Origin of the sequence: Streptomyces sp. KMM 9044, assembly GCF_024701375.2 — a bacterium.
In the GTDB taxonomy this organism is placed as follows: domain Bacteria; phylum Actinomycetota; class Actinomycetes; order Streptomycetales; family Streptomycetaceae; genus Streptomyces.
On sequence record NZ_CP113910.1, the window covers coordinates 4,074,919 to 4,190,261 of the forward strand.

A 115,343-nucleotide genomic window follows, 5' to 3' on the forward strand; every position below is an offset into this window, starting at 1 on the left:
CACCTCGACGCGCCCGTACGGCTCCGCAACAGCGAGTTTGGCAAGAAGGTCACCGACCACGTCTGGCACTGCCCCGTGCGCACCGCCCCCGAGGACCGCCACCTCTCCGACGCCGAATGGGGCGAGATCGCCCAGCGCATCGTCGAAGCCGTCGGCATCGCCCCGGTCGGCGACGACCTTGGCTGCCGCTGGATCGCCGTCCGCCACGCAGACGACCACATCCACATCCTCGCCACCACCGTTCGCGAAGAAGGCCGCCGCCCCAGGCTCCACGACAGCGGCATCCGGGTGGGCGACGCCTGCCGCCAGATCGAGAAGGACTACGGCCTGCGCCGGCTGAACAAGGGCGACCGCACCGCCGGATCTCGGCCCACCCAGGCCGAGATGCACAAGGCCCAGCGCCTCGGCTGGCAGCAGACCAGCCGCGCATGGCTCCAGGACCGCATCCGCGCCACCATCCCCCACGCCAGCAGCGCCGAGGAACTCCTCGCCTACCTCCAGGCCGACGGCATCGCGGTCAAACCCCGCCGCGGACCGTCCGGAGACCTCCTCGGCTACGCCGTCGGCCGCCCCGGCGACCTCAACAAGGACGGCGAACAGATCTTCCACCCCGGCGGAAAGATCGCCCCCGACCTCACCCTCCCCAAGCTCAAGGCCCGCCTCGAAACCACCGCCCCGGAGGAGCACCCCACCGCCCGCCGCGACCGCCCCACCACCCCCTGGCACCAGGCCACCGACGCCCTCGACACTCTCCACACCGGCATGGCCGACGACAGCCATGCCCAGGCCCACGTCACCGCCCTCGGCGAGCTGATGGAAGTAGTCGCCCAGAAATCCCCAGCCCACCTCCACGCGGAACTGCGAGCGGCCTCACGAGCGTTCGCCCGCGCTCAGCGTTCCCAGATCCGCGCCGAGAACCAGGCCGCCCACGCCCTGCGCAAAGCCGCCCGTGACATCGCCCACACCGCCACCGGCCCCGACGGCAGCGTACTGGCCGCGCTCACTGCAGCCCTGGTATGGGCCACGATCGTCGCCGCCCGGTGGCACGACGTAAAGCAGCACGCGCAGCAGGCCGAGGCCGCTCGGCAGGCGGTCCAGCATCTTCAGACCGCCAGCGATCAGGCCCTCGTCCCAGTACAGGAGGAACTAACGCGTCGGCGCCTCAAGGAGCACACATGCCGCAGTTTTGCTCATGATGTATGGGCCGCTGTCCCAGACCACGCCGAACGCATCTTGGCTGACGACGCTTGGCCGGCCCTCGCAACCGCGCTCAGCGACGCCGAAGCCCTTGGGCATCAACCGCACGAGCTGCTCAAGGAGGCAGCGGCGCAGCGTGAGCTGACCACTGCCCACCGTCCTGCCCGCGTTCTGATGGCGCGCATCCAACACACGAGTCGCAACCCTGTACCCAACCGCAGAGCCGAAGCCGCTCGTCGACGATCCACCATGGCTAGCCCCCGGGCTGCAGGTTGTGCACCTCAGACACCACAGCCAGGAGCCACGGGAACCCTCGCCGATCGGCGTCAATGGCATCACCGGTAGACCTCGCGGTCCCGTTCTCAGGACTGGGCGTGAGCGGATTTGCCCGTGCCCCGCTTCTGATCGTGCAGGTACAGGAGACTGCCTGTGGCGCCCTGGTCTCCAGCTGGGCACGGTGGTGTACGCAGAACGCGGCCGATGGCTTCCCCCTGGTGGTCGGAGGGATGCCGGATGTGAAGACTTGACCTCAACAGTCACAGTTGCATCACGCGATGTTCGTTATCTCGTGTACATGGCAATGGTTGCCCCCGGTAAAGATCATTTCTTGTTCAATTTCTGGGGTGGGTTGTGAGTTTGAGACGGGGACGCCGCGCCGACGGCGCGGACGGGAGACCGGTGTCCCGTATGACTGGGGCGGTGGTCCTGGCGGTGGTGACCACACTGGGGCTGGTGTCGGCCCCGCCTGCAGTGGCCGACGAAGCGCAGCCTCCGCTGTCGGAAGGACAGAAGGCGCTCGCCGAAGCCCAGGAGTCGGGGCAACGGGTCGAGGTGACCGGTGAGCGGACGGAGCGTACGACGGTGTACGCCAACCCGGACGGATTCACGTTCACGCTGGAGGAGTCCGCGGTCCCCGTGCGGGTGCCCACTTCCGGCGGGGGATGGCAGGCACCGGACGCCACTTTGGAGGCCCGCGACGACGGGACGGTGGCGCCGAAGGCGGCGGCGGTGGAGATGGAGTTCTCCGGGGGGCGGGGACGCCGGGCGGCTCATCAAGATTTCCGAGCAGGGACGGTCTCTGCAACTGGGTTGGCCGGGCAAACTTCCCAAGCCCGAGTTGGACGGGGCCAGCGCGCTGTACCCGGAGGTGTTGCCGGGCGTCGACCTGAGGATCACCGCCTCGGTGGAGGGCTTCCGCCACGTGCTGGTGGTCAAGACACCCGAGGCCGCGGCCTCGAAAGAACTTCAACAGATCGACTACTCCCTGAAGACCACTAGCCTGGACATTCTTGACTCTGCTGCTCAATTCGGCGAGCGATCACGTGCCGTGCTTTCAGGGCTCGGCCGCGCCCGGCCTGCCTGCATCTGCGACGCGCTCTGAAGGCCGTATCGGCACGGCGTCATCACGCCGGGTAATTGCGCAGCAGAGTCATTCTTAAGGGCAAAGCGGGCAACCTGACCGCGGTCGACGACGACGGCAACCGGGTCTTCCGGGCCCCGCCCGCCCAGATGTGGGACTCCGCCGGCGCGGTGCCCGATGCGCAAGCCAGGTCCCTGCCAGCAGCCCCGGTGGATCCCACAGATGCTGACGGCTCGGATCCCGCCGAGATCGGTGCGTCTTCCGTGGAGGGCACTGAACCCGGCGCGGGAGACAACGTCATCACCATGGACGTAAAGGTCTCCGACACCGCGCTGACGGTGGTCCCAGATGCGGAGATGCTCACCGGGACGGAGCCGTCGGCGTTTCCGCTGTACATCGATCCGACGGTGACCTGGGGCGAGTCGGAGCGCACGCTGCTGCGCAGCGACGGCTATGAGTCGTACGGCTGGGGTAACGGCAGTGACGGTCTGGGCAAGGGTGTCGGCAAGTGCGGTACCTGGAACGGTTACTACTGTGGCCCGGGCTATGTGCAGCGTCTGTACTTCGAGTTCTCGCCCGCCAGCCTGAAGGGTAAGCACGTCCTGGATGCCACGTTCCGGGTGACCGAGCCGTGGGCGTTCCAGTGCGACCCTCGCTGGGTGGACCTGGTGCGTACGAACAACATCTCCTCGTCCACGACGTGGTCCTCGCGTCCCAAGCATTTGGACCTGATGGGCGACCGGCATGTCTCGGCAGGCCGGGGTTCACTGTGCGACCCGAACTCGCCGGACGCGCCGATCGAGTTCAACGACAACCCGGCCGAGTCGGACGAGAACCTCACCCCGACGGTGCGGAACTTCGCGGCGGGCAAGTTCTCCCGGCTCACGCTGATGCTCAAGGCCAAAGATGAGACGGACACCTCGGCGTGGAAGCGGTTCAAGAACGACGCCGTCCTCGCCGTCGACTTCGTCGGCCTGCCGGACAAGCCCACCGGCATCGGCCTGGTGACCGGCTCGGGCACGGTGTGCGAGACCAGCGCGTCGGACCCGGCGATCGTCTCCGATCCGACGCCGGCCTTGGCGGCGACCACCCAGACCAAGCCGGGCGGCGAGAAGGACGCCCAGCTGCGCGTCTACTTCGACGTCGACCACAAGAACAGCGACGGCACATGGTCGGACACCACGGCCGGCAACGGGGACCTGCGGCCCTCGTCCGGGTATGTGGGCGACGGGGTGAAGTTGACCATGTCCTGGTCGACTCTGACCGAGGGGAAGTTGTACCGGTACCGGGCGTGGGTTCGCTCGTACTACAACGGCGGCAGCAGTCATCTGTCGGGGCCGTCGAACGCCTCGACGACCGGCTGGTGCTACTTCAAGGTCGACCCGACCGCCCCCGATGCGCCGAAGATCACTGTGGGTAGCCCCTATTCGGCCTGCACCGATACGGCATGCCAGGCGGGCGGTGGTCCCGGGCAGAAGGCAACCTTCACGTTCGCGCCCGCCACCGGGGACGCGAACAACGTCGCCTACCAGTACAAGCTGTCTTCGGCGGACTCCTGGTCGACCGCGATCAGCGGCTCGACAGTGACCAGAGACATCACTCCCTCACGTTCCGGCACCCACAGGGTGCACGTGCGCGCGAAGGACGATGTCGGGCGCTGGGGTGCTCAGGGCGTGGTCGACTTCCTCGTTGCCGCGGGTGAGGGGCCGGTCGGCCGCTGGCACTTCGACGAGGCGAGTGGAGTCGCCGTCGACTCGGCTACTGCCGACGGCAACGACGACGCGGTTCTGGGCGGCGGTGCCCTACGCGATGACCGAGGACGGCGTGGACTGGTCACGCACGACGCCGAGGGGCAGCCCCTGGAGGAAATGATCACGGACAAGGGACTGTCGCTGAACGGCAGCACCGCCTACGCGGAGACCAGCGAGCCGGTGCTGGAGACCCGCTCGGCCTACACGGTCTCCGCCTGGGCGCGGCTCGACGAGGGCGGCAAGAACGCCTCCGTGCTCGCGCAGCCCGGGGGAGGGGGCAACACGTTCATGCTCTGGTACCTGGCCGATGTGAAGAAGTGGTACTTCGGCGTGCGCGACCAGGACGGCTCCACTCTCTGGGGGAGGTATTCCGCCTACCCCGCCCAGACGGGTGTATGGACCCATCTGGCAGGCAGCTACGACCCTGCCACGGAGGAGCTGATTTTCTACGTGGACGGCCGTCGGCAGGGCCAGTCCCTTACGACCGACGCGGGCTCTTTGGCGTCCGACGGAGGGCTGCAGTTCGGCCGTTACAAATTTCCGAGCGGCAACGCCACGTACTACTTCCCCGGCTCGATCGACGAAGTCGCCGTCTGGCAAAGGGTCCTGACCCACGAGGAGATCGCGGACGAGACACGGCTGCTGGTCTCGGAGAACTTCGCCGGCGTCGAGCTGGTGGCTGACTGGAACGCTGCTCGGGGAAGCGGAACGACTGTCGCGGACACCACATCCGGCTACGGCCGGAGCCTGACACTGAACAGCGGCGCCGCCATCAGCGACGAGGTAATCGTCCTGGACGGAGTGGACGACGCGGCCACGGCCCCGGGTCCGCTGGTGTACGACCATGCCCCTTTCACCGTGTCCACGCTCGTCGAGCTGGACTCCGCGAAGTTGCTGAGCAAGGACATCGGGTACACCGGCCAGGTCCTGGGCCAGCGTACGGAAGACGGCTCGGCCTGGGGTCTCTGGTATGAGCTGACCGGCAAGGACACCGTCCTGGACGAGGAAACGCTGGAGGAGACCACGATCCCGGTGGGCGTCTGGCATTTCGGCCGACTGAACGCTGATGGCACCTTCTCATCGGTGGTTTCCGACGAAGTGGCGGCTCTGGACAGCCAGGTGCGGCTGACCGGCATCTACGACTCGCTGTACGGCACGATCAGCCTCTATCTCGGCTATGGGCAGAACGGCGACGCGAAGGCGTTCACCGTCCAGCTGGGCACCGGGGACTTCGCTATCGGTAAGGGCTTCACCAGCGGCGCATGGCAGCACTACCTGCCCGCCCGGGTCTCCGAAGCCCGTCTGTGGGCCGGGGCTATGGCGAGCTCGGAGCAGATCGAAGCCCGCGTGGGTGACTGACACAGCACACCACTCGCAGACTTTCACGGATCCGGAATAAACGGGGCAGAAACGGATAATCATGGCTTTTGGCATAGGTGCATCAAAGAGGGTGCAGGGCAGGAGAAGACGGAGCGTCGGGGCTGTCGTGACGGTCCTGGCCCTGTCCCTCATGGCCCCGACAGGACTGGTGGCCCCGGCAGCCCAGGCCTCGGACAAAGGGCTTGGGCGCCCAGACACCCCCAATCAGCGTGTGAGCAAGGTCAGGGAGATCGAAAGTCCCGGAGCGAAGAAGGCTCGCGCGAAAGTCGCCAAGGAGAAGAAGGCCGACACCGAGCGTGCCCGAAAGGCCCGGACAGAGCGGGAAGCGGCTTGGCCCGAGCAGGGTGACGCGCGCGTCGAACTGGACACCGGCAAGCGCGGCCGGGCGAAGCCCGGCGGCCTTCCCGTCAGCATCGCTCCGGCCGGAGGCAAGAACAGCGCCGAACCCGGCACCACGGCACGGATCACGGTCCTCGGCCAGAAAGCCGCCAGAAAGGCCGGTATCACCGGTGTGCTGCTGACTGTCGAGGCGGACGAGGCAGGAAAGGCCGAACTCGGCATCGACTACGGCGGTTTCGCCTCGGCAGTCGGAGGCGGTTGGGCCTCCCGGCTGCGTCTGGTACGCCTTCCCGACTGTGCGTTGGACACACCGGAGAAGGCCGCTTGCCGCACCACCACGCCGGTCAAGTCCGACAACGACCTTGCCCATCAGACGATCACGGCCTCCGTGCCGCTGGCCGAGGCCGGCGACGGCCCTCCGTCCCGGCTGGCCCGCGTGGCTTCCGCGGACACATCGGTGTTCGCCGTGACCGCGGCTGCCCCGGGGGCGGGCGAGTCTCCGTCGGGCACCGGTGACTACTCGGCCACCGAACTCTCGGAATCCTCGTCCTGGGAAGCTGGGGACAACTCCGCTTCGTTCAGCTGGAACTACGACTTCAACATGCCGCCTGCGGCGTCCGGTCCGACGCCGGAGCTGTCCCTGTCGTACGACTCGGGCGGCGTCGACGGCCGTACCGCCACCACCAACAACCAGGGCAGCGCGGTCGGTGAGGGCTTCGGTCTGACCGAGTCCTACATCGAGCGGTCCTACGGCTCCTGTGAAGACGACGGTCACGACGACGTCCATGACCGGTGCTGGAAGTACGACAACGCGCAGCTGGTCCTGAACGGCAAGGCGACCCGCCTGGTGAAGAAGTCCGGGGACTGGGAGAGCACCTGGCGGCTGGAGAACGATGACGCATCGACCGTGACCCGCTCCACGGGTGCCGACAATGGCGACGGCAACGGCGAGTACTGGACCGTCATCACCGGCGACGGCACCAAGTACGTCTTCGGCCTGAACAAGCTCGACGGCGCCACCGACCAGCGCACCAACTCCGTCTGGACGGTGCCCGTCTTCGGCGACGACTCCGGCGAACCCGGCCACGCCAACGGCGACACCTTCGGCGAGCGGTCGGCGACCCAGGCATGGCGGTGGAATCTCGACTACGTCGAGGACACCCACGGAAACGCCTCCACGTACTGGTACGCCAAGGAGACCAACCACTACAAGAAGAACAAGGCCACCACCGCCAACGCCTCCTACACCCGCGGCGGCTACCTGAAGGAGATCAAGTACGGGCTGCGCAAGGGCGCGCTGTTCACCGACGACGCGGACGCCAAGGTCACCTTCAGCCACGCCGAACGGTGCACCGTCTCGGACTGCTCGTCACTGACCAAGGACACCGCCAAGAACTGGCCCGACGTCCCCTTCGACGCCATCTGCACCGACGGCGACGACGACTGCTTGGGCACCGGCCCGTCGTTCTTCTCTCGCAAGCGCCTGACCGGCATCGACTCCTTCTCGTGGAACGCCGCCACCGGCGCCCACGACCCAGTGGACTCCTGGGACTTCACTCAGGAGTACCTGGACGGAGGGGACATCGGTGACACCTCCGACCATGTCCTGACCCTGAAGTCGATCAAGCGGACCGGCAAGGCCGGTGGTACTCCCATCGCCCTCAACCCCGTGTCGTTCACCTACCAGTGGCGGGAGAACCGGGTGGACGGCACCGACGACATCTTGCCGCTGACCCGGCCCCGTATCTCCACGGTCACCTCGGAGACCGGCTCGATCACCACGGTGACCCTGTCCTCGCCGGAGTGCGTGCGCAATGAGGTGATGGGCGCCGCCGAAGACACCAACACTCGCTCCTGCTTCCCGCAGTACTGGAACATCAACGGCTCCGACGAGGCGTCAGTGGACTGGTTCCACAAGTACCGGGTGGAGGCCGTCGTCGTCTCGGACCCGGCGGGCGACAATGACGCGGTCGAGTACGCCTACGACTACAGCGGCGCCGCCTGGCACCACAGCGACGACCCCTTCACCCCCAAGGACGAACGCACCTGGTCCGACTGGCGCGGCTACCGTCAGGTCACCGTCCATACCGGCGCCGAGGACACCACCCGCTCCAAGACGGTCTCTCTCTACATGCAGGGCATGCACGGCGACAAGAGGAAGGACGGCACTACCCGTTCGGTCTCCGTCGCCCCGCTGACCTCCCCGTCCATCGGCATCGCGAGCATTACCGACAGCGACCAGTACCGGGGCATACGGCGCGAGCACGTCACCTATAACGGCTCGACCCCGATCACCGTCGAGGTGACCGATCCATGGTCGAAGGAGACCACCCGCCAGAGCGCGCCCGGCGCCGCCGACCACGTGGCCCGCTACGTCCGTACGGCCAAGTCGACCCTCCATACGTATCTGTCCGCCGCGAGCACCTGGCGTGCCCGCGCGATCGCCACCACCTACGACGACTACGGCATGCCCGTCACCGTCGACGACTCCGGTGAGGTCGGCAAGAGCGGCGACCAGACCTGCACCCGCACGTGGTACGCGCGCAACGACGCGGTCGGCATCAACGACCTCGTCTCCCGTACCCGTACGGTCGGGCAGTCCTGTTCGGTTGTCGACACCAGTCTGAGCCTGCCGGCGAACTCGGATGCCCGTGGCGACGTCCTGTCCGACACCGCCACCGTCTACGACAACCCCTCCGCCACGACGTGGTCGGCCTCCCAGAAGCCCACCAAGGGTGCGGCCACCTGGACTGGTCGTGCCACCGGATACGGCACAACGGCGGGCCCGGACGGGCTGCGTCCGGCCTCGGGCTGGCAGGCCACGACGACCACCACGTACGACGTCCTCGGCCGTCCCGTCGACGTCGCCGATGCCGACGGCAACATCACCACCACCGCCTACACCCCTACCACCGTAGGCCCGTTGACCAAGACGATCGTCACGAACCCCGAGGGCCACAGGACGACCAGTTTCCTGGACCCCAGGCACGGCCAGGCCCTGCGCGTGTACGACGCCAACCTGAAGAAGACCGAGTCCACCTACGACGCCCTCGGCCGCCTGACCGCGGTCTGGCTGCCCAACCGCAACAAGGCCGCCGGCTACAGCGCGAACACCACCTACACGTACCGGATCAACAACAGCGAGCCGTCTTGGGTATCCACCTCGACCCTGAAGAAGGACGGCGAGACGTACAACACCAGCTACGAGCTGTACGACTCGATGATGCGGCCGCTGCAGAACCAGGCCCCCACCCCGCTCGGCGGCCGGGTACTCACCGACACCCGCTACGACACACGCGGTCTGGCCTACGAGAAGTACGAGGACATCTTCGACAGCACGTCCACACCGAACGGCACCTACACACGTGCGGAGCACGGCGAGGCGCCCGCGCAGACCGAGACGGTGCACGACGGTGCGGAGCGACCGACCACCAGCACCCTGTATGTGTACGGGGTGAAGAAGTGGTCGACCACCACCAGCTACACCGGTGACTCCACCGCGACCACCGCCCTCCAGGGCGGCTCGGCCACCCGCACCCTCATCGACGCCCGCGGCCGTACCGGCGAGACCCGCCAGTACGCGGGCACCAGCCCGACCGACCCCCAGTTCGGCGGCGGCTCGGGGACGGCCTCGTACACCTCCACCAAGTTCCAGTACATGCTGGACGACCAGAAGTCCCGGGTCACCGGGCCCGACGGAGCGCAGTGGACGTACGGCTACGACCTGTTCGGCCGCAAGACCAGCGCGGACGATCCCGACAAGGGCCTGACCCGGATGGCCTACGACAAGCTGGACCGACTCACCAAGGCCACCGACTCCCGCGGCAAGAGCGTCATCACCGGCTATGACGTACTCGGCCGCATCACCGGCACCTGGACGGGCTCGAAGACCGACGCCAACCAGCTGACTGCCTTCACCTACGACACCCTTCTCAAGGGTCTGCCGGACGCGAGCACCCGCTACATCGGTGGCAAGACCGGCAAGGCGTACAGCAAGGTCGTCACCGGCTACGACAGTCTGTCTCGGCCCACCACCACCGAACTGACCCTGCCGGGCTCCGACCCGCTCGTCACGGCGGGCGCGCCGGCCACCCTGGAGTTCGAGAACCGCTACAACATCGACGGCACGCTGCAGAGCACCAAGGAACCCGCGCTCGGCGGTCTGCCCTCGGAGATTGTCGACTACGGCTACACCAGCCTCGGTCAGGTCATCTCCATCGGCGGCAGCACCGGCTACCTGCTCGACGTGGACTACTCCGCCCTCGGCCAGGCCCAGCAACTCGTGCTCGGCACCGCGAACACCGAGGAGCACAAGAAGGCGTACGTCGCCAACACCTGGGAGAAGGGCACCGGCCGCCTCCTCGGCAGTCACGTCACGGACCAGACCCACCCCTACAAGCTGCAGAACCTCGTCTACTCCTACGACCAGGCGGGCAACGTCACGTCCGTTGCCGACACCAGCACCCTCGGCGGCACCGCAGCGGCGGAGACCCAGTGCTTCGCCTACGACGGCCACCGGCGCCTGACCGAGGCGTGGACGCCCGCCTCGCAGAAGTGCTCCGATCCCCGCAGCGCGACCAGCCTGGACGGCAGGGCCCCGTACTGGACCAGCTACACCTACAACGACGCTGGCCAGCGCACCACGGAGACCGCCCACACCATCACTGGAAACACCACCACGACCTACTGCTACGAGAGGGACGACCAGCCCCACGCCCTGACCGGCACCAGCACAAAGGCGGACTGCACCGCCCCGGACCGCGCGTTCGACTTCGACAGCACCGGCAACACCACCAGCCGGCCTGACGGCACCGCCACCCAGGACCTCGAATGGTCCGACGAGGGCAAGCTGACAAGCCTGACCGAGAGCGGCAAGACCAGTGACTACCTGTACGGGGCTGACGGAACCCTCCTCATCCGCAGTACCGAGGGTGGGGAACGCATCCTCTATGTGGGGGCGACGGAGCTGCATGTGCGGGCAGGCGGCAGCACCTGGGCCCAGCGCCACTACGGCTCCGGCGGCCTGACCGTCGCCGTCCGTTCCAACGAGAGCGGCAGCAACGAGCTCAGCTATCTCGTCACCGATCAGCACGGCACGGCAACCCTGGCCATCGACGCCACGGACCAGGCGTTCTCTCGGCGCTACACGACCCCGTTCGGCGCACCGAGGGGTAGCGTCACCGGGTCGGCGTGGCCCGACGACAAGGGCTTCCTCGGCAAGACCACCGATACCGGTACGGGGCTCACCCACGTCGACGCTCGTCAGTACGACGCCGAAATCGGCCAGTTCATCAGCGTCGATCCACTCCTGCAGACGGGTGTGGGGCAGACCCTCAACGGCTACAGCTACGCGGTCCAGAACCCGGCAACCGTCGCCGACCCCTCCGGCCTCGGCGTCCCCGAGTGCAACGAGCCGCAGAAGTATGGCATCACGTGTCGGGGCGGCATTCCGGTCAGCAGTGGCAAGAAGAAGGCCACCAGCAGCAGTGGTGAAGGGCCGGTCCGCGCCTGCCGCTGTGGATCGCGTCCCCCGCTCGTCAAGGGCATGAAGCCTACCGGCCTCGGAGGCATCCCGGGCAGCCGCAACCTCACCCTGCCCTCGACACCCGCCCCCAAGGGCTGGCTGAAGACCACCCCGCCTCCGCCCAACCCCGGGCCCAAGCCGAAGGCCGAGGCCAACAAGGGCTGGTTCGAGAAGGGCCTGGACTACTTCCTGTCGTACAGCGACACCGTCGGAATCTGCGGGAGCGGAAGCATTATGGCCGGGGCAGGAAAGGGAAGAACCGCCTGTTTGATGCGGGTCGGAGACGACTACGCGTTCACCTGGACGAGAGAAGATCTGTCCGGGCCAGAGGCAGGCCTCGGCTTCACCGGTGACCTCGTGTGGAGCAACGCTGACTCCATTGATCAGGTCCGCGGCGAGGCGGGGGGTTTCAATGGAACCCTCGGGCCAGTCTCCCTCGCACATCGCGGAACCTACGGGACCAGGAACAGCAGAGGCGATATCGTCCACAGCGTCATCTTTAGCGCAGGTCCCCAGGCAGGTCTGGGCGGCAGCTTCGGGTCGGGCTACACACACATCGTCCGTGTGGACACCGTCGTAGGAGAGGTCGCCGATTTCGTGACATTTTGGGATTAGAGGATCCGAAGCCTGGGGACGTTCACCCCCTGTCCCCTCGCGAATGAGTCCCACATTCGCGAGGGGATAGGGGGTGAGATACGGTATTTCCGCATGGTGTTGCCGATTGGAAATGTGAATGTTGTCGACTGGTGAATTCATTATCGCGTCCGGTAGTGCGGGAGATTATCTAGGTGCGCTATGGTCAGGGGTGTTTGTGGTGATCTGCCTCGGGATCGCCTTGAATGTGCATGATGTCGCATATCGCATCCATCGGTTTGCCATGAATCATGGCCCATTCGCTCCCGGACCCGGCTTCAGTCCGACACTCCTGAGGATTTTGGGGGGAATTCTCGGAGTGGCCGTATTCGTGGAATTTGCGGTCTCCGTGATGGGGATCTTCCAGTAGACGGGACGTGCGCCCTAGGGCACGGGGCCCTCCGGGGTTGTTCGTGGCAACGAAAAACTCTCCAGGGGGCCCCTTCTCATGCCTGCCGAGCCTCAGAATCAGCCCCTCGAACTCCAGAGCCCATGATCACCAGGCTCTTACCGTCCGTAAAGAAGTAACACGTTGCTTCATTCGACTTCGACAGCACCGGCAACACCACCAGCCGGCCTGACGGCACCGCCACCCAGGACCTCGAATGGTCCGACGAGGGCAAGCTGACAAGCCTGACCGAGAGCGGCAAGACCAGTGACTACCTGTACGGGGCTGACGGAACCCTCCTCATCCGCAGTACCGAGGGTGGGGAACGCATCCTCTATGTGGGGGCGACGGAGCTGCATGTGCGGGCAGGCGGCAGCACCTGGGCCCAGCGCCACTACGGCTCCGGCGGCCTGACCGTCGCCGTCCGTTCCAACGAGAGCGGCAGCAACGAGCTCAGCTATCTCGTCACCGATCAGCACGGCACGGCAACCCTGGCCATCGACGCCACGGACCAGGCGTTCTCTCGGCGCTACACGACCCCGTTCGGCGCACCGAGGGGTAGCGTCACCGGGTCGGCGTGGCCCGACGACAAGGGCTTCCTCGGCAAGACCACCGATACCGGTACGGGGCTCACCCACGTCGACGCTCGTCAGTACGACGCCGAAACCGGCCAGTTCATCAGCGTCGATCCACTCCTGCAGACGGGTGTGGGGCAGACCCTCAACGGCTACAGCTACGCGGTCCAGAACCCGGCAACCGTCGCCGACCCCTCCGGCCTCGGCGTCCCCGAGTGCAACGAGCCGCAGAAGTATGGCATCACGTGTCGGGGCGGCATTCCGGTCAGCAGTGGCAAGAAGAAGGCCACCAGCAGCAGTGGTGAAGGGCCGGTCCGCGCCTGCCGCTGTGGATCGCGTCCCCCGCTCGTCAAGGGCATGAAGCCTACCGGCCTCGGAGGCATCCCGGGCAGCCGCAACCTCACCCTGCCCTCGACACCCGCCCCCAAGGGCTGGCTGAAGAAGACACCTTCCGTATTAAAACCCAAGAAAGGCCCCAGCCCGGTAGAGGATTTTGTTGGAGGTGTCATCCACAAGGCTCTTTCGTCGAACAGCGAAATTTTGGGTGGTATGCTCGCCGATTTGACGGGATACGACAGGACGCAGGGTGCCTGTATCAACGGCAGTGCGTCCGCCGGATTCGGGTTCTCGGCGCGCGGCTGCTTCATGGTGATGCAAACCTCGCAGGGGTACGAGGTTGGTTTCGCCGGTTCCCTCGGCCCCTCTATCGGTAGTCCAGGAGCAGGCATACCCTCGACCGTTACTGGAGCAACGCGGGCAACTATGATCTGCGCGCGTGGGGAGCCGGTGCCGAGGTCAGCGTGGGCGCTCCTATCAGCGGACGTGCGGCCTGGTGTACGGGTGGTGCCCGCACTGCGGACGGAACGTTGGTGGGCGAATTCGAGCTCGGAGTCGGCGCCGACGTCTTCGTTGCCGACGTTTCGGGCGGACCGGCCTATACATGGATCGGTGAATGGTGATTCGCATATCTCTGGAGGAAAAGTGACCGACCTTGCCAAGGAAGAGCTTTCAATGGGGGCAACTGCTCCTGCTCTTCAGCGCCGGACTCTTCTTCCTCGTGGTCGGTGTCTGGTTTCTGGTCAATGCGGCAAAGCCTGATGTTGTGAACAAGATGCGCTCAATGTCAGGGTTTTCTCCTCGCGGCGAAAAGGAGACACAGATCCTGGCACGCATTCTGGGCGTAGGGTTTGCAATCATTGGTGCGGCGGCGTTCATCGGTGGCAGCGTCGTTGCGTTCCGCTGAGATGTGAGAACGGGCGGTGGCCGTGAAGACGGCCTGGTGGTCGGTAGACGTGGCGTGCCAGAGCTACGCCGACACGCCACGTCTACTGATCGGTTACCGCCGTCGGCTTCACGTCTCCCGAACTCCGGGGCGAAGTGCCGTCCACTGTGGCGTGGAAGGGACCCGTGCCGTGTGAGCGCTGCGTGAGCGGACGGCGCGGCAAGGACCGTCACGGATCGGACTGTGCATCACTCAGCACCTGCCCTGATCAGGTGGTTCTGGACGCCGAAGCAGCGGCTGGAACCACCTGGCATGCTCTAGCCAGGACTTGTAATGCGTAGGTCGTCGGTTCGAATCCGACAGGGGGCTCCGGAAAAGGCCAGGTCACATAGCCCGTGACCTGGCCTTTTGTGTTGCTCGGGGGTATGACACGTCACACGGCCCGGGTGCCGCGGGGTGGCTTGCGTGAGCGATGCGTGAGCGGAGGAGGATTCGGCCCTACTTCCTGGGCTTCTTCCGCCGGGCCTTCTTCCTGCCCTCAGCCGGGGTCTTCTCGGCGCGCTTGGCCTTCCTCCGGCCGGGCTTTTCCCCCTGAGCGTGGACACCTTGGACACTGGGCCTTGAGGGGCCGGAGGAAGAGGTGTGACGCATGGTGGTGAAGGTGTATTCGGCGGAGTTCAAGGCGGACGCTGTCGCGCTGTACCTGTCGGACCCGAAGAACACGTTCGAGGGCGTCGGCAAGGATCTGGGGATCAGCCGGGAGACGCTGCGGAGCTGGGTGCGGGCCGAGCGGGCTCGCAAGTGACTATCCCCTCGTGGCGTAGAGCCCGTGATTGCAGGGGAAGTTGGGGTTCATGGGGTCCAAGAAGAAGCCGCTGTACGACGCCGAGTTCCGTGAGGGCGCCGTCCGCATCGTGGTCGAGACGGGGAAGCCGGTCGGGGATGTGGCCGAGGAGCTGGGGATCAACCCGGGCACCCTGCACAGTTGGGTCTCGCGCTGGCGCCGCAACGGGACGACGTCGTCGGACCGGCCCGCGCCGCCCGCGCCGCCCGCGTCGACTGTGCCTGGCGGGCGTCTGCGGGAGGCCGAGCGCGCGGAGCTGGATCGGCTGCGACGCGAGATGAGCGAGAAGAACAAGCGGATCCGGGGGCTGGGGACGGAGCGTGATGTCTTCAAGCGATGCAGGGCCCTCTGGGTGAAGTGACCGAGCACATCCCGGAGGCGCTGGTCGCCTTCATCGGTGGCCAGAGGGTCGAGCACGACGTCCCGCACCGGGTGATCTGCCGGGTGGTCGGGGTGAGCGAGGCATGGTTCTGCAAGTGGCGCCGGCGCCCGGACGAGCCCACATGGCGCGAGGTCGGACGCGCGGAGCTGGGGGAGAAGATCGTGTACTTCTTCCGGAAGTCCGGTGAGACCTACGGCTCACCGCGGATCACGCTGGACCTGTGGGCAGGGGGCTGGAAGGTTTCGGTGGACACCGTCGCGGAGATCATGGCCGAGCTCGGCCTGCAGGGCCGCAAGCTTCCGCGTCGACGCAGGTCGCTGACCTGGCAGGGCAAGCGGAAAGCGGCTCCTGACCTGGTGCACCGCCGGTTCGAAGCGGTCACTCCGGACGTGCTCTGGTACGGCGACATGACCGAGATTGCGACCGGTGAGGGCAAGATCTACCTGGCCACGGTCATCGACGCGTTCTCTCGCCGTTGCCTCGGCTACGCGATGGGCGAGAACCACGACGCGGCTCTGGTCGGCGCGTCCTTGAAGATGGCAGCCGCGATACGGGGTGGTCAGGTGGAGGGAACGATCTTTCACAGCGACAGGGGCAGCGAGTACACGTCCGAGGCGTACGACACCCTGTGTGACCGGCTGGGCGTGGTGCAGTCCATGGGGCGAGTGGGGTCAGCCCTGGACAACGCCGCCGCGGAATCGTTCAACTCGCTGATCAAGGTCGAGTACATTCACCGGCACCAATTCGAGACCCGGACAGAGGCTCGACTGAAGATCGCTACCTGGATCACCGGGTTCTACAACCCGTGCCGGAGGCACAGCGCGGCCGGCGGGGTGCCGCCGCAAGAGTTCGAACGGATCATCATCGAAGCACGCGACCAGAGTGCCCAGAGGCGTCAGGCCGCATAGAAGAGGTCTCTACGAAACCAGGGGATTGACATTCCCGAACTCCTCCGGACACGGAGACTGACGTCCCACCAGGGCACCGCGGACTGTCCGGTCCGGGCAACTTCAGGTGGGGCGCAGTGAGGGTGGCAGCCGAACTACCCCAATGTCACTCCAACGAGCGATCACAAGCCGGACAGAAGGTCACGTTCCGTACTCCTAGGTCCCTTGGACGACCACGGCGTAGGAGCCTATGCCGAGCAGCCCCTGGCCAGGAAGGGTGCCGGACGAGGTGAGCAGGCCCAGGACCTGACCGGATTCGGGGTCGAAGTCGATGTCCTGGAGGAGGCCGATCTCGGTGCCTCGTTCTGACAGGACGCGGCGGCCCGGGAGGTTGCGGCACGCGGCGGCTTGCTCGGTGATGTCCTCGGTGGTGCCTGCTCGGGCGTTGGCGCGGGCCATGATCGCGTCAGGGCCGATGGCGTGTACGTTTTGCCAGGTCAGCAGGGTGCCGCCACCCTTGGTCTTCTTCAGACGCAGGGCGGCGATGTGGGGTGGGTGGGGTGTGACGACCAGGCTGTCGACCTGGCCGATGCTCTGGGCCGTGTCGGTGTCCATCACCGGGCGGTCCGTGATCTCGGAGAGCAGCATCACGCCTCTCTTCCGCTCATGCGGCTGCGGAACTCCGGGATGGCCTTTTCGAGGGAGGGCAGGTCGCCGGTCATGAATTCGGCCACTGCGGCTGGGACGACAAGCGCTTCGCCGGAGACGGCGATGGTCCTGACCAGGGGGATGAACGCGGTCCGCCCGTGGTGGCTGAGGGCCTTGGCCGGGGTGATCTCGTACCCCGCGACCAGTGCCTGGGCCGTCGTCACCTCGATCACGACGTCGGTGACGTGGCCGAGGTCTGTGCCGGTGTCTGTCAGGACCCGTGCCCCCAGGACGTTACCGTGTGCTGCCTCGGCGGAGTCGGCCACCTCGTCGCGGGACTCGAACGCCGTTTCGTCGCGGATCATCACGGCATGAGGGCCGAGGCTCGTCACCGCCTCCCAGGGCAGCGCCTGGCGCAGGGGGCCGGAGAACAGGCCCCGTCCACTGAGGGTGAAGCCCGAGACCTGGCCCGCATGACCGTCGAAGACGACATCCTTCACCTGGGCCACGGCCTCACCGCCGAGCGTCACCACAGGACGCCTGGTGATGTCCGAGGCCAGCATCAACGCGTTCACGCGGCTTCTCCCTTCCCCTTCGGACGGGTGCGCCGCACGACGATCGCGCCACCGCGGCGTCGTCTGGTCTGGATACCCGCGAGGATCCCGGTACCGGCCGCGAGAAGAACCACGACGACGACGAGCCGGACCCACCAGTCCACTGCAGGCACCTCCGCCTCGGGGTGGGGACGTGCCGCCACCTTCTCTGAACAGGATCTCCCCGGGACAGACGCCTGTCCAGAGAGCCCCGGCACCCTGCTTCCACCGATCTCGCGCGTGCCCCACCCGTGCCGACGGACGGCCGAGTCCCGAGGGGTGGGAGACGTGCCCGGGCGCCGACGGACGAGGTGCGCGGCACAACGTGACCGGCCTCATGAGGTCTTCATGCGTCAGTGACGGCTGTTCTCGGTCAGACCGGGTCGCCGACGTCACTGCCGTGAGGTGTGCTGGTCCGATCGCTGGGACGGTCTCGTGCCGCGCCGTGTCCGTCGGGCGGGGAGTGCGTGGCCGGGACCGGGGCGGGCAGGTCTTCGGGTCCCGCTGTGAGAACGGCCTGCGGGGGGATCGGCGGTGCGCCGAGGACGGGGTCGCGTGGGGGGTCTTCGACGGCTTGGTTGACGGTGCCGGACCAGCGTTCGTGCGGTGGGTGGCTGTTGCGGCGCAGCAGGGCTGTCAGCGGGGTCCAGCCCCACAGGACGGCGGCGGTGAGGGCGGCGGCGTACGGGACGAGTGGACCGGCGGGGGCGGGGAGGAGGGCGTCGCGGGTGTACTGGGCGGCCGAGAGCCAGATCAGGGCGAGCGGAGCGTGGGCGGCCCAGGTGCGCACGGTGATGCGGGCGAAGCCGGCGCGGCTGCCGTCCGGACGGATGATGCGCAGCCGTACGGCCCGTTTGCCGGGGCTGGAAGCGGTGAAGGCGGGCACCAGCCAGAACCAGAGCAGGCCGAGGACGCTGCCGAGGACGAACGCGTAGCGGCGGCCGGTGGGTACGTCGGTGGCCACTGCCAGGAGGCCGTTGATCAGGGTCCATGTGATCAGCCACCCGGCCAGATCGGTGACAAAGGCCAGAAGGCGGCGGGTGAAGGTGACGCGCCGGCTGTAGCGGGCGCGCTCGTGGTCCGGGTCGTTGGCGGGGAGCAAGCGGGTGAGTGGCCCGGCCACGAGCCAGCCCAGGACCGCGCCGGCGGTGTTGAGGGTCAGATCGTCCACGTTGAACTGTCGGTAGGGGCAGGCGTAGACGAACCACAGGCCGGTGTACTGGGTCATTTCGAAGAACAGGGAGGTGGCGAAGGCCAGAGCGGTCGCGGTAAGCAGTTTGTGGCGCAGGTAGTAGCGCAGGTAGACGCCGAGTGGCAGGAGCAGCACCGCGTTGAGCACGGTGGTCCAGGTCACGGCCAGGCCGGCCAGGGTGCTCACCGACCAGTCACCGCCGGACGCGGAAGCGACGCGGGTGTAGAAGTCGAGGGGTTCGAGCTGCGGGCTCTGCGCGTAGCGGGTGGTGGAGCAGAAGGCGCTGGTGCGGGCGGGCAGCGGCATGACGGTCTGCAGCAGAGCCGCGAGCAGGTAGAACACGAAACTGTAGAAGACGACAACCGGCCAGCCGCCGGCCCGGCCGCGCCGACGATAGCCGTGGACAGCGGCAGGCACCATGATCAGCGCGGTGATCAGGGGGAACAGTGTCACTGCTGCCTGGACCGGCAGCAGATAGGTATGGAACACGGCGGGCGCCCTCTGTCTGCGGCGTGCGCCGCCCCCGGGCCGCGGGACCGTGTGGGTCGCGCGGTATCCCCATGAGTAGTCGCTTGGATCCTCCCAAGCCTGACCAGAATAGACAATGGCCCGTTGACTCCTGGGCAGGGGCGCGGAATCTCCCCCAGCGGCTCGGGTCGTGCCGCGCGCTGACGGCCTGGTGGGCCGCGGTGGCACGGGTGGTGCGCGCGGTGGCGGCTACGGTGTGTGCTGCGCTGTGGGCGCGGGTGTGGGGGCGCGTGAGAGTGCCTGCTGGTCGGCGAGGGCGATGGCGAGTTCGCCCGCGGCGTTGGGGTGCAGGGGCGCGTTCGCGTCCGGTCCCTGTACGAACGGCTGGTCGCTGCAGAGGCGGTGGCCGTCGAAGTGCTGGGGGACGGCGGTGAAGTTGAAGGTCTGCGCGCCCTGACGCAGTACGGAGTTGAGTTCGTCCAGGCGGGATTCGAGGACCTTGGCCTTGGCGGGGGTGATGTTCTGGTCCTTGAGACAGTCGACGTTCTCACCGAAGGGGTTGTAGTACTCGTTGATCAGTACCCGGGGGTGCTGGGGCAGCGCGGCGAGACTGTGGAGCAGATCGTAGTAGGCGGTGGTGAATCCGGCGATCTGCTGCTGGAAATAGGCGGTGGACGCCCGGTCGTCGCAGGCGTCCGCCGCGGCGCAGAGCGCGGTCAGCGTGGACCAGTGGATGTCGTTGGCGCCGATGCTGACGATGATCACCGAGGCTTTGGTGGCCCCCGTCGCGGCCGAGAGCTGGGGCGGCACCCGGGTGGTGCCGCGTTGCTGGGAGCCGAGCAGGCCCTCGCGGATGGTGGCGCCGCTGCAGGCCAGGTTGAGGGTGTTCCAGTTGTTGGCGGCGGCGAGATACACCGCGTAGGCGTCCTTGCTGCGTCCGCATGCCTTGTCGGCGGCGGTGGGGTTGTCCAGGGGGGCGTTGCCGATCGCGGCGGCGGTCGAGTCTCCGAGGACCACGGCCTGCACCCCCGGCCGGGCTGGCGCGCCGACGGCTGTCACAGGGGTGGGCGTGCTCGGTCCCACAAGGTCCTCGATGCCGCGGACCTGCCGCAGTGCCTGGGGGGTCGCGGAGGCGAGGAGGTAGACGCCGAGGGCGTTGACGGCGCACACGCCTGCGACGGCGATGCCGAGCGTCCACAGCGTCGTCGTGCGGCTGGAGCGGCGGATGCTCGCCACGGTGACAGCGATCATCGCCGCGAATCCCGCGGCGATGAGTGTTTCCCACAGCAGGTAGCGCGTCCAGGCGGAGGTGAGCTGCCGGCTCAGGTCGGCTCCGGCGGCCTGGGCACCTCCCGGCTGGGTGAGAGCCCTTGCCTGGGCGTTCAGGGCGATGCTGGTCAGTTTCAGCCGCGGACGGATGGGCCCCTCGAAGTGGGGCCGGGTGGGGATCACCTGGCCGAAGAGGTCCAGTTCCCCCGGCCCGGACAGCCTCAGGTCCGGTGAGGCCGCGCCCACCTGCACGGTCTGGCCGGCCGGGGTGGCCGTCTGCAGGGGGGTGACACGCACTGACAGCCACATGGACAGGGCGGCGACGGCCAGGACGGCGGTGGCGTACCCGAGGACGGTCGGTATTCGGCGAAACCACGGGCGCATACGGCTCCTTCGGCCGGCCGACGTGAGACTGAGTGCCGGGCGCTCGGCCCGTCCGTCGAGGGGCTCTCTGCAGCTGGCGCCCGGGCATCAGGGCAGTACGACAGTACCGGGTCCACCGCGCCGCTGGTGCGGCAACGGGCCGGAGGGGGTTCGGCGCCCACGAGCCCTTGCCCGACCGGTCGGGCAACGTGCCCGGGCCGGTGGGACGTACAGGGCCGAAAGGCGCCTGCGCGGGGCCGTCAGGCGCGGTCGGAAGGCACTGGTCGGGTGTGGCGGAGCGCGGCGAGCTCGGCGTTGAACTGGGCTCCGGCGAGGAGGGCGAGGTTGGATATCCACAGCCAGACGAGGAAGACGACGATGCCCGCGAGGGACCCGTACAGACGGTCGTAGGTGCCCGCGTAGTTGGTGGAATACAGGGTGAAGCCCGCGGACGCCAGGAGCCACAGGACGACGGCGAGCATGCCGCCGACGGCCCGGTGTCGCAGGCCGTAGGCGGTGGCCTGGCCGGAGCGGAACAGCACCAGGACCAGGACGGTGGCCAGGCACGCCAGCAGCGGCCACTTCAGGATGTTCCACGCTGTGACGGCGGCGCCGTCCACTCTCATGATCCGGCCGGCGGTGCGGGCCGCGTCACCGGTGAGGACCAGAGCCAGCACGCTGGAGACGAGCAGCGCCAGCAGCGTGAGCGCGGTGAGCACGGTGAGCGGGGCCTTCTTCCACAGCGGGCGGCGGTCCTGGAGACCGTTCATGGCGTGCACTGCGCGGCGGAAGACACTCAGGTAGCTGGAGGCCGACCACAGGGCGCCGACAGTGCCGAAGGCGGCCAGCAGCCGGGCCGGGGTCTGCTGGTCCGTCATGCTCTCCAGTGCGCCCAGGACGGCGGGGCGCGCCCCCGCCGGGACGACGGCGGTCACCTGGTCGACAAGGTGACCGGCTCCCGGGCTGCCGGTGATCCCGAGCAGCGAGAGCGCCACCAGCAGGGTGGGGAAGACGGTGAGCACCGCGTAGTAGGTCAGCGCGGCAGCCCAGTCCGTCGCGTCCTCCCTCCACAGGGCGGCTGGTGTCCTGCACAGGGCCGGCCACCAGTCGCGCCGCCCCGGCATCTCGGCGGCCGGGTGGGGAGCCAGTGGCGTGGCCGGCTGGTCGGTGGTCACGTGGTGTCCCGTCAGTGGTCACGCGTCGTCCGTGACCGGCGCGCGGAAGGGCGGGGAAGCGGGCTGCAGGAGGGCTGGACGGACGGGGCCAGGATACGGGCGCCGCCCCGCGGCCGTCAGACGGCTCCGGGACGGGCTCCCCGCATCGGCATCCGGGGTGCTGCCGATGTCGCACCGTCACAAGCGGCTACCCGGCGGGCGGCACGGCCCCGGCAGCGGCAGGCCCTCTGATCGCGGTTGCCCGGGCCACCCGGCAGCCTCGCCCACCGGCTGCCGCTGCGCCTGCGCCACCGACCGGGTCGCCGTCCGGAGCAACCGCCCGGGCTCTGGGCCGCGGTGGGACGCACCCCTTGGTGGACGGTCTACCGGTGTTCGAGGACGTGAACCACGAAACTCCACTGTCGTCGGGCCCGCGACCGGCATTGACCTGTGAGTCGGTGCCGTCCGGCGGCGCCGATCAGGGAGTGGGCACGTCGAGGGCCGGAGTGGCGTAGGTGCCTGTGACCGTGCCGTCGGCGTCGTACGCCACCCCCTGGAAACCGGTGTCCGGCGGGGCTCGTCACATGCCGGACACGCAGGACGATCCCGTCCGGATCGACCACGTCCACGACCGTCCCGTCCGGGGCGGCGACCGGGCCGCGCGGGTCGAGGCCGAGCGCGCCGAACCGCCCAGCCAGCTTCTGCACCAGTCTCCCGCGCGGACGCGCTGAGCACCAGGGGACGGCTGCCCTGCAGCTCCCGTACCCCGGGCACGGTCGACAGGTCCTGCAGGACGACGACGAAGTCCGCGTCCTGGTCGTGCGGGACGACTCCCCACGCCGCGCCGTCGACCGTGAACTCGCGGATGAGCCTCGGATCGAGGACCTCGAAGCAGTGGGGTGCGCACGGGAGCGGCGAGTCCGATGAACACGACCATCTCGTGGCCGCCGGGGTTGGTCTGCAGCGGTACGGTCCGCCAGTTGTTGGTCAGCCAGACGTTGCCGGAGGGGTCGATCTGGACGGCGGTGTTGCGTTGCAGTCCGTCGCTGGTGCAGCCGGTGCCGGCCGGTGAGATCGGGTCGCCCGTGTGGAGTCCGGGCGGGCCGGCGGAGTGGCGGGCGCCGCACAGGCTGGCCAGGCGGTGGCCGCCGAAGTTCGCCACCCAGACGGTGTCGTTGCCGTCGACGGCGATGCCCCGGGGCAGGAACAGTCCGTCGTTGACGAACGGCTTGGCGGGGGTGGTGCCGTCGGGACGGACCATGGTGACGGAGGCGTCGACGTGCCGGGTGACGAGGTCCTCGATCGCCTCGGCGACCATGGCGGGCGTGGTGCCCTCACCGGGTGCGACCACCGCGCCGCCGTTGGCGACCCAGACGTTGCCCAGGCTGTCGGAGGGGATGCCCATGGGGCGTTTGATCTTGCTGCCGGTGATCGAGCGCAGGGGTGTGCCCTGCGGGGACAGCAGCATGACGCTGTCGTTTCCGTTGCCGGTCACCCAGGCGCGTCCCCGGGTGTCCACAGTGACGCCGGACGGCTTGATCAGACTGTCGCCCCGGGGGCGATGCTCCGGGCCCCCGCGGGTTCCCCTCGGGGATCCGGGTCACGCTCCGGCCACCGCCGGTGGCGACCCAGATGTTCCCCTGACGGTCCGACACGATGCCCTGTGGCTGGACGATGTCGTCCCACCGCGCGAGCCGGAGTGCCGGGCGGGACACGACCGTCGTGCCCTGGCAGGCGATGTGGGACGGCCCGGGGCGCGGTGTTCAGCCGCCGACCACACCGGCGTCGATGCGCCGACCACGCGACGTGTCCACCACGACGGGGATACCGTCCGGGATCCGCCCTTCGAGCCGGTCGAGCAGAAACTCCACCGGCGGGAGGTCTCCGGGGCTGCGGACATGGACGTACATCGTCCGGGACGTCGCATCCACACTCGTGACGAACGCGCCCGGCACGTCGGCAAGCCACTGCTGTGCCGCGTCCTTCGTCCGGCCGGTCCACGTGTCGAGCAGGAGCGTGACCACGGTGTTGGCCGTCAGCGGAACGAGCACGACGGCGAACAGCAAGGTCATGGCCGCATATGCCCTGCGGGCGGGCCGTCCGGCTGACCTGTCGGCCTCCGCGCCGTAGCCGAGTGAGGCGAAGACCACCATGCCGGCGAAGACCAGGGCGAAGAGGTTCGACACGAACAGCGCCAGCGCGCCCAGCGCCAGCCATCCCGACAGCTTCCCCAGACACACCCCTGCCACCACCAGGGGCGGGACGAGGGAGATGGCGATCGCGACTCCGGGCAGTACGGCGGCGACGTCCCGGCGGGCCAGTGCCACCGCGCCGGCGAATCCGGTCGCCAGGGCGGCGATCAGGTCCATCAGGCCCGGCGACGTCCGCGACGAGATCTGGCTGTTGGACAGCAGGTCGTAGTCACTGGGGAGGGCCGCCGACATGGCCATCCCGACCGCGGTCACCAGCAGGCACGCGAGGAGGACGACCCTGGCCGATCCGGTGCGGCGGCGCTTCACCGACCCCAGAGCGATGCCCATGATGGGCGTGGACAGCGGCGCGATGATCATCGCGCCGATCACGGTGGCCGTCGAGTCCGTGAGCACGCCGCCGGACGCGATGACCGACGACAGCGTCAGCATCGTCCAGAAGGCCGAACGCTTGGACGTGGTGTCCCCGGACGACAAGTCCAGATCCTCGGTCAACTCGTCCAGTGAGCGGCGCTGGGAGGCCGGCAGGACACGGGTGCGGACTTTGCCGATCATGCCCCCAAACAACCACGATCGGACCGGTTTCGGGATACAGGACACAGGCATGCGCCTGCGCAAGTCCGCCCACGGATCCGGCTGGCACTCGGTACGTAACGTCCTGCTGGGCCCGGGGTGAAGGCGCAGGCGTGCCACCCGGAAGGGGGGAGGCGCTCCCTGACCGGCTGTCTGAAGGGCTTCGCCCGTTCAGTCCTGTGCATCGGCGCCACCACCGCGGCGGACCTGCTCCAGGATCTGCCTGTGCAGGGGGCCAGGTCCTCCGCCGACACCGAAACGGGGCTGCCGGCGAGGGTGTACCGCTCGTCTACGTCCGTGTACTGGATGGTGATACCGACACGCCGACTTCCGGAACCGATGACCGGAACACGCCTCTGCTGAGTCTGACCGTGGCCGGACGCCGGGCCGGCGGCCTACCCCGAGTGGGCCGGCCCCGAGGGACGGCAGGCAGCTCACGAGCCGTCCGGACCGACGTCCTACGGAACGCCACGATCGGCCAGTGCTCCGCTACGGCGGTATGAGTCGGCAGCTCACAGTGATGGCCGAGGCATACCACTCCCAGGCCGGGCGGCGTGACGGAGCGCGTGAGCGATGCGTGAACGGATGGCGCGGCACCCGGCGGACTGGGTGCCATGGGATCCACGGACGCACGTCTCTGACCTCGCAAGACAGGATGCCGCGTCAGGCGCTGACATCCACGATCATGATCGTGTCAGCCCTTGTAACGCAACGGCGTTGCCTTGTAATGCGTAGGTCGTCGGTTCGAATCCGGCAGAGGGCTCCAGCTCCCGGGCCGGATTTCTCCGGCCCGGTTTTTTTCACGGGGTCCGGGTGCCCAGGCGGCGGGCGATCTCCAGCTGGCGCTCGTCCAGGGGGCGGCCTTCCTCGATGTCCCAGAGGCAGTTCTGCAGCAGCCGCCCGTACGTCCACGCGCGTGCCCGCTCGCGGTCCAGGCCGAGGACGTCGGTCATCGCGTCGAAGCGCCAGCGGACGTCGTCGGCGTCGAAGCGGTTGTCCAGGGCCGGCCAGAGGTCGAAGCCGGGGTCGCCGGCCAGCGGCTTGGGGTCGATGGCGAGCCAGTCGGCACGGTCGCCGGCCAGGACGTTCTCCTCGTGCAGGTCCCAGTGCAGGAGGCGGTCACCGGGATCGTCCACGACCTCCCGCAGGGCCGCCGCGCAGTGGGCGACGGTGCGGCGGGCCGCCGGGTCCGGGACGCGGTCCAGGGCCCGGGGGGTCTGCTCCAGCATGGCCCCGGCGATGTCGCCGAGGCGGCGCATGTCCGCCGGGGCGGGGGTGGAGGTGAGACGGGCGAGGAGGCGGGCGATCACCAGGACGGCCTCGTGGGCGTCCGGGAGGTGGGAGAGCATCCGGGAGGGGTCGAGACGTTCCAGGAGCATGGCGCCGGTGGACGCGTCGTGGTCCAGCAGGCGGACCGCTCCGTCGCCGTCCCAGATCCGCAGGGCGACTGGTTCGCCCTCGCTCTCCTCGTCCAGGATCTGGAGCTTCAGCACGGCCGGTGTGCCGTCCGCGCGATCGACGGGGAGAACCAGGGCGCTCACGCCATGCATCGGCGCGCCGGTGACGCGCAGGTCCCAGCGCTCCAGGAGGGCGACGGCCAGACCGGGCAGCCGGGCGATGAAGGCGCGGCCCGCCTTCCCGTTGAACTTCTCCTGTGCCGCGGCGAGTTCCTCGGGGACATCGATCATCATGGCACGCACGGTAGCCGGTGGGAGGCCGCTCAGGGATCGCGCAGGACTGCGGTACGGCCTTTCCGGCGGTGTGCCGGCTCTCCAGGGCGTGGTGGGTGCCGGGGCGGGGTCCGCTGTTCGACCTCAGGCTCGCTTGAGGTCGAACTCGCGACGGCCGAGGGCGAGGGAGCCAGCGGTGAGGGCGCTGTTGAAGGAGACCCCAGGTACGGAGGTCGGTGTCGACGGGGGCGTGGGCACGGGCGCGGCGCGGCAGCTTCAGCATGGCGAGGGGCGGGACGCGGTGCAGCGTGCCGTGGTGGCGGAGCCGGAGGCGGGCGGCTTCCAGGGGCGGGAGGGGCGCGAGGGGGCCGATGAGGTCGCGTTGCCGGAGCCAGGACCAGTGCGGGCCGCCGTTGTAGAGAGCGTGGGGGCCCTCGTTGGTCCTTGGGTTCGAGGGGGCGTCGGCGGTACGGGCGCAGCCGCCGAGGGGGTGATGCGCTTCGTGGAGGGTGACCTGGGCGCCTGCCTCGGCGGCGGTGACGGCCGCGGTCAGCCCGGCGAAGCCGCCGCCGCCGACGGTGACGCGGTGCATGGCTGGGTTCTCCCTCGGCCGGGGTCGCGCCCGGCGGTTTCGGAGACGGTCCCGTCTCCGGTGGTTCCGGTCGCTCGTGGCTACGACGGCCCATGGCCCCAGGATGTGACACGTCCGAGGTCGTCGCAGGTCAGGCCGATTGTCCGTAGGGGAGTGCAGGATGGGGGCATGGTGAGGCGAGCGGAGTCGGCGGGCGGTACGGGGGTGAAGGGCGCGCGGCGTCCGGAGGTGCGGCTGCCGGTGCTGGAGCGGTACGAGGGTGGTGGATTGGAGCCTGACGGGGACTACGACGGTCTGGAGTTCCGGGAGGCGAGCCTCGCGGGGGAGGACGGCGCGGGGGCGCGGTTCATGGACTGCGCGCTGGCGGGGTGCGTGCTGGACGCGACGCGGCTGTCCAAGGCCCGGGTGCTGGACTCGGCCCTTGCCGGTGTGCGGGGTGTGGGTACGGACCTCTCCGGGGCGACGCTGCGCGACGTCGAGCTGACGGACGCGCGTCTCGGCGGGACTCAGCTGCACGGGGCGGAGCTGGAGCGGGTGCTGGTCCGGGGAGGGAAGATCGACTTCCTGAATCTGCGGTCCGCGCGGCTCAGGGACGTCGTCTTCGAGAGCTGTGTCCTGGTCGAGCCGGACTTCGGCGGGGCGAGGCTGGAGCGGGTGGAGTTCGTGGACTGCGCGCTGAAGGGCGCCGATCTCAGTGGGGCCACGCTGGCGGACGTCGATCTGCGCGGTGCCGTCTCGCTGGAGATCGTCCGGGGGGTGGACCGGCTGGCGGGGGCGGTGATCAGTACGGGGCAGCTGCTGGATCTGGCGCCGGTGCTGGCGGGGGAGCTGGGGATCCGGGTGGAGGGGTGAGGGGCACGGTGGGTCACTTCAGACGCGGGTAGCGGGCCTGGAGGGCCCAGACTGCCGGGTTCTCGCCCAGGTCCTCGTGCAGGTCGGTCAGGTCGGCAAGCAGGTCGTGCAGGAAGTCACGGGCCTCGCGGCGGAGTTCGGCATGGGAGAAGGCCAGCGGCGGTTCGGCCGCCGGCAGCCACTCGGCCTCGATGTCCACCCAGCCGAAGCGGCGTTCGAAGAGCAGCCGGTCGGTGGATTCGGTGAAGTCCAGTTCTGCGTACTGGGGGCGGGAGGCGCGGGAGCCCGCCGGGTCCTGGTCGACGCGTTCCACGATGTCGCACAGCGCCCAGGCGAAGTCGAGCACCGGCACCCATCCCCAGGCTGTGGACAGTTCCCGCTCCTCCTTGGTGTCGGCGAGGTAGACGTCACCGCAGAAGAGGTCGTACCGCAGGGCGTGGACGTCCGCACGGCGGTAGTCGGTCTGCGGGGGGTCGGGGAAGCGGTTGGAGAGGGCGTAGCCGATGTCGAGCACGGAGGTGATGGTGTCACGGCGAAGGCGGTGGGCGGACGGCGGCGGACGGTCCGGGGGAGGGGGACCCGACGACTTCCGGGCGGCCGGGGCCGTTCCGTGGCGTGCGGCCGGGTTCTTCCTAGAATTGCGGGGTGCGCCTCCGCTCCCGTCCCCGTCCCCGTGACCCCCGCCGCCCCCGCCCGCCTGCAGCCGTCGCCTGCGTCCTCGTGGCGGTGACGGCGGCCGGGTGCGCGGACGGTGCGTCCGGCGGGCCCGGGGGCACCGGTGGTCCGGGCAGTGCCGGTGTGGGCGACCCGTACTTCCCCAAGGCCGGCAACGGTGGGTACGACGTCTCCCACTACGCGCTCGACCTGGCCTACGACCCGGCCGCCCACCATCTCACCGGCACCGCGACGATCACCGCCCGCGCGACCGGGGACCTGACCGCGCTGAACCTGGACCTCGAAGGGCTGGACGTCGAGCGGGTCACCGTCGACGGCACCGCCGCCCGCTGGCGGCGCGCCGGCCAGGAGCTGACCGTCCGGCCGCCGGAGGGGCTGGAGAGGGACCGGACGTTCCGGGTGGCCGTCCGTTACTCCGGCGCCCCGGTGACCGTCACCGACCCGGACGGCTCCGAGGAGGGCTGGCTGCGCACCGCGGACGGGGCGGTGGCACTGGGCCAGCCGACGGGCTCGATGACGTGGTTCCCCGGCAACCACCATCCCTCCGACAAGGCGACGTACACCGTCACGGCGACGGTGCCGAAGGGCCTGCGGGCGGTGTCCAACGGCGAGCCCGCGGGGGAGCGGACGACGGGGGACCGGACGGCCTTCACCTGGCGTACCACCGAGCCGATGGCGAGCTACCTCGCCGTGCTCGCCGTCGGCCGGTACGAGGCCGGCCGCACCACGACCGCCGGCGGCCTTCCCGTCCACACCTTCGTCGACCCGCGGCAGGCGGCGGCGAGCCGTGAGGTGCTGGCACGGATCCCGGACGTCGTGGAGTGGGCGGAGGGCTGGTTCGGCCCGTACCCCTTCTCCTCCGCGGGGGCGGTCGTCGAGCGTCCCGAGGACGCCGGGTATGCCCTGGAGACCCAGAACCGGCCTCTGTTCCCCGGCGCGCCCGACACACTGCTCCTGGTCCACGAACTGGCCCACCAGTGGTACGGCGACTCCGTCACACCGAGGACCTGGCGGGACATGTGGCTCAACGAGGGGTTCGCCGTCTACGCGGAGTGGCTGTGGAGGGAGGAGCACGGGGGCGGCACCGCTCAGGAGACCTTCGACACGATGTACGCCGGGACGTACTTCTCCGACGCGGCGACGAACGAGGCGATCTGGTCGTTCCCGCCCGCGAGGCCGCCCGACGCGGCGCACATCTCCGGGGTCCCCGTCTACCAGCGCGGCGCGATGGTCCTGCACAGGATCCGGCAGACGGTCGGCGACGACGCCTTCCGCACCCTCCTGCGCGGCTGGGCGGAGGACCACCGCCACGGCACCGCGGACACCGGCGACTTCACGTCGTACGTGGAGAAGGCGGCCCCGGACGAGGACTTCGACAGAGTCTGGTCGGACTGGCTGTACGGGGAGGGGAAGCCCGCACGCCCCTCTGAGCCGTAGACCGAGCCCTGGGCCAGGCCCGCGCCCGCGCCCGCACCCATGCCGGAGCCCCCGGCCGCCGGGGAGGCGGGCCGGGGGCTCCGGAAGCGCATGCGCGGGGGCGTCGTCCGTCAGACGTTGACGCCGAAGTCCTGGGCGATGCCCGTCAGGCCCGAGGCGTAGCCCTGGCCGACGGCGCGGAACTTCCACTCGGCGCCGTTGCGGTACAGCTCGCCGAAGACCATGGCGGTCTCGGTGGCCGCGTCCTCGGACAGGTCGTAGCGGGCGATCTCGGCGCCGCCGGCCTGGTTGAGGATGCGGATGTACGCGTTGCGCACCTGGCCGAAGTTCTGGCTGCGGTTCTCGGCGTCATAGATCGAGACCGGGAAAACGATCTTGTCGACGTCCGCCGGGAGACCGGCCAGGTTGACGTTGATCTGCTCGTCGTCGCCCTCGCCCTCACCGGTGCGGTTGTCACCGGTGTGGACGATGGTGCTGTCCGGGGTCTGCTTGTTGTTGAAGAAGACGAAGTGACCCTCCGAGTACACCTTGCTCTGCGGGTTGACCGCGATCGCGGAGGCGTCGAGGTCGAAGTCCGTGCCGGTGGTGGTGCGGACGTCCCAGCCGAGGCCCACGGTGACGGCGGTCAGGCCCGGAGCCTCCTTGGTGAGCGAGACATTGCCACCCTTGGACAGGCTTACAGCCATTGTTGGGAGTCCCTTCCCTCGTGTACGTACGGCTACGAAGCTACAGCTACCTCCTTGAACGCGAGAGGAGCACGCGGGGTTCCAGGTGGCTTTACTTTCTTTACCCGGGATATTCGGGTGACGCGGACCGGTCAGGGGCGGGACCATGGGCGGCATGTCCGGTCCTCGTGTCATCCGCGGCTCCGTCCTCCTGCCCGAGGCCGAGCTCCTGTGGCGTTTCTCGCGCTCCTCGGGGCCCGGAGGGCAGCATGTGAACACCACCGACTCGCAGGTCGAGCTGCGTTTCGACCTCGCCGCCACCCAGGCGCTGCCCGAGGTGTGGAAGCAGCGGGCGCTGGAGCGGCTGGCGGGGCGGCTGTCCGACGGTGTCGTCACCGTCCGGGCCTCCGAGCACCGCTCCCAGTGGCGTAACCGGGAGACCGCGGCCGTGCGCCTCGCGGCGCTCCTCGCCGAGGCCACCGCGCCCCCGCCCCGGCCCCGCAGGCCGACCCGCATCCCGCGCGGCATCAACGAACGCCGGCTGCGGGAGAAGAAGCAGCGCTCGGAGACGAAGCGGGGGCGCTCCGCGCGGGACTGGGGGTGACCCGCGCGGGCGCGGGGGACGATCCGCGCAGGGCACAGGTGCTCCGGGCGGGACAGGGGTGACCCACGACGCGGGGCGGAGCGTCCCGCTTCCCGCGGGGACAGGAGATGGCCGGGCGGGATCCGGCGTTCCGCGCGATGCAGAGGTGTTTCGTGCGGGATCCGGTGATCCATGCGGGGCGGTGACGGGGATCGGCGGTGGCCGGCCGGGCGGGCCCAGTGCCCCGACCAGCTCCCCCTCGACGACCTCCCCGTTCCTGCGGAAGCCCAGACCGAGGTAGAAGTTCTCCGGGCCGTTCTCGCCGGGGTGCCAGGTGACGTAGCACTCCTTGCCGCCCCGGGCGCGGATCCGGGCGGCGACCGACTCCACGGCGAAGCGGCCGTAGCCCTTGCCCTGCTCCTCGGCCTCCCCCAACTCTCGACCGCGCTCGAGCCGGGAGGACACCCCCACCGTTCAGCCGCCACAGGCCCGAGCGGACGACGCTGCCGCCGTCGTCGTGCCAGTCGATGTCGAGGAAGGCCATCAGGAAGCCGACCGCGCGGTCACCGTCCACGATCAGGCGGGGCCGGGCGGGGCCGGGCGGGGCCGGGCGGGGCCGGGGTGGACGTATGCCTCGGCGAGGGACTCCGCGACCGGGGCGACCGCGAACTCCTGGTCGGGGCGGACGCGTGTGCCGAGGGCGGCGTCGAGGTTCTTCGAGGTGATCTCTTCGAAGCGGGGAGTTGTGGTATTCGTCACCCGGGCAGCGTGGGTTCGCAATTCCCGTTCGGCAAAAGGAATTCCCGGTTCGGGAAGTTCGGGAGGCGTCGGGGGAGGGCCCCGGGAAACGCTCGGGCGGCTCAGTCCAGGTGCCGGTAGCGGCCCCGGAAGTAGGCCAGCGGCCCGCCGTCCGCACTGGGTACGTCCGCCGTCAGGACGCGGCCGATCACCAGGGTGTGGTCGCCGGCCGGCACCCGCTGCTCGGTGCGGCACTCCAGGGTGGCGAGGGCGCCGCCGACCAGGGGGGCGCCGCTGTACTCGCCCCGCACGTACGGGATGTCCTCGAAGAGGAGACGGTCGCTGATCCGGCCCTTCATCGCGAAGCGGCCCGCGATGTGCCGCTGGCTCCCGGACAGGACCGACACCGACCACAGCGGCTGCTCGTCGAGCAGGTCGTCCATGCGAGAGCCCTCGCGCAGGCTGACCAGTACCAATGGTGGATCCAGGGACACCGACAGGAACGCGGTCGCGGTCATGCCGACGTCCTCGCCGGCAGGTGCCCGCGGGTCGTCCGGATCCAGCGGCGGCTCCTGCGCGGTCACCAGGACCACACCGGCGGCCAGACGGGACATGGCTGCACGGAACTCGTCGTTGCTCACCCCCTCAGCATGCCGGGCGGTGGGCACAGTGGTGATCGCGGACGGGGGTACGGGAGTGTTCGGCACACCGGAAACGCTAGTCTCCGCTCCGTACGCACCGCATCGGGCCTCCGCCCGAGCGGGGACCTAGGACCAGCGGCGGACCCCTCCGTTCCACGGGCGCGGGCCGGCAGCCACGGACCGAATCCCGCGGAAGGGGCGCGGAATTCACATGCGGCGCATGCTGCGCATTCGGCATTTACGGTGAAGAACCGGAGAAACCGCGGAAAGGTCTCCCAATTGTTCACGTTTGGTTGTGACTTGAGTCACAAGGGATGATAATTGTTGACCCTGTGTACCGGGTGGGCAGCGCGCTGTGATTCAGTGGCAGGGAGAATGCCAGGACGATACGCCGATGAGAACGTTTGATTCGCCGCGAGGTCCCGGGGGAGGGTGAGCATGGAGGCCGAGTCGGAGCCCTACGTCCGCCTTGCTTCCCTGCGGCAACTGCACCAGGGCATGGCCGACATGAACACGGCCCGCAGCCTGGCCGACACCCTCCAGACCGTCGCCGACGGGGTCGTCGACGCCCTCGGGTACGAACTGGCCTGCGTCAACCTCGTGCGTCCCGACGGCGACCTGGTCGTCGCCGCCTTCTCGGGCAACGCGGCCGCGGAAGCCCTCATCACCGGCCGCGTCGGCTCGCGCGAGTCCTGGGAGCGCCGCCTCTCCATGGGGGAGAGCTGGGGCGACCTGATCTTCATTCCGCACACCGAGGGCTGGGTCCTCGACGACGACGACGTCCCGCAGTGGTACACCGACGGCCCCGCCCCGCGCTTCGAGGACGAGTGGCACCCCTCCGACCGGCTCTTCGCCCCGATGTACGCCCCCGGCCCGCAGGGCGGCGGGGCCGGGGAACTGGTCGGCGTGCTCTCCGTGGACCGCCCGCGCAACGGCCGGCTGCCCGGCGCCTGGGGCCGCGAAGCACTCCAGATGTACGCCTTCCAGGCCGCCATCGCGATCAGTAACGCCCGCCTGCGCTCCAACATGCAGCGCGCCCTGGTGCGCCTGGAGCGCGAGCAGCAGGCCCTGCGCGCCAGTGAGGAGAGCTTCCGGCAGGCCTTCGAGTACGCCCCGTCCGGCATGGCCGTCGCCGAGATGGGCGGCGACCAGCACGGCCGCATCCTGCGCACCAACGACGCGTTGTGCCGGCTGCTCGGCCGCCCCGCCTCCGCGATGCGCCGCTACTCCTTCTCCGACCTCGTGCACCCCGAGGACATCGGCACGCTGCTGCGGACCTCCGCCGAGGGCGGCCGCGCCGAGCTGCGGCTGGCCCGCCGGGACCGCACCTACGTGTGGGTGTCCCTGCGCAACTCCGTCGTGGCCGACGCGGCCGACGGGCCGCGCTTCCTGCTCAGCCACGTCGAGGACATAGAGGACCGCAAGCGCCGCGAGCTGCACCTCGCGCACCGTGCCTCCCACGACTCTCTCACCGGCCTGCCGAACTCCGCCGAACTGCGCGCCCGGCTCTCCGCCCGCCTGTGCCGGCAGCGCCCGTCGGTGCTGCCGGCCGCGGTCGACGAGGCCATGGCCGGCTTCGAGTCCTTCGCCTCCCAGGACGCCGCCTACGGTCCGCCCGCCTTCGACCGCGGTCACGACTTCGACTTCCCGCCCGAGGCGGAGGGGTTCGAGGGCTACGACCATCATGTGCACGCCATCGCTCCCGACGGCGACCGCGACGACGGCGCCAAGGGCCTCGCGGTGCTCTTCTGCGACCTCGACGGCTTCAAGTCGATCAACGACCGGTTCGGGCACAACGCGGGCGACGCGGTGCTCATAGAGGTCGCCCGCCGGCTCAGCAACGGCGTCCGGGACGGCGACACCGTCGCCCGGCTCGGCGGCGACGAGTTCGTGATCCTCGCCAACGGGCTCGGCCGGGCCGATGCCCAGGACCTCGCCGTACGGCTGCGCAACGAGATCATCCAGCCCATCCGGGCCGAGGGCCGGGCCGTGCGGGTCGGCGCCAGCTTCGGTATCGGATGGGCCCACTGCGGGATGACGGCGGACGAAGTGCTGAAGTCCGCCGACGAGCGGATGTACGTCGAGAAACGATCTCGTCCCAAACAGCATCGACGGGCGGGATGAACCACAGGTCAGCCGGTTGACGCGGTCGGATCCACCCGTTCGGGCCACCCGCAGCGGGTAGGCTCGCTCTTCTCACCACCCGTACCGCATCCGATCCGCAGCTAGGAGTACCAAGGGATGACGCCCGGCAGCAACGGCGCGAGCACGCCCGAGGACGACGACCCGTTCGGCTACCTCTACGCCGACGGGCAGGCCAACGGAGCACAGCCGCCGTCCGGGGGCTACGGCTACCCGAACTCGGTCAACCGGGTGCGGGCGGTCGGCACGCGTCAGTACGGCCAGCAGGGCCCTGCGGCGCAGGGGCAGCAGCAGGGGACGTACGGCCAGCCGAACGCGAACTACGCGGCACCGGAGATGCTGCCCGGCGGCTCCTCGCAGCTGCCCGGCAACCGTGGCGGTCACGGTGGTCGTGGTGGTGGCAGGGGCCGCGGCCCGAACACCAAGGGCCTGCTCATCGGTGCCGTCGCGGTGGTCGCCGCGGTGGTCGTCGGCATCGGCGTGGCGATGGTCGGCGGCGACGACGAGGACGACAAGGGCGAGAACCAGGCCGACTCGACGCCGACCCAGTCCTCGCCCACCGGGGAGAGCAGCCCCTCGGCGGGCGGGGAAGAGGAAGAGGAAGAGGAAGCGGCCGAGTTGCCGACGATCGACGCCAAGGCGCTGCGTCTGGGCGGTACCGCGGCCCTCGCGCAGGACGTAGCGGGTGCGCAGTCCGACGGCGGCGTCTACGTGACGAACCTCAACAATCCGGGTTCCTCGGTCACCTGGACGGTCGACGGCATTCCGAAGGACGGCACGTACACCGTCTTCGTGCGCTACAGCACCACCGACGACCCCCAGTCGATGACGCTCACCGTCAATGGCAAGGAGTTCGGCTCCAAGCTCAACATGGACAACTTCGCCCGTGCCAAGGACGGTGACTTCGCGAAGGGCTGGACCCAGACCTTCGCGTGGCCCACGCTCAACAAGGGCACCAACACCCTTTCGGTCTCCTGTGCCGACGGCGACAAGTGCAACGTCCTGCTGGACCAGCTGTCGCTGAAGGAAGGCCAGGTCAAGAAGTGAGGCCCGCCGGCCGGGGCGGAATCCTCCCCTGTCTCCAGGACAGGCCCCGGGCCGCCCGGTCCTGCTCGTGACCACCGTCCGGGGCGGCAGGCGCCCGTAGGTCTTGTGGCCGAACTCGCCTGCCGTGGGGGCCAGTACGGTCGCCGCCGGCAGAGCCGCCCTGCCGGCCTCACCCGCCGGAGGGCCGACCGGTGCGTCGGGCCCGGCGGGGCGGATCAGCCCAGTTGGGGGAAGACCACCCATTCACCCTGGCGCATCACGCCCTTGAGGGTGAAGTCCGCGCCGAGGACCACGAGGTCGGCGTCCTTCCCGGGTTCCAGGGAGCCGATCCGGTCGTCCATGCCCAGCAGCCGGGCAGGGGTGGCGGACAGGGCGGCGACCGCGTGCTCGACGGGCAGCCCGTCGACGGTCACCGCCCGCTTCAGGGCGCGGTCCAGGGTGAGCGTCGAGCCCGCGATGGAGCCGCCCTCCACCAGCCGGGCCACCCCGTGAGCGACCTCGACCTCCAGCGGGCCGAGCATGTAGCGGCCGTCGCCGAAACCGGCCGCGTCCATCGCGTCCGTGACGAACGCCACCCGTGCGGGGCCCGCGTGGTGGAACGCCAGGCGGAGGGCGGCCGGGTGCAGATGGGTGCCGTCGTTGATCAGTTCGACCGTGACCCGCTCGTCCTCCAGCAGGGCGGTGACCGGGCCGGGGGCGCGGTGGCCGAGCGCCGGCATGGCGTTGAAGAGGTGGGTCGCGACGGTGGCGCCCGCGTCGATGGCGGCCACGGTCTGCTCGTACGTCGCGTCCGTGTGGCCGACGGCCGCGATCACGCCCTGCTCGGCCAGCAGGCGTACGGAGTCGAGGCCGCCCGGCAGTTCGGTGGCCAGGGTGAGCATCCTGGCCCGGCCGTGGGCGGCGTCGATCAGTTTGCGGACCTCCGCCGGGTCGGGCTCGCGCAACAGCTCCTGGGAGTGCGCTCCCTTGCGGCACGGCGAGATGAACGGCCCCTCGAAGTGGACGCCGGCGATGTCGCCCTGTTCGGCCAGTTCCGCGAGCTGTCCCGCGCGCCGGGCGAGGAAGTCCAGGTCGCCGGTGACGGTCGAGGCGAGCAGGGTGGTGGTGCCGTGCAGGCGGTGGGTGTGGATGCCCTTGAGGACCTCGTCGACCGTGCCGGAGGTGAAGGACGCGCCGCCGCCGCCGTGGTTGTGGAGGTCGACGAAGCCGGGCACCAGCCAGTGCCCGCTCAGGTCGAGCGTCTCGGCGTTCTCGGGGGTCCCGGGAGCGGCGGAGGAGGTGTCCGCGGGCGCCGTGGCGACGATCCGGGTGCCCTCGACGGTCACGCGGCCGTTGTCCACGGTCCCGGTGGGCAGAACCACCCGGGCACCGGCGAGAACCTTGGTGGGGGCCATCAGGTGGTTACCTCCGAAGGGTAGGGAGAGGAGTCGGCCGAGGGGGCCGTGGAGGAGTCGGCCGAGGGGGCGGCGGTGAGGAGATTCCGGGCGAGGAGGCCCGCGCCCAGGCATCCGGCGGTGTCCCCGAGGGCGGCGGGGACCAGGGACGGCAGTTTCTGGAAGGTGACCCGTCGCCGGACGGCCTCCCGCAGCGGTGTGAACAAGGTTTCCCCGGCCTGGGCCAGCCCGCCACCGATGATCAGGGTGCGGGGGTCCAGCAGGGTGAGCGCGGTGACCAGCCCGTCGGCGAGCGCGTCGACCGCCTCCTGCCAGACCTTCCGGGCCCGTACGTCGCCCGACTCCACGGCCCCGGCACAGTGGGCCGCGTCCGCGTCCGGGTTGCCGCAGGCCGCCGCCCACGCGTCGCCGACCGCCGCCGCGGAGGCGTACCGCTCCAGGCAGCCGCGCTGACCGCACGGACAGGGGACGCCGCCGGGCCGTACGACGATGTGACCGATCTCGCCCGCGAAGCCGTGCGCACCTGCCTCCACCCGGCCGTCGATGCCGATGGCGCCCGCGATGCCGGTGCCCAGCGGCACGAACAGGAACCGGTCGGCACCCCGGCCCGCCCCGATGCGGCCCTCGGCGAGCCCGCCGGTGCGCACGTCGTGGCCGAGGGCGACCGGGATGCCGCCGAGCCGCTGTGCGAGCAGCGCCCGCAGCGGGAGGTCGCGCCAGCCGAGGTTGGCGGAGTAGACGGCGACGCCCCGCGTCTCGTCGACGATGCCGGGAACGGCGAGGCCGGCGGCGGACGCGGGCTCGCCGAGGTGCTCGGCGCCGTGTGCGCGCAGATCGGCGGCGAAGTCCAGGATCCCGGCCACGGCCGCCTTCGGGCCGCGCGCGGTGGCCCGGCGGTCCCGGTGCAGCAGCGTGCCGTCCGCTCCGACCAGGGCGGCCTTCATCCCGGTGCCGCCCACATCGAGGGCGATGACATGTTCCACGGGGGACAGTGTGACCCCGGGACCCGCAAGAGGTCTAGTCCACTCACGTGGTGTAGACCTTGATCCGATTATCGGAAAAGTTAGAAAAGTTTCGGAACGGATGGCGCGGAGCGCCGGAGCAGGAGAGAGCAGCAGTGCAGCGGCGGGTCTTGGCCAGGACGATCGCGGCGGTGTCCGCACTGGGACTGACGGGGGTCCTCGGCGGATGCGGTGTCGGCGGAGGCTCCTCCGATGTCACCCTGGAGCTGGTCGCCGCCGACTACGGCACCGGCGTGGACAACAGCACGAAGAAGTACTGGGCCGCGCTGACGGAGCAGTACGAGGCCGGACACCCGGGCGTGACGATCGACGTCACCGTCCACTCCTGGAACGACGTCGACCGCAAGGTCAGGGAGCGGGTCGAGGCGGACGACCCGCCGGACATGGCCCAGATCGGCGCGTACGCCGACTACGCCGCCGACGGGCTGCTCCACAAGGCCGACGACGTGCTCTCCATCCCCGTGCAGGCCGACTTCGTCGCGCAGCTGGCCACCGCGGGCCAGGTCAACGGCGTGCAGTACGGCATGCCGTTCGCCGCCTCCACACGCGTGCTGTTCTACAACAAGGCCCTGTTCGAGGACGCCGGCCTCACCCCGCCGCAGACCTGGGCCGAACTCGCCGCGAACGCCGAGGTCCTGAAGGAGGAGGGCGTGAAGTACCCCTACGCGCTGCCCCTCGGCCCGGAGGAGGCGCAGGCCGAGACCATGCAGTGGCTGCTCAGCGGCAAGGGCGGCTACACCGACACCATGGGCGCCTACGCCTTCGACTCCGCGCAGAACACCGAAACCGTCACCTGGCTGAAGGACGAGCTGGTCGGCAAGGGCCTGACCGGTCCCGTCGCGCCCGGCGAACTCGACCGCGCTGACGCCTTCGCCGCCTTCGCCGCCGGTGACGTCGGCATGCTGAACGGCCATCCGTCGCTGGTCGGCATGGCCGAGCAGAAGGGCGTGGAGTTCGGCACCGCGCCGACATCGGGGGCCGACGGAGAGAGCCCGGCCACGCTCGGCGTCGTCGACTGGATGATGGCCTTCAACAAGAGCGGTCACCGCGACGAGATCGGCGACTTCCTCGACTTCGTCTACAGCGAGGAGCACGTGCTCGGCTTCTCCCGCGCGTACGACCTGCTGCCGGTCACCACCTCCGCGTCCCGCGTGATGGACGCGTCCGCGGAGGACAGGAAGCTCCGGCCCTTCCTCGACCAGCTGGCGACCGCGGAGCTCTACCCGGTCGGCAACACCTCCTGGGCCGACGTCAACGCGGCCGTCAAGCAGCGGATCGGCAAGGCCGTGGCCCCGAGCGGCAGCCCCGAGGGAGTCCTGGCCCTGCTCCAGGCGACCGCCACACGCGCGGAGAGTGCGCGGTAGGGCACGTCGGCCCGTGGCCCCTGCCGCGCCCCGGCTGTCGGTGGCGGGGGCTACCGTGCGGGTATGGACCAGGGCCGAAGCACGGACGAGGAACAGGAACCGGAGCAGGAACCGGAGCAGGAGCTGTTGGCGCGGCGAGAGCGGGGCATCATCGCGTTGGAGCGCCGCGGCTTCCTCGGCCCCGGCGCGAAGGAGCGGGCGATCCGCGAGGAGCTGGGCCTGGCCCCGGTGCGCTACTACCAGCTCCTCAACGCCCTGCTCGACGACCCCCGCGCCCTGGCCCACGACCCGGTCACCGTGAACCGGCTCAGACGCGTCCGCGAGTCCCGCCGCACGCAACGCTGACGGAACGCGGGAGGGCAGAGCCGGCCGGCCCCCACGTCCGCGCGTTCTCGCAGGGCGGAGTGCTGAACGCGGGCCGTTGGCGCCTGGCGGTCGGCATCGGCGGCGGCGTCAGCCGGTCATGTCGGTCCGTGGGGGCAGGGCCCGCGCCAGTGCCTCGAGCAGGTGTACGACCCCCTCGGGACCGTCGACCACCACGTCCGCGCGTTCCCGCAGTTCCGTGACCTCGTCGCTGCCGCTGCACACCAGCAGCCCGGGAACGCCGTCCGAACGGAGCTTGTCGACGGCGGCGTAGGCGGGGAGGTCGCCCAGGTCGTCCCCGGCGTACAGGACGCTCCCGGCGCCGATCCCACGGGCGTACTCCGCCAGGGCGACGCCCTTGTCCATGCCGGGCGGACGCAGCTCCAGGACCATCCGGCCGGGCTCGACGACCAGACCGTGCCGCTGCGCCAGGCCGGTCAGCGGCTCGCGCAGCGCCTCCAGGGCGGCCTGGGGGTCGGCGGTCCTGCGGGTGTGGACGGCCACCGCGCGGCCCTTCTCCTCGGTCCAGGTGCCCTCCGGGGCACCGGCCCGGTCGAGCAGCCCCGGCAGTTCCGCGCGCACGGCGGCGACCCCGGGGTGCGGGGCGGGCGCGGTGACGTCACCGGTGGCGGCGTTCCAGCGCTCGGTGCCGTAGTGGCCGAGGACGACGAGGTGCTCCAGGCCGGGAACGTCCGCGAAGCCACCGTGCCGTACCGCCACCGCGGGCGGCCGGCCGGTGATCACCGCCACGGAGGCCACCTCCGGGGCGAGCGCGGCGAGCGCGCGCACCGCGCCGGGATGGGCACGGGCCTGCTCGGGGTCGGGCACGATCGGCGCGAGCGTCCCGTCGAAGTCGAGCGCGACCAGCGCCTTGCCCGGCCGCGCGAGCAGCGCGTCGAGCCCTTCCCGTCCGGCCCGCGTGGCGGGCACCGGCAGGGTGCCGGAGTCGTCGGAGTGTGTGGCGTTCGGGTCCGTGGAGTCCTTGGAGCTGCCCATACCGTCAACCTATCCACGTCCACCCGCCCCCACGCATGCGTGACCGGCCGTCCAGGAACGCCGAGGGGAGCGGCAGGCTTCAGCTTCCGTCCCGCAGGGCGTTCAGCTGCTCCAGGAACCACTGCTGCGGCGGCAGCGCGGTCGCCGCGTCGGCCAGGCGCTTGGCGCGCTCGGTCCGCTCCTCCGGGCGCATCATGAGTCCCTCGTGCAGGGCCCGCGCCGTGTCGACCACGTCGTACGGGTTGACGGTGATCGCGTCCTCGCCCAGCTCCTCGTACGCGCCCGCCTCCCGGGACAGCACCAGCGCGCAGCCCCCTTCGGACAGGAGCGGGATCTCCTTGGCGACCAGGTTCATCCCGTCCCGGATGGGGTTGACCAGCGCCACGTCGGCCAGCCGGTACGCGGCCAGGGAGCGCGCGAAGTCGTCCTTGACGTGCAGGACGACCGGACGCCAGCCCGGTGTCCCGTACCGCTCGTTGATCTCGTCGGCGACCCGCTGCACCTCGGCCGTGTAGTCGCGGTACACGGCGAGGTCCTGCCGGGAGGGGTAGGCGAAGGCGACGTGCACGACCCGTTCGCGCCACTCGGGGTGGTCGTCGAGGAACTGCCGGTACGCGAGCAGGCCGCGCACGATGTTCTTCGACAGCTCGGTCCGGTCGACCCGGACGACTGCCTTGCGCGCGGTCCCGCCGGGAGCCGTGCCGATCTCCTCGCGGAGCACGGCGATCCGCTCCTCGACGTCCGCCTCGTGCGCCCGGCCGCGCAGGAAGTCCGCGTCGGCGCCCAGTCCGTGCACCCCGATCGTGGTCTCCCCGAGCCCGTCGGCGAACCGCTCGCAGCACGCGGTGAACGCGTCCGCCCAGCGCCGGGTCAGGAAGCCGAGCCGGTCCGCGCCCAGCATCCCGCGCAACACCTGCCCGGCGATGTCGTCGGGCAGCATCCGGAAGTACTCCGGCGGCGCCCACGGCGTGTGCGAGAAGTGACCGATGCGCAGATCGGGACGGAGCTCCCGCAGCAGCCCCGGGACCAGCGTCAGGTGGTAGTCCTGCACCACCACCGCGGCCCCCCGCGCCGCCTCCTCGGCCAGCGCCTCGGCGAACGCCCGGTTGTAGGCCTCGTATGCCGCCCACTGCCGGCGGAACTCCGTGTCGAAGACGGGTTCCAGCGGTGTCTGGTACAGCATGTGGTGCACGAACCACAGCACCGAGTTCGCGATGCCGTTGTACGCGTCGGCGTGCACGTCCGCGGGGATGTCCAGCATCCGTACGCCGTCCTCGCCGACCCCGCGCCGCACGGCCTCGCGGTCGCCGTCGGAGAGCGCCGAGCACACCCACAGCGCGTCCGCGTCGGACCCGATGGCCGACAGCCCGGACACCAGCCCGCCGCCGCCCCGCCTCGCGTGCAGCGAGCCGTCCTCGCCCGCCGTGTACGAAACGGGGCCGCGGTTCGACGCGACCAGCACCCGAGCGTTCCGAGTGTCCTGACCAGCCTGCATGGGAGCCATAAACCTCAACCTAGCCCGCCTTTGAAACGCTCAAACGTACGGATCAGCCGTACACGGACCAGCGGATCGGCCGTATACGACCGGACGCCCCCGGAAAACCAGGTCAAGAGCTGCGGCAGAGGCCGCGGTCCGTCGTGGTCAGGCCACCCGGCGGGACCGGTACTCGGCTATTTCCGTCATCGGGGGGCGCTCCTGGGTGTCCACCGGGTGGGTGCGGGGCTCGAAGCCGGTGCCGGTGCGTTCGAACTGGGTGAGAGCGGGGTGCAGGAGGTGGCTGCGGGCCAGCCGGAGATGGGCGGTGCGGTAGATCGCGGCGGCCATGCGGCCGAGGGCCCGGCCGTCCTGGTGACGGTGTCTGCGCACGCCGACGTCGACCTGCGCGAGGGCGTCCAGGCCCACCAGGTGCAGGGAATCGACCAGCATGCCCAGCTCGACGCCGTAGCCGACGGGGAAGGGCAGCCGCTCCAGGAGCGAGCGGCGGGCCGCGTACTCGCCGCTCAGCGGCTGCACGAAGCCGGCCAGCCGCGGCCAGTGCAGGTTGAGCAGCGGGCGCGCCATCAGTTCGGTGACCCGGCCGCCCTGGCCGGCGGCGTCGCCCAGGGGCCGGTCGTACATGGCCTTCACCAGTTGCACGTCCGGTTCCGTGAGCAGGGGGCCGACGATGCCGGTGACGAAGTCGGCGGAGAACTCCCTGAGGTCCGCGTCGACGAAGCAGACGACGTCCCCCCGGGTGACCAGCAGGGAGCGCCACAGCACCTCGCCCTTGCCGGGCACGGCGGGTATGCGGGGCAGGATCGTGTCCCGGTGCACCACGGTCGCGCCCGCCACCGCGGCCGCCCGGGCCGTGCGGTCGGTCGAGCCGGAGTCCACGACCACGATCTCGTCGACCAGCGGGACCCGCAGCATCAGGTCGTCCCGGATCGTCGTGACGATCTCCCCGACCGTCGCCTCCTCGTTGAGCGCGGGCAGCACCACGCTCACCGTCTGTCCCGTGGCGCGTTTCGCGGCCAGGAGGCGTTGCACCGGTCGGTCGGTCACGGACCAGGAGCGCTGGGCCAGCCAGCGCTCGACTTCTTCCAGCACGGTCAGCGGCTCCTCATCTCTGTGATCCATACACCGGTGATCCATCTCGCGGTTCGGACGCGTACTCTCCACCGTCCTGGCCTTCGGTTACAGTCTTGAACAACGCGGATGACCTTTGCATGCCGGGGTCGTGCCCCCTTCGTCCGCGGCGCGCCACCGCACGACACACAACCGCATACAGCTCATCCAGAGGGGCAGAGGGAAACGGCCCGATGAAGCCCCGGCAACCCTCCAGCCGGTTCTCGTAGATCACCGCCGATCGACGGTCCAGCAGCGTGCCGCGCAGTGGATCGCGCACGTGTCGCCGATCGTTCTCGCGAGGCTCCCGGCTAGGGAAGGTGCCAAATCCGTCTCACGGCGAGATGCGTCGTGAGGAAGATGAGGAGAAAGGGCCTCGCCTCACATGGCTGTGCAGACCGTCACAAGCACCACCGAACCCGCCGGATCCGCCGGGCGCTCCGGTTCGGCCGCACCCTCCGTCGATCTCGGTCCCGCCGCCGCGCTGTCCTGCCGCGAGTGCGGCCACCGCGTACCGCTCGGCCCCGTCTTCGCCTGCGAGGAGTGTTTCGGCCCGCTGGAGATCGCCTACGACTTCTCGGCCTACGACACCGAGGAACTGCGCCGGCGCATCGAGGCGGGTCCCGCGACCATCTGGCGCTACGCGCCCCTGCTGCCCGTCCCCGCCGACGTGGCGACCAAGCCGAACATCAACCCGGGCTGGACCAGGCTCGTCCGGGCCGACAACCTCGCCCGCGAGCTCGGCGTCACCGGTGGCCTGTACGTCAAGGACGACTCCGGCAACCCGACGCACTCCTTCAAGGACCGGGTCGTCGCCCAGGCCCTGGAGGCCGCCCGCGCCTTCGGCTTCACCACCCTCTCCTGCTCCTCCACGGGCAACCTCGCCGGCGCCGTCGGCGCCGCCGCCGCCCGTGCCGGACTGCGCTCCTGCGTGTTCATCCCGCACGACCTGGAGCAGGGCAAGGTCGTCATGGCCGCCGTCTACGGCGGTGAGCTCGTCGGCATCGAGGGCAACTACGACGACGTGAACCGCTTCTGCTCCGAGCTGATCGGCGACCCGGCCGGCGAGGGCTGGGGCTTCGTCAACGTCAACCTGCGGCCCTACTACGCCGAGGGCTCCAAGACCCTCGCGTACGAGATCTGCGAGCAGCTCGGCTGGCGGCTGCCCGACCAGATCGTCGTCCCGATCGCCTCCGGCTCGCAGCTCACGAAGATAGACAAGGGGCTGCGCGAGCTGATCGGGCTCGGCCTCGTCGAGGACAGGCCGTACAAGATCTTCGGCGCCCAGGCCGAGGGCTGCTCGCCGGTGTCGACCGCGTACAAGGCGGGCCACGACGTCGTCCGGCCGCAGAAGCCGAAGACCATCGCCAAGTCGCTCGCCATCGGCAACCCCGCCGACGGCCCGTACGTCCTGGACATCGCGCGCCGCACCGGCGGCGCCGTGGAGGACGTGACGGACGAGCAGGTCGTGGAGGCCATCAGGCTGCTCGCCCGGACCGAGGGCGTCTTCGCGGAGACCGCGGGCGGCGTGACCGTCGGCGTCACGAAGAAGCTGATCGAGAACGGCGACCTGGACCCGTCCCTGACCACTGTCGTCCTCAACACCGGCGACGGCCTCAAGACGCTGGACGCGGTGGCCGACACCGGTCTGACCGCGACCATCCGCCCGAACCTGGACTCCTTCCGAGAGGCTGGCCTCAGCTCATGAGCGTGACCGTTCGCATCCCCACCATCCTGCGCACCTACACCGGCGGCAAGGCCGAGGTCGACGCCCAGGGCGCCACCCTCGGCGACGTCATCGCGGACCTGGAGAAGAACCACACCGGGATCGCCGCCCGCGTCCTCGACGACCAGGGCAAGCTGCGCCGCTTCGTCAACGTCTACGTCAACGACGACGACGTCCGCTTCGAGCAGGGCCTGCAGACCGCGACGCCGGACGGTGCGGGTGTGTCGATCATCCCGGCCGTCGCCGGCGGCTGACGCCAGCCGATCATTACCATCGGTAACTTCCCTTACCGTGCGTTTATCGGACTGCCCCCTCCGTGAGGGAAACGGAGGGGGCAATTCCGTGGGATTGAACGCGATAGGGTTGGGGAAAGCGGTCCCGGCCCCCTTGTCGGGAACCATTAATTCCTGCCGCTCACCCGACTGGATACAGCCAAAGTTCGGGCCCGTCCTGCCGCATTTGCGGGTTTTGTCCGGTGTGACTTGCCCTGAAATCGGACGAATTACCGTCGCATTCCGGACCGGCGGCGTCGATATTTCTCGTCCGACTGACCTGTTGCAGAGGGCAGTTGGGCAGATACATTCAGCCGCGGTCGACGCGTTCCGGCGCACGCCCCCAACCGTTTGGGGAGTGAGGTCTGACCCGGATCCGCGAAGTGCGGATCTGTGCAAGGGCCAGTAATAGGGGAGTTGGGCATGGCTCAGGGCACCGTCAAGTGGTTCAACGCGGAGAAGGGGTACGGCTTCATCGCGGTCGACGGTGGTGCGGATGTTTTCGTCCACTACAGCGCGATCCAGATGGACGGCTACCGCACCCTTGAAGAGGGCCAGCGGGTCGAGTTCGAGATCTCGCAGGGCCAGAAGGGCCCGCAGGCCGACATGGTTCGGGTCACCGCCTGAACGCGCTACCAGCAACCACAAGAATTTTCCTGCCGACGAAGGGCTCGTGCCTCCGGGGTCACCCGGGGTACGGGCCCTTCGCCTTGCCCGCGCCGTCCCTCCGGCTGCCCCGCGCCCCGCGCGCCGCTCCCCGCCGCCTGCCGACCCTCTGCCGGCAGTTCGTCCGATCGTCCGCCCGCCGTCCGTCCCGTCCGGGTGTTCGCGGGTGGCTGAGTCCCCCCGCCGATCCCCGAAGGCGCTTGCACTCGCATGGGTCGAGTGCTAATTATTGCGTTAGCACTCTGAAGGTGAGAGTGACAACGTAGGACCGGGTCGGTGAGGCCCGCAGGCCGGTGGGGCAAGGAACCGCCGGGTCTGTGAGCCGTCCGTCGCGGGCGCGGGCGCGGTCCTGGAGTCATCACCCCCAGTCCTGGAGGGACCACTTCACATGGCCAAGATCATCGCGTTCGACGAGGAGGCGCGGCGCGGCCTCGAGCGCGGCATGAACCAGCTCGCGGACGCCGTCAAGGTGACGCTCGGCCCCAAGGGCCGCAACGTCGTCCTCGAGAAGAAGTGGGGCGCCCCCACGATCACCAACGATGGTGTGTCCATCGCCAAGGAGATCGAGCTCGAGGACCCGTACGAGAAGATCGGCGCCGAGCTGGTCAAGGAAGTCGCCAAGAAGACGGACGACGTCGCCGGTGACGGTACGACCACCGCGACCGTTCTCGCCCAGGCCCTGGTCAAGGAGGGCCTGCGCAACGTAGCCGCCGGCGCCAACCCCATGGCCCTCAAGCGCGGTATCGAGAAGGCCGTCGAGGCCGTCTCCGGTGCCCTGCTGGAGCAGGCGAAGGACGTCGAGACCAAGGAGCAGATCGCCTCCACGGCCTCCATCTCCGCCGCCGACACCCAGATCGGCGAGCTCATCGCCGAGGCGATGGACAAGGTCGGCAAGGAAGGCGTCATCACCGTCGAGGAGTCCCAGACCTTCGGTCTGGAGCTGGAGCTCACCGAGGGTATGCGCTTCGACAAGGGCTACATCTCGGCGTACTTCGCCACCGACATGGAGCGTATGGAGGCGTCGCTCGACGACCCGTACATCCTGATCGCCAACTCCAAGATCGGCAACGTCAAGGACCTGCTGCCGCTCCTGGAGAAGGTCATGCAGTCGGGCAAGCCGCTGCTGATCATCGCCGAGGACGTCGAGGGCGAGGCCCTGTCGACCCTGGTCGTCAACAAGATCCGTGGCACCTTCAAGTCCGTCGCCGTCAAGGCCCCGGGCTTCGGTGACCGCCGCAAGGCCATGCTCGGCGACATCGCCGTCCTCACCGGTGGCGAGGTCATCTCCGAGGAGGTCGGCCTCAAGCTGGAGAACGCCACGGTCGACCTTCTGGGCAGGGCCCGCAAGGTCGTCATCACCAAGGACGAGACCACCATCGTCGACGGTGCCGGCTCGGCCGACCAGGTCCAGGGCCGCGTGAACCAGATCCGTGCCGAGATCGAGAACAGCGACTCGGACTACGACCGCGAGAAGCTGCAGGAGCGCCTGGCGAAGCTCGCCGGCGGTGTCGCGGTCATCAAGGCCGGTGCCGCCACCGAGGTCGAGCTCAAGGAGCGCAAGCACCGTATCGAGGACGCCGTTCGCAACGCGAAGGCGGCCGTCGAGGAGGGCATCGTCGCCGGTGGTGGTGTGGCACTCCTCCAGGCCTCCTCGGTGTTCGAGAAGCTGGAGCTCGAGGGTGACGAGGCGACCGGCGCCCAGGCCGTGAAGCTCGCGCTCGAGGCCCCGCTGAAGCAGATCGCCGTCAACGCCGGCCTCGAGGGCGGTGTCGTGGTGGAGAAGGTGCGCAACCTCACTCCGGGCCACGGTCTGAACGCCGCGACCGGCGAGTACGTCGACCTGGTCAAGGAAGGCATCATCGACCCGGCCAAGGTGACGCGTTCCGCGCTGCAGAACGCCGCGTCGATCGCCGCGCTGTTCCTGACCACCGAGGCCGTCATCGCCGACAAGCCGGAGAAGGCCGCCGCGGCCGCTCCGGGCGGCATGCCGGGCGGTGACATGGACTTCTGAGCCTGACTCACCTCAGGTTCGGACCCGGTCCGCCGGTACCGAGGGCGGCACCCCCTGTTTTTGGCAGGGGGTGCCGCCCTCGGGCGTTCTCGGGAGCGGAGCCCGGGGCTTGAGCCCCCGGGCCGGTGTGTCGGAGGTCACAGGGGGTGGGCCGAATGGGTGGAATGGTTTTCGGCTCCTGTCGGTTGCCGCTGGAGTGCAGTGAATGCACGCGCACATACCGACTGGTACATCCAACAGGGAGCCCTCATATGACCGTCGCCACCTCCACGGCCGCCACCCGAGCTTCGGACATTCTGTCCCGGCCGGTCTCGATCAACGGCCTGACCGTGCCGAACCGCATCGCGATGGCGCCGATGACCCGGATGTTCTCGCCGGGCGGTGTTCCCGGCGAGGACGTGGTGTCGTACTACTCCCGCAGGGCTGCCGCCGGTGTGGGGCTGATCGTCACCGAGGGCACGTACGTGGGCCACGAGTCGGCCGGACAGAGCGACCGGGTGCCGCGGTTCCACGGGGAGGAGCAGCTGGCCGGCTGGGCGAAGGTCGCCGACGCGGTGCACGCGGCGGGCGGTACGATCGTGCCGCAGCTGTGGCACATCGGCATGGTCCGCGAGCAGGGGCAGGCGCCGTATCCGCAGGCACCGGTGGTCGGCCCGTCCGGCGTGCGCACGGACGGCACCGAGGGTGCGGGCAAGGCCATGACGCAGGCCGACATCGACGCGGTGGTCGAGGCGTTCGCGCAGGCCGCGGCGGACGCCGAGCGCATCGGCTTCGACGGCGTGGAGCTGCACGGCGCCCACGGCTACCTCATCGACCAGTTCCTGTGGGCCGGCACCAACCGCCGCACCGACGCCTACGGCGGCGACCCGGTGGCGCGGGCGAAGTTCGCGACGGAGATCGTCGCGGCGGTCCGTGAGCGGGTCTCGCCCAGGTTCCCGGTCATCTTCCGTTACTCGCAGTGGAAGCAGGACGCCTACGACTCCCGCCTTGCCGAGACCCCCGAGGAGCTCGAGGCGATCCTCGCCCCGCTCGCGGCGGCCGGTGTTGACGCCTTCCACGCCTCCACCCGCCGGTACTGGGTCCCGGAGTTCGGGGGGTCGGACCTGAACCTGGCCGGCTGGACGAAGAAGCTGACCGGCAAGCCCGCCATCACCGTCGGTTCGGTCGGCCTGAACGGGGACTTCCTGGACGCGTTCCGGGGGAAGGGGGCGGAGCTGGGCAGCCTCGACAACCTGCTCGACCGGCTGGAGCGTGACGAGTTCGACCTCGTCGCCGTGGGGCGCGCGGTGCTCCAGGACCCGGACTGGGCGGCGAAGGTCCTCGGCGGACGCTTCGGCGAACTCGAACTGTACGACGCGGCGTCGCTGAAGACGCTGAGCTGACCACGCCGGTCCGCCGGCGTCACCCGTGAGGCCCTGCGGGGCGGGGTGGCGCCGGCGGCTCGCCGCCGCGACGGACGGGGGGCTGTCGTCCGCCCCCGGTCCTGCGCTCCCCCGATTTTACTTTGCTTAAGTCAATCAATGTCTATAAGGGTGCCCGAGTCAAGCAGATGCGAGCCGCCACGGAGAACTCCCCCATGTCCGACGCACTCGCCCGGCCCGCCACCGCGCTCATCGCCGACACCTTCGACTGGCACGCGCTGTTCTGGACCTCCGCAGCCCTCGGCGTCGTCGCGCTCGCCCTGGTGGCGGTCCCCGTACCGGAGCCGAAGGTGCGCACCGGCGGCCGGTTCGACCTGCCCGGCGCGATCGGGATGGCCGCCGGCCTGATGTGCCTGCTGCTCGGGATCTCCAAGGGAGCCGGCCGGGGCCGGGGAAGCGGCACCACGCTCGGCCTGTTCGCGGCGGCCGTCGTCGTCCTGGCCGCCTGGGGCTTCTTCGAACTGCGCGTCACCGAGCCGCTGGTGGACCTGCGGGTTTCGGACCGCCCCCGGGTGCTGGTGACCGACGCCGCCTCGGTGGCGATCGGCTTCGCGGTGTTCTCCGTGTCCCTGGTCATCCCGCAGCTCCTCCAGCTGCCGGAGCAGACCGGCTACGGCCTGGGCAAGTCGCTGCTGACGGCCGGCCTGGTCATGGCCCCGTCCGGCCTGGTGCTGGCGCTCGGCTCCGGTGCCGCGCTCGTCGGGTTCGTCGTGGCGGCCCTCATCCCGCACCAGCGGCCGGCGGGTCCGGCCGCGGCGAGCGCGGAGGACTCGATCGCGGGCGAGCCGGCCGCGGTTTCGACCACCAAGGCGTAGGCACCGAAAGGACGGGGCTACAGGTTCCTCATCGGTTCGGTGTCGGCGCGCACCGGTGTTCCCCACACGCGCAGTACCTCGTAGTCGGTGAACTCGTGCACGAGCCGGTACGCCGTGGCCGCCCGGGGCCCGCGCCGCTCGGCCGCGATGAACAGTTCGGCCTCGCGGCGGTCCCGGCGCGGGGTGCCGCACAACTGCCACGCCCGACCGTTCCACAGCTCCGGCAGCCAGCGCTGCTGGGGCTGGGGGCGGTCGCCGTGCGTTCCGTACCGGGACGGGGCGGGCCCGGTCGGTGCGTGCTGGGGCGCCGGCCCGCTGAACTCGGCGCGGCGGGCCGTACGGCGCCGGGTCTCGCACAGCAGGCACAGGTCGGGGGCGCTCTTGTCGACCGGGCCGGTGGGGTGCTCGGAGCAGCGCGTGCTGGGCGCGGCCGTGCTGACGCTCTCCTCCAGCTGGTCCAGCGCACGCTTCAGATCCGCCCGGACCTCATGCAGTTTGGCGTCCGGCGTGTCGCCTGTCAGGGCCTCGCCGTGCTCGCCGAGGACGCGCAGGGCGCGGCCCAGGGCGGTGAGCTGCGCGTGGTTCATGGTCGCCTCCGGGGTGGGGTGGGCGGGTCCAGTATCCCAGTCCCGGGTGCGGCGGGTCCGGGCCCGGGCCCGCCCGGGTCAGCCAGTGGCGTCCTGCGGGTCCGGTGCCTGTGCCAGCGCGGCGCGCAGGTGGCCGTGCGAGCCGCCGAGGAGGCGGGCCGCGGTCGGGCCGTCCACGCCGGCCAGCAGGACCAGGACGGCGTTCTTCACCTCGCCGTCCGTGGCGGCCAGCGCACGCTCGACGTCGGAGTCCGCCGCCCCCGTCGCGAGGGCGACGATACGGCGGGATCGGGCCCGCAGCTTCTCGTTGGAGGCCCGTACGTCGACCATCAGGTTCCCGTACGTCTTGCCCAGCCGGATCATCGTGATCGTCGAGATCATGTTGAGGACGAGCTTCTGGGCGGTGCCGGCCTTGAGGCGGGTGGAGCCGGTCAGCAGCTCCGGGCCGACGACGACCTCGATGCCGTGCCCGGCCGACGCGGCGAGCGGGCTGCCCGCGTTGCAGGCGAGACCCACCGTCAGGGCGCCCCGCGCGCGGGCGTGCGTGACGGCGCCGACGGCGTACGGGGTGCGCCCGGAGGCGGAGACGCCGACCACCGTGTCGTCGGCGGTCAACGCCAGCGCGTCCAGGTCGGCCGCGGCCAGTTCCGCGGAGTCCTCGGCGCCCTCGACCGACGTGACCAGGGCACCGGGGCCGCCCGCGATCAGACCGACGACCTGGCCGGGGTCGGTGTTGAAGGTCGGCGGGCACTCGGAGGCGTCCAGGACGCCCAGCCGGCCGGCGGTGCCCGCGCCCGCGTAGACCAGCCGGCCGCCCCGGGCCATCCGGTCGGCCACGGCGTCGATCGCGGCGGCGATCCGGGGCAGCTGCTCGGCCACGGCGGCGGCGACGGTGGCGTCCTCGCCGTTCATCAGCCGGGCGATGCCGAGGGTGGGCAGCCGGTCGACGTCCGCCAGCTCCGGCCGGAACGCCTCGGTGGTCAGGGTCTCCAACTCGGCGCGGAGACCGCGGTGGTGGGAGGCGGAAGTCATGGCGGGTCTTTCCGGTCAGGAGGTTGGGCGGTCTGCCTCGGGGGCCCGGGGAACTGCGCGATCAGCCACAGACCACCGGCGGATCTCCACGACGATCCGGCTACGGCCCCCTGCGCGCTGCCCGGTGCCGGTGCGCCAACGCCTTGTACGAAGCGGCCAGCGAAGGCGCCGCCGACGCGTAGGTGCGCTGGGCGACGCCCACGAACAGGCAGTCCACCACGAGGAGCTGACTGGTCCGGGAGGACATCGCGGCCGGGCGCAGCTCGCTCTCGCGGGCCGTGGACGTGGTCAGTACGTGGTCGGCGTACTGGGTGACGGGTCCGTCCGGACGGCCGGTGACCGCGATGGTCGTCGCCCCGCTCTCGAAGGCGACCCGGAGCGGTTCGATGACGTCGCCGGTGGACCCGGAGTGCGTGATGGCGACGGCCACGTCACCGGCGCGCAGCTGCACCGCGTTGGTCACGGCGAGGTGCGGGTCACCGGGGGCGTGCGCTATCAGTCCTATGCGCAGCAGTTTCTGGGTGAGGTCCTGGGCGACCAGGCCGGAGGCGCCGATGCCGTACACGTCCGTCCGGCGGGCGCCGGCCAGGGCGGTGACGGCCGCGCCGAGCTGGACGGTGTCCAGTCCGGCGGCCGTGTCGGCGAGGGTCTGCTGCTCGTCGTGGGCGAGCTTGGCGACGACGTCGGCGAGGGGGTCCTCCACCGCGATGTCGGTGGTGATGGCGGGGGCGCGCCCGGCCTCCTGCTGGGCGGCGAGCCCGGCGAGGGCGAGACGCAGGTCGCGGTAGCCGGGGTAGCCGAGCAGACGGGAGGTGCGCACGACGGTGGCCTCGCTGGTGCCGGTGAGTTCGGCGAGACCGGTGACCGTGAGGGCCGCGCAGCCGGCCGGGTCGCCCGCGACGGCCTCGGCGACCCGCTGCATGGAGGGGGTCATCGACGGCGCCAGCGTCCGCACCTTGGCCGCGAGGGCGGCGGGAGCGGGCGGAGTAAAAATTTCCTTCACGACTCGGGTCACCTTCGAAAGGTATTTTCGTTTCGGTGGCGCGGTCAAGAGTGCGCACAATAGGGGGCATGAACCCCCACGACGATCCCGACGGCACCCCCGCCGACCCCGTCAGCCCCTTGGAGCAGGCGCTGCACGCGGCACGTGCCCTCGTCCTCGCCGACCTGGTCGCGCACGAGGTCGCCGAGGCGGAGATCGTCTCCCTCGTCGAGGAGTCCGTGGCGCAGCGCCGCTGGTGGGTCGAACAGTGGCCGGAGGGGGCCGGGTTCGTGGCCGGCCTGGTCGCCCAGGACGTCCAGGACGCCCTGCTGGAGCGGTACGGCCGCTGGCCGCTGTGCCCGGTGTGCGGCTCCGGCGACCCGCACGCGCTGGAGGTCGAACCGGAGCTGGGCCCCGACCCGCACTGGGTGTGCCATCAGGCGGGTGTGAGGGTAGCGGCGGTGGGCTCGCTGAGCGGGGCGGTCCAGGCGTGACGGTGTACATCGACCCGCCCGCCTGGCCGGGACACGGCTGCCTCTGGTCCCACCTGGTCAGCGACATCTCCTACGACGAACTGCACGCCTTCGCCGCCGCCCTCGGCGTCCCCCGCCGCGCCTTCGAACGCGACCACTACGACATCCCCCAGCACCGGTACGCGGACGTCGTGCGGGCGGGAGCGATGGAGGTCGGCAGCCGTGAGGTGGTGCGGCTGCTGTACGGGGCGGGGCTCAGGGTGCGCAAGAGCGCGGTGCGCGGGGGCGCGCTTCAGCGGCGCAGCTCGTAGACGTACTCGCCCTCGCCCTCGCCCCCGGGCTCGGCGGTCCGGGTGAATCCGGCGCGGGTGACGACGTTCTGCGAGGGCGTGTTGGCACGGTCGACGACGGCGGTGACGGTCAGGACCCCGTCCTGCGCCAGCGCCCACGCCGACAGGGCGCGCAGCGCCTCGGTGGCGTAGCCGTGGCCGCGGGCTCCCTCGACGAGGTCGTAGCCGATCTCCACGCGTCCGTCGGGGTCCGGAGCGCTGTGGAATCCCATCGCGCCCACGGCGAGGTCGTCCTCCCGCCGGACCAGGACGTACGGGGCCCACTCCGGCTGAAACTCCCCTTGCTCGTACTGCTCGACCATCATCCCGGCGCCCACCCGGGTGCCGTCGGCGGGACCGGAGCCGACCCACGCGAAGCCGCCGTCGCCGCCCGTCGACAGATCCGACGCGACCGCGGGAGTGAAACTCACCAGGACAAGGCGTTCGGTGGGTATGCGGCTCGCGCCCGCTCGCTCGTCAGGCCTTGTCATCCTCGTCCCCCGTGTCGTCCGGTACGACCGACACGATGGCGCAGGTCGGAGGAGCCGGGTGCGGAAGACGAACGTACATCACGGACAGGGCGGGGCAGTCCGCACGGGCTTCGACACGTGTCGCCCAGTCCTCCGCGCCCTGGTCGAGTACGCGGACGCGACGGCCCGGCTGCTGCTTCCGTTCCAGCTCCGCACGCCACGCCCCGACGACCGCCCCGGCGGCGGGGCCCAGCGGGCCGAGGCGCTTGCGTGCGGTGTGCGTGATCTCCACGACGGCCGTCGGCTCGGTCAACGGGGGTTCTCCGGCTTCAGCGCACGAGCCGGTTCGACGCCCTCGGCGAGGGAGGTCTCGAAGCCGGGGTCGCAGCGGGTCTGAACATGCCCACGATACGTCGCGGTCGGCTTGCCGGGGCCGCCGCCTCCGCGCGGCCCGACGTCCGTCCGGCTCGTCAGACAGGCCGCCAGCCAGAGACCTCGGCCGCTCGGCTCCGGGGTCCTCGGGGAGCCCGGGGCGTACGCGGGGGCCGGGCTGCCGTGCGCGCTCGGTCTGCTGGCCCACGTCACGGGCCGGACGGGGCATCTGCCGCCGCACGCCGATCTCGACGACGCCGATGAGCCGTTGCGGCTCGGGAAAGTCTCCGGGGGCGGCCTCCGGCGCGGTACATCGGGGTCGGGGCGACGCTGGTGCGACTGTACGCGGGACGCTCGGTGGACGGGGCCTGGCACGAGCTGGCCGGAGCGGAGGCCGCGGAGCTGAACATCTTCGGGGGGTGAGACCGGCCTCGGGGTGTGGGGGCGCGGATTCCCGGTCGGCGGGCGTAGGCTGGATTGGACTAGACCTCTAGGTCTCCAGTCGTCGATCCGTGCCCTTGATGCCGAGGAATGGGGTTCCATGACCAAGCGTGCCGTCCTGGAGGTGATTGCCCTCGACGTCGAGGACGCCGTTGCCGCGCGGGCGGGAGGTGCGGACCGGCTCGAGCTGGTCACCGACATGGCGGCCGACGGGCTCACCCCGTCCGCCGCCACCGTCGCCGCCGTCCGCGCCGCCGTCGGCGTCCCGCTGCGGGTGATGCTGCGCCTCGCCGACGGGTTCGCCGCCGGTGACCTCGGCCGGCTGGTGGGCGCGGCACGGGAGATGCGGGACGCCGGGGCCGAGGAGTTCGTCCTCGGGTTCCTCGGCCGTGACGGCCGGGTGGACCTGGACGCCGTGGAACGGGTCGTCGGGGCGCTGGACGGCTGCCCGTGGACCTTCCACCGCGCCATCGACCGCGCCGCCGACCGCGACGTCCTCCGCAAACAGCTCGACGGGCTGCCCGGCCTCGACACCTACCTCACGGCCGGCGCGCCCGGCGGCGTGGCCGACGGGCTGCCCACCCTGCTCGCCGAGGCCCGGCGCGGGCGAGGGGACGAGCCCGGGTACCAACAGCAACTGCTCGTCGGCGGCGGTCTGCGGCTGGAGCACGTTCCCGCGCTGCTCACCGCCGGGGCCCACGCCTTTCACATCGGGGGCGCGGCCCGGCCCGGCGGATGGACCGGGCCCGTCTCGGCGGAAGCCGTCGCGCAGTGGCGCCGAGTGGTGGACGGGACGGCCGGGGAGGCGGTCGACGGGGGCTGACGCCGTTCCGCCGGATCGGCTCAGTTCGGCAGCAGCTGCTCCGGCAGGGGCGCCGCATGCGTCACGATCAGGCCCGAGACCGCTCGGGTCAGTGCCACGTACAGGCGGCGCAGCCCCGTGCGTTCGTCGGGCTCGCCGTCGACCACGGCGCGCGGCTCGTCCAGGACCACGTAGTCGTACTCCAGGCCCTTCGCCAGCGACGCCGGGACCAGGGCGAGCCGGGTGTCGTACGTCGTCTCCTCGCCCGGCGCGACGTAACCGACGCCCGCCTCCGTGAGGGCCTTCGCCCACCCCGGGATCCGGGCGTCGGCGGTGATCAGGCCGACCGAGCCCTCGTGGGCCAGCAGTTCGCGGCAGGCCCCGAGCACGTCGTCGGTTCCGTCGGCCGGCCGGACGGCGAACAGGCCCGGGGCGTCACGGACCGACGCCACCGGCGCCAGCCCCGGCGCGATGTGCGGGAGCAGCCGGGATGCGTACGCGATCACGTCCGTCGGGACGCGGAAACCGGCGGTCAGCTCCTCCACCACCGCGTCCCGCTTGCCCAGGTGGCCCAGCGCCTCCCCCCAGCTCCGGGTCGCCCACGGCGTGGTGCCCTGGGCCAGGTCGCCGAGGACGGTCACCGAACCGGTCGTGCAGCGCCGGCCCACCGCCCGGTACTGCATGGGCGAGAGGTCCTGCGCCTCGTCGAGCACCACGTGCCCGAGGGACGGGGTGCGCCGGATCAGGTCGGTGGCCTCGTCGATCAGTACCGCGTCCGCCGCCGACCACGTCGCGGACTTCACCGACCGTGCCGGCTTCGTCCGGAGGACCGCCTTCTGCTCGCCCTCGTCGAGCAGTCCGGCCGCGTGCTCGGCCAGGAACTCCGGGTCCGCCAGCAGGCGCAGGACGAGCTTCGCCGGGTCGACGGCCGGCCAGAGAGCCTTCACCGCCGCCTTCACCGCGCCGTTGCGGGCCACCGTGTCCTGCACCCGGTCGTCCGGCGCCTCCCCGGCCCGCTCCATCTGCACCAGCACGGCGTGCGCGATGCGCTGCGGCAGGGCCTCACGGGCGGCGCCGTAGCGGATGTCCCGGTCGAGCAACTGGCGGACCAGTTCCTCCAGCTCGTACGCCGCCACCCGCCAGCGGCGCGAGCCGCGCACGACGACGACCGGCTCGGTGGGCAGGGTCACGTGCGCGTAGAGGGCCCGGCGCAGGACCTCGGCCATCCTCGCGTCGCCCTTGACGAGCGCGGTCCGCGCGTCGTCCGTCCCGCGCACCTCGACATGGGCCACCAGGTCGTCCACCGTCGCCTGTCCGACCGCCAGTTCGCCCAGCGCGGGCAGTACCTGCTCGATGTAGTGCAGGAAGGACCGGTTCGGGCCGACGACCAGGGTGCCGGTGCGGGCCAGCCGCTCGCGGTGGGCGTACAGGAGGTAGGCGACCCGGTGCAGGCCCACGGCCGTCTTCCCGGTGCCGGGGCCGCCCTGCACGCAGACGCTGCCCGCCAGGCCGGACCGTACGATCTCGTCCTGCTCGGGCTGGATCGTGGCGACGATGTCGCGCATCGGGCCGACGCGCGGGCGTTCGATCTCCTGCTGGAGCAGCCTGCTGGTGACGACCGCCTCCGCGGGGTCGGACAGGTGCTCGTCCTCGTACGCCGTGAGGCCGCCGCCGGTGTAGCCGAAGCGGCGGCGCAGCGCGACGTCCATCGGGTCCTTCTTCGACGCCCGGTAGAACGGCTGCGAGACCGGCGCACGCCAGTCGATCACCATCGGGTCGCCGTCGGCGTCGTGCACATGCCGGCGCCCGATGTAGAAACGCTCCCCTTCCGTCCCTTCCGCCCCTTCCGCCTCCTCGGCGCCCGGAGCGTGCAGGTAGTCGAGGCGGCCGAAGAACAGAGGGGTGTCGCTGAGATCGGCCAGCGCCTTGATGCGGTTCCCGATCTGCCGCTCCAGGATCTGCGCGTTGACCCAGTTCGCGGTGACATCGCGGATGTCGAGGGCCTCGACATCCGCGCGCATCGCGCGCAGGGCGGTGCGCGACGCGGTGAGGCGGGCGCGCTCGCGGGCCAGGGGGTCTGTGGTGTCGGTGGTGGGCGTGGCTGTGGCGACGGGTTCGGGGACGTGCGCGGGCACGGGTCTGCCTCCGGCTGGTGCGGGCGGTGATGCCGCGTGATCACGGCATGGCGGACCGCCCGGTTTCCGTCCGGGCGGCGGCACTCCGGCGAGGGAGGCGGGGGCCCCGGTCGGCTACCGTTCCAGCGGCCGGGACGAGCGGGAGATTCTAGTCGACCCCCGCACGCAGGGCGAACGATCAATGAATGCGCGGTGTTCCGTGGTCCTCGGGGTCTCAGGGGGCTCTCGGGGGCGCGGGTCCTCCTCGAAGGGGACACCGTGCGTCTCAGGGCGTACGCGACGGAACCCGAAGTCGGGCCCCACGGCCGATGCCCCGAACGGGTGATATGGCGCACGCTGGACACATGAGCACAGCGACCTTCATCCCAGGCAACCGGGCCCGTGACCAGGGCGCTCCCCATGGCGCCACCGCCACCGGCTCCGTCCCCCACTCCCCGCACCGTGTCGGCAACGCCCTGCGCGCGGTCCGGATCTTCGCCGAGAGTCTCTTCTCGGTCGCCGTCCTCGGTGAGTACAACGAGGAGGCGGGCGTCCGTCGCCGCTGACCGCACAGTGCCCGGCCCCGGCCCCGGGTCAGGGAGCTGTGCGGCGGTCCCCCGCAGGAAGCAGACCGGCGACGACGTCCAGGGGCCAGCGGCCGTACGGCAGTGCCGCGTCCGCGTCCCCGGCCGGCGGCAGGAGCCCGGACGGCGCGCCCGCCGCTGCCGGCTCCGGCGCGGCCTCGGGGTCCCGCCCCGACGGCGTCCCGGGGATCCGTTCGACGAACGGCGGGAGATCCTGCGTGCACCGCGCACCCTCCGGCGGCAGCGCTCCCGTGAGGAAGTAGCGCACCGCGTGCCGCCCCACGCACGCGCTCGGGTTATCCAGCGCGGTGTGGCCGTATCCGTCGACCGTCAGCAGCCGCGCGTTGCGCAGTTCCCTGGCCGTGCTCACGCCCGCCGCGTAGGGGGTGGACGGGTCGTGGGCCGTGTTCACCACCAGCACCGGATGGGCGGTCGCCCCGTCCCACGGGCCGGTGTACGGGGCGGCGGCGCGGGCCGGCCAGGTGGCGCACGGCTCGTTGGCCCACACCCACCAGCGGGCCAGCGCCCCCGCCTGTGCCACCGCCCGTTCCTCCAGCCCCGGGTAGAGCAGCGGCGACCGTGGGTTGGGGCTCTCCGCGCACAGCACCGCGAGCGGCTGTTCGAAGCCCGGATAGCGTGCCGGGCCCGCCGGATCGCTGAGCGGAACGAGCGGCCGGCCGCTCCACAGCGTCTGCAGCAGGTCGGCGACCCCGGCCCAGCCGGGGTGCACGGTGTAGAGCCCGCCGCGCACCTCGCTCACCGCCCTCGCGAACGTCGGGTCGCCCGCCGGACGCCGGGCGAGGCGCGCCATGAGGGTGTCGTACTTGTCGCGGGTGGCCGCCGGGCTGCCCGCCGAGAAGACGCAGCCGGTCACGGGCGCGCGCCCGCAGTGGTCGAGGAACTGCGCGAGCGTGTCGGCCGACCCGAGGTGGGAGCCGAGCCGCAGGAAGGTGTTCAGCCCGGCCGACGGGCCGGCCTCGCTCACCGCACCGGCCTTGCCCGCCGTCTTGTCCACGGCCGCCGCGGCCGACACGGCGTCTGCCTGGCCCACCCAGGCGAGCGGGTCCACGTTCCCGTCGAGGAGGAGCCGTCCGGCCCGTTCGGGGAACAGGTTCGCGTAGGTCGCGCCGAGGAGGGTGCCGTACGAGACGCCCCAGTAGTGCAGTCGCTCCTCGCCGACCGCGGCGCGCAGCAGGTCCAGGTCGCGGGCGGTGTCGGCGGTCGAGACGCGGCGCAGCAACTGCGGATCGCTCTGCGCGCAGCGCTCCGCGAGATCGGCGTACGCGGCGACGTACGCCTGCTGCGCCTGCTCGCCCACCGGGAACGGCGGGAGGTCCGCCTGCCAGTCGGCGGCCTCCCCGGCGGTGCCGAAGCAGCGTACGGCCGTGCTCCGGCCGACGCCGCGGGGGTCCCAACTGACGATGTCGTAGCGGTCCCGCAGTTCGTCCGGGAACTTGTCGTACAGCCCCGGGAGGCCGACGGTGCCGGGGCCGCCCGGACCACCGGGGTTGAAGAACAGCGTGCCGACCCGCTTCCCCGGAGCCGTGGCGCGGTGTCTGATCACCGCCAGCCCGATGGTGCGGCCCCCGGGGCGGGCGTGGTCCAGGGGCACGTTCGCCACCGCGCACTCGAACCCGGTCTGCGTCACGTCCCGGCAGTCCTGCCACCGCAGTACCACGTCCCCGCCGCCCCCGCCGCCCGGTCCGCCCGCGGCCGTCGGCCCGGCCGCCCCGAGCAGCAGCACCAGCGCCCCGGCCGCCGCCCCCGCGGCCCTGGTGAGCGGTATCCGTGTGACGGTCCGTGACATGGGCAGGCCCTTCCCTCGCGGCAACCGGGAGACGGGCCCACGGCAGCAGACCCGCTGTCATACCATCGGCGGTCCGCCGACCGGGCAACCGACACGCGTCCGTTCGGGTGCTGGAGTGAGCAACCCGCACCCGCCCGTCTGAGTACGTGGACCGATGCCCGGCTCCCGGTCACGCGGCTCGACTGGTTCCGTGAACCGGAACCACTTCGCGCCCCCGCTCTCGTACTGGACGTACCTGGGTGATTCGGCCGTGCGGCGAGGTGCCGTGCCAGACGACGCACGGCAGCGGGAAACGCCAGACAGGGCCTAGTTCTCCGCGAGCAGCTCGTCCGCGTCCATGATCCGGTACCCGTACCCCTGCTCCGCCAGGAACCGCTGGCGGTGGGCTGCGAAGTCCTGGTCGATGGTGTCGCGGGCGACGACGGAGTAGAAGTGGGCCTGGTGGCCGTCCGCCTTGGGGCGCAGCACCCGGCCCAGCCGCTGGGCCTCCTCCTGCCGGGACCCGAAGGTGCCCGACACCTGGATGGCCACGGTCGCCTCCGGCAGGTCGATCGAGAAGTTCGCGACCTTGGAGACGACCAGGACGCTGATCTCGCCCTGCCGGAACGCGTCGAACAGCTTCTCCCGCTGCGCGTTCGACGTCTCCCCCTTGATCACGGGCGCGTTCAGGTGCTCGCCCAGCTCGTCCAGCTGGTCGATGTACTGCCCGATGACGAGGATCTGCTGTCCCGCGAACCGCCGGACGATCGCCTCCGTCACCTTCCGCTTGGTCGCGGTCGTCGCGCAGAAGCGGTACTTCTCCTCGGTCTCCGCGGTGGCGTACGCGATCCGCTCGGAGCCGGTGAGGTTGACCCGGACCTCGACGCAGTCGGCGGGCGCGATGTAGCCCTGCGCCTCGATCTCCTTCCACGGCGCGTCGAACCGCTTCGGCCCGATCAGCGAGAACACGTCCGACTCGCGGCCGTCCTCCCGTACGAGCGTGGCCGTCAGGCCCAGCCGCCGGCGGGCCTGGAGGTCCGCCGTGAACTTGAAGACGGGGGCGGGCAGCAGGTGCACCTCGTCGTAGAGGATCAGGCCCCAGTCCCGGGAGTCGAACAGCTCCAGGTGCGGGTAGACGCCCTTGCGGCGGGTCGTCAGCACCTGGTACGTGGCGATGGTGACGGGCCGGATCTCCTTGCGCGTCCCGCTGTACTCGCCGATCTCCTCCTCGGTCAGCGAGGTCCGCTTCACCAGCTCGTGCTTCCACTGGCGGGCCGAGACCGTGTTGGTGACCAGGATCAGCGTGGTCGACTTCGCCTGCGCCATCGAACCGGCACCGACCAGCGTCTTGCCCGCGCCGCAGGGCAGGACGACCACGCCGGAGCCGCCGTGCCAGAAGTTCTCCACGGCCTGCTTCTGGTAGGGGCGCAGCGCCCACCCCTCCTCGCGCAGCTCGATCTCGTGCGCCTCGCCGTCCACGTACCCGGCGAGGTCCTCGGCGGGCCAGCCCAGCTTCAGCAGCACCTGCTTGATCTGTCCGCGCTCCGAGGGGTGCACGGCGACGGTGTCCGGGTCGACGCGGGCGCCGACCAGCGGGGCGATCCGCTTGGAGCGCAGCACCTCCTCCAGGACGGGCCGGTCGGTGCTGGTCAGCACGAGGCCGTGCACCGGGTGCTTGAGCAGGCTGAGCCGGCCGTAGCGGTCCATCGTCTCGGCGATGTCGACGAGCAGCGCGTGCGGCACGGGGTAGCGGCTGTACTTCACCAGCGCGTCCACGACCTGCTCGGCGTCGTGTCCGGCGGCCCGCGCGTTCCACAGGCCGAGCGGGGTCACCCGGTAGGTGTGGACGTGTTCCGGTGCCCGCTCCAGCTCGGCGAACGGGGCGACGGCACGACGGCACTCACCGGCCTGCTCGTGGTCGACTTCCAGGAGAAGCGTCTTGTCGGACTGGACGATTAGGCAGGACACACATACCTCCGAGATAAGGTCGTCTCATGACAGAACCAACGCCTGTCACAGCACGGGCTATGCCCCGTGCCCGACGCCGGAAGGGCGTCCCGGCCAGCGCGCCGGGGATGCGCGCCGCTATCTATGTTCGCCTATCACGCGAAACCGACGAGACGACTTCGCCGGAACGCCAGCGCGCGGCCTGTGAAGCGCTGTGCGAGGCACGCGGCTGGGAGGTCGTGGCCGCCGAGGAGGACATCGATGTCTCGGGCTTCTCACGCGGGCTCGACCGGCCGGGGCTGCAACGCATCCTGACCAGGCTCGCCGAGCTGGATGTGATCGTGTTCTTCAAGATCGACCGCCTTGCGCGCTCGACGGTCGACTTCGCGGAGATCATGCGACTCGCCGAGCACCAGAGCGTTGCGCTCGCGTCGGCGACGGAGCCGCTCGACCTCACGTCGTCCATGGGCCGGGCCATGGCGAAGGTGATCGCGGTCTTCGCCGAGCTGGAGTCCGACACCATCGGCATGCGGGTGTCCAGCGCGCACGAGCACCTGCGCCGCGAGGGCCGCTACACCGGCGGTCGGGTCCCGTACGGGTACATGGTCGTCCCCAACCCCAACGGGGCGGGCAAGGTCCTCGCGGTCAACGAGGACGAGGCCAAGACGATCAAGCGGATCGTGGAACGGGTCCTGGCCAAGGACTCGCTCATGCAGATCATCAACGACCTCAACAAGGAGGGCGTCCCGTCACCCGGCCACACCTCACGCCAGACCACGGGCAAGCGCAGCGACTCCAAGCAGTGGTACACGACGACGCTGCGTAGCATGCTGGGCAACCCCCAGTTGCTCGGCCAGGTCATCGAGGACGGAAAGCCGATCCTGCGGACGGACGGTCTGCCGCTGGTCAACCGCCCGCCGATCCTCGACACGGACACATGGCAGGCGCTCCAGGACGAGTTGGAGCGCCGGGCCAACCCCGGTGAGAAGCGCCGGGAGGGGACGTCGCTGCTGCGCGGCATCATGCACTGCGGTGTCTGCGGCGAGCGCATGTACACCTTCAGCGGGCGCAACGGTCAGCTTCGGTACCGGTGCATCGGCCCTCTGAAGTACCGCCAGCGGGCGGCCAAGGGGGAGGAGAAGCCGGGCGTGAAGTGCTACGGGCCGACCGTGGCGGGGGTGACCACCGAGGAACACGTCACCGAGCAGTTCCTCGCGAAGTACGGGCACCTTTTCGTGATGCGGATGGTCCAGGAGGCGGGCGAGGACTTCCGCCCGCAGATCAGGCAGGCCGAGGAAGCGTTGGCCGACCTGCAAAAGGATCGCTATGACCGGGGCCTGTTCAGAGGCGACGACGGAGCGATCCGGTACGCGGAGCAGTACGCCAAGCTGGAAGAGCGACTGGCGACCTTGAAGGAGAGACAGCGAACGGCGAAGCCGGGCGGCGTGAAGGCGGAGCCGACCGGAGAGACGCACGCCGAGCAGTGGAAGCGCTCGGACGTGGCCGGTAAGCGAGATCTGCTGTTGAACGCGGGCGGCTACGTGAAGGTGGCACCCGCGCGGCGTGGCGGGAAGAAGCTGGACACGTCGCGTCTGTCGGTGTACTTCGGCGAGGAGGGGCACATGCGGCGGGCGGCAGAGGCGAAGGAGAGCGAACGGGAGACCGAGGCGGCTGACAGCCAGGGCTGACGCCGACGTCACCGGACGCACGCAGCGACGCCCCCACCTCGTCCGCCAGGTGGGGGCGTTGCTGTCTGCGTTCAAGCCCGTACGAGACGGCGACCGTGCTGGTCGTCGCCGGCGGCGGCAACAACGACACCGAGACGTGCTACGCCGCCACCCCCGACGGAATCGAGCGTCTGGGCGGCAATCCGCCCACCAGGCCCCGCGATGGGAATCGGCGCGACCTTCCAGGCCCCTGTGCGCGCTCGCGACGCAGACGATGCCGGCGCGCAACTCGGATCTGCTGCGGGCGTCCGCCTTCCGGTCGGATTGATCTGGGATGCAAACACCCGTTGGCCTGCCTACTTGGCATTGCGTGTCGTCGAAGAGTCCGACGAGGTGGCTCCGGGCGTGTACCGGGTACGCGGCGACCAGACCCGAGACCGGTCGGCGGTGAGGAGCTGACTTCAAGTCCTCCCGCAGGCTCGCGACGCTGTTGGTGACCGCGGTCTACCTGACGATGTGGGCGGTCGATGACGCGTTGGAACTGGTGGAAATCTGATCGCGACGAAGCTGCTGGCGCGTGCGAAGCGGGATGAGAAGCTGAAGACTCTGCCGCGCGTGGGGCGGGCGTCGGCCAAGTTCGCCGCAGCCTTCCAGGGCCCTCCAAGTCGTTTTCGACACCGCCTCCGAGCAGGTCGGCACCCACATTGGGGAGATCGCCCCGACGCATTCTTGCTGCTCAGGTGCGCTTTCTGCTGAGTTGACCACCTGCCGGACGGTCCGCTTCATGAAAGCGCGAGACTAGGCGTCCTCAGTGTCGCGCGGTGACTTCCCTTCGTGGTCTTGGCGGCTGTGATCACGATCGAGTTCGCCGCACCTAGGCCCCAGCCCTTCATCTGCTCGGGGTGGCGTGTGGCCCGTGGGTAATCCAGCACCCCGGTGACCAGAGTCCGCCCGTTGGGCCTGGATGCGGCGTGCCAGCCTCCGGCCCCACGCCTGGCCTGGTGTTTCGATGTACCGGTAGGTCAACACGCTCACCGGCAACAGGACGACATAGAACGCAACTTCCAGCACGAGATTGTCCCGCTCCCAGCGCCCGATCGTGCCATCGGACACCGCCAGCAACACGGGGTGCACCATGTAGACCGAGTAGCTGATCGTTCCCAGGCCGATCAGCCACCGCGGTATCCGTCGGCGCCGTAATGCCAGTCCGATACCGAACGTGGCCACTGCCAGCAGGAACGCCACGATCCAACCGTGCCGGGTGAAGTTGGATCCTCCACCGTATCGATATGCGCTCCCCACAGCGCAGGCCACCACCACGGCGGCGGCGCCGACTGTGCGTCGCCAGTGGCTCTGACGGCGTTCGGCCCGGTAGACGGCTGTGCCGAGGAACATCACGGAAAGGATCACCAGCCCCTCCCACATGGGGACCGTACCATTGCACGTGACTAGTACGAGTGCCAGCATGCCTCCCAATACCGCTCCGAGCACACGGAGTACGGGAGGTTGTGCGCTTGCGCAGCCGATAGCGGCCGCCATGGTGATCGCAGCAATAGCTACCAGCGGGACGACGCCTACCGCCCCGGACAGAGCAGAAACAGGTAGTGCCGCCCCTGCCGCCACACTGATGGCGGCGAGTGCCGCCAACGCGACGGCGAACGTGGCTGACTGCTGGTGAAGACGGACCGAGAAGAGGGCAACGACCAGCAGGTAGAAAGCCATCTCATACGAGAGCGTCCATAGGATAAGGAGAAGGTTGGGAGTGCCCAGCAGTTCCTGGAACAGGGTGACATGGGCGACGACGACTGCAGCAGTGCTCTCCCCGCCGAAGTCCCGAATCTCGGCGATGCCGAACAGATGGGCCGTGAGAACGGCCCCAGCGACGGCTGCCCACAGCGGGTAGATGCGGAAGATCCGCCCGATCCAGAAAGTTCGGATGCTTCCTCGTCGTTCGAGGGAGGCGGGGATGATGTAGCCGCTCACGAGGAAGAACACCATGATGCCGTACCGGCTGGTGTTGAACTCCAGCATCAGCTCCCGCCGGAATTCGGCCATGAAGGAGTACGAGGAGTGGTCGAAGACCACGACGAGCGCCGCGATACCGCGTAACGCGTCCAGCCAGCTCAAACGGGACGCACGGACCGGCCCGACAGTTGAGGGTAACTGTGAAGGCACGGAGAGTGATCGACCCTCTGCCGGAGAAGTTGGGGTGGGGGGTTCCATGCCCATGTTCACGTGCGGCACCTCTCGGGTGTTCACCTGAGCGTCGGGCGAATGATCAGGCGCACGCGACCTGGTGTCGCGGGCCCGAAGCAAGACCCGACGACCGCGCCCGGTGCGGGTGGATCCAGGGAACCGTCGGCCGAAATGCCGAGTCCAGTAGCACCCACTCCGAGCGGAACGCCTGGTCGGCGCTACGCAGGGCGCCGCCTTCGACGCACGAGTCCGACCTTGTCAGGAAAGCGATTTCAGTCGAGATGATCGAACGCTCTAGCGAGATCGTCGCCAAGCCTGATTGAGTGCTCTCGGTAACACCTAGGGCACCCACAGCAAGAAGACAAAGCATGCGTATCAGATGCCCCAAGAAGGTTCTCGTGGCCGCTCTGGCCGGAACGCTGATGGCGCTGGCCAGTCCCGCCATCGCGGACACCCAGCCGTCGAACAACCGTGAAATGAAGCCCGTGGCGCTTCGGGACGTCAGGGCTGCATCCGCAGATGGCAAGTCCCTGGCTGCCGCGCAATACGGAATCGCGAACAAGAAGTCCGGGAAGTTCCTCCAGCCCTTAGGCGGCAGCTCCGCCAACGGCACCAAGGTCGTTCAGCAGCCCTTCAACTCCAGCTCCTTGACGCAGGTGTGGGAGCGGCACGAGTTCGGCGACTTCCTCACCTTCGAGAACTACAACGGCCTCAACCTGGGCATCGACCGCGCCAGCACCGCCAACGGCGCGGCCGCCATCATCGCAAACCCGGCCGGCGACCAAAACCAGGACTGGAAGCAAGTCGCCCGCGACGAGTACACCTTCGAACTGCGCAACCGCAAGAGCGGCAAGTGCCTGGGCATCGACCGCGCCAGCACCGCCAACGGCGCGCAGGCCGCCCAGTTCACCTGCGACAGCGGCGATGCCAACCAGGGCTGGGGATACTTCCAGTAGTCAGAGGGCAATTCATCTAAATCAAACGCCCTCTCAGAGCGGACAGTCTGAGACCGGCGGAGAATAAGTAGCGTGTTCCACAAGGTCACATTACTGGCCGGATCGCCACAAGGCGCTGGAAGCAGGTCACTTGTTCATCGACGGGTCCAGTCTACTTGGGGCCGTCGATGAATTAGTGGGGCGTTTCTCGTTCACGGTCTGCGGCTGTCGCGTGCATGACGTAGTTGGCGAGGTCGCTGGGGTCGACCAGCCGGGCGGGGATGGGTTCGGAGTGGTGGCCGAGGTCCTCGAGGTGCGGTCGGACCTGCTTGATCAGGCATCTCATCTGGTTCTCCCCGATGCGGAAGAGGTAGGAGATCAGCGAGCAGGACAGGCCGCGTTGGTCGAGGACGGCGGCCCAGATGATGTTCTCCGTGGTCATCTTGCGGTGCCGGGGCCGCTCCTTGGACGGCAGGGTGTCCAACCGGTCGCGGACGCCGGCGGTGAGATCGTCCAGGTCGTGGCGCTCGAGGCCGGTCAAGAGGGGGTGGGTGGCCAGGGCTGCGCCGAAGGTGTGCGCGGTGCGGGGGTGGGATCTGGGGCCGGGCGGGTGGAGGGGGACGTCGGGGATGCCGGGCTGGGGCGGGATCGTGTAGTTCCACTCCCCGTGGAAGTCGTCGGGGCGGATCGTGAGGGCGGCTGCGTGCTGTTCGCTGATCTCGATTCCGGTGGGATAGTTGCCGGTGTCCAGGCGGGCGGTCACGGTCAGTCCGGTGCGGGTGGTGGTCGCCGAGATGAGGTTCAGGACGGTTTCGTAGCTGGTCAGCGGGTGGGCGCGCCAGTTGAGGGAGATGAAGGAGAACAGGCGGTGCTCGACCCGGTTCCACTTCGAAGTCCCGGGAGGCAGGTGGCACACGCTGATCTGAAGGCCGGTCTCGGTGGCGAGAACGGCGAGGTTGGCCTTCCACGCCTTGGCGCGGGAGCTGTTGGAGCCGCCGCCGTCCGCGGTGATCAACAGTCGTTTCGCGTGCGGGTATGCTGCCCGGCCCTCCTCGGTCCACCAGCGGCGCAGGCTGGCCACGGCGAAGGCGGCGGTGTCGTGATCGGTGCCCACCACGACGAAGCCGGTGTTGCGGGCCAGGTCGTAGATGCCGTACGGGATCGCGGTGCCGGTGGCGTGGGAGGGGAAGTCGTGGTCGAGGACCTTGACCGGAGCGCCGGGCGGGGCCCACTCCCGACCGGGCCGGGCGAACAGCCCGATCTGCTCCTTCTTCTTGGTGTCCATGCTGATCACCGGGTCACCGGCCTTCAGGAAGTCGGCCACCGTGGCGTTGAGGTGTTCGAACTGCGCGTCCCGATCCGGGTGGTGGCTGCCGGCCAGGACCCGCGCGTTGCCGCGCAGGCTGAACCCGGCCGCCTTCAGCAGGGCCGCGACGGTGTCGCGGCCCACCTTCCTGCCCTGGGCGGCGAGCTCGTCCGCCAGGCGGCGCAACGACATCGTCGTCCACGGCAGCGGCCTCATCGGGGCGCCCTGCGTGTTGTCCTCGACCAGCTCCAGCAGGGCCGGCACCAGGCCCGGGTCCTTGTCCGCCAGGGCCGGGCGGCCCGCTCCCGGCCGTCGTACCCGCCCGTCCGGCTCCGCGTCGGCGTCGAGTTCGGCCAGGCCCCGGCTGACACAGCCCTTCGAGACCCCCGCGGCTCGCGCCACCGCAGTGATCCCACCATGCCCCAGCTGCCGCGCCTCCGCGCCGTAGAGGATCCGGCGCTGCCGCTCGTTCAGATACGGCGTCACCGCCTCAAGCTTCGCCCGTAACGACCCCGTCAATCCATCAAAGCGCCTCATACCACACCAACGAGCCCAACTACCCCAAGCAACCCGCTAATTCATCGATGGCCCCCAGGACATCTCCTGACCAGACATTCATCGACGGCATGGGCCGGCGCCCCACACCGAGCACAGATACCCCTGTGCTGACCTGCACCGAACTCTCAGCTCATGCCGCAGGACTGCAGCAAGCGGGAAGCGTGCTGGGTTCGAATAGTCAGTAAGTGCCCCTATAGGGGCGTAACGGGTGTGTCAATTTAACTGCTGATCTTGGTTGTTGAGGTTCAGTTGTTGGCCGGGGTGAGCCGGCCCTCGAAAGCGGTCTGGCAGGCGTGGAGTGGCGCCTTCCAGCGCATGGTCCACCGCTTGCGGCCCTTGCCGCCCGGGTCCAGGCTCATCAGCGCCGTGTAGACGCACTTGAGGGCCGCGGCCCCGTCGGGGAAGGGGAAGTGGCCGCGGGCGCGGACGGCCTTGCGGATGCGGGCGTTGACGGACTCGATCGCGTTCGTCGAGCAGATCACCTCGCGGATCTCGACGTCGAAGGAGAGGAAGGGGACGAACTCGGCCCAGGCGTTCTCCCAGAGCCGGATGACCGCCGGATACTTCTTGCCCCAGGCTTCCTGGAACTCGCTGAACCGCCCGGTCGCGGCGGCCTCGTTCGGGGCCGTGTGGACGGGCTTGAGCGCCCTGGCCATCCTGTCCCGGTCCTGATGGGCCGCATGCCGGAAGCTGTTCCTCAGCAGGTGAACGACGCAAGTCCGGACAACCGTTCGAGGCCAGAGTGTCTCCACGGCCTCGGGCAGGCCCTTCAGCCCGTCGCAGACCAGCATCAGGACGTCGTCAACACCCCTGTCCTCGAGGTCCGTGAACACGCTCAGCCAGCACTTCGCGCCCTCGCCTCCGTCACCGGCCCAGATCCCCAGGATGCCCCGGTGCCCCTCGGCCGTGACCACCATCACAACGTAGATCGGACGGTTCGCCACCTGCCCGTCCCGGATCCTCACGTCGATCGCGTCCACGAACAGCACCGGACAGACGCGGTCCGGCGGCCGGTTGGACCATTCCGCCATCCCGTCCATCACCTTGCCCGTGATCGTGGAAACCGTGGCCTTGGACACGCTCGCGCCGTAGACCTCGGCCAGGCGCGCGGAGATCTCACCGCGCGTCAGCCCCTTCGACTCTGCTGCTCAATTCGGCGAGCGATCACGTGCCGTGCTTTCAGGGCTCGGCCGCGCCCGGCCTGCCTGCATCTGCGACGCGCTCTGAAGGCCGTATCGGCACGGCGTCATCACGCCGGGTAATTGCGCAGCAGAGTCCCCTTCACGGACAAAGACAACACCATCCCGTCCACGCCGGACAGGCACCGCTGCCGCTTCTTGACGATGGCCGGCCCGAACGCCCCCGCCACATCCCGGGGGACCTCCACCCCGACCGGGCCGACATCGGTCGGCACCGTCTTCGCCCGGGTCCCGCTGCGGGAGTTGCCGCCGCCCCGGCCCCCGGCGTCGTGCTTCTCGTGGCCGAGGCGATCGGTGATCCCGCCCTCCAGAGCGGACTCCAGGACCCGCTCGGTCAACTGCTGGAGCAGCCCGCCCTCCCCAGCCGGCTGCAGCCCCTCGCTGCGGGCCCGGTCCACGAGCATCGCAACCAACTGCTCATCACTCGCCGGCACGGCCACCACCGGCTCGCTGCCCGGTATCCGCTCGATGGTGATGTCGCCCATCTGGCGTCTCCTCGATCATCGGATCCGCCGTTCAGTGAACACTCCCCAGCCGCACCCGCGTTCGAGCACGCCGACCGCCCCGGTACCATCGGCACCGGGGTCCTGACCAGAGATTCCAAGTCCGGACCACCCCGGATCGCTGTCCAGGCTGAGGGGTGGTCCGGTCTCTTCTTGTGGGTGTCCGCCGCCCGCAGCACGGGCACGAGCGGTGGACGCCAGGAAGCCGCAAGCAGTCCCCTCGGGGGGCGGGGGCCGTGCGGCGGGCTTACCGGGGCGGCAGCTCGATTTCGATGGCGAGCGCGCCGAGCGCTTCCTTCTCCGCCGGGTAGATATCGCGGATGTTGGCGAGCTGCTGCTCGCGGGGGGAGGCCGGGTTGACGTTCGCCGGGCCCTCCCCGTCAAGCAGTTCCTCGAACGACTTGTACTCCGTGACCCGCTTCACCAGGACGTCACACGTCTCGTCGGTGCCCTTGATGCGGAAGCGGATGATGTCTCCAGCGGCCAGGTCTTCGAGGTGGGGGTACTTCACCCGCACCTCGATCGTCTTCTGACCAGCGGCGACCAGGTCGAAGTAACGCCGATAGAGGTTCAGTTCACGGACGCGCGCGGCGGCAGTCTCAGTCATGGGGCGGGAACGCTCCTTGCTGTTGCAGCGGACATGAGCTGGCCGAGTTCACCGGCCGAGTACGAGCGGAAGAAGTGGCGTGGGTCGGCGAGTAGCACGTCGGTCAGACCGAGAAGACGATCGACGTACTCTCCCAACGAGCCGGGCCACTCGCGGGTGTCGAGCATCCACGGGGCCGCACCGCCGGGCAAGGGCGCGCGCCCCTCGCGGATGAGGGACGTGGACAGCTTCGCGCCCGTGTCCGTGACGACCTGGGGGCAGAAGAGCCGGGCGGTCATCTGTCCGCGAGTGAGACCCACGGCCTGTAGGGCGCCGTCGACGAGAAGACAGCCGGGCATCCAGTCGCTGCCCTTGACCATGACGTACAGCGTGCCTCGCGCTCCAACGACCGCCAGTTCCTTGACGAGGTTCCGGTACAGCGTGGCGAGGTCGAGGTAGGCACCGCTCAGGGGTTCGATGACGACCTCGTATTCGCCGTGGTGCAGGCACACAGCCGAGATGGTTGCCCGCTCGAAACCGTCGTCACGGACGTGGGTGCGCTCGGCGTACTTCTCGGCCCACCCGCAGCCAGGGCGAGGGCAGGGAACACGAACGTGTGGCACGCCGGACGACGGAGACAGGTGCCAGCGTGCGGCGTCCAGGCGGGGCAGCAGGAGCAGCCAGGTACGGCGGAAGTGCTCGCCTGCCTGCTGCTGGCTGTAGGTCTCGACGGAGTACGGCACGTCCAGGCGCTCGGACAGCGCGGTGAACAGCGGGCGGTACAGCTTGTCGACCTGGTCAGCGATGCCCACCTCGCCCAGGACGTGGGCGTAGGCCCGCTGGTAGCGGTGACCGGTCTCCTTGTCGGTCACGATGGCGTACGGGGCGTTGTCGAGTGCGCCGAACTGGACTTCAGCCGGTACGCCGAACCTGTCCCGGATCCGGGCCGTCATGGCGAACGTGAGCGACTGAACCAGCGACGTGCCGACGTGCGGTGCTCCGTTGATCTGCGTTCCCACCACGAACACGATGCGCTCCGGAACCACCTGGGCGATGTGCGGCCTCAACAGGTCCTCAGCATTCGTCAGCGCGTTGGCGAGCACGGTGTTCGGCGATACGGGATAGATGGTCACCGCGTCTTCCCCTCGGTAGATGGGCAGGACAGCGCCGCAGAGCGGCGGGTGTGCGTTCAGCGGTTCAGTGCGATTGCGTGGTGGACCCGCCCCCGCGCCGGGGGGAACCGGAAATGACGCGGGGGTGGGAGTCATCGGGTCGGACGACGCCCGCGGGGACGTCTGTGACGGTCCGCCCTCACCGAGGGGTGGAGAAGCTCCCCGGCCAGGGCAGGATGCTGAGGAAGGCGAGGCCGGCGAGTCGGCAGCGGGTACACGCGGAGGCAGTACCGAGCGTCGTAGTCCGCCACGGCGAACACGAAGACGCGGCCTGCTGCGAGGGCTCGAAGGGCTTGCTCGTACGCCGCATCGTTGTCCGCCCACGCACGTAACGCGACATCAGGACGCGGGACTTCGGGGCCCGCAAGGAGGAGCGGTGCGTCACGCAGACCCGGGGCCTCGAAGCCCGGGGACAGCAGACGCGCGAAACGGTGCGCGGACGCTCTCAGCCACCGTGCCGCGAGGCGTGGGGAACGGCCGCGACAGGTAGTGAGCAAGACCTCGCGGGAGCCGCTGACGTCGTAGGCGGTGACTTCGCAGCGGAATGCGACGGGGGGTCGAACGAAGGAACGTGCAGAGGTCGGTGGGGCGAGCGTCAGCACGTCCCGGCTCACCGCCGACGATCCTGAGCCGATTCCCTCGCCTTGATCGTGCGGCCGAGCTGGTTGTAGTACAGCTCTACTTGCGCAGGGGTGAGGACGAGCATCGACTCGCAGACGCCGCCGTCCTCGTAGTGGACGGTCACCGCCATGGTGGCTTGCTGTGCACGCGGGTCGTACACGGCATCGCGCTTGGGTGTGGCTCCTTTGGAGGGACAGGCTGAGCTGGGCATTTGCCGGTTGGGCTCGACTGCCGGTCGTGGAGATCCTTTCGGAACCAGCAGGTCACGCCCGCGCGTCGCATCAAGATCGACAGCGCGGAGGGTGCCGGTCACCGCGTGACCCGCTGTCGTGGTCGAGTCGATCACTCGGGCGTGCCTCAAGCCGCAGTTCACGCAGCTAGGGCCGTCCCTCCAAAGGAGCCACACCCAAGGCGGGTCGTTTCCTGCCACAGCTGACCGGCTGGGCGGGGGGTTCCGTCGAAGACGGGAGCGAGGTCGTAACGGCGCAGCTCGCGCATGATTGCGGCGGCAGACACCTGCCATTGATTCTCGGCTGGGGTGGTGCTGTTGTACGGACGCCCGATCAGGTCGTTCGGGTGTACGTGCAGTTCCGAGGCGAGCAGGTTGAGCAGGCCGACGCGGTCGAGTTCGATGTGCCCGCGTTCCATCTTGGACACCCAGCCCTGTGTCTTGCCCAGGGCGGCAGCGAGGTCGGCTTGCGTCATGCCGAGGCGGAGCCGTGCGCGACGGCCGTCTCTTCGGCTTCTTCCAGCATCAGCGCGCCCCCCTAGGGGTGAGGCGCCGGCGTTCCAGCGGGCGGCGAGGAATCGTGCTCCATCCATCAGGGCTTGTCCCCTTGACGGTACCCAGGTCGTGGGGCGGGTGTGGAGTGCCTAGGTCGGGAAGTAGCAACCTGCGCGGTTTGGACACCGACCAGGCAGACCGCTCCACAGCTCGGACCTATCCGCTAGTGTGTGCATCGCGACTGATCGTATAGACGATGAGCGGACCATTCACGCGCGGCTGCCTTTCTGTGACGGGCTCGGCACGGGCACAGCACGGCCAAACGTCCAGTTTGCCTGATCGCCCGCCGCCCGGGGGGGCGGGGGCGGAGCGGGCTTCAGCTCTCGTCGTCCGCCAGTTCCGCGACCCCGGTGATCCGGTGCAGCGGGTACGTCCACACCTCGTCGGCCGTGTGGTCGTACGCGGTGACGAAGCCGCCCTCGACGCGGACCGGTGCGATGACGCGCCGGCTGGCGGTGCCCTCGGCGTTGACGTAGCCGATCCACAGTGCCTCGCCGGTGAGGACGGCGGCCTGCAGGGTGGCGAGGGTCTCGGCGGCCCCGGTGCGCGGCAGCGCACCGCTCCCCGCCCCGGGACCGTCCGTCTCCCCGGCCGTGGCCCTGCGCGGGGCCGTGGCGGCGAGGTCGCCGGCGCGGACGGCGCGGACCGCCGCCGTGAGGAGGGTGTCGTCGGGCACCGGCGGCCCCTCCGGGACCGGCTCGGGTGCCGTGCGCGGAGGGGTGCGGAGGGCGTCGGCGCGGGTGATCAGGACATCGCCCTCGGCGGACTCGGCGGCCGGCGCGAACCCCATCCGGCGCAGTCCCTCCAGCAGGCCGGCCGGATCGGCCTGCGCGGCCAGCACGGTCGGCGCGAGCCGGCGCAGGCCCAGTCCGGCGGCCCGCTTGTCGGCGAGGATCTCGTTCAGCATCGCGTCGTCGTCGCAGCGCACGTAGGCGGAGGCGGCGCCCACCCGCAGATGCCCGTGTCGGCGTGCCACGTCGTCGATCAGGTACGTCAGCGGCTGAGGCACCGGCGTACGGGAGTGCGCGGCGAGGAAGGCGTGCAGGTCGGCGGCGGCCCGGCCGGCGTCCAGGGCGCGGCGTACCGAGCCCGGCGTGAACCGGTAGACGGTCGCCCCGCCCTTCGACTCCACGTCCGCCAGCACCCCCAGCATGTCCGCGAGCGGCCGCTGGAGCGGGCCGGGCGCGACCGCCGTCAGGTCGGCCTGGAGCAGGACGTGGTCCAGCGGTTCGGGCAGCAGTGGGGCGAGCAGCCGGGCGGCGGAGGAGGATGTGGCGGCCTGCTCGGCGGAGGTGAGGGCGGGGGAGAGCGAGGGCGAGGCGGGGGAGTCCGGGTGCGGGACGGACGACCGGTGGTGGTGGTGGACGGGGAGACGATCGCCCGGACCCGTCGATTCCGACTCCGACGCGGATCCCGACTGCGACTGCGGCCCCGAGCCCGACTCCGGCGCGGGGGCCGTCCGCCCCGCCCGTGCCTTCGGCGCGGGCAACCCGAGGAGGGCCCGTCCGTGCGCGGACAGTGCGCCGCGGCCGGTGATGCCCAGCATCTCGGCCTCGGCCAGCGTCCACCGGGCGAGCCGCGAGCGCAGATCCTCGTCCTCGCCCGAACCCCCTCCGACGGAACCGGAACCGGCCGCGCCGCCCGCCGGGCGTGGCGGACGCTCCCACCGCAGTCGCTCCGACACCGACCCGGAGTCCGGCGCCGCCCCCTCCGGCAGCCCCGCCAGCAGCGCCAGCACCCGGCGCCGCACCTCGGGCGCCGCCGACCGGTCGAGCCCCGGACCCAGTGCCGCAAGGGTGTGGTCCTTCGCGTCCCGTCCGCCCACCAGTCCCGGCGTCCGGGTCGCCGCCAGCCACGCCGTGGCGAGCGTCGTCCAGCGCTCGGCGGCGGGCCGCTCGAGCCAGGGGTCGTACGCCGGGGTCGCCGCGTACCGCTCGTCGGCCTCACCGTCGGAGGCCACCAGCCCGGTCACATACGCCAGTTCGACCCAGAACGCGGCGACCGTCTCGGGCACGTCCAGGGCGACGGCGGTCCGCTTCAGGTCCCGCAGGCTCAGCCCGCCGGACCGCAGTACCGCCGGGCCACCCCCGTCCCAGTCCTTCAGCAGCTCCTCGACGGTCGCCAGTGCCGTGTACGCCTGCCCGGCCGCCGTCGCGTCCACCACCTGTGGAGGGTGCGTGGCCGCGGCCCCGACCGGCGGCGGCACCGGCTCCGTCATCCGGTGCGCCCGCCCGCCGCGCAGATGCAGCGCCACCTCCCGCGGCAGGACGACCGTCCCGGGAGCGGTCGGCAGCAGCAGGCCGCGGTCCAGCAGCCGGCGCAGCCGGGTCGCCGGATCGGCGGTGACCTGACCGTAGGGCGGCCCCCAGACCAGCCGCTCCAGCACCTCCACCGACTCCGGCGGCATCTCGGCCAGCAGCGCCGCCATCCGCACCCGGTCCGTGAACAGCCCGGTCAGCGCCGCCACGGCGGAGACCGAGTCGTGCGTGGAGGGCAGCCCGACCGTCGTGACGATCTCCTGGATCCGCCCCGGGGACATCCCGGCCGTCGCCTCCCGCACGGTCGGGCCGAGGCCCGTCGGCGAAGGGTGCTGCGGGGACGGGGAGAGCAGCTCCCGGGCCGTACGGACCAGCCGCAGCCGGTCGTCGTCGCCCCACACCAGCGCCTGCTCGCGCAGCGTCCGCACGGCGCCCGGCAGCGCGGCGGACACCGCCGGGTCGCCCTCGTCGCCCGCGAGCAGCCCGAGCAGTTCGCCGTACGGCGCCGGATCCGCCGCCACGGCCAGCGCCTGCGCGGTCTGCATCGTGAACCGGTCCAGCCGCTCCAGGGCGCGGACGACCGAGGCGCGCATACCGGCCCGGGTGGCCAGCTGGGTGAGGTCGGTGGGCACGGGCGTGACGAGATCCGGCCGGCTGCGCAGGAGCGCGGCAAGCCCGGCGTCGTCCCGTGCCCGGAGCGCCTCCGCGAGGGATCGGGGGGCCGCCACGGGCTTCTCCTCGGTGCTCATCCGCATCACCGTAGCGGGTGGATCCGCCGGTGGGGTGCGTGGAGTTGGGCCGGCCGGCCGGACTCGCGGTACCGTCGTGCGACGTCGTCCGCCAACGCATCCGCCCCGGAGGGGACTTCGTGGGTATCGAGAGTGACCAAGTCGTCTACGAGTATCTGAGCCGCGTCGGCGACGTGGCCCAGCAGCGGCAGCTGCCGTCGGCGACCCGCATGCGTCTGGTCGCCGGGCTGCGGGACGAGATCGACCGGCGCCGGGCGAAGGCCGTGGTCGACTCCCCGGCGGCTGTGCGCCGCATCATCTCCCGCATGGGCACCCCGGACGAGGTCGTGACGGCGGCCTCTTCCAGGACGTCCGGCGGTACCTCCGACAGCACCTCCGGCACCGAGGAGGCGGCTTTCGGCACGGAGGGGAACGGGGGCGCCACCCCGAGCAAGCCCGTGCCGGCCCCCGCCGCGGTCCCCGTCCAGCGGGTCGGCGACCGCGGTCGGCGGGCGAAGAGCGTCCTGCGCAGGGCCGTCCCCCGCCCCCGTCCGGCCGACGGCCCGCCCGCCACCCCTGCCCCTCCCTCCGGACCGTCCGCGCCGCACCGGGCCGGGATGGACGAACTCGGCGACAGCGCCACGCAGCCCGACTGGTGGCGGACGGACAGCAGCCCCTTCGGCGTCGGCGACGAGGTCCCCGGCTTTGTCGGCGGCGTGGAGATCCCCGAACTGCTCAAGGCCCCGCCGGCCACGGACGACGCCCCGGGCGCCGACAGGCGGCCGGACGGACCGCGCGGAAACGCCCCCGCCCCCGTCGTCGTCGAGGCCGGGAACGCGAAGGAGAAGACCGGGTCCGCCTTCCGGTGCCGGCTTCCGCGCCTCCCGTCCGGCGGCCGGAGCAACCCCCTGCTCCTGGTCGCCGCGGGCCTGCTGGTCGTGGGCGCCGTGCTCGGCAACTGGTTCGCCCTGCTCCTCGGCTGGGTCATCGTCTCCGCCTCGCGCCGCCTCAGCCAGGCCGAGATCAAGTGGGCGGTCCTCGTCCTGCCCGGTCTCGCGATCGCGGGCGGAGCCACCTGGCTCTGGGGCAGGACCGGGGGACGCTGGGGCACCCCCATCGCCGACGGAGCCCTGGACGAGGCCGTCCAGGAGACCTGGCCCTGGGTGGTCAGGGCCGCCGCCGTCGCCTCGGCCCTGTTCCTGACCTGGCGCTCCCAGCGTCCCCGCTAGGCCCGGTGGCGAGCGTGACGCCTGCCGTGCGACGCCCGACAGGCGTCACGCTCGCCGCACCCGCGCCGCCCGGAAGCCCGGGTACGCCCGCCCGGCGGGAGGGTTTCCGGGCGGCGCGCCGGGAGCACGCTCCCCGAGCTCTCGGCCTGGCCCGGGCAGGAGACCTCCATGGCGCCGCGCGGCCGCCCCGCGGGCGACGACGCCCCTTTCACAGCAGGCCCTGGACCTGTCCGGCGGATCGTCCTGGAGAGACGAGGTCGTCCCGCACGCCCTCCCCTCCCGAGCTCTTCGGCCAGGGGGTCCTCCGGTGGCGTTGGGCCGTCCCACGCCGCCCCCCGGCCAGCTCCCGCTCGAGCGGGAGGAACCCCCATGGCGTCACCTCCCTCCTCGGCCTCGCAGCCGCACGGGCCAGACCCCGCTCACCCGGGCTGGACAGCCGCCGCCGGTTTCCTCCGCCCCGACCTGCCGGACAGACCTCGGGGCCGGGGCCGGTCGGTTGTTTGCGTGCGCTGGGCACAATGGTGGGTATGGCCTCCACGACCGCGCTCCCGCCCACCGTCGGCTTCGACCTCGACATGACGCTCATCGACTCCCGACCCGGTATCCGCGCCTGTTACCAGGCACTCTCCGAGCGGACCGGGACCCACATCGACGCCGATCTCGCCGTCACCCGGCTGGGACCGCCCCTCGCGGACGAGCTGATCAACTGGTTCCCGGCCGACCGGGTCGACGAGGTGGCCGACCTGTACCGGGCGATGTACCCGACGTACGCCATCGCCGCCACGCCCGCGCTGCCCGGCGCCCGCGAGGCCATGGCCGCCGTGCGCGAGGCGGGCGGGCGCGCCGTCGTCGTCACCGCGAAGTACGAGCCGAACGCCAAACTGCACCTGGCCCACCTCGGCATCGAGCCGGACGCCGTGGTCGGCAACCTGTGGGCCGAGCAGAAGGCGCCGGCGCTGCGCGAGCACGGCGCGGGCGTGTACGTCGGCGACCACGTGGGTGACGTACGCGGCGCGCGGACCGCCGGCGCACTGTCCGTCGCCGTCGCCACCGGCCCCTGCGACCCCGCGGAACTGCGGGAGGCCGGCGCGGACGTCGTCCTCACCGACCTGACCGAGTTCCCCCGCTGGTTCTCGGCCCACGCGGCCGGAACCCGGGCCTGATGCGTGGCGGCGCGTGCCCGGCCCCAGCCCCACCGAAACGGTGAGGTCAGGGCACCGTCAAGAGCGACGGCCCGGGTCTCGCGCTCCGGGCCGTCGCCCGACGTGCCGCCCGACGAGCGCACGTCCGCCTGTGGCCCGCACCCGTGCGCGGGCCACAGGCGGTCCGTTTCCGTCAGCGGAGCCCGCGCGAGACCAGCAGGCCGCACGCGTCCGTCACGCTCTCACACGCGGCGTCGCCCGCGGCCAGTACGGCGCGATCGGTGTCGGTGAAGGCGGGCTTGCCAACCTGGCGTTGCAGGGCTAGCTCCATCCTCCGCGGGTCACTCTTTTGCACAGCCTCCGGGCTGGATCGCGGTCCTGAAGCGATCGTGCTTCGGCGGGTTCTGCACCGCGGACCGCTGCGCTGATCGGTGGCTGACCAGCTGTGATCAGTTGATCTTCCCGAACGGGTGACCTGCGGAGGACGGAGCTAGCGGCAAGGCCGTGAAGTTTGCGGCTGGGTCAGGTTGTCAAGGGCCTGCAGGTGCCAGGATTTCGATGCCGGTGGTGGCCTTGTAGTTGGTCCGGTCGATGCGGGGCCCTCGCGCCTGGTACTTCGAGATGGCGCGTTTGACGATGCGGGGGCTGACTCGCAGTCGCCGTGCGGGAAGCAGGCCGGCCAGGACGTGTCGGCCGATGGTGCCTGCGAGGTCGATGACGGTGTCGGCGATGACGCCTGCGGCCAGGATGACCTGGTCGCGGGCGGCCTGCCACGCGATGGAGAAGCCGGCGCGGTCTGGATCGGTGCCTGGCCGGGTGCTGGTGGCGTCGGCCATTGCGGTGCGCAGTAGCTGGTAGACCACGAGCAGGGCGTAGATCTCCTGGTCGATGCCCTCGGGTGTGCGGGCCCGCAGGACGCGGCTGCCGAGGATGGTCGACTTCAGTTCCAGGTAGGCGGTTTCGATCTCCCAGTGCTGGTGGTACAGGGTGGCGAGTTCGGCTGCCGGGTGGCGGTGGTGGTCGAGCAGGGTGGTGGCGAGCCGGTAGAGGCCGGTGTGCTTCCCGGCGGCGGTGGTGATGGTGATCTCGCAGTCGACGACGCGCACGCATGTGGGGCCGAGCATGGAGAGGTAGGAGCCGTCCCGGTAGCGGGTCAGGACGGGCATTCTGCGGCCGTTCTTGAGCCGGACCAGGACACCGGCACCGGTGGCGGCGATGTCGGCCACCAGCTTCTGGGCGGCGAAGTTGCGGTCGGCGAGCAGGATCATCCCGGGACGCAGGCTGGGCAGCAGGCGTGGTGCGTAGGTGGTCTCGCCCGCGGTGGTGGGGCCGAAGACCGCGTCGATGAGGGTGCGGGTGCCGCAGGCGACCAGGGCGAGCAGGCGGACCTGCGGGTATCCGGTCCCGCCGTGGTTGCCCGCTTGCTTGCTGAACCTCGTCAGGACGGCGGGGGTGTCGGGCACGGTCAGGATGGTGCCGTCGAGCGCGACCACCGGCAGCCCGCGCCACCACACACCGGCGGTGCCGATGCCGGCGGCCGGGCCGCGCAGCAGGTCGAACAGCCACCGCAGCGGCTTCGCTCCGACGCGTCGGCGGGCCTGGGCCAGCGCGCTCGCCGAGGGCGCGGCGAGGGGCAGGCCGGCCAGCGCGCCTGTGAGCTTGCGCCACACGCCGGGGTATCCCGCCTCCGGGAACAGGCACGCGGCCAGGGTCAGATAGACCACGACCCGGGAGGGCAGATCCCGCAGCCGGGCCTGGACTCTCCCTGTCGCGCGCAGGGCCTCGTCGACCATCTCGAAAGGTAGGAGTTGGGTGAGCTCACCGAGATGACCGGGCGCAAACCGGCCTCCAGCCACCGTGACGACACGTGTGATGGCAGACTGTCCGGACAGCGGAGCCTCCGGTCTTTGTGAACGGCTTGTCTTGGTCGACTGCCAGTTCTACCGGGGCTCCGCTCCTCATGTCCGGCGAAAACGGAGCTTACGGCCCTCTGGACAACCCAGCCTGAGCCTTAACTTCACGGCCTTGGGGCTAGGCCTGCTTCGCGGCGGCGCGGGCCTGACGGCGTCCCGCCGCGGCCGAACGCAGCACGCCGACGCCCGCCATCAGGAATCCGACGCCCATGAGCATGCTCAGTACGAACATGTACGTCGGAAAGGCGTCGATTTTGAGGAACAGCGGTGCCACCGTGACCAGAGTGGCCACAGCGCCGATGATGAAGACGATGCCGCCGGCACGGACCAGGCCGTCTCCGGGAGCCGGGGAATTCGCTTGGGTTTTGTCAGCCACCCGACCAGGGTAGTTCCTGGCGCGAGGGAACAACCCGGCGACGTCTTGTCACCGGCCCGAAGACCACTAGCCTTGGTTGCGGCGGGTCACCGGGACCCGCCTGAGCGCTATCAAGAGCCGTTTCAGAAGCAGTTTTCCGACGAGTACGAGGACGAGGACGGTCGTGCCCACCGGCAAAGTCAAATGGTTCAACAGTGAGAAGGGCTTCGGCTTTCTCTCCCGTGACGACGGCGGGGACGTCTTCGTCCATTCCTCGGTGCTCCCCGCCGGCCTCGAGACGCTCAAGCCGGGCCAGCGCGTCGAGTTCGGCGTGGTCGCCGGGCAGCGCGGTGACCAGGCCCTGTCCCTGACCGTCATCGACCCGACCCCGTCGGTCGCGGCGGCCCAGCGCAAGAAGCCCGACGAGCTGGCCTCCATCGTCCAGGACCTGACGACCCTGCTGGAGAACATCACGCCGATGCTGGAGAGGGGCCGCTATCCGGAGCGCACCTCCGGGAAGCAGATCGCCGGCCTTCTGCGCGCCGTCGCGGACCAGTTGGACGTCTAGCCCTCCCTCATGCCGGTGACTTAGATCCCTGCTGGTGACGTGGCGTCCAGGCGGTGCCTGGACGCCGTGCCCCGGCCAGGTCGGGCCCGAGCCGGACGAGCGGTTGCCGGACCGGATCGCGGTCGGGCTGCCGACGCGTACGTTTCCACCGGAGTCGGTGGGTCGGATGGTGGCTCGGTGCGGGCGGCGCAATCGGCTGCTGCCGCCGCCGAGGGTGGTGGTCCGCTTCGTGCCGACGATGTGATCATGAGCAGCGGTGACGTTCAGCAGGTGTCAGGTGTCGGCTGTCTACGATCTTCCGGTGTGGACGGGACGAGCCCTTCGTACTGTCCACGGTGTGGCGGCGCAGCGCCCGTACGGCGTCGGCCGGCACACGCCGGGCCCACCTGCGCCGTGCCTGGCCCCGGGCCGCCCACCGGCCCGGTGGGCGGCTCTGCGACACGCGACCTTGACGCATCGACGCGCGCTCTGCGGGCCTCCGTCCAGCGACGGCTGCCCACCGGGCTCGGAGGATCCACTCCGACCCGCGCCGGCGGATCAGGACGTGGGCCCCAGCCCCGCGTCCCGTGCCAGCAGCGCCGCCTGCACCCGGTTCGCGCACCGCAACTTCGTCAGGATCCGGCTGACATACGTCTTCACCGTCGCCTCGCTCACATGGATCCGCTCGCCGGCGTCGGCGTTGGACAGCCCCTCGCCGAGCAGTCCGAGCACCTCGAGCTCCCGCTCGGTCAGCGTCTCCAGACGCCGCCGCGCTGCCTCACCGCGCGCCGCGGCCTGCCCCGACGCGAGCGAGTCGACCACGTGCCGTGTGGCGGCCGGCGACAGATACGCGTCTCCGGCCGCGGCCGCCCGCACCGCCTGGATCAGCTCGTCGGGCGCCGAGTCCTTCAGGAGGAATCCGGCGCCGCCATGGCTCAGTGCGCGCAGCACGTTCTCCCGTTCGCCGAAGGTCGTCAGGATCAGCGGCCGGACGGACGGCGCGGCCCGCCGCATCTCGGCCAGTGCGGACAACCCGTCCAGCACGGGCATCTGGATGTCGAGCAGGGCCACGTCGACGGCGTGTGCCCGGACCAGATCGACCGCCTCGCGGCCGTTGCCGGCCTCCGCCACGACGTCGATGTCCTCGGCGGAGGTAAGGATCATCCGAATGCCTGCCCGGATGAGCGGTTCGTCGTCCGCGACGAGGACCCTGATCACAGCTCTCCCGCAAGGCTTCCGGCGACAATGAGCAAGACAACCGCCGCGTCGCGTCTCCGAACGGCGCGGCGGTCGAACACTCAACCATACTCAAGGCAACTCACGTCCCGGGACTATGTCTTGACCATGTAGGACCGCTTCTGGACCAGCTCCCCGTCCCGGAAGCAGAAGCGGAAGACTAGCTCCTCGTCCAGACCGTCCGGCATCTCCGTCGACAGGAGGACCAGGCATGCCGCGCCCTTCGGCTTCGCGGGCCCTCCGCCGTCCAGACCCTCGGTCAGGAACGACTCACCGTCCGGCAGCTCACCCCGCACGGCCGACTCGGCATCGCCGACCCGCACCGAGTGGTAGACCGACGGTTCGATCATGGCCCTGCCGCTCTCCTCCATCAGCTCGCGGATCCCCACGACGGCCAGCGCCCCGAGAGCGACGGCAACCAGCAGTGCGCTGCCGCACCCGATCACGAGGCCCTTCTTCCTGCTTCCCATGGCGATGTCGAGCTCCTTCTGCCTGTCCGGCGGACCGGACCAGTCGATGACCGCTCCACCGTCGCCGGACAGCGCCCCGTCGCTCTGCCCCCGGAAGTCGTTCTCCGCATCGACGAATGTCGTTGCGGCCCACCCCGAGCCTGCCCGACCCGGGCCGCCGTCCGGCGCGTGCGGCCGCCGGGACCCGTACGGCAGTACGCCCGCGACCCGGAAACCGCCGTCGGCCGCCGGCCCGGCGTGCACCATGCCGCCGACCAGCCGGGCCCGCTCCTCCAGCCCGGTCAGCCCCTGCCCTCCGCTCACCACGATCCGCTCACCACCGGCCGTCGCGGGTACCGGCCCGTTGGCGACCTCGGCCACCAGCGAGTCCGGCTCGTATCGCAGTTCCACGACGATCGAGGTCCCCGGTGCGTGCTTCAACGCGTTGGTCAACGCCTCCTGCACGATCCTGTACGCCGCATGGTCCGCGGCGGGAGCCAGCGGCCGTGCCTCGCCCGTGCGCCGCAGTTCCACGGCCGCCCCCGCGCCCCGCGACGCCTCCACCAGGCCGTCGATCCCCGCCACGCCCCGGGCCGCGGGCTCCGCGTCGTCCTCGCGCTCCTGCGCCTGCGTACCGTCGCGCAGGATGCCGACGGCCTCGCGCAGTTCGTGCATCGCCGCCCTGGCCGCCTCCCGCAGCACCCCGACCGCCTCGTGCTGTCTGCTCGTCAGATCCCGGTCCACCTCCAGCGCGCCCGTGTGCACGGCGATCAGCGCCAACTGGTGGCCGAGGCTGTCGTGCATGTCCTGGGCTATCCGCTGCCGCTCCCGCAAGCGCGCGTGGGACGCGATCATCTCGCGTTCACGCAGCAGTTGGGCGTTGTGCTCATGCAGCGCGTGCAGGAGCGTGCGTCGTTGGGTGCGGTAGCGGCCGGCGAGGCCGGGCACGACGGCCGTCGCCAGGAACGCGAGCGTGGCGAACAGCAGCACGTGCAGCACGTGCAGCGCGGACAGGGCGGACACGGACAGGGCGGACATCTCCTGCTGGACGGACAGCCCCGCATAGAGCACGTACGAGGCCGCGAACGACGCGAGCGCCCGCCGCGGCGCCGCGACCCTCGGGCCCGCCGACCAGCCCGTGACCGTCAACAGAACCCAGAAACCGCTGAGCAGGCCGGTGACCGCGCCCGTGAACACCAGCACGCTCGCCGGGAACACCCGTCGCAGCAGAGACATCACAGCGGCGGCCACTGCCACGACGGCCATCCACAGCGCGCCGTCGCCCCGTGCGCCCAGCGCCGCCGACAGGGCCACCACCAGAGCCAGGACCACCTCGGCGACGATCTGCCGCCGGGACCACATGTCCGCCACGACCAGGTGTTTCCAGATGTCGCGGGCCGTCATCGTCACATTCACACGCCAACGGTAGGTGTCAACGCCCTTGCTTGAAGCATCCGTTCGTCGCACCGGTGTCCGACGAAAGTCGCATCGTCCGGCCGTGCGGGGAACGACCGACGGCGGCAGCACGGCGCATCGGCCGACCGGCAGCGTCGGGACGGACCGCACGAACACCCCCGAGAGCGATGTGGGCCCTCAGCAGTTCCCCAGCAGTTCCACCAGCGGTTCCTCATCCCGCGGAAGGTGACGCCGACGGCCGGTCACCACCACCACCACGGTCGGGGCAGGCGCTGCCGCGGACGCCCGAGCCGTCGCCGTTGGTCGCGGCGGACCGCGACTTCCGGGGACTGCTCTCGGCCGCCGCGGTGACGATGGTTCAGCAGAGCAGGCGCAACGCCCAGCAGCGCACGACCGGGCCGGGCAAGAGACGACGAGCGGGAGACACCACGTGGACAACGCGCAACTGCAGGCACACGAGCGGTTCGACGTCCGGCAGAGAACGGCCCTCATGGCCAACCGGTACGTGGTGACCGTGGCCCGTCCGGACGGCTCCGGGGACGAGGTCGTCGCCTTCGCCCAGCAGGAATGGGCGACACTCAAGGAAAAGGTGAACATCTACACCGACGAGTCCAAGGACCACGTCCTGTGCAGCTTCGAGGCCCGCCAGATCCTCGACGCCGGCGCCGTCTACGACGTGCGGGACGAGGCGGGCGACATCATCGGGTCGTTTGCGGATGCGGCTCCTCTGCGGGGAGGGCTGAGCAGGGCAGCCGACTGGTCGCCCGGTGACCGGTGGTGTCGTGTGGCCGGCGGTGTCGTCCTCCGCCGTTTCGCGCGGGAGCGAGGAGACGCCGGACGTGCCCGCCGACCGTCTCCGACCGGTACGAGCCGTCGGGAAGTTCCTCACGCACCGGCGGCACCTGGTGGGGGCGGATTCGTCACAGCAGGTCCGTGCCGCCGGCACGGAACAGACCACCGCCCGCGGCGGGAGCAGCCGACTGCGCCGCCCCTTTCGCCCGCGCCGAGCCACCACCCGATCCACCCACTCCGGTGGGAACGCACGCGCCGGCAACCCGACCGCGGTCCGGTCCGGCAGCCGCTGCCCGTCCGACCCGGGCTCGACCTGCCCAGGACGCGGAGTCCAGGCACCTCCCGGACTCCACGTCACCAGCAGAAACCCTTGAGCCACCGGGAGGGGAGGGCCGGCCCTTGACCGTCCGCGCCCGTGCCTACGGGAACCGCAGTGCGTCCGGGCCGAGGGGCGGGACCAGTCCCTCGGCCGCCGCCCGTGTCAGCAGGCCCCGCACCGCCGCGTAGCCGTCCTCGCCGAGGTCGGCGGTGAACTCGTTGACGTACAGGCCGATGTGCTGGTCGGCGACGGCCGGGTCCATCTCCTGGGCGTGCTCCATGACGTACGGGCGGGTCGCCTCGGGGTCCTCCCAGGCGGCCCGTACGGAGGTGCGGACCGAGTCGGCGAGCCGGGTCAGGGTCGCCGTTCCGAGGGACCGCTTGGCGATGATCGCGCCGAGCGGGATCGGCAGCCCGGTCGTCCGCTCCCAGTGCTCGCCCATGTCGGCGAGCTTGCGCAGCCCGTAGTTCCGGTACGTGAAGCGCGCCTCGTGGATCACGAGTCCCGCGTCGACCTTCCCGTCCCGCACGGCCGGCATGATCTCGTGGAACGGCATGACGACGATCTCGCCGACCGGGCCGGGCAGGGTGTCCGCCGCCCAGAGGCGGAAGAGCAGGTACGCCGTCGACTTCTCGCTCGGCACCGCGACCGTACGGCCGCTGAGGTCCGTCCCCTCCTCCTGCCGCGTCAGCACCAGTGGGCCGCAGCCCCGGCCGAGCGCGCCCCCGCAGGGCAGCAGGGCGTACTCGTCGAGGACGTAGGGGAGGGCCGCGTACGACACCTTCAGCACGTCGAGCTCGCCGCGCTCGGCCATGCCGTTGGTGATGTCGATGTCGGCGAAGGTGACGTCGAGCGCGGGCGCGCCGGGGACGCGGCCGTGCGCGAGGGCGTCGAAGACGAAGGTGTCGTTGGGGCAGGGGGAGTACGCGATGCCGAGCGGGCGGCCGTCGGTCACGGACCCACGCTCGCCGGACTCGCCGGACTCGCCGGACTCGCTGGGGTTACGGGGTTCAGTGGTCATGCGGGTTCCAACTCTCCAGGACGGGCGCGAGCTTCCCGAACCCCTCGGTGAGGGCGGTCAGGGCGTCGCCGATGCGCCAGGCGTCGCGGTCGCGCGGGCCCACGGGGTTCGACACCGCCCGGATCTCCAGCACGGGCACGCCGTGCGCGGCGGCGGCCTCGGCGACCCCGAAGCCCTCCATGGCCTCGGCGAGCGCGCGGGGGTGCCGGTCTTTGAGGTGTGCGGCGCGGGCCGCGGTACCGGTCACCGTCGACACGGTGAGAACGGCGCCGGTGAGGGCACCGGCCGCGGCGGCCGCGCCTCGGACCAGGGCGGCGGGGGGCAGGTGGGTGACGGTGCCGAAGCCGAGTGCGGTCACCGGCAGGAAGCCGTCCGCCGTCTCGGCGCCCAGGTCGGCGGCGGTGATCTCGTCGGCGACGACGAGCGAGCCGACGGGCGCGTGCGGCGCGAAACCGCCGGCGATCCCGGCGGAGACGACGACGTCGTAGGGGCGGCCCGACAGGGCGGCGGCGGTGAGGGCGGTGGCCGTGGAGGCGGCGGCGAGGGCCGGTCCGACACCGGCGGCGAGGACGTCGGGGCCGTCGGCGATCCCGACCACGGCCGCCCCGGCCGCCCCGGGCAGCGCGACCTCGCGCACGGCCCCCGGGAACGCCCCGGCCACCGCGTCCCGCTCGGCGGGGACAGCGGTGGCCACGAGGACCCTGCCCCGGGCCCCCGGCCCCGTACGGGCGGGGGGCCCGGGGCAGGCGGACGGACCGGGGCCGCTCGGGCCGTTTCCCGGGATGATCAGGCGTCCTTCTTCAGCCGGAAGCTCCACAGGCCCGTGGCGTCGTTCTCGCCCTCCTTGACCGACACCAGGGTCGAGTCGCCCTGGGCGCCGTACTGGGCATTGAAGAACACGCTGCCGGGGATGGTGCGGTAGGTCTTGGTGCTGGAGTCGGTCAGCGGCTGACCGTTCATCAGGATCGTCCAGCCCTTGTCGGCGACCTCCGGGTCGACACCGAAGCGCACGGTCTCGTCCGGGTCGACCGTGATCTCCTCGACGTCCTTGTTCTGGAGGCACTTGGAGAGGTCGGCGGTCTTCAAGGCCTCGCCCTTGCCACCGCAGGTCGCCTCGGAGCTCACCGAGGAGCTGCCGACGGTGAGGGTGGACATCGCCGTCGGCTTGTCACAGGCCGACAGGACGAGCAGTCCGGCGGATACGGCGCCGACGGTGGCGACGGCACGGCGGCGTCGCACGGCGCGGGCACTCGGAGCGGCTGCGCCGCGAGGCAACGTGGTCATGGGCGAAAGGCTATCGGGCACGCCCCACCCGTTCCCCACGTGGGGGTACGGCGTGGCCGGAGCGTTACGCCACTCGCGCGCGAGCCTTTCCGGGAGCAGGGCAGGGACCGGTCCGGCGGATGCGGGCCGGGGGCCGGTGCGGGTGCCGCTGCTGGGGGCCGTGTCACCCGGATGTCCGCCCCTGCCGTATGCCGGCCGGGTCCACGCCACCAGTGTGCGTGAGCCGTCGCAGGGCAGGGCGGGGCAGGTCAGGGGGGCCGGTGCGGGTGCCGCTGCTGGGGGCCGTGTCACCCGGATGTCCGCCCCTGCCGTATGCCGGCCGGGTCCACGCCACCAGTGTGCGTGAGCCGTCGCAGGGCAGGGCGGGGCAGGTCAGGGGGGCCGGTGCGGGTGCCGCTGCTGGGGGCCGTGTCACCCGGACGTCCGCCCCTGCCGTATGCCGGCCGGGCTCACGCCACCCGCGCGCGTCCGCTGCCTTTGCCGTGCCGGGCCGAGCCGATCAGGCCGCGGACGGTGGTCAGCCAGCCCGTGGCGACGATCGCGGCGCCCACCGCCAGGCCCAGCGACCCGATCAGCGGCATCGCGATGCCGATCGACCCGCCCAGCACCCACGACATCTGGAGCAGCGTCTCGGAGCGCGCGAACGCCGACGTACGGACCAGTTCGGGCACGTCCCGCTGGATCAGCGCGTCCAGGGAGAGTTTGGCGAGCGCCTGCGCGAACCCGGCGATCCCGGCCAGGCAGGCGATCACGACCGCGCCGAACAGCGCCGCCGCGGTGATCGCCGCAACGGCCACACAGGCCACCACCGTCACGATGATGATCTCCGGCGCGCGGGATCTCAGCGAGGCCCCGACGGCCGTACCGAGCGCGTTGCCCGCGCCCGCCGCCACTCCCACGACGGCCAGGGACACGGCGGCGCTCTGCCCGCTCATCGGATGCTCGCGCAGCAGGAACGCGAGGAAGAAGATCAGGAACCCGGTCAGACAGCGGATGGACGCGTTGGCGGCCAGTGCGTGGGTGACGGCCGGGCCGACCGTGCGCAGGCCGGGCCGCTTGACCGGCTTGAGGTGCGGGCCGTGCAGATGCTCCTCGTCCGCCGCGAGCAGCGCCGTGTCCTCCCCCTTCGCGGAGTCCACCTTCGACGGCAGCGTGAACGACAGCACCGCCCCCGTGACGAACAGGACGAACGCCCCGTACAGCGGCCAGCGTGGCCCGATCTGGTGGAGGCCCGCGCCGATCGGCGCCGCGATGCCGGTGGCCAGCAGGCCGCCGAGGGTGACCCGCGAGTTGGCCTTCACGAGCGAGAACGCGGGTGGCAGCAGCCGCGGCACGACGGCGCTTCTGACCACCCCGTACGCCTTCGAGGAGACCAGCACGCCGAGGGCGGCCGGATACAGCTGGATGCCGCCGGTGACGACCGCTCCGGACAGCACCAGGGCGAGGATCGCGCGGGCGAGCATCGCGCCCGCCATCGCGGCCCGGCGGCCGTGCGGGAGGCGGTCCAGGAGCGGGCCGACCACCGGGGCCAGGAGCGTGAACGGGGCCATCGTGATGGCGAGGTAGAGGGCGACCCGGCCGCGGGCCTCGTCCGTCGGCACGGAGAAGAAGACGGTGGACGCGAGGGCGACGGTGATCATGACGTCGCCGGCGCCGTTCACCCCGTGCAGTTCGATCAGTTTGCCGAGGCCGGACTCGCCGGCGCCGTGCGCGTGGGTGGCCCGGCGGATTCCGCGCGCGGTCCCGGTCACCGGGAGGCGCAGACCGCGCCCGAGCGCGCGCAGCGGGCCGCCGGCCCGGCTGGCCCCGACGCCTCGGCCCTTTTTCGGACCCTTCACCTTGACCCCGTCGGTCTCACCGGTCCCGGTGGCGCCCTGGGGTGTCCTAGCGGTAGCCACGACGTTCATAGTGCCCCGATATGGCGGTACGTAGTGCCGTAACCGTGGTGACGGCTCCGGCACGTGCCGCTGTCCGGCGGAACGCCCCGGTGGCGAGGGGCCCGTCGACCGTCCGCCACGCGGTGCGGCAAGGGCGTTGTGCGTGGGTGTCGAGGATCTCGTGGGCATGGCGGGGGCGACGGGGGGACGGGACGGATTCCGGCGCGCGACGGCCCGAGAACCACCGTCGGTGTAGGCCATACGCACGCGAGAAGGTAGCGTGCGTATCTCAGCCATCCCGCAGAATGGATGGAGGCGCGCCCGAGCACGAATCGGCGCGGACGTCGACGCGGTCCTCCGGTCCGCTCCGTCCGCCCCCGCGCTGGGAGTGGCGCACACGTGAGACGGCGTAGGAGAGAAGCGATACCTGTGAGCGCAGCGACAACGCGAAGCCGCACCCCCGACCGCCTGTGCGCCGAGGCGGTCGACCTCGCCCGTGCCGCCGCCGAGGAGGCCGCCGCGCCCGGGGTCGTCGGCGAGCACGAGGGGCTCGTCTCCGAGGGTGACCGGGTCGTCACCCACTTCTTCGCCTGCCGTGAGCTCGGCTACCGGGGCTGGCGCTGGGCGGTCACCGTCGCCCGCGCCTCCCGCGCCAAGCTCGTCACGGTGGACGAGGCGGTCCTGCTGCCCGGCCCCGACGCACTGCTCGCACCGGAGTGGGTGCCGTGGAGCGAGCGACTGCGCCCCGGCGACATGGGCCCCGGCGACCTGCTGCCCACCGACGCCGAGGATCTGCGGCTGGAGCCCGGCTACTCGGGTGAGGACGAGCCGGCCCCGAACTCGACGGTCGCCGCGGCCGCCTCGGTCACCGGGGAACTCGCCGAGCTGGTGGAGGCGGAGGACGCCGAGATCGCCGGGGGCTCCCCGGCCGACCTGACGATCGCACCCGCCCGCGGCTCGATCGCGTCGGTCGCCGAGGAACTCGGTATGCGCCGCGCCCGGGTCCTGTCCCGCTACGGCCTGCACATCGCCGCCGACCGCTGGGAGGAGGCATTCGGCGCCAAGACCCCGATGGCGCAGGCGGCGCCCGCCTCCTGCGTGAGCTGCGGCTTCCTCGCCCGCATCGGCGGTTCCCTGGGCCAGGCCTTCGGCGTGTGCGCCAACGAGTTCTCCCCGGCCGACGGCCGCGTGGTCTCTCTGGCGTACGGCTGCGGCGGCCACTCCGAGGCCGCGGTCATGCCCAGTCCGCCGCAGCCCGCTCCGCCGAGGATCGACGAGACCCGCGTCGACCCGTTCCCGCTCCGCCCGGCCCCCGACTCGGGCTCGGTTCCGGCGGCGGAGGACTCGGCTTCGGCGGACCTGGGTCACTCGTAGGGGGCGTACCGGGCTTGAGGTGCCCCCGGCGGTGTGGGCACTCCGGCAATGGATCTTGTTGATCCGAGGAAGGGTGCCCTGGTGGGACGTCAGTCTCCGTGTCGGGAGGAGTTCGGGAACGATGTGGTGGTGTTGTACCGCGCTGCGGGCGGGAAACGCAGGTACCCGGCGGTCGCGGCGGATGCCGGGGGGACCGGCGGGGCCTTGCGGAGCCGGGTGCGCCAGGGCGACGAGCAAGCGGGCCGCAGCCGCAGCGACCGGACCGGGGAGAGCCGGGAGGGGGAACTGGCCCGGTCGCTGCGGCTGCGGGCGGGGAACGGCCGGCTGCGCAAGGCCGAGAAGGGGAGGGGAACGCGAGCGGGAGATCCTGTGCCGGGCGGCGGCCCGTTGCGCGAAGGGGACGAAGTGAAGACCCGCCGCTGGGACTTCGTCTCCGTCCGCGCCGAGGCCTTCGGTGTTCAGCGGACATGCCGGGTTCCTCGGGTCTCTCGCCCCGGCCACTGCCGGTGGGGCGGTACCTTCGGGCTCACGCCGATGACGGCCGACGAGGAGAGACCAACGTGAGCATGTTCGTACGGCCTGCGGACGAGGGCGCGGACCCGTTCGGTACGGCGCGTCTGCGGCGCGGGGTGCTGGACGCCTGGGCCGCCGGTCCCGCGCGGTTCCGTGAGGACGCCAACGCCGAGGAGGATCTCGTCCTCGGCGGGTACCGGGACCGCCTCGTCGTCGAGCTGGCGCAGAACGCCGCCGACGCCGCCGCCCGCGCCGGAGTGCCGGGGCGGCTTCGGCTCACGTTGCGCGACGGGGTGCTCGTCGCCGCCAACACCGGGGCTCCACTGGACGCGGCCGGGGTCGAGTCGCTGTCCACGCTGCGTGCCTCCGCGAAGCGGGACGCACCCGACCGGGCGGTCGGGCGGTTCGGGGTCGGCTTCACCGCCGTGCTCGCCGTCACCGACGAGCCCGCCGTCGTCGGGCGGCACGGCGGGGTGCGCTGGTCGCTCGCCGAGGCGCGGGGGCTGGCCGGGGAGAGCGCCGGGGGCAGCGCCGGGCTCGGTGACGAGATCCGGCGGCGGGACGGTCATGTGCCGTTGCTGCGGCTGCCCTTCCCCGCCGAGGGGACCGCACCGGACCCGTACGACACCGCCGTCATCCTGCCACTGCGCGACACCGCCGCCGCCGATCTCGCGGAGCGGCTGCTGCACGCCGTCGACGACGCCCTGCTGCTCGCACTGCCGGGGCTGGAGGACGTCGTCGTCGAGATCGGCGACGACGCGCCCCGTACCGTGACCCGCCGGGCCGAGGGTGACCTCACCGTCGTCGAGGACTCGCGGGAGGGGACCACCCGGTGGCGCACCGCCGCCGCGCACGGGCCGCTCACCTCGGACCTGCTCGCCGACCGGCCCGTCGAGGAGCGGCTGCGACCGCACTGGTCGGTGACCTGGGCCGTTCCGGTCGACGCCGACGGCACTCCCGCCCGGCCCCGGACCAGCCCCGTCGTGCACGCACCCACCCCCAGCGACGAGCCGCTCGGCGTGCCCGCCCTGCTCATCGCCTCCTTCCCGCTGGACTCCACCCGCCGGCACACTGCCCCCGGGCCGCTCACCGACTTCCTGGTGGAGCGCGCCGCCGACGCCTACACCGGGCTCCTCGCCGACTGGCGCCCGGTGACCGCCGGGATCATCGACCTCGTGCCCGGCCCGCTCGGCAAGGGCGAGCTGGACGGGGCGCTGCGGCAGGCGGTGCTCGCACGGCTGCCGCGGACCTCCTTCCTGCCGCCCGCGCTGGAAGCGGGATCACAGGACGAGGAGTCCGACCTGCCCGAGTCGCTGCGGCCCCGGGACGCCGAAGTCGTCGAGGGGGCGGGCGTCGAGACCGTGCGGGTTCTTGCCGAAGTGCTTCCGACTCTGCTCCCCGCAGGGCTCGAGCGGCGGTCCGAGCTGCGCACGCTCGGGGTGGCCCGGGTTCCGCTGACCGACGCCGTCGACCGGCTCGCCGGGCTCGAGAAGTCGCCCGACTGGTGGCGGCGGCTGTACGAGAGCCTCGCCGGGGTCGATCCGGACCGGCTCTCCGGGCTGCCGGTGCCGCTGGCCGACGGACGCACCACCCTCGGCCCCCGTCAGGTCCTGCTGCCCGGCGCCGAGGCCGCCCGGATCGACCCCGCGACGCTGGCCCGGCTCGGCCTCAAGGTCGCCCACCCGGACGCCGCGCACCCCCTCCTGGAGAAGCTCGGCGCCCTCCCGGCGACCCCGCGGGCGGTGCTCACCACCCCGCAGGTGCGGGCCGCCGTCGCCGCCTCCCTCGACGACGAGCCCGCCCTGAACTGGGAAGACGAGGCGCCCGACGCCGACGAACTCGCCGACACCGTACTCGGGCTGGTGCGCGATTCCGGTCTCGAACCGGGCGACGAGCCCTGGCTGGGTGCCCTCGCCCTCCCCGACGAGGACGGCGAACTCTCCCCGGCCTGCGAACTGGTCTTCCCCGGAGGCCCGTTCGCCCAGGTGATGAGGGAGGGAGAAATCGCAGCAGTGGAAACCGAGTTGGCTGAGCGATGGGGTGAGGGGCCGCTCGCCGCCTGTGGTGTGCTGGTCGACTTCGTGCTCGTCCGTGCCACCGACGTCGTCCTCGACCCGGACGAACTCGAGCCCCGTGAAGGGGACTTCGCCGAGCCCGACGACGTGGGCCTGCTGGATGCCGTGGACGTGTGGAGCGAGGACGTTCTCGACCGCTTCCCCGACAGTCCCGTGCCCCCCGTCGCGACCGAACTCGTAGCCGTCCGCGACCTCGACCTCGTCGACGACGACCAGTGGCCCCGCGCCCTCGCCCTGCTCGCCCGTCCGCCGCTGCGCGACGCCCTCACCCAGCCGGTCCGCGTCCTGCTGCCCGACGGCACCCACGAGGTCGTACGCCCCTACACCGCGTGGTGGCTGCGCGGGCACCCGGTGCTCGGCGGCCGCCGCCCGGCCGGGCTGCGCGCCGCCGGGAGCGATCCGCTGCTGCGCGGCCTGTACGACGAGGCCGACGCCACCGGTTTCGACGACGAGCAGGTGCTGCGGGCCCTCGGCGTCCGTACGTCCGTGTCCGCGCTGCTCGACGAACCGGGCGGCGCCGCCGAGCTCCTCGACCGCCTGGCCGACCCCGACCGGGAGGTCACCGCCGGCCAGCTGCACGCCCTCTACGGGGCGCTGGCCGACCTGGACCCGGAGCAGGTGACCCTGCCGGACAGGGTGCGCGCGGTGGCCGACGGCCGGGTCGAGGTGGTGGACGCGGCGGATGCGGTGGTCGTCGACTCGCCCGACCTGCTGCCGTTCACCGGGGGTGTGGCCCTGCTGCCCGTGTGCCCCTCGCGAGCCGCCGAGCTGGCCGAGCTGTTCCAGGTGCGGCGGCTGAGCGAGTCCGTCACCGGCGACGTCGACACCGAGGGCACCGAGCACGACGTACCGCAGCCGGTGCGGGTGCTGCTCGGGGCGGGCACCCCGGGCACGTACGTCGAGCACGAGGAGCTCCTCGTGGACGATGTGGAGATCGACTGGCGGCTGACCCGTGACGGTGTGCTGCACGCCGCCACCCTGGAGGGCGTCGCCGCCGGGCTGGCCTGGGCGGCCCGGCAGTGGCCGCGCCGGTTCGAGGTCGCGGCGCTGCTGGAGGACCCGTCCAGGGCCGAGGAACTGGCCCGGGACCGCTGGTTCGACTGACGGGTGTGGGGTGTGTGGGGGGGGCCGGAACACCGGCCCCCCCACGGAACCGCCGGTTACTTCGTGGGCGTCCGGGCGTCGGACTCCGCCGCGTACGCCTCCAGCTCGCGGGCGAGCGTCTCCGCGTCGTACGGGCCGGTGTGCCGGCGGTTGCCGACGAAGAACGTCGGGGTCCCGCGGGCACCGCTGGCCTCGGCACTGGCGGCGTCCGTCCGCACCCTGGCGGCGGTCCGCTCGTCGTGGAGGTCGCGGAGGAACCTCTCGACGTCGAGCCCGAGCTCGGCGGCGTAGCCGGCGACGTCCTCGTACTCGAGCTCGTCCTGGTGCTCGAAGAGCAGGATGTGCATGTCCCAGAAGTGCCCCTGCGCGTCGGCGGCGACGGCCGCCCGCGCGGCGAGTTCGGAGTGCGGGTGCACGTCGGGCAGCGGCAGGTGGCGGAAGACGTAGCGGAACCGGTGGCCGAACCGTTGCCGCAGTTCCTGGGTCACGCCGGTGGCGCGTGCGCAGAAGGGGCACTCGTAGTCGCCGTACTCGACGAGGGTCAGCGGCGCCCCGGGGGGTCCGTAGACGTGGTCCGTCTCCGGGTCGACCGGGCGGTCCAGGTAGCGGGGCAGGTCCGCGTCGGTCTGGCCGCGCAGGACGGCGGCCAGGCGGAACACGAGCCAGCCGAGGGTGGCGGCGAGCACGGCCGCCAGCAGCACGCCGACGGTGGCCTCGGCGCGCACCACCGGGTCGTCGAAGGCGAGCCCGGCGATCAGCAGGGAGACGGTGAAGCCGATCCCGGACAGGGCGCCCCCGCCCAGCACATGGCCCTGCCCCACACCGGTCGGCAGCTGACCGAGGCCCACCCGGGTGCCGAGGCGGGCGCCGGCCCAGATGCCGGCCGGCTTTCCGACGACGAGACCGACGGCCACGGCCCAGGTGAGGGAGGAGGTCAGGGCGTCGGTCAGGACGCCGCCGCGCAGGTCGACACCGGCGTTGGCCAGTGCGAACACCGGGACGATGACGTAGCTGGACCAGGGGTGGAGCGCCGTCTGGAGGCGCTCGTTGACCGAGACGGCCTGCCGGAGCCCCTGGTGCGCGGTCCTGCCGACGTCCGCGAGGGGGGACTGGCGGAAGGCGCGGAAGAGCCGCGTGGCCTGCTCCACCCCTTCGCGCGACGGGTTCGTGGCGGGGATCAGGAGACCGCCGAGCATGCCGGCGATGGAGGCGTGCAGGCCGGCCTGGAGGGTGGCGAGCCACATCACCAGGACGATCAGGACGTACGGAGCGGCCCGCCAGACGTTGAAGCGGGTCAGCGCGGACAGCGCCACGCCCAGGGCGAGCGCGGCGACCAGTTCCGGCACGCTGATGCTGTCGGAGTAGACCACGCCGATCACGGTGACGGCCACGATGTCGTCGATGACGGTGACGGCCAGCAGGAAGACGCGCAACTGCGTGACGAAGCGCGGGCCCACCACGGCGAGCGCGCCCAGCATGAACGCCGTGTCGGTGCCGATGACCACACCCCAGCCCGTGGCGGCGTCGCCCCCGGGCGTGATCGCCAGATACAGCAGGACGGGCACGAGCATGCCGCCGGTTCCGGCGAGGCCCGGGAGCATGAGCCTGCGGCGGCTGTTCAGCTCGCCCACGGAGACCTCGTAGCGGACCTCCAGGCCGATGACGAAGAAGAAGAGGGCCATCAGCCCGTCGTTGACCCAGTGCCCGAGGTCCATCGACAGACGGGCGTCACCGAGGGAGAGCGAAAGGTCGGTGTGCCAGAGGGAGGTGTACGCCTCCGACCAGGGTGAGTTCGCCCAGATCAGGGCCACCGCCACAGCGGCCAGGAGCAGGCCCGCGCTGCCCGCCTCGGTCGCCATGAAGGTGCGCACGGGGGTGGACAGCTGGGCCGCCAGTTCTCTTCTCCGCGACCGGGACTGGGAGCCTCCGGCCTTGTTCCCGCGCAGGATCATCAGGAGGTCACCGTGCCCGTCCGGCTTCCGGCCGTGCGACGCGGACGAGCTGTGAGGGCGAGGGCCTGCCGGTCAGGACGCCGATTTTGAAATGTCCCGCACGTATTTTTCATCTCTCGTACAACCATTCGCTGTTGTTCCGTATCTGATCACGTGAGTCAACAGACTCCATGGTCATTCGGGTCCCGGGTGTGACGACGAGCCGTTGGGTGACGTACCCGTGAATTCCGGCGTCCACCAGGGCCCCTTTCTCCACATGGGGAACGCATGCGTATTCGTGCCACCGTCGCCGCACTCTCCGGCGCCCTGGCCCTGTCCGCCCTCACCGTCCCGGCCGCGCAGGCCGACGGTCCCTCGTTCCGTGAGGAGGCCGCCGCCTTCGCCGCCTCGCACGGCGCGCCCGCCGCCCGGTCCGCGTTCGGCGCCGCCGCCGTCGGCGACCTCGACGTCTCCTTCTCGGACTTCAAGATCGCCAAGACGGTCAAGGTCGGCACCACGAACAAGGTCTCCACCACGGTGACCTACAAGATCAAGCACGGTGCCGGTGTCGACACCAAGTCCGAGGACTTCGCGACCGGCCCCTACATCTACAAGGGTTCCTACGACGCCCCGGTCAACCTCCTGCTCGGCGACTACGCGGCGACCTGCGCCGCGACCTCGTCGACCACCGCCAACTGCTCGGGCAAGATCGACATCTACCCGGCCTACGGAGAGCTGATCAACTCCGACGCCGGCACCTGGAAGGGCGGCGCACTGGCCCTCGACTACGTCACGGAAAAGTTCGCCGACGAGGGCGGCCTCGGCTCCACCCTGGTCCAGCGCTACTCCAGGCTGACCGTCAACGCCTCCCCGGAGCCGGTGAAGAAGGGCAAGACGATCACGGTCACCGGTAAGCTGAGCCGCGCCAACTGGGAGACCGGCTCCTACTCCGGCCTGCCCAGCGGCCAGTCCGTGGCGCTGCAGTTCCGCACGTCGGGCACCAGCACCTACACGAACGTCAAGGGCGTCAAGACCGCCGCGGGCGGCGCCCTGAAGACGACCGTCACGGCCGCCACCGACGGCTACTTCCGCTTCAAGTACGCCGGCATCACGAGCACCGCCCCGGTCACCGCGGCGGGCGACTTCGTCGACGTGCGGTAGGACGCGGGCTCTGCTGGTCGCGCGTTCACCGCAGTCACGCCCCAAGGGGCGAGGGGCCGTGTCGGTGTGCGGCTCCGCCGCGTGGGCGCGACCAGCCCTCACCGGGGCGCGGATGTCCCCCAAGCAACACGCCCCCGACGTTCACTCGTGAAGCCGAGCGCTAAGCGGGAAAGCGGCGGTCCATCCACCTCCACAGGAACTCCAGGGTGGCCGCCGCCACCACCGCGATGCCGACCGCGACCCACGGCATCGTCATCCCGACCAGCTTCAGCGCGAAGAACTCCTGGAGCCACGGCACGGCCAGCACCAGCAGGAACCCGGCGGCCATCGTCGCCACCAGGGCGATCCGCCACCACGTGTACGGGCGGGCGATGATCGCCAGCACCCAGATCGAGATCAGGAACAGCGTCAGCGTCGCCGCGCTCGTCTCCGCGTCCAGGGCCAGGGCCCCCTCACCGCTGTAGTGGTGGCGGGCGATCAGGTAGGTGGTGAACGTCGCCAGCGCGGCCAGCACGCCGCCCGGGACCGCGTACCGCATGACCCGTCGTACGAAGTTCGGCCGCGCCCGTTCCTTGTTCGGGGCCAGGGCCAGGAAGAACGCCGGGACGCCGATGGTGAGCGTGGACAGCAGCGTCAGGTGGCGCGGCAGGAACGGGTATTCCACCTGCGAGCACACCACCAGCACCGCGAGCAGCACCGAGTAGACGGTCTTCACCAGGAACAGCGTCGCGACCCGGGTGATGTTGCCGATCACCCGCCGCCCCTCCGCCACCACCGACGGCAGCGTGGCGAAACTGTTGTTGAGCAGCACGATCTGCGCGACCGCCCGCGTGGCCTCCGAGCCGGAGCCCATCGCCACCCCGATGTCGGCGTCCTTCAGGGCCAGCACGTCGTTCACCCCGTCGCCGGTCATCGCGACCGTGTGCCCGCGGGACTGGAGCGCGCCCACCATGTCCCGCTTCTGCTGCGGGGTGACCCGCCCGAACACCGTGCCCTCGTCGAGCGCCCCGGCCATCGCGTCCCGGCCGGCGGGCAGCCCGCGCGCGTCGACGACGGTCCCCGCCAGCCCGAGCTTCCCGGCGACCGCGCCGACCGACACCGCGTTGTCGCCCGAGACGACCTTGGCGTCGACGTCCTGCTCGGCGAAGTACGCCAGCGTGTCCGCCGCGTCCGGCCGCAGCCGCTGTTCCAGCACCACCAGCGCGGTGGGGCGGACCCCGACGGCGACCTCGGGGTCGTCCAGGCCGCGCTGGCCGCGGGCGAGGAGCAGCACCCGCAGGCCCTGCTCGTTCAGCCGTCCCGTGCGGGCCAGGGCCGGATCGCCGGCGTCGAGCAGCACGTCGGGTGCGCCGAGCAGCCAGACGGACGTGGTCCCGTCGCCCTCGGTGAAGGCGGCACCGCTGTACTTGCGGGCGGAGGAGAAGGGCAGGGCGCCGACGCGCCGCCAGTCACCGGCGTCGGGGTAGGCGTCGGCGACCGCCCGGAGCGAGGCGTTCGGACGCGGGTCGGAGACGCAGAGTGCGCCGAGCACCTTCCGCACGTACGCCTCGTCGCTGTCGCGGCCGTTGCTGCCGCCGCTTTCGGGGGCGCCGCCGTTGGCGTCGTCGAGCAGGTGCAGCTCCGTGACGTCCATGCCGCCCTCGGTGAGGGTGCCGGTCTTGTCCAGGCAGACCGTGTCGACGCGGGCCAGCCCCTCGATCGCGGGCAGCTCCTGCACCAGGCACTGCTTGCGGCCGAGCCGGACGACCCCGATCGCGAAGGCCACCGAGGTGAGGAGCACCAGCCCTTCGGGGACCATCGGCACGATCCCGCCGACCGTGCGGGCGATGGAGTCCTTCCACTCGTTGTCCTTGACGAACAACTGGCTGATGATCAGCCCGGTCGCGGTCGGGATCATCATCCACGTCACGTACTTGAGGATCGTGGAGATGCCCGAGCGCAGCTCGGAGTGGACCAGCGTGAACCGGGACGCCTCCTCGGCGAGCTGCGCCGCGTACGCCTCGCGCCCCACCCTCGTCGCCTGGAAGGCTCCGCCGCCCGCGACCACGAAGCTGCCGGACATGACCCGGTCCCCCGGCCGCTTGACGACGGGGTCGGCCTCTCCGGTGAGCAGTGACTCGTCGATCTCCAGCGCGTCGGCCTCCGCGCACACACCGTCGACGACGATCTTGTCGCCCGACCCGATCTCGATCAGGTCGTCCAGCACGATCTGTGCGGTGCCGATCCCGGCGCTCGCCCCGTCCCGGCGCACCGTCGGCCGCGCCTCGCCGATCACGGCCAGGGAGTCCAGGGTCTTCTTCGCCCGCCACTCCTGGATGATGCCGATTCCGGTGTTGGCGAGGATCACGAAGCCGAACAGGCTGTCCTGGATGGGCGCGACGCCCAGCATGATCACCCAGAGGATGCCGATGATCGCGTTGAACCGGGTGAGGACGTTCGCGCGGACGATCTCGGTCAGCGACCGGCTGCTGCGCACCGGCACGTCGTTGACCTGCCCGAGGGCCACCCGCTGAGCCACCTCGGCGGAGGTCAGGCCGGTCACCGGTGACGTGCGGGTGCCGGGATGCACGGCATCGGACTGAGGGTCCGCGTCGAGATGCGTCATGCGGACGACGGTACGTGCGCGGGCACGGCCCCACCCACCCGTTGCGCGGAAGATCCGACCGGAGGAGGACGGTGGTGGCACCGTGGTCGTACGGGAGTCGCGGGCGGCCGGTCGGCCGGTCGGTTCGCCGGACCGGCAGGGACGTACGGAGACGTCCGGCCGGCGGCGACGTCAGTCGGTCGGGGAAGTCGGGGAAGTCGGGGAAGTCGGGGAAGTCGGGGAGGAGGGGGAGGAGGGGGAGGAGGAGGGGGCGCGGAGTGGTTCGGCCTCCGGGGCGGCCCCGTTCCCGGCTGCCTGTGCGGCCCGAGCGTGCCTGATCGCGCTCTCGCGTCGGCGGACGTACCAGATGCCGATGAAACCGAGGCCGCCGCCGGCCAGACAGGTCCACAGCCACCAGGTGTGGCCGTGGTCGTCGAACCAGCCGTAGAACGGCAGTTGCACCAGGAAGAGGGCGAACCAGATGATCGTGCCGCCGGCGACGGTGGCGACCACGGGACCCTCAAGGGGCTCCGGCGCCTCGTGCTTGGGGGTCCCCTTGACGATGTCGGAGAGACCCGAGAGGAAAGCGGCCATGCGGACAGCTTACGAGGAGCGGGGGTGTGACGTCCGCCGCGTCCGCGGCACGCCACCCGCTTTGGTCTACGCGCGGAGATAGCGAAGGCGTCATTATGTGTTCATACTGAATCCGTTTGTTTCTGGCCACTTCTGTTCGTAGAAAACGCCAAAGGGCCTTGGGGAAGTCCGCCGGCGATGAGGTTTCCGCATGCTCACGTCGGCCCCCGCCAAGGCTCCGATGCCCGATCAGCCGGGGTCCGGCCCCGGCCACGGCGCACTCGACCGCTACTTCAGGATCTCCGAGCGGGGCAGCTCCCTGCCCCGCGAGATCCGTGGCGGATTCGCCACCTTCTTCGCGATGGCCTACATCATCGTGCTGAACCCGATCATCCTGGGCAGCTCGACGGACCTGTACGGCAACCAGCTCGACAACGGTCAGCTGGTCACCGCGACCGCCCTGACGGCGGCGTTCACCACGCTGCTCATGGGCGTCATCGGCAACGTGCCGATCGCGCTGGCCGCCGGCCTCGGCGTGAACTCGGTCGTCGCGCTCCAGCTCGCCCCCCGGATGTCCTGGCCGGACGCCATGGGCATGGTCGTGCTGGCCGGTTTCGTCGTCATGCTGCTGGTCGCCACCGGTCTGCGCGAGCGCGTGATGAACGCCGTCCCGTACGGTCTGCGCAAGGCCATCGCCATCGGTATCGGCCTGTTCATCATGATGATCGGTCTCGTCGACTCCGGCTTCGTCTCCCGCATGCCGGACGCCGCGAACACCACCGTGCCGATGCAGCTCGGCGCCGGCGGTCACCTCACCGGCTGGCCGGTTCTCGTCTTCGTCCTCGGCGCGCTGCTCACGCTGGCGCTGATCATGCGCAAGGTGCCCGGCGCGATCCTCATCTCGATCGTCGTGATGACCGTTCTCGCCGTGGTCATCGAAGCGGTGGCCGACGTCCCCTCCTGGGGTCTGACGGCCCCGGCCTGGCCCGGCAACCCGGTCGCCACCCCCGACTTCGGCCTGATCGGCGAGGTCAGCCTGTTCGGCGGCTTCGAGCAGGTCGGTGTGCTGACCGGCGTCCTGTTCGTCTTCACCGTGCTGCTGTCGTGCTTCTTCGACGCCATGGGCACGATCATGGGTGTCTCCGACGAGGCCAGGCTGACCGACGCCCAGGGCCAGATGCCCGGCATCAACAAGGTCCTCTTCATCGACGGCGTCGCGGTCGCCGCGGGTGGCGCCTCCTCCGCCTCCGCCACCACCGCCTTCGTGGAGTCCACGGCCGGTGTCGGCGAGGGTGCGCGCACCGGCTTCGCCAACGTCGTCACCGGTGCGCTCTTCGCCGTCGCGCTGTTCCTCACGCCCGTCGCCACCATGGTCCCGTCGCAGGCGGCGACCCCGGCGCTGCTCGCGGTCGGCTTCCTGATCCTGGCGGGCTCGGTCAGGGAGATCGACTGGGCGGATCACACCATCGCCATCCCGGCCTTCGTGACCATGGTGATGATGCCGTTCACCTACTCGATCACCAACGGCATCGGCATGGGCTTCATCACCTTCGTGGTGCTGCGCCTGGCGGCCGGGCGCGCCAAGGGGGTGCCGGCGGCGATGTACGTGGTGTCGGCGGTGTTCGCCTTCTACTACCTGATGCCGGCGCTGGGCCTGACCTGAGCGGGTTTCGTGGGAGAAGGGGTGCGGCTCAGGTGACGTCGTAGAACTTCTCCGTCTCCTCGACGGCGGTCTGGAACCGCTGGTCGAAGTCATCGCGAGTGAGCGTCTGGACGACATAGTCCTGGACGCTCATTCCGCGTCTGGCGGCATGTTGCCGGAGCCGCTCGAGCAGCTCGTGGTCCATGCGCAGGCTGAGTACGTCGGTGCCCATGGGCATGAGCGTTGCCGCGCATCCCGGCCCGGCGTGCGCGCTTCCACACCGAGGCCACCCGTATGAGTGATTCGAGTGAGTAATTCGGCCTCGTGGTCCGCCCCGGTGTTCCGGCGCGCGGGGGGCCGATGCCACGGGTGCCCGCACAATCCGAGTGTGTCAAGGGTGGTCCTTTAGCGAGAGTAATGAGTTACGCTAAGCAACATGTCGGACCTCAGCCATGGCGACGACGCAGCCGCCGTGAACGCCCTTCGATCCGCCGTGATGCGACTGTCCCGTCGGCTCAAGCACCAGCGCGTCGACGAGTCGCTCAGTCCCACCGAGATGTCGGTGCTGGGCACCCTGGCCCGGTGCGGCCGGGCCACCCCGGGCGAGCTCGCCCGCAGGGAACATGTCCAGCCGCCCTCGATGACCCGCATCGTTGCGCTGTTGGAGGGCAAGGGTCTGGTCCGGCTGGAGCCGCACCCCGACGACCGGCGCCAGAAGGTCGTCACGCAGACCGAACAGGCCGAGGCAATGCTGGACGAGAGCCGCCGCAAGCGGAACGTCTTCCTGGCCACCCTGGCCGAGGAACTCGACGAGGACGAATGGGCGAAGCTCCGTGCCGCCGCCCCCGTCCTGGAGAAGCTCGCGCACGTCTAGGCGCGCGAGGTGCGCGGTGACCGGGGCGCGCGGTGAGGCACCGGCGAGACACGGGGCACGAGGTACGAGGTACGAGGTACGAAGCAACAGCGGCTGTCACCAGGAGGCGAACCTTGAGTACGGGACCCGGAGCAGACTCCGTCCCCGCACCGGACCACGACGACAACCAGACCGCCCGCGACACCGAAACCGGCACCGGTACTCACACCGGCACCGACGTCAGGGGAGACAAGCCCCGCAAGGCCGGGATGTTCTCTTCTCTGAAGGTCAGGAACTACCGCCTGTTCTTCGCCGGCCAGGTCGTCTCCAACACCGGCACCTGGATGCAGCGCATCGCCCAGGACTGGCTGGTGCTCACCCTCACCGGCTCCTCGGCCGCCGTCGGCATCACCACGGCCCTGCAGTTCCTGCCGATGCTGCTGTTCGGCCTGTACGGCGGCGTCCTCGTCGACCGGTTGCGTAAACGCCCCACACTCCTGTTCACCCAGTCCGCGATGGCCCTCACCTCGCTGGCACTGGCCGCCCTCACGCTCACCGGCCACGTCCAGATCTGGCACGTCTACGTCGCCGCCTTCGTCGCCGGCCTGGCCACGGTGCTCGACAACCCGGCCCGCCAGTCCTTCGTCGCGGAACTCGTCGGCCCCGGCCGGCTGCAGAACGCGGTCAGCCTGAACTCCGCGAACTTCCAGTCCGCCCGGCTGGTCGGCCCCGCCGTCGCGGGTGTGCTGATCACCGGCGTCGGCACGGGCTGGGCATTCTTCCTCAACGGCGTGTCCTTCGTCGCGCCGATCGCCGGCCTGCTGATGATGCGCTCCCGTGAACTGCACGCCGTCACGCCGTCCCCGCGCGGCAAGGGGCAGCTGCGGGAGGGGCTGCGCTACGTCGCGGGCCGGCCCGAGCTGCTCTGGCCGATCGTCCTGGTGGGGTTCATCGGCACCTTCGCCTTCAACTTCCCCGTCTACCTCTCGGCCTTCGCCGACGACGTCTTCGACGGGGGCGCGGGCGCGTACAGCCTGTTCAACACGCTGATGGCGGTCGGCTCGGTGGCCGGCGCCCTGCTGGCCGCCCGGCGCGGCACGGCCCGCCTGCGGCTGCTGATCCTGGCCGCGCTGGCCTTCGGCGGACTGGAGATCGTCGCCGCCGGGGCACCCGCCCTGTGGCTGTTCGCCCTGCTCATGGTCCCGATCGGCCTGGTCGCGATGACGGTCAACGTCACCGTCAACACCAGCATCCAGATGGCCACCGACCCGGCCGTACGCGGTCGCGTCATGGCCCTCTACATGATGGTCTTCCTCGGCGGCGCGCCCGTCGGCGCTCCGATCGTCGGCTGGATCACCGACACCCACGGAGCCCGCGTCGGCCTTGCGGCGGGCGGTGCGGTCGCGGCCCTCGCCGCCGCCGTGATCGGCCTGATCCTGGCCCGCGTCGGCAACCTGCGCCTGACGGTCGGCTGGCACGGCGGGCATCCCCGGATGCGGTTCGTGCCGCGGGAACGGCAGAAGGCACTGACGCCGGTGGGGTGACGGGGCCGACGGAGCGGACGCGGGCGGCCGGGAGGGGCGGTCAGTCGCGGGGGAACCCGTCGGTCCTGAGGACGAGGCCGACGGCCGTCCGGGTCAGGTCGATCTCCTCGCCGAAGTCGAAGGTGACGTCGACGTGGTACTTCCCGTCCTTCGGCTGCGTGTGCAGGTGCCACTCGCCGGTGTACGGGTCCACGGTCAGGTACACCGGTACGCCGGCGGTGGCGTAGGTGTCCTTCTTCGGGCCGTAGTCGTTGCCCGCGGTGTCCTTGGAGATCACCTCGGCGATGAACTCGACGTCCTCGTGACGCCAGCGGCCCTTGACACCCTGCTGGGCGCCGTCCGCGAGGGCCACCACATCGGACGCGAACCCGTTGAGGCGTCCCGGGTAGTCCATACGGAGGTCGGATTTGACGCGCTTGCGCGGGTACGTGGCGCGCAGTTGCTCAACGATGTCCAGGATGATGTCCCAGTGGGTGTTCCGCTGCGGCGTCATGAAGATGTGCCCCCCGACGATCTCGGTCTTGTATCCCTCGGGGACGGGCATCTTCTCCAGCCACTCGAACATCGCGTCGAGCGTGAGGTCGCCGGTGCTTTCGGCCATCTCGATCCTGTCTGCAAGGACGGTCATCGTGGCGCTCCTCCCCGGCTGTGCTCCGGACGAGTGCAGCCGCGCGGTACAACGATACGCACGGTGACCAGGACGCACACGGGCGTACACGCGTTCCACCGGGAGACTGGACGCATGAGACTCTTCGCCGCCCTGCTGCCCCCCGACGACGTGTCCCGTGAGCTCGCCGCCGAGGTCGAGGTGTTGCGAGGGCTCCCCGGTGCCGAGGGGCTGCGCTGGACCGGCCCTCCCGGCCGGCACTTCACGCTCGCCTTCTACGGCGAGGTCGACGACGCTCTCGTGCCCGGGCTGACGGCGCGCCTGGAACGGGCGGCGGCGCGGACCGGGCCGTTCGAGCTGGCGCTGAGCGGGGGTGGCCACTTCGGGCACGGGAGGGCGGTGTGGGCCGGGGCGGACGGTGACCTGCGGACCCTGCGCCTGCTCGCCGAGCGCGCCGGGGCGGCGGGGCGGAAGGCGGGCGTCGAGAGGGAGGAGCACCGCCGCTACGAGGCCCACCTGACGCTGGCCCGCAGCGGCACCGGCGTCGACGTGCAGCCGTGCCTGCGGGCGCTCGCCGGGTTCCGGAGCCGCTCCTGGACCGTGGGCGAGGTGGCGCTGGTGCGCAGCCACCTGCCGAGGTCGGGCGTACCGGGCGAGCAGCCCCGTTACGAGGTGGTCGCGCGCTGCCCGCTCGGGTCGGCCGGTTAGGCTCGACGACGTGGACCCGAAAACCCGGAACCGGATCATGGCCGGTGCGCTCGTACTGATGTTCGTCATGGTGGCGCTGGCGTCGGCGCTCGGAGGATAGAACCCGATCCTCGCGCCGACGCCACCACCGCTGTGGCTGCCGTCCTACCAGGCGAAGGCCTCCGGGGACGGGCCCGGGCCGGGGAAGATCTCGTCCAGTGAGGCCAGCAGCTCCTCGCCCAGTTCCAGCTCGACCGCCCGCAGCGCCGATTCCAGCTGCCCGGCGGTGCGCGGACCGACGATCGGGCCGGTCACCCCGGGACGGGTGAGCAGCCAGGCCAGGGCCGCCTCGCCGGGCTCGATGCCGTGCTGGTCGAGCAGGTCCTCGTACGCCTGGATCCGGGCGCGGCCCGCCGGGTCGGCGAGGGTGTCGGCGGCCCGTCCGGAGGCGCGGCGTCCGCCCTCGACCTGCTTCCTGATCACACCGCCGAGCAGCCCGCCCTGCAGCGGCGACCAGGGGATGACCCCGAGCCCGTACTCCCGCGCGGCCGGGATGACCTCCATCTCGGCCCGGCGCTCGGCGAGGTTGTAGAGGCACTGCTCGCTGACCAGGCCGATGGTCCCGCCGCGCCGGGCCGCGGTCTCGTTCGCCTGGGCGATCTTGTAGCCGGGGAAGTTGGACGACCCGGCGTAGAGGACCTTCCCCTGCTGGACCAGGACGTCGACGGCCTGCCAGATCTCGTCGAACGACGTGCTGCGGTCGATGTGGTGGAACTGGTACAGGTCGATGTGGTCGGTCTGCAACCGCTTCAGCGAGGCGTCCACGGCACGCCGGATGTTCAGGGCGGACAGCTTGTCGTGGTTGGGCCACGCCTCGCCGTCGGCGCCCATGTTCCCGTACACCTTGGTGGCGAGCACGACCTTGTCGCGCCGCCCGCCGCCCTGGGCGAACCAGTTGTCGATGATCTCCTCGGTGCGGCCCTTGTTCTCGCCCCACCCGTAGACGTTGGCTTTGTCCAAAGATCAATTTTGACGCCATGATCCGAACCACATAACGTCACCCCTTGTGCACGATGCGTGCTGCAGGGGAGAGGGGGAACGAGCATGGCGAGAGTTCTGGGTGTGGTCCGTCTGTCGAGGGTGTCGGACGAGACCACATCGCCGGAGCGGCAGCGTCGGTCCATCCAGCGATGGGCCGACCAGGAGGGGCATGTCGTCGTGGGATGGGTCGAGGACATCGACGTGTCTGGCGGGGTGGAGCCGTGGAAGCGCCCGGAGTTCGGCAAGTGGCTGCCTTCGACCATCGGAAAGGAGGTCAGCGCGATCGAGCACAGGATCGCGATGGAGGAGTCGCGCGCCGATGAGTACGACATCCTCTGCGCGCTGAAGATCGACCGCCTCTCGCGGCGCGTGCTGCACGTGCACACCCTCCTGGAGTGGTGCGAGAAGAACGCCAAGGAGGTAGCGACCGTCGAGGACGGGATCAACCTCAACACACAGATGGGGAAGCTCCTCCTGAGCCTGATCGCGTCCTTCGCGGAGGGGGAACTTGAGGCCATCAAGGCGCGGGCCAAGTCGTCCTACAACCACTTGGTGAAGGAGGGGCGTTGGCGAGGTGGCCGCACACCATACGGGTACCGCGAGGAGAAGCAGGAGACCGGCGAGGGGTGGAAGCTGGTGCCGGACGACTACGGAACGGACACGGCCGGGACGCTCCGCGAGATCGTTCGCCGTCTCATCGAGGGCGAGTCGGCGAACAGCATCGCGCGATGGCTCAACGAGGACACGTCCAAGACTCCGACGTCCCTGGACGCCCAGATGATCCGGAGCGGCAAGACCCCGAAGGGGAGCCGCTGGACTGCCGCGAACACGTCCAAGGTCGTGCGCTCCCGCTGTGTCCTGGGGCAGATGGAAGTGACTGAGGAAGTGATGGTTGACGGGAAGAAGGTGAAGCGGACCCGAGTCGTCCGGGACGCCGATGGCCAGCCTCTTCAGCGCGCGGAGCCCTTGATCACGCAGGAGGAGTGGGAGTTGGCCAACAAGAAGCTGGACGAGAACACCAGTCAGCGCAACGGAAACCGCAAGGGCGGCTCACCCCTGCTCCGGGTTGCGTTCTGCACCTGTGGGGAACCCGCGTATCTCGGCCCCGGCCGTAACTGGCCCTACTACCGCTGCGCCTCGCGGACCACCCACAAGCCGTGCCCGACCGGAAGCAAGGGCATTGCGGCTCACACGCTGGAGGACGCCGTGGAGAAGGCGTTCCTCCTCGCCGCAGGGGACGTCGAGATCGTCCGGAAGGTCTTCCGGCCGGGGGTGGACTACACGCGCGACATCGAGGAAGTGAACCGTGCCCTGGCGGACCTGCGGGAAGACCGCGAGGCGGGCCTCTACTCCAGCGAGCTGGGCAAGCAGGAGTACCGCGAGACGTACAAACGGCTGGACGCGCGACGCCAGCAGCTCATCGCACAGCCCACACGACCGGACACCTGGGAGGAGATCCCAACGGGAGAGACCTACCGGGAGCGGTGGAGCAAGCTGTCGACCCAGCACGAGAAGGGAAAGGAGCTCCGTGCCGCAGGGGCCAAGGCCGTCATCCACTCCGAGCCGATTCAGGGGATGACGGCCGCGCAGCTCATGTCCGTCGACGGCCATGACGGCATGTGGCAGCACCCCGTCGGACGGGTTCAGGTTCTGATCCCGATGGACTTCAAGCAGCGCGTACGCAACATGGCAGCGATTCGCAGCGAAGACTGACGAAGCCGAAGGGCGACGAGACTGTACGGCCGAAGCTCAGGGACTGGCTGGAGCGTGTCGGCGGACGCTGGGTCCGAAAGCCTGCCGCCACGGCCTGAGCGCTGGTGGTGGTGACGGCTCCCCCTTACAGGAAGCGTCATCACCACCAGCTACCTCGCTCCGCTTGGCAAGCCTCGCTCCTCACTTCACTTACGTAAGTACGTCAGCCGTCTGACCTCTGGCGAACTGCGGCCGACCAGCACGCAGACCTCTGGCGAACTGCGAAGCCAGAAGCCGTGCAACGACGAAGAGGTAAGCAGCAGGGGCGGCCGGAAGGCCGCCGCATCGGAAGACGGCTGACGGATGTGCGGCCCCTTTCGGGGCCGACAGAGCTTGTGCGGCTCGACAGTAAAACGGCTGTAGGGCGCGACAGCGCCCCTCGGGGAATGGCCCCTTGGCCCGCCGCCACTCCTACTCGAACGAGGCAGCAGGGTACGAAAGTTGAGACTGTGAACGCGTTGCTCAGAGTGCCGCGTGCGCCGTACCGTGACCGCGTGGCAACCTTCAACCAGCACAACCAGACTGTCGGCGTTCAGCACAACGCTGAGAACATGACCGTTGGATCGTTGGCCTCGATGGCCGACATTGCTGCTGGGGTGGAAAATGTTCTGGCGCAGGCTCACCAGACGGAGCCACCCTTGCCTCCCGAAGTGCAGGCGGAGCTGGTAGCCGCGCGCGATGCAGCAGCGTCTGGCGACACCGCTGAGACGGGAGGGCGGCTGCGGCGAGTGCTTGAGATGGGCAGCCTGGCCACGGGAATCGGGAGTCAGATCGCCGCAATGCTTGGGGCGCTCGGTGGATGAAAGCAGCTTCGACCAGCAGGGTCAGCACGTAGGAGTTCAGTTCAACGCCGATCGCCAGACGATGGAAGAGACGGTATTCGGCGACAAGTACTCGATCTCTGTCGAGCACCAGACGGACTCTCCGCGTCGACGCGCCGCCAGCGAGATGTATGTGAACATGGTGCGCCTCTCCGAGACTGTCAAAAAGGTCTGGAACTACGCAGCGAGAGAGGCTGATCCCCCCGGTGCTGCGCATGAGCTTCAACAACTGCGGCACGACGCACGGATGCACGCCGACCGGCTCGCGGATCAGCGCCTCCGATTTCGCGCCGCAGTGTCGTCATGGGAGGAGGAGAGTGGGGTTAACTTTGTGTATGAGGAGTTCCTCGAAGCCGTGAATGAGGTCTTGCGGCTGTCGGCCAGATGGAGCGTCGAAATTCTCCGGACGCCACGAGATGTGCTTACAGAAGAGATCTGGCCCGAAGTCGAGGGCGCAGCAGTGCACATGGAAGCCATGGTGGGAATGTTCCTGCGCAATGCCGTGAGAGCTTGATCAACCCTGAAACCGTGGCGCGATCTCGGCCGGTAAGACTCGGCGGTCGGGTAAAGACCCCTCCGGGGGATATACCCCCTTCCCTCATCGCCAAGGCTGGCTCGTGCTGCGTCCGCGCGAGCGGCTGGCAGGCTTCGCTACCAGCGGGCCCGCGAGATCACAGCGACGTACAGGCAGACGGCGTACGTCGGTTGCCACCGCGACCGACAGGGCGCAGCGCGTGATTCAGAAACGGGTGTCTCAGAAACCAAGGTTTGCGAGACGAGGTATCAGGCATCCCAGAAGGGAGCCCAGCGCTGTTCAAAACCCGTCTCGAAACCCCCCGCCCCAAGCTTGACGTATTGAGACGAGTTCTGAGCTTGACTCTGACGCGTAAATAACTGCAGGTGGGTGCTCTCTCGGACAGGGGTATCGGCCCGGTCGGAGTCGTCTCCGCCGGGCTTCGGACATGCTCGTTCATCCAGCGGCGTCCATCGGGTCGAGGGTGACGCGGTAGCCGAGTTCGTTCAGCCGGGAGACGGCTCGGCGTGCGGCCCGCTCGGGATCTCGTTGGGTGAAGTAGCTGCCGCCGAGCTCGTGGTAGGGCACGTTGTCGTTGAGCATGTGCCAGATCGCGGTGATGATCGAGTGCTCGACGGCGACCAGCGCCTTGATCGGGCCGCGGCGAGCGGTCAGCCGCTTGTAGCGTGCCTGCAGGAAGGAGTCCTTGGTCCGTGCCGCTCCGAATGCGGCCATCCCCAGTGCCAGGGCCCCGGCGAGTGCCTGGATCGTCCGGTTTGATCATGTGATGCCGTAGAGGGCGAGGGCGCGGGGGCGTTCGGTGTGGGCTCGTCGTCCGGCGGCGGTGTTGATGTAACCCGCGAGCTTGAGTGTGCTGCGGATCAGGTCGCGGAGGGCTGCGAGTACGGCGGGCGTGTTGTGGGTCCTGACCTGGGACTTGTCCTCGTTGAAGGTGGCATCGCGGCACCAGTGGACGGTGTTTTCCGCGGTCCAGTGCCCGCGAGCCCAGGACGCGATCTCGGCGGCGTTCGCTTCCTCGGCGGGCAGGTCGGTGATGGCGTAGACGGTCTCGCTGGACCACTTCTTCGCCCCTGTAGAGGCGGCGTCTGCGCTGGATGCGCAGGACCTGGGCCGCGTGGGGGAAGAGCAGGCCGTCGACGGTGACGACCTGCACGAGCAGCTGCTCGTGTCGGCCGTGGCCCCGGGCGTCGTCGCGGTGGATCACGGGGATCTTCTTCCAGGGCAGGGCGTGGAGCTGACGGGCTTGTGCGCGTTGGTTGTTCTTGATGGTCAGCAGGTAGTGGGCGCCGCGTTCGTGCAGGTAGGTGGCGTGGTCGCGTGGGGCGTGGAGTGCATCGGCGGTGACGATCGTCCCCGCGAGATCTGCGTCGTCGATTCCGTCGAGGAGGGGTGCGAACTCGGGGATTTCGTTGGTCTTCGCGCCGATCTCGCGGGAGGCGAGCGTGACGCCGTCGCCGTGGCGGACGGCGGACAGGACGAAGACCCGGCTGCCGTCCGGGCGGCGGGCGCCGCGCAGGCACTTGCCGTCCACCGCGATCGCCCGCCGCCGGATGCGTACCGGATCGGCGTGGGCGGCTGTCCGGTGGGCCCGGCGCTGTTCGCGCTCGGTGCCGCCGTCGGGCATGACCGGTTCCGGCCGGCGGGGCCGTGGGGACAGCAGGGGCCGAAGGTAGCCATAGGCCGCCGCGCTGATCTCGCCGGGATCCAGGCGTCCCAGGACGCTGCGCAGGGTCTTCTCGCTCGGCACCCGGTAGCGGCCGAGGAGCGGGTGGTAGGGCAGGCCGAAGGCGGCCAGTTCCTCCGGCGTCGCGCGTCGGCACCACTTCGCCGCCGCGGTGATCGAGTCGTGTCCGGACGGGGTCATAGCGCAGACCATCAGGGCCAGCAGCGAGGAGAGCCGGTAGCGCACCCCGCGCGCCCCTCTCGGATCGGTGACCGACTCGAACTCGACGATCAGGTCACGGACTTGGTCCTTGGCGGCTCCCTCGCCGAGGGCTTCCAGGCGGGGCACCGCGCAAGCGGGGGCAGCGACAGGGGATGATGGAGGAACGAACACGGCACCTTCGTGGATCTTGAAGCGGAGAGAACTCCATGATCCACAGGTGCCGTGTTCACCTGCTTCCCGGGCCCACCCTCCAGATCAACACCCCAGAACAGGATGTTCCCGACACTCGCCGGGGCACTGGGGATGGCCGCATTCGGAGCGGCACGGACCAAGGACTCCTTCCTGCAGGCACGCTACAAGCGGCTGACCGCTCGCCGCGGCCCGATCAAGGCGCTGGTCGCCGTCGAGCACTCGATCATCACCGCGATCTGGCACATGCTCAACGACAACGTGCCCTACCACGAGCTCGGCGGCAGCTACTTCACCCAACGAGATCCCGAGCGGGCCGCACGCCGAGCCGTCTCCCGGCTGAACGAACTCGGCTACCGCGTCACCCTCGACCCGATGGACGCCGCTGGATGAACGAGCATGTCCGAAGCCCGGCGGAGACGACTCCGACCGGGCCGATACCCCTGTCCGAGAGAGCACCCACCTGCAGTTATTTACGCGTCAGAGTCAAGCTGAGATTGTCTCGGCTGTGACGGCGAACATGAACACTGGCCAGCTCATCGGGTACGCCCGCGTCTCCACCGGCGACCAAGAGGCGCAGCTCCAGCGTGACGCGCTCGCTGACGCAGGCTGCGCCCGCATCTTCGAGGACAAGGCGAGCGGCAAGAACACCGATCGGCCAGAGCTGCACGCAGCACTCGACTACGCCCGTGCCGGCGACAGCCTGTGTGTGTGGAAGCTGGACCGCTTCGCTCGGTCGCTCATCGACCTCGTGTCCATGGTCGACACCCTTCGAGAGCGGGACATCGGCTTCAAGGTGCTCACGGGTGCACTGGCCAACACCGACCCAGGCACGGCCGACGGCCGCCTCATGCTCCAGGTCGTCGGAGCGATGGCAGAGTTCGAGCGCAGCCTCATCAAGGAGCGCACCCGCGCCGGGCTGGACGCGGCCAGGGCGCAGGGGCGTACCGGTGGACGGCCCGCTGTCATGAACGACGACATGCTCACGGTCGCCCGCGCCAGACGGGCCAAGGGCGAGAGCGTCAACGCCATCGCCAGGGCCCTGGGCGTCTCACGCGTCACGCTGTACCGGCGCATCGGCGAGGGCGTCTGAGGCAGGCGTACCCGCCGCCCGCCGGACGTCTTGCGTGGAGTGGACTCGAAGGGGTTCGCTTGGCGACCATGGAATACACGCAGCTGGGACGTACCGGACTCAAGGTCAGTCGCATCGTGCTCGGCACGATGAACTTCGGGCCTCAGACGGATGAAGCCACCAGCCACACCATCATGGATGCGGCGCTCGATGCGGGGCTGAATTTCGTTGACACTGCAAATGTGTACGGGTGGGGTGAGAACAAGGGGCGCACCGAGGAGATCGTCGGTACCTGGTTCGCCAAGGGCGGCGGGCGTCGTGACAAGACGGTCCTGGCCACCAAGGTCTACGGGAACATGGGCGCCGACGGACCGGCCTGGCCCAACCATGACCGGCTCAGCGCCGTGAACATCCGCCGTGCCGTGGACGCTTCCCTCAAGCGGCTCCAGACCGACTACATCGACGTCTACCAGTTCCATCACATCGACCGTTCGGCGCCGTTCGAGGAGATCTGGCAGGCGATCGACGTCTTGGTCCAACAAGGGAAGATCCTTTACGCCGGTTCCTCGAACTTCCCCGGCTACAAGATCGCCCAGGCCAACGAGAACGCGAAGACACACGGCCGGGTCGGGCTCGTCAGCGAGCAGTGCCTCTACAACCTCGCCGAGCGCCGCGCCGAGATGGAGGTCATTCCTGCCGCGCAGGACTACGGCCTCGGGGTCATCCCGTGGTCGCCGCT

86 protein-coding genes, 12 pseudogenes and 1 riboswitch (2 of these 99 only partly in view) are annotated in these 115,343 nt (G+C 70.5%); of the genes and pseudogenes, 45 read left to right on the forward strand and 53 right to left on the reverse strand.

Going from position 1 to position 115,343, the window contains the following annotated elements; translation table 11 throughout:
• The 8 genes and pseudogenes from HUV60_RS18455 to HUV60_RS18495 all read left to right on the forward strand — a co-directional run.
• On the forward strand, positions 1-1,542 hold the 3' portion of the coding sequence (locus HUV60_RS18455) for a relaxase/mobilization nuclease domain-containing protein (protein WP_257848363.1). Its footprint begins 174 nt before the window's first position; only the last 1,542 of its 1,716 coding nucleotides appear in the window; its start codon lies off the left edge, out of view; its stop codon occupies positions 1,540-1,542.
• 342 nt (positions 1,543-1,884) lie between these two features.
• Positions 1,885-5,667 (forward strand): annotated as a pseudogene (locus HUV60_RS18465) (LamG-like jellyroll fold domain-containing protein).
• A gap of 151 nt (positions 5,668-5,818) precedes the next feature.
• Positions 5,819-12,166 carry an RHS repeat-associated core domain-containing protein gene (locus tag HUV60_RS18470; RefSeq protein WP_257850145.1) on the forward strand — a complete coding sequence of 2,116 codons (6,348 nt, stop codon included), beginning with the start codon at positions 5,819-5,821 and terminating at the stop codon, positions 12,164-12,166.
• 744 nt (positions 12,167-12,910) lie between these two features.
• The gene (locus HUV60_RS18475; protein WP_269441206.1) at positions 12,911-14,245 is read left to right on the forward strand and encodes an RHS repeat domain-containing protein; all 1,335 of its coding nucleotides are present in this window, start codon (positions 12,911-12,913) and stop codon (positions 14,243-14,245) included.
• A 4-nt stretch (positions 14,246-14,249) separates the two neighbouring features.
• Positions 14,250-14,390, forward strand: coding sequence for a hypothetical protein (locus HUV60_RS18480; RefSeq protein WP_257848365.1), 141 nt, complete (start codon positions 14,250-14,252; stop codon positions 14,388-14,390).
• A 628-nt stretch (positions 14,391-15,018) separates the two neighbouring features.
• A pseudogene (locus tag HUV60_RS18485) lies at positions 15,019-15,168 on the forward strand (transposase); the annotation flags it as partial.
• Between the two features lie 55 nt (positions 15,169-15,223).
• A complete protein-coding gene (locus HUV60_RS18490; RefSeq protein ID WP_257848366.1) occupies positions 15,224-15,574 on the forward strand; it encodes a transposase in 351 nt (116 codons plus the stop codon).
• A complete protein-coding gene (locus HUV60_RS18495; RefSeq protein ID WP_257848367.1) occupies positions 15,571-16,503 on the forward strand; it encodes an IS3 family transposase in 933 nt (310 codons plus the stop codon). Before HUV60_RS18490 ends, HUV60_RS18495 begins: the two co-directional genes overlap by 4 nt.
• Positions 16,504-16,698: 195 nt before the next feature.
• Here HUV60_RS18495 and HUV60_RS18500 read toward each other — a convergent pair whose 3' ends face one another.
• The 10 genes and pseudogenes from HUV60_RS18500 to HUV60_RS18545 all read right to left on the reverse strand — a co-directional run.
• Entirely contained in the window at positions 16,699-17,130 is a 432-nt protein-coding gene (locus HUV60_RS18500; RefSeq protein WP_257848369.1) for a PRC-barrel domain-containing protein, read from the reverse strand.
• Complete coding sequence (locus HUV60_RS18505) at positions 17,130-17,705, reverse strand: PRC-barrel domain-containing protein (protein ID WP_257848370.1); 576 nt, start codon at positions 17,703-17,705, stop codon at positions 17,130-17,132. Before HUV60_RS18505 ends, HUV60_RS18500 begins: the two co-directional genes overlap by 1 nt.
• Positions 17,702-17,848 (reverse strand): hypothetical protein, encoded by a 147-nt coding sequence (locus HUV60_RS18510; protein ID WP_257848372.1) that lies wholly within the window; start codon positions 17,846-17,848, stop codon positions 17,702-17,704. The genes HUV60_RS18505 and HUV60_RS18510 overlap by 4 nt, the downstream gene beginning before the upstream one ends.
• A gap of 248 nt (positions 17,849-18,096) precedes the next feature.
• Entirely contained in the window at positions 18,097-19,404 is a 1,308-nt protein-coding gene (locus tag HUV60_RS18515) for a VanZ family protein (protein ID WP_257848373.1), read from the reverse strand.
• A gap of 228 nt (positions 19,405-19,632) precedes the next feature.
• The gene (locus tag HUV60_RS18520) at positions 19,633-21,036 is read right to left on the reverse strand and encodes an SGNH/GDSL hydrolase family protein (RefSeq protein WP_257848374.1); all 1,404 of its coding nucleotides are present in this window, start codon (positions 21,034-21,036) and stop codon (positions 19,633-19,635) included.
• Positions 21,037-21,275: 239 nt separating this feature from the next.
• Positions 21,276-22,190 carry a YihY/virulence factor BrkB family protein gene (locus HUV60_RS18525; protein ID WP_257848375.1) on the reverse strand — a complete coding sequence of 305 codons (915 nt, stop codon included), beginning with the start codon at positions 22,188-22,190 and terminating at the stop codon, positions 21,276-21,278.
• A gap of 559 nt (positions 22,191-22,749) precedes the next feature.
• Positions 22,750-23,664 carry a hypothetical protein gene (locus HUV60_RS18530; RefSeq protein ID WP_257848376.1) on the reverse strand — a complete coding sequence of 305 codons (915 nt, stop codon included), beginning with the start codon at positions 23,662-23,664 and terminating at the stop codon, positions 22,750-22,752.
• Positions 23,665-23,932: 268 nt separating this feature from the next.
• Positions 23,933-24,934 (reverse strand): TIGR00341 family protein, encoded by a 1,002-nt coding sequence (locus HUV60_RS18535; protein WP_257848377.1) that lies wholly within the window; start codon positions 24,932-24,934, stop codon positions 23,933-23,935.
• A gap of 818 nt (positions 24,935-25,752) precedes the next feature.
• Positions 25,753-26,640 carry an aminoglycoside phosphotransferase family protein gene (locus HUV60_RS18540; RefSeq protein WP_257850146.1) on the reverse strand — a complete coding sequence of 296 codons (888 nt, stop codon included), beginning with the start codon at positions 26,638-26,640 and terminating at the stop codon, positions 25,753-25,755.
• Positions 26,641-26,842: 202 nt separating this feature from the next.
• A pseudogene (locus tag HUV60_RS18545) lies at positions 26,843-27,214 on the reverse strand (NAD(P)-binding protein); the annotation flags it as partial.
• A gap of 168 nt (positions 27,215-27,382) precedes the next feature.
• Between HUV60_RS18545 and HUV60_RS18550 the strand changes: the two are divergent.
• Positions 27,383-28,066, forward strand: a complete 684-nt coding sequence (locus HUV60_RS18550) for a pentapeptide repeat-containing protein (protein WP_257848378.1) — start codon at positions 27,383-27,385, stop codon at positions 28,064-28,066.
• A gap of 13 nt (positions 28,067-28,079) precedes the next feature.
• On the opposite strand, the gene HUV60_RS18555 is transcribed toward HUV60_RS18550, so the two are convergent.
• Positions 28,080-28,580 carry a hypothetical protein gene (locus HUV60_RS18555; RefSeq protein ID WP_257848379.1) on the reverse strand — a complete coding sequence of 167 codons (501 nt, stop codon included), beginning with the start codon at positions 28,578-28,580 and terminating at the stop codon, positions 28,080-28,082.
• Positions 28,581-28,711: 131 nt separating this feature from the next.
• Here HUV60_RS18555 and HUV60_RS18560 point away from each other — a divergent pair, with 131 nt between their 5' ends.
• Complete coding sequence (locus tag HUV60_RS18560) at positions 28,712-30,178, forward strand: M1 family metallopeptidase (RefSeq protein WP_443047341.1); 1,467 nt, start codon at positions 28,712-28,714, stop codon at positions 30,176-30,178.
• A 110-nt stretch (positions 30,179-30,288) separates the two neighbouring features.
• Here HUV60_RS18560 and HUV60_RS18565 read toward each other — a convergent pair whose 3' ends face one another.
• Entirely contained in the window at positions 30,289-30,864 is a 576-nt protein-coding gene (locus tag HUV60_RS18565; protein ID WP_257848380.1) for a TerD family protein, read from the reverse strand.
• A gap of 145 nt (positions 30,865-31,009) precedes the next feature.
• Here HUV60_RS18565 and arfB point away from each other — a divergent pair, with 145 nt between their 5' ends.
• The gene (gene arfB / locus HUV60_RS18570) at positions 31,010-31,447 is read left to right on the forward strand and encodes an alternative ribosome rescue aminoacyl-tRNA hydrolase ArfB (RefSeq protein WP_257848381.1); all 438 of its coding nucleotides are present in this window, start codon (positions 31,010-31,012) and stop codon (positions 31,445-31,447) included.
• Positions 31,448-31,663: 216 nt separating this feature from the next.
• Here the strand turns inward: arfB and HUV60_RS18575 are convergent.
• Positions 31,664-32,185, reverse strand: a pseudogene (locus tag HUV60_RS18575) (hypothetical protein); the annotation flags it as partial.
• A 101-nt stretch (positions 32,186-32,286) separates the two neighbouring features.
• The gene (locus tag HUV60_RS18580; protein ID WP_257848382.1) at positions 32,287-32,871 is read right to left on the reverse strand and encodes a flavin reductase family protein; all 585 of its coding nucleotides are present in this window, start codon (positions 32,869-32,871) and stop codon (positions 32,287-32,289) included.
• Between the two features lie 372 nt (positions 32,872-33,243).
• Here HUV60_RS18580 and cdgB point away from each other — a divergent pair, with 372 nt between their 5' ends.
• Together cdgB and HUV60_RS18590 are read left to right on the forward strand one after the other, a co-directional pair.
• On the forward strand, positions 33,244-34,929 hold the full coding sequence (gene cdgB / locus HUV60_RS18585) for a diguanylate cyclase CdgB (protein ID WP_257848383.1): 1,686 nt from the start codon (positions 33,244-33,246) through the stop codon (positions 34,927-34,929).
• Positions 34,930-35,046: 117 nt separating this feature from the next.
• Positions 35,047-35,994 carry a carbohydrate-binding protein gene (locus HUV60_RS18590; RefSeq protein WP_257848384.1) on the forward strand — a complete coding sequence of 316 codons (948 nt, stop codon included), beginning with the start codon at positions 35,047-35,049 and terminating at the stop codon, positions 35,992-35,994.
• Between the two features lie 215 nt (positions 35,995-36,209).
• Here HUV60_RS18590 and nagA read toward each other — a convergent pair whose 3' ends face one another.
• A complete protein-coding gene (gene nagA, locus HUV60_RS18595) occupies positions 36,210-37,388 on the reverse strand; it encodes an N-acetylglucosamine-6-phosphate deacetylase (protein WP_257848385.1) in 1,179 nt (392 codons plus the stop codon).
• A complete protein-coding gene (locus tag HUV60_RS18600; protein ID WP_257848386.1) occupies positions 37,388-38,371 on the reverse strand; it encodes an ROK family protein in 984 nt (327 codons plus the stop codon). The genes nagA and HUV60_RS18600 overlap by 1 nt, the downstream gene beginning before the upstream one ends.
• Positions 38,372-38,505: 134 nt before the next feature.
• On the opposite strand from HUV60_RS18600, the gene HUV60_RS18605 reads away from it, so the two are divergent.
• Together HUV60_RS18605 and HUV60_RS18610 are read left to right on the forward strand one after the other, a co-directional pair.
• Positions 38,506-39,774 carry an extracellular solute-binding protein gene (locus HUV60_RS18605; protein WP_257848387.1) on the forward strand — a complete coding sequence of 423 codons (1,269 nt, stop codon included), beginning with the start codon at positions 38,506-38,508 and terminating at the stop codon, positions 39,772-39,774.
• A 63-nt stretch (positions 39,775-39,837) separates the two neighbouring features.
• Entirely contained in the window at positions 39,838-40,119 is a 282-nt protein-coding gene (locus HUV60_RS18610) for a DUF3263 domain-containing protein (protein ID WP_257848388.1), read from the forward strand.
• A 108-nt stretch (positions 40,120-40,227) separates the two neighbouring features.
• Here HUV60_RS18610 and otsB read toward each other — a convergent pair whose 3' ends face one another.
• From otsB to HUV60_RS18625, 3 genes are all read right to left on the reverse strand, one after another.
• Positions 40,228-41,133, reverse strand: coding sequence for a trehalose-phosphatase (gene otsB / locus HUV60_RS18615; protein ID WP_257848389.1), 906 nt, complete (start codon positions 41,131-41,133; stop codon positions 40,228-40,230).
• Between the two features lie 79 nt (positions 41,134-41,212).
• Positions 41,213-42,628 (reverse strand): alpha,alpha-trehalose-phosphate synthase (UDP-forming), encoded by a 1,416-nt coding sequence (locus tag HUV60_RS18620; RefSeq protein WP_257848390.1) that lies wholly within the window; start codon positions 42,626-42,628, stop codon positions 41,213-41,215.
• 147 nt (positions 42,629-42,775) lie between these two features.
• Positions 42,776-43,720, reverse strand: coding sequence for a glucosyl-3-phosphoglycerate synthase (locus tag HUV60_RS18625; protein WP_257850148.1), 945 nt, complete (start codon positions 43,718-43,720; stop codon positions 42,776-42,778).
• A gap of 179 nt (positions 43,721-43,899) precedes the next feature.
• A riboswitch (SAM riboswitch) is annotated at positions 43,900-44,105 on the forward strand.
• Between the two features lie 18 nt (positions 44,106-44,123).
• On the opposite strand from HUV60_RS18625, the gene thrC reads away from it, so the two are divergent.
• The 6 genes from thrC (at position 44,124) to HUV60_RS18655 (ending at position 50,649) form a co-directional block, all read left to right on the forward strand.
• Entirely contained in the window at positions 44,124-45,446 is a 1,323-nt protein-coding gene (gene thrC, locus HUV60_RS18630; RefSeq protein ID WP_257848391.1) for a threonine synthase, read from the forward strand.
• Positions 45,443-45,718: a ubiquitin-like small modifier protein 1 gene (locus HUV60_RS18635; RefSeq protein ID WP_042168966.1), complete on the forward strand. Its 276-nt coding sequence runs from the start codon at positions 45,443-45,445 to the stop codon at positions 45,716-45,718. Before thrC ends, HUV60_RS18635 begins: the two co-directional genes overlap by 4 nt.
• Before the next feature lie 441 nt (positions 45,719-46,159).
• Entirely contained in the window at positions 46,160-46,363 is a 204-nt protein-coding gene (locus HUV60_RS18640) for a cold-shock protein (protein ID WP_004986573.1), read from the forward strand.
• A gap of 427 nt (positions 46,364-46,790) precedes the next feature.
• Complete coding sequence (groL, locus tag HUV60_RS18645) at positions 46,791-48,413, forward strand: chaperonin GroEL (RefSeq protein ID WP_257848392.1); 1,623 nt, start codon at positions 46,791-46,793, stop codon at positions 48,411-48,413.
• 251 nt (positions 48,414-48,664) lie between these two features.
• Positions 48,665-49,795: an NADH:flavin oxidoreductase gene (locus HUV60_RS18650; RefSeq protein ID WP_257848393.1), complete on the forward strand. Its 1,131-nt coding sequence runs from the start codon at positions 48,665-48,667 to the stop codon at positions 49,793-49,795.
• 194 nt (positions 49,796-49,989) lie between these two features.
• Positions 49,990-50,649, forward strand: coding sequence for a hypothetical protein (locus tag HUV60_RS18655; protein WP_257848394.1), 660 nt, complete (start codon positions 49,990-49,992; stop codon positions 50,647-50,649).
• A 17-nt stretch (positions 50,650-50,666) separates the two neighbouring features.
• Here the strand turns inward: HUV60_RS18655 and HUV60_RS18660 are convergent, their stop codons facing one another.
• The 3 genes from HUV60_RS18660 to HUV60_RS18670 all read right to left on the reverse strand — a co-directional run bounded on the left by HUV60_RS18660 (position 50,667) and on the right by HUV60_RS18670 (position 53,283).
• Positions 50,667-51,236 (reverse strand): hypothetical protein, encoded by a 570-nt coding sequence (locus HUV60_RS18660; RefSeq protein WP_257848395.1) that lies wholly within the window; start codon positions 51,234-51,236, stop codon positions 50,667-50,669.
• 78 nt (positions 51,237-51,314) lie between these two features.
• Entirely contained in the window at positions 51,315-52,268 is a 954-nt protein-coding gene (gene murQ / locus HUV60_RS18665) for an N-acetylmuramic acid 6-phosphate etherase (RefSeq protein WP_257848396.1), read from the reverse strand.
• Positions 52,269-52,368: 100 nt separating this feature from the next.
• A complete protein-coding gene (locus tag HUV60_RS18670) occupies positions 52,369-53,283 on the reverse strand; it encodes a MurR/RpiR family transcriptional regulator (protein ID WP_257848397.1) in 915 nt (304 codons plus the stop codon).
• Between the two features lie 56 nt (positions 53,284-53,339).
• Here HUV60_RS18670 and HUV60_RS18675 point away from each other — a divergent pair, with 56 nt between their 5' ends.
• Together HUV60_RS18675 and HUV60_RS18680 are read left to right on the forward strand one after the other, a co-directional pair.
• Positions 53,340-53,744 (forward strand): hypothetical protein, encoded by a 405-nt coding sequence (locus tag HUV60_RS18675; protein WP_257848398.1) that lies wholly within the window; start codon positions 53,340-53,342, stop codon positions 53,742-53,744.
• Positions 53,741-54,034 (forward strand): DUF4031 domain-containing protein, encoded by a 294-nt coding sequence (locus HUV60_RS18680; RefSeq protein ID WP_257848399.1) that lies wholly within the window; start codon positions 53,741-53,743, stop codon positions 54,032-54,034. The genes HUV60_RS18675 and HUV60_RS18680 overlap by 4 nt, the downstream gene beginning before the upstream one ends.
• Here the strand turns inward: HUV60_RS18680 and HUV60_RS18685 are convergent.
• A pseudogene (locus HUV60_RS18685) lies at positions 54,016-54,501 on the reverse strand (GNAT family N-acetyltransferase); the annotation flags it as partial. The gene HUV60_RS18680 and the pseudogene HUV60_RS18685 sit on opposite strands and share 19 nt — an antisense overlap.
• 28 nt (positions 54,502-54,529) lie before the next feature.
• Entirely contained in the window at positions 54,530-54,835 is a 306-nt protein-coding gene (locus HUV60_RS18690; protein ID WP_257848400.1) for a hypothetical protein, read from the reverse strand.
• A 207-nt stretch (positions 54,836-55,042) separates the two neighbouring features.
• Here HUV60_RS18690 and HUV60_RS18695 point away from each other — a divergent pair.
• Positions 55,043-55,317 (forward strand): annotated as a pseudogene (locus HUV60_RS18695) (maleylpyruvate isomerase family mycothiol-dependent enzyme); the annotation flags it as partial.
• Between the two features lie 118 nt (positions 55,318-55,435).
• Positions 55,436-56,158, forward strand: a complete 723-nt coding sequence (locus tag HUV60_RS18700) for a copper homeostasis protein CutC (RefSeq protein ID WP_257848401.1) — start codon at positions 55,436-55,438, stop codon at positions 56,156-56,158.
• Positions 56,159-56,178: 20 nt separating this feature from the next.
• Here the strand turns inward: HUV60_RS18700 and HUV60_RS18705 are convergent, their stop codons facing one another.
• A complete protein-coding gene (locus HUV60_RS18705) occupies positions 56,179-58,272 on the reverse strand; it encodes a HelD family protein (RefSeq protein WP_257848402.1) in 2,094 nt (697 codons plus the stop codon).
• Positions 58,273-58,616: 344 nt separating this feature from the next.
• Here HUV60_RS18705 and HUV60_RS18710 point away from each other — a divergent pair, with 344 nt between their 5' ends.
• Positions 58,617-58,817 (forward strand): hypothetical protein, encoded by a 201-nt coding sequence (locus HUV60_RS18710; protein ID WP_257848403.1) that lies wholly within the window; start codon positions 58,617-58,619, stop codon positions 58,815-58,817.
• 28 nt (positions 58,818-58,845) lie between these two features.
• Here the strand turns inward: HUV60_RS18710 and HUV60_RS18715 are convergent, their stop codons facing one another.
• The gene (locus HUV60_RS18715; RefSeq protein WP_257848404.1) at positions 58,846-60,642 is read right to left on the reverse strand and encodes an alpha/beta hydrolase; all 1,797 of its coding nucleotides are present in this window, start codon (positions 60,640-60,642) and stop codon (positions 58,846-58,848) included.
• 306 nt (positions 60,643-60,948) lie between these two features.
• Positions 60,949-62,589 (reverse strand): DNA repair helicase XPB, encoded by a 1,641-nt coding sequence (locus tag HUV60_RS18720; protein WP_257848405.1) that lies wholly within the window; start codon positions 62,587-62,589, stop codon positions 60,949-60,951.
• Between the two features lie 107 nt (positions 62,590-62,696).
• Between HUV60_RS18720 and HUV60_RS18725 the strand changes: the two genes are divergently transcribed.
• Positions 62,697-64,256, forward strand: coding sequence for a recombinase family protein (locus HUV60_RS18725; protein ID WP_257848406.1), 1,560 nt, complete (start codon positions 62,697-62,699; stop codon positions 64,254-64,256).
• A gap of 448 nt (positions 64,257-64,704) precedes the next feature.
• Positions 64,705-64,956 (forward strand): annotated as a pseudogene (locus HUV60_RS33960) (hypothetical protein); the annotation flags it as partial.
• A 77-nt stretch (positions 64,957-65,033) separates the two neighbouring features.
• On the opposite strand, the gene HUV60_RS18730 reads toward HUV60_RS33960, so the two are convergent.
• Positions 65,034-66,362, reverse strand: a complete 1,329-nt coding sequence (locus HUV60_RS18730; RefSeq protein ID WP_257848407.1) for an acyltransferase family protein — start codon at positions 66,360-66,362, stop codon at positions 65,034-65,036.
• Positions 66,363-66,829: 467 nt separating this feature from the next.
• Here HUV60_RS18730 and HUV60_RS18735 point away from each other — a divergent pair, with 467 nt between their 5' ends.
• The gene (locus HUV60_RS18735; RefSeq protein ID WP_257848408.1) at positions 66,830-67,387 is read left to right on the forward strand and encodes an RICIN domain-containing protein; all 558 of its coding nucleotides are present in this window, start codon (positions 66,830-66,832) and stop codon (positions 67,385-67,387) included.
• A 172-nt stretch (positions 67,388-67,559) separates the two neighbouring features.
• On the opposite strand, the gene HUV60_RS18740 is transcribed toward HUV60_RS18735, so the two are convergent.
• The 8 genes and pseudogenes from HUV60_RS18740 to HUV60_RS18775 all read right to left on the reverse strand — a co-directional run bounded on the left by HUV60_RS18740 (position 67,560) and on the right by HUV60_RS18775 (position 77,102).
• Positions 67,560-69,209, reverse strand: a complete 1,650-nt coding sequence (locus HUV60_RS18740) for an ISAzo13 family transposase (protein ID WP_443047343.1) — start codon at positions 69,207-69,209, stop codon at positions 67,560-67,562.
• A 266-nt stretch (positions 69,210-69,475) separates the two neighbouring features.
• Positions 69,476-70,369: pseudogene (locus HUV60_RS18745) on the reverse strand (IS256 family transposase); the annotation flags it as partial.
• A gap of 147 nt (positions 70,370-70,516) precedes the next feature.
• Positions 70,517-70,914: pseudogene (locus HUV60_RS18750) on the reverse strand (transposase); the annotation flags it as partial.
• A 265-nt stretch (positions 70,915-71,179) separates the two neighbouring features.
• On the reverse strand, positions 71,180-71,539 hold the full coding sequence (locus tag HUV60_RS18755; protein WP_257848409.1) for an ASCH domain-containing protein: 360 nt from the start codon (positions 71,537-71,539) through the stop codon (positions 71,180-71,182).
• A complete protein-coding gene (locus HUV60_RS18760) occupies positions 71,536-72,651 on the reverse strand; it encodes a hypothetical protein (protein ID WP_257848410.1) in 1,116 nt (371 codons plus the stop codon). Before HUV60_RS18760 ends, HUV60_RS18755 begins: the two co-directional genes overlap by 4 nt.
• Positions 72,652-73,300: 649 nt before the next feature.
• Entirely contained in the window at positions 73,301-73,441 is a 141-nt protein-coding gene (locus HUV60_RS18765) for a hypothetical protein (protein ID WP_257848411.1), read from the reverse strand.
• A gap of 278 nt (positions 73,442-73,719) precedes the next feature.
• Positions 73,720-74,066 (reverse strand): annotated as a pseudogene (locus HUV60_RS18770) (helix-turn-helix domain-containing protein); the annotation flags it as partial.
• Between the two features lie 345 nt (positions 74,067-74,411).
• Positions 74,412-77,102, reverse strand: coding sequence for a helicase C-terminal domain-containing protein (locus HUV60_RS18775; RefSeq protein ID WP_257848412.1), 2,691 nt, complete (start codon positions 77,100-77,102; stop codon positions 74,412-74,414).
• Positions 77,103-77,221: 119 nt separating this feature from the next.
• Here HUV60_RS18775 and HUV60_RS18780 point away from each other — a divergent pair, with 119 nt between their 5' ends.
• Both HUV60_RS18780 and HUV60_RS18785 read left to right on the forward strand, forming a co-directional pair.
• Positions 77,222-78,310 carry a hypothetical protein gene (locus HUV60_RS18780; RefSeq protein ID WP_257848413.1) on the forward strand — a complete coding sequence of 363 codons (1,089 nt, stop codon included), beginning with the start codon at positions 77,222-77,224 and terminating at the stop codon, positions 78,308-78,310.
• 527 nt (positions 78,311-78,837) lie between these two features.
• A complete protein-coding gene (locus HUV60_RS18785) occupies positions 78,838-79,473 on the forward strand; it encodes an HAD family hydrolase (protein WP_257848414.1) in 636 nt (211 codons plus the stop codon).
• A 509-nt stretch (positions 79,474-79,982) separates the two neighbouring features.
• Here HUV60_RS18785 and HUV60_RS18790 read toward each other — a convergent pair.
• On the reverse strand, positions 79,983-81,308 hold the full coding sequence (locus HUV60_RS18790; RefSeq protein WP_257848416.1) for an IS4 family transposase: 1,326 nt from the start codon (positions 81,306-81,308) through the stop codon (positions 79,983-79,985).
• A gap of 175 nt (positions 81,309-81,483) precedes the next feature.
• On the reverse strand, positions 81,484-81,741 hold the full coding sequence (locus HUV60_RS18795) for a hypothetical protein (protein ID WP_257848417.1): 258 nt from the start codon (positions 81,739-81,741) through the stop codon (positions 81,484-81,486).
• A 163-nt stretch (positions 81,742-81,904) separates the two neighbouring features.
• On the opposite strand from HUV60_RS18795, the gene HUV60_RS18800 reads away from it, so the two are divergent.
• A complete protein-coding gene (locus tag HUV60_RS18800) occupies positions 81,905-82,288 on the forward strand; it encodes a cold-shock protein (protein ID WP_042169034.1) in 384 nt (127 codons plus the stop codon).
• Positions 82,289-82,825: 537 nt separating this feature from the next.
• On the opposite strand, the gene HUV60_RS18805 is transcribed toward HUV60_RS18800, so the two are convergent.
• From HUV60_RS18805 to HUV60_RS18835, 7 genes are all read right to left on the reverse strand, one after another.
• On the reverse strand, positions 82,826-83,485 hold the full coding sequence (locus HUV60_RS18805) for a response regulator transcription factor (RefSeq protein WP_257848418.1): 660 nt from the start codon (positions 83,483-83,485) through the stop codon (positions 82,826-82,828).
• Between the two features lie 113 nt (positions 83,486-83,598).
• Entirely contained in the window at positions 83,599-85,314 is a 1,716-nt protein-coding gene (locus tag HUV60_RS18810; RefSeq protein WP_257850149.1) for a sensor histidine kinase, read from the reverse strand.
• A 412-nt stretch (positions 85,315-85,726) separates the two neighbouring features.
• Positions 85,727-86,539 carry a transposase domain-containing protein gene (locus HUV60_RS18815; RefSeq protein ID WP_331462006.1) on the reverse strand — a complete coding sequence of 271 codons (813 nt, stop codon included), beginning with the start codon at positions 86,537-86,539 and terminating at the stop codon, positions 85,727-85,729.
• 40 nt (positions 86,540-86,579) lie between these two features.
• A complete protein-coding gene (locus HUV60_RS18820; RefSeq protein ID WP_257848420.1) occupies positions 86,580-87,500 on the reverse strand; it encodes a 1,4-dihydroxy-6-naphthoate synthase in 921 nt (306 codons plus the stop codon).
• Complete coding sequence (locus HUV60_RS18825) at positions 87,490-88,194, reverse strand: futalosine hydrolase (RefSeq protein ID WP_257848422.1); 705 nt, start codon at positions 88,192-88,194, stop codon at positions 87,490-87,492. Before HUV60_RS18825 ends, HUV60_RS18820 begins: the two co-directional genes overlap by 11 nt.
• Before the next feature lie 92 nt (positions 88,195-88,286).
• Positions 88,287-88,784 carry a DUF2703 domain-containing protein gene (locus HUV60_RS18830; RefSeq protein WP_257848423.1) on the reverse strand — a complete coding sequence of 166 codons (498 nt, stop codon included), beginning with the start codon at positions 88,782-88,784 and terminating at the stop codon, positions 88,287-88,289.
• A 449-nt stretch (positions 88,785-89,233) separates the two neighbouring features.
• Positions 89,234-90,682, reverse strand: a complete 1,449-nt coding sequence (locus HUV60_RS18835; RefSeq protein ID WP_257848425.1) for an MFS transporter — start codon at positions 90,680-90,682, stop codon at positions 89,234-89,236.
• Between the two features lie 408 nt (positions 90,683-91,090).
• Here HUV60_RS18835 and HUV60_RS18840 point away from each other — a divergent pair, with 408 nt between their 5' ends.
• Both HUV60_RS18840 and HUV60_RS18845 read left to right on the forward strand, forming a co-directional pair.
• Complete coding sequence (locus HUV60_RS18840; protein ID WP_257848426.1) at positions 91,091-92,035, forward strand: DUF3027 domain-containing protein; 945 nt, start codon at positions 91,091-91,093, stop codon at positions 92,033-92,035.
• Between the two features lie 560 nt (positions 92,036-92,595).
• On the forward strand, positions 92,596-95,727 hold the full coding sequence (locus tag HUV60_RS18845; protein ID WP_257848427.1) for a sacsin N-terminal ATP-binding-like domain-containing protein: 3,132 nt from the start codon (positions 92,596-92,598) through the stop codon (positions 95,725-95,727).
• Between the two features lie 56 nt (positions 95,728-95,783).
• Here the strand turns inward: HUV60_RS18845 and nhaA are convergent, their stop codons facing one another.
• Complete coding sequence (gene nhaA, locus HUV60_RS18850; protein ID WP_257848428.1) at positions 95,784-97,679, reverse strand: Na+/H+ antiporter NhaA; 1,896 nt, start codon at positions 97,677-97,679, stop codon at positions 95,784-95,786.
• 267 nt (positions 97,680-97,946) lie between these two features.
• Here nhaA and HUV60_RS18855 point away from each other — a divergent pair, with 267 nt between their 5' ends.
• Positions 97,947-98,819 carry a hypothetical protein gene (locus tag HUV60_RS18855; protein WP_257848429.1) on the forward strand — a complete coding sequence of 291 codons (873 nt, stop codon included), beginning with the start codon at positions 97,947-97,949 and terminating at the stop codon, positions 98,817-98,819.
• A 160-nt stretch (positions 98,820-98,979) separates the two neighbouring features.
• Here HUV60_RS18855 and HUV60_RS18860 read toward each other — a convergent pair whose 3' ends face one another.
• Together HUV60_RS18860 and HUV60_RS18865 are read right to left on the reverse strand one after the other, a co-directional pair.
• Entirely contained in the window at positions 98,980-101,424 is a 2,445-nt protein-coding gene (locus HUV60_RS18860) for a cation-translocating P-type ATPase (protein ID WP_257848430.1), read from the reverse strand.
• Positions 101,425-101,595: 171 nt separating this feature from the next.
• The gene (locus HUV60_RS18865) at positions 101,596-101,967 is read right to left on the reverse strand and encodes a DUF2530 domain-containing protein (RefSeq protein ID WP_257850150.1); all 372 of its coding nucleotides are present in this window, start codon (positions 101,965-101,967) and stop codon (positions 101,596-101,598) included.
• A gap of 220 nt (positions 101,968-102,187) precedes the next feature.
• On the opposite strand from HUV60_RS18865, the gene HUV60_RS18870 reads away from it, so the two are divergent.
• A complete protein-coding gene (locus HUV60_RS18870) occupies positions 102,188-103,639 on the forward strand; it encodes an NCS2 family permease (RefSeq protein WP_257848431.1) in 1,452 nt (483 codons plus the stop codon).
• A gap of 28 nt (positions 103,640-103,667) precedes the next feature.
• Here the strand turns inward: HUV60_RS18870 and HUV60_RS18875 are convergent, their stop codons facing one another.
• The gene (locus HUV60_RS18875) at positions 103,668-103,850 is read right to left on the reverse strand and encodes a BrnA antitoxin family protein (RefSeq protein ID WP_257848432.1); all 183 of its coding nucleotides are present in this window, start codon (positions 103,848-103,850) and stop codon (positions 103,668-103,670) included.
• 204 nt (positions 103,851-104,054) lie between these two features.
• Here HUV60_RS18875 and HUV60_RS18880 point away from each other — a divergent pair, with 204 nt between their 5' ends.
• Together HUV60_RS18880 and HUV60_RS18885 are read left to right on the forward strand one after the other, a co-directional pair.
• Positions 104,055-104,492 (forward strand): MarR family winged helix-turn-helix transcriptional regulator, encoded by a 438-nt coding sequence (locus HUV60_RS18880; protein ID WP_257848433.1) that lies wholly within the window; start codon positions 104,055-104,057, stop codon positions 104,490-104,492.
• A gap of 113 nt (positions 104,493-104,605) precedes the next feature.
• Positions 104,606-106,015 carry an MFS transporter gene (locus HUV60_RS18885; protein ID WP_257848434.1) on the forward strand — a complete coding sequence of 470 codons (1,410 nt, stop codon included), beginning with the start codon at positions 104,606-104,608 and terminating at the stop codon, positions 106,013-106,015.
• A gap of 40 nt (positions 106,016-106,055) precedes the next feature.
• On the opposite strand, the gene HUV60_RS18890 is transcribed toward HUV60_RS18885, so the two are convergent.
• Positions 106,056-106,643 (reverse strand): Uma2 family endonuclease, encoded by a 588-nt coding sequence (locus HUV60_RS18890; protein WP_257848435.1) that lies wholly within the window; start codon positions 106,641-106,643, stop codon positions 106,056-106,058.
• Positions 106,644-106,757: 114 nt separating this feature from the next.
• On the opposite strand from HUV60_RS18890, the gene thpR reads away from it, so the two are divergent.
• The gene (gene thpR, locus HUV60_RS18895) at positions 106,758-107,330 is read left to right on the forward strand and encodes an RNA 2',3'-cyclic phosphodiesterase (RefSeq protein WP_257848436.1); all 573 of its coding nucleotides are present in this window, start codon (positions 106,758-106,760) and stop codon (positions 107,328-107,330) included.
• 144 nt (positions 107,331-107,474) lie between these two features.
• On the opposite strand, the pseudogene HUV60_RS18900 reads toward thpR, so the two are convergent.
• Positions 107,475-108,326, reverse strand: a pseudogene (locus tag HUV60_RS18900) (aldo/keto reductase); the annotation flags it as partial.
• Between the two features lie 87 nt (positions 108,327-108,413).
• Here HUV60_RS18900 and HUV60_RS18905 point away from each other — a divergent pair.
• The 3 genes from HUV60_RS18905 (at position 108,414) to HUV60_RS18915 (ending at position 111,437) form a co-directional block, all read left to right on the forward strand.
• Positions 108,414-110,063: a recombinase family protein gene (locus HUV60_RS18905; RefSeq protein ID WP_257848438.1), complete on the forward strand. Its 1,650-nt coding sequence runs from the start codon at positions 108,414-108,416 to the stop codon at positions 110,061-110,063.
• 533 nt (positions 110,064-110,596) lie between these two features.
• Positions 110,597-110,905, forward strand: coding sequence for a hypothetical protein (locus HUV60_RS18910; protein ID WP_257848439.1), 309 nt, complete (start codon positions 110,597-110,599; stop codon positions 110,903-110,905).
• Positions 110,898-111,437: a hypothetical protein gene (locus HUV60_RS18915; protein WP_257848440.1), complete on the forward strand. Its 540-nt coding sequence runs from the start codon at positions 110,898-110,900 to the stop codon at positions 111,435-111,437. The genes HUV60_RS18910 and HUV60_RS18915 overlap by 8 nt, the downstream gene beginning before the upstream one ends.
• 456 nt (positions 111,438-111,893) lie before the next feature.
• Here the strand turns inward: HUV60_RS18915 and HUV60_RS18920 are convergent, their stop codons facing one another.
• Together HUV60_RS18920 and HUV60_RS18925 are read right to left on the reverse strand one after the other, a co-directional pair.
• Complete coding sequence (locus HUV60_RS18920) at positions 111,894-112,172, reverse strand: hypothetical protein (RefSeq protein WP_257848441.1); 279 nt, start codon at positions 112,170-112,172, stop codon at positions 111,894-111,896.
• A 45-nt stretch (positions 112,173-112,217) separates the two neighbouring features.
• Positions 112,218-113,514 (reverse strand): annotated as a pseudogene (locus HUV60_RS18925) (ISAs1 family transposase).
• 102 nt (positions 113,515-113,616) lie between these two features.
• Between HUV60_RS18925 and HUV60_RS18930 the strand changes: the two are divergent.
• The 3 genes from HUV60_RS18930 to HUV60_RS18940 form a co-directional block, all read left to right on the forward strand.
• Positions 113,617-113,925: a hypothetical protein gene (locus tag HUV60_RS18930; protein ID WP_257848442.1), complete on the forward strand. Its 309-nt coding sequence runs from the start codon at positions 113,617-113,619 to the stop codon at positions 113,923-113,925.
• A gap of 127 nt (positions 113,926-114,052) precedes the next feature.
• Positions 114,053-114,625, forward strand: a complete 573-nt coding sequence (locus tag HUV60_RS18935) for a recombinase family protein (RefSeq protein WP_257848443.1) — start codon at positions 114,053-114,055, stop codon at positions 114,623-114,625.
• Between the two features lie 68 nt (positions 114,626-114,693).
• On the forward strand, positions 114,694-115,343 hold the 5' portion of the coding sequence (locus HUV60_RS18940) for an aldo/keto reductase (protein WP_257850151.1). Its footprint extends 340 nt past the window's final position; only the first 650 of its 990 coding nucleotides appear in the window; its start codon is at positions 114,694-114,696; its stop codon lies off the right edge, out of view.

Coding starts and splice junctions, on each gene's coding strand:
- HUV60_RS18590 (WP_257848384.1), top strand. CDS start 35,047: ATGACGCCCGGCAGCAACGGCGCGAGCACGCCCGAGGACGACGACCCG.
- HUV60_RS18820 (WP_257848420.1), bottom strand. CDS start 87,500: ATGACCACTGAACCCCGTAACCCCAGCGAGTCCGGCGAGTCCGGCGAG.
- HUV60_RS18700 (WP_257848401.1), top strand. CDS start 55,436: ATGACCAAGCGTGCCGTCCTGGAGGTGATTGCCCTCGACGTCGAGGAC.
- HUV60_RS18755 (WP_257848409.1), bottom strand. CDS start 71,539: ATGACTGAGACTGCCGCCGCGCGCGTCCGTGAACTGAACCTCTATCGG.
- HUV60_RS18650 (WP_257848393.1), top strand. CDS start 48,665: ATGACCGTCGCCACCTCCACGGCCGCCACCCGAGCTTCGGACATTCTG.
- HUV60_RS18775 (WP_257848412.1), bottom strand. CDS start 77,102: ATGAGCACCGAGGAGAAGCCCGTGGCGGCCCCCCGATCCCTCGCGGAG.
- HUV60_RS18655 (WP_257848394.1), top strand. CDS start 49,990: ATGTCCGACGCACTCGCCCGGCCCGCCACCGCGCTCATCGCCGACACC.
- HUV60_RS18785 (WP_257848414.1), top strand. CDS start 78,838: ATGGCCTCCACGACCGCGCTCCCGCCCACCGTCGGCTTCGACCTCGAC.
- HUV60_RS18540 (WP_257850146.1), bottom strand. CDS start 26,640: ATGATCGATGTCCCCGAGGAACTCGCCGCGGCACAGGAGAAGTTCAAC.
- HUV60_RS18875 (WP_257848432.1), bottom strand. CDS start 103,850: ATGGGCACCGACGTACTCAGCCTGCGCATGGACCACGAGCTGCTCGAG.
- HUV60_RS18860 (WP_257848430.1), bottom strand. CDS start 101,424: ATGACGCATCTCGACGCGGACCCTCAGTCCGATGCCGTGCATCCCGGC.
- HUV60_RS18765 (WP_257848411.1), bottom strand. CDS start 73,441: ATGGCGGTGACCGTCCACTACGAGGACGGCGGCGTCTGCGAGTCGATG.
- HUV60_RS18930 (WP_257848442.1), top strand. CDS start 113,617: ATGTTCCCGACACTCGCCGGGGCACTGGGGATGGCCGCATTCGGAGCG.
- arfB (WP_257848381.1), top strand. CDS start 31,010: ATGGGCGGCATGTCCGGTCCTCGTGTCATCCGCGGCTCCGTCCTCCTG.
- HUV60_RS18535 (WP_257848377.1), bottom strand. CDS start 24,934: ATGATCGGCAAAGTCCGCACCCGTGTCCTGCCGGCCTCCCAGCGCCGC.
- HUV60_RS18565 (WP_257848380.1), bottom strand. CDS start 30,864: ATGGCTGTAAGCCTGTCCAAGGGTGGCAATGTCTCGCTCACCAAGGAG.
- HUV60_RS18710 (WP_257848403.1), top strand. CDS start 58,617: ATGAGCACAGCGACCTTCATCCCAGGCAACCGGGCCCGTGACCAGGGC.
- HUV60_RS18890 (WP_257848435.1), bottom strand. CDS start 106,643: ATGACCGTCCTTGCAGACAGGATCGAGATGGCCGAAAGCACCGGCGAC.
- HUV60_RS18550 (WP_257848378.1), top strand. CDS start 27,383: ATGGTGAGGCGAGCGGAGTCGGCGGGCGGTACGGGGGTGAAGGGCGCG.
- HUV60_RS18470 (WP_257850145.1), top strand. CDS start 5,819: ATGGCCCCGACAGGACTGGTGGCCCCGGCAGCCCAGGCCTCGGACAAA.
- HUV60_RS18500 (WP_257848369.1), bottom strand. CDS start 17,130: ATGCTGCTCTCCGAGATCACGGACCGCCCGGTGATGGACACCGACACG.
- HUV60_RS18520 (WP_257848374.1), bottom strand. CDS start 21,036: ATGCGCCCGTGGTTTCGCCGAATACCGACCGTCCTCGGGTACGCCACC.
- HUV60_RS18635 (WP_042168966.1), top strand. CDS start 45,443: ATGAGCGTGACCGTTCGCATCCCCACCATCCTGCGCACCTACACCGGC.
- nhaA (WP_257848428.1), bottom strand. CDS start 97,679: ATGATCCTGCGCGGGAACAAGGCCGGAGGCTCCCAGTCCCGGTCGCGG.
- HUV60_RS18855 (WP_257848429.1), top strand. CDS start 97,947: ATGCGTATTCGTGCCACCGTCGCCGCACTCTCCGGCGCCCTGGCCCTG.
- HUV60_RS18610 (WP_257848388.1), top strand. CDS start 39,838: ATGGACCAGGGCCGAAGCACGGACGAGGAACAGGAACCGGAGCAGGAA.
- HUV60_RS18715 (WP_257848404.1), bottom strand. CDS start 60,642: ATGTCACGGACCGTCACACGGATACCGCTCACCAGGGCCGCGGGGGCG.
- HUV60_RS18905 (WP_257848438.1), top strand. CDS start 108,414: ATGGCGAGAGTTCTGGGTGTGGTCCGTCTGTCGAGGGTGTCGGACGAG.
- HUV60_RS18620 (WP_257848390.1), bottom strand. CDS start 42,628: ATGCAGGCTGGTCAGGACACTCGGAACGCTCGGGTGCTGGTCGCGTCG.
- HUV60_RS18660 (WP_257848395.1), bottom strand. CDS start 51,236: ATGAACCACGCGCAGCTCACCGCCCTGGGCCGCGCCCTGCGCGTCCTC.
- HUV60_RS18490 (WP_257848366.1), top strand. CDS start 15,224: ATGGGGTCCAAGAAGAAGCCGCTGTACGACGCCGAGTTCCGTGAGGGC.
- HUV60_RS18935 (WP_257848443.1), top strand. CDS start 114,053: ATGAACACTGGCCAGCTCATCGGGTACGCCCGCGTCTCCACCGGCGAC.
- nagA (WP_257848385.1), bottom strand. CDS start 37,388: ATGGCCCCCACCAAGGTTCTCGCCGGTGCCCGGGTGGTTCTGCCCACC.
- thpR (WP_257848436.1), top strand. CDS start 106,758: ATGAGACTCTTCGCCGCCCTGCTGCCCCCCGACGACGTGTCCCGTGAG.
- murQ (WP_257848396.1), bottom strand. CDS start 52,268: ATGACTTCCGCCTCCCACCACCGCGGTCTCCGCGCCGAGTTGGAGACC.
- HUV60_RS18920 (WP_257848441.1), bottom strand. CDS start 112,172: ATGGCCGCATTCGGAGCGGCACGGACCAAGGACTCCTTCCTGCAGGCA.
- HUV60_RS18870 (WP_257848431.1), top strand. CDS start 102,188: ATGCTCACGTCGGCCCCCGCCAAGGCTCCGATGCCCGATCAGCCGGGG.
- HUV60_RS18725 (WP_257848406.1), top strand. CDS start 62,697: ATGCGCGCCGCTATCTATGTTCGCCTATCACGCGAAACCGACGAGACG.
- groL (WP_257848392.1), top strand. CDS start 46,791: ATGGCCAAGATCATCGCGTTCGACGAGGAGGCGCGGCGCGGCCTCGAG.
- HUV60_RS18880 (WP_257848433.1), top strand. CDS start 104,055: ATGTCGGACCTCAGCCATGGCGACGACGCAGCCGCCGTGAACGCCCTT.
- HUV60_RS18810 (WP_257850149.1), bottom strand. CDS start 85,314: ATGTGGTCCCGGCGGCAGATCGTCGCCGAGGTGGTCCTGGCTCTGGTG.
- HUV60_RS18675 (WP_257848398.1), top strand. CDS start 53,340: ATGAACCCCCACGACGATCCCGACGGCACCCCCGCCGACCCCGTCAGC.
- HUV60_RS18740 (WP_443047343.1), bottom strand. CDS start 69,209: ATGAGGCGCTTTGATGGATTGACGGGGTCGTTACGGGCGAAGCTTGAG.
- HUV60_RS18830 (WP_257848423.1), bottom strand. CDS start 88,784: ATGACCACGTTGCCTCGCGGCGCAGCCGCTCCGAGTGCCCGCGCCGTG.
- cdgB (WP_257848383.1), top strand. CDS start 33,244: ATGGAGGCCGAGTCGGAGCCCTACGTCCGCCTTGCTTCCCTGCGGCAA.
- thrC (WP_257848391.1), top strand. CDS start 44,124: ATGGCTGTGCAGACCGTCACAAGCACCACCGAACCCGCCGGATCCGCC.
- HUV60_RS18640 (WP_004986573.1), top strand. CDS start 46,160: ATGGCTCAGGGCACCGTCAAGTGGTTCAACGCGGAGAAGGGGTACGGC.
- otsB (WP_257848389.1), bottom strand. CDS start 41,133: ATGGGCAGCTCCAAGGACTCCACGGACCCGAACGCCACACACTCCGAC.